This is a genomic window from Paenarthrobacter sp. NPDC089675 (assembly GCF_044749185.1).
GTDB lineage: Bacteria > Actinomycetota > Actinomycetes > Actinomycetales > Micrococcaceae > Arthrobacter.
In genome coordinates, this window is sequence record NZ_JBIVHM010000005.1 from 224,520 (window position 1) to 336,311 (window position 111,792).

108 protein-coding genes, 3 tRNA genes and 1 pseudogene (2 of these 112 running past the window's edge) are annotated in these 111,792 nt (G+C 62.6%); 54 read left to right on the forward strand and 58 right to left on the reverse strand.

Translation table 11 applies throughout. The annotated features are described in order from the left end of the window. Window positions 1–119: the 3' portion of a thioredoxin gene (gene trxA / locus ACIPY2_RS13035; RefSeq protein WP_216924410.1), read on the forward strand. It extends 208 nt beyond the left edge of the window; 119 of the gene's 327 nt are visible here — the last part of the coding sequence; the start codon falls outside the window, past its left edge; it ends in the stop codon at window positions 117–119. Between the two features lie 6,308 nt (window positions 120–6,427). Here trxA and ACIPY2_RS13040 read toward each other — a convergent pair. From ACIPY2_RS13040 to rpmH, 8 genes are all read right to left on the reverse strand, one after another. Beyond that, window positions 6,428–7,633 (reverse strand): ParB/RepB/Spo0J family partition protein, encoded by a 1,206-nt coding sequence (locus ACIPY2_RS13040; protein ID WP_400266805.1) that lies wholly within the window; start codon window positions 7,631–7,633, stop codon window positions 6,428–6,430. 67 nt (window positions 7,634–7,700) lie between these two features. Next, window positions 7,701–8,753, reverse strand: a complete 1,053-nt coding sequence (locus tag ACIPY2_RS13045; RefSeq protein WP_400266806.1) for an AAA family ATPase — start codon at window positions 8,751–8,753, stop codon at window positions 7,701–7,703. Window positions 8,754–8,841: 88 nt separating this feature from the next. Continuing rightward, the gene (rsmG, locus tag ACIPY2_RS13050) at window positions 8,842–9,492 is read right to left on the reverse strand and encodes a 16S rRNA (guanine(527)-N(7))-methyltransferase RsmG (RefSeq protein WP_400266807.1); all 651 of its coding nucleotides are present in this window, start codon (window positions 9,490–9,492) and stop codon (window positions 8,842–8,844) included. 6 nt (window positions 9,493–9,498) lie between these two features. Then, on the reverse strand, window positions 9,499–10,050 hold the full coding sequence (locus tag ACIPY2_RS13055) for a protein jag (protein ID WP_400266808.1): 552 nt from the start codon (window positions 10,048–10,050) through the stop codon (window positions 9,499–9,501). Then, window positions 10,050–11,018 (reverse strand): membrane protein insertase YidC, encoded by a 969-nt coding sequence (gene yidC / locus ACIPY2_RS13060; protein ID WP_400266809.1) that lies wholly within the window; start codon window positions 11,016–11,018, stop codon window positions 10,050–10,052. Before yidC ends, ACIPY2_RS13055 begins: the two co-directional genes overlap by 1 nt. A 16-nt stretch (window positions 11,019–11,034) precedes the next feature. After that, window positions 11,035–11,520, reverse strand: a complete 486-nt coding sequence (gene yidD / locus ACIPY2_RS13065) for a membrane protein insertion efficiency factor YidD (RefSeq protein ID WP_400266810.1) — start codon at window positions 11,518–11,520, stop codon at window positions 11,035–11,037. After that, window positions 11,450–11,860 carry a ribonuclease P protein component gene (gene rnpA / locus ACIPY2_RS13070; protein ID WP_400266811.1) on the reverse strand — a complete coding sequence of 137 codons (411 nt, stop codon included), beginning with the start codon at window positions 11,858–11,860 and terminating at the stop codon, window positions 11,450–11,452. Before rnpA ends, yidD begins: the two co-directional genes overlap by 71 nt. 41 nt (window positions 11,861–11,901) lie before the next feature. Further along, window positions 11,902–12,039, reverse strand: a complete 138-nt coding sequence (gene rpmH, locus ACIPY2_RS13075) for a 50S ribosomal protein L34 (RefSeq protein WP_011776797.1) — start codon at window positions 12,037–12,039, stop codon at window positions 11,902–11,904. Window positions 12,040–12,503: 464 nt separating this feature from the next. On the opposite strand from rpmH, the gene dnaA reads away from it, so the two are divergent. The 11 genes from dnaA (at window position 12,504) to ACIPY2_RS13130 (ending at window position 24,664) form a co-directional block, all read left to right on the forward strand. Beyond that, entirely contained in the window at window positions 12,504–13,925 is a 1,422-nt protein-coding gene (gene dnaA, locus ACIPY2_RS13080) for a chromosomal replication initiator protein DnaA (RefSeq protein ID WP_400266812.1), read from the forward strand. 575 nt (window positions 13,926–14,500) lie between these two features. After that, window positions 14,501–15,625 (forward strand): DNA polymerase III subunit beta, encoded by a 1,125-nt coding sequence (dnaN, locus tag ACIPY2_RS13085; RefSeq protein ID WP_400266813.1) that lies wholly within the window; start codon window positions 14,501–14,503, stop codon window positions 15,623–15,625. Window positions 15,626–15,660: 35 nt separating this feature from the next. Beyond that, window positions 15,661–16,545, forward strand: coding sequence for a phosphogluconate dehydrogenase (NAD(+)-dependent, decarboxylating) (gene gnd, locus ACIPY2_RS13090; RefSeq protein WP_400266814.1), 885 nt, complete (start codon window positions 15,661–15,663; stop codon window positions 16,543–16,545). A 21-nt stretch (window positions 16,546–16,566) separates the two neighbouring features. Beyond that, the gene (recF, locus tag ACIPY2_RS13095; RefSeq protein ID WP_400266815.1) at window positions 16,567–17,760 is read left to right on the forward strand and encodes a DNA replication/repair protein RecF; all 1,194 of its coding nucleotides are present in this window, start codon (window positions 16,567–16,569) and stop codon (window positions 17,758–17,760) included. Then, a complete protein-coding gene (locus ACIPY2_RS13100) occupies window positions 17,747–18,301 on the forward strand; it encodes a DUF721 domain-containing protein (protein WP_400266816.1) in 555 nt (184 codons plus the stop codon). The genes recF and ACIPY2_RS13100 overlap by 14 nt, the downstream gene beginning before the upstream one ends. Before the next feature lie 337 nt (window positions 18,302–18,638). Then, window positions 18,639–20,714, forward strand: coding sequence for a DNA topoisomerase (ATP-hydrolyzing) subunit B (gyrB, locus tag ACIPY2_RS13105; protein WP_400266817.1), 2,076 nt, complete (start codon window positions 18,639–18,641; stop codon window positions 20,712–20,714). 62 nt (window positions 20,715–20,776) lie between these two features. Then, window positions 20,777–23,449 (forward strand): DNA gyrase subunit A, encoded by a 2,673-nt coding sequence (gene gyrA / locus ACIPY2_RS13110; RefSeq protein ID WP_400266818.1) that lies wholly within the window; start codon window positions 20,777–20,779, stop codon window positions 23,447–23,449. Continuing rightward, window positions 23,446–24,168: a DUF3566 domain-containing protein gene (locus ACIPY2_RS13115; protein ID WP_400266819.1), complete on the forward strand. Its 723-nt coding sequence runs from the start codon at window positions 23,446–23,448 to the stop codon at window positions 24,166–24,168. Before gyrA ends, ACIPY2_RS13115 begins: the two co-directional genes overlap by 4 nt. A 114-nt stretch (window positions 24,169–24,282) precedes the next feature. Beyond that, a tRNA-Ile gene (locus ACIPY2_RS13120) sits at window positions 24,283–24,356 on the forward strand. Between the two features lie 43 nt (window positions 24,357–24,399). Then, complete coding sequence (locus ACIPY2_RS13125) at window positions 24,400–24,519, forward strand: DLW-39 family protein (RefSeq protein ID WP_310208192.1); 120 nt, start codon at window positions 24,400–24,402, stop codon at window positions 24,517–24,519. Window positions 24,520–24,588: 69 nt separating this feature from the next. After that, window positions 24,589–24,664, forward strand: a tRNA-Ala gene (locus ACIPY2_RS13130). Window positions 24,665–24,787: 123 nt separating this feature from the next. Here ACIPY2_RS13130 and ACIPY2_RS13135 read toward each other — a convergent pair. Beyond that, on the reverse strand, window positions 24,788–26,785 hold the full coding sequence (locus tag ACIPY2_RS13135; RefSeq protein WP_400266820.1) for a beta-N-acetylglucosaminidase domain-containing protein: 1,998 nt from the start codon (window positions 26,783–26,785) through the stop codon (window positions 24,788–24,790). Window positions 26,786–26,897: 112 nt separating this feature from the next. Between ACIPY2_RS13135 and ACIPY2_RS13140 the strand changes: the two genes are divergently transcribed. Then, complete coding sequence (locus ACIPY2_RS13140) at window positions 26,898–27,806, forward strand: DMT family transporter (RefSeq protein ID WP_400266821.1); 909 nt, start codon at window positions 26,898–26,900, stop codon at window positions 27,804–27,806. 27 nt (window positions 27,807–27,833) lie between these two features. On the opposite strand, the gene ACIPY2_RS13145 is transcribed toward ACIPY2_RS13140, so the two are convergent. Both ACIPY2_RS13145 and ACIPY2_RS13150 read right to left on the reverse strand, forming a co-directional pair. Continuing rightward, a complete protein-coding gene (locus ACIPY2_RS13145; protein ID WP_400266822.1) occupies window positions 27,834–28,712 on the reverse strand; it encodes a glycosyltransferase in 879 nt (292 codons plus the stop codon). 117 nt (window positions 28,713–28,829) lie between these two features. Next, window positions 28,830–29,771, reverse strand: a complete 942-nt coding sequence (locus tag ACIPY2_RS13150) for a hypothetical protein (protein ID WP_400266823.1) — start codon at window positions 29,769–29,771, stop codon at window positions 28,830–28,832. A 153-nt stretch (window positions 29,772–29,924) separates the two neighbouring features. On the opposite strand from ACIPY2_RS13150, the gene ACIPY2_RS13155 reads away from it, so the two are divergent. Further along, window positions 29,925–30,467: a peptidylprolyl isomerase gene (locus ACIPY2_RS13155; protein WP_400266824.1), complete on the forward strand. Its 543-nt coding sequence runs from the start codon at window positions 29,925–29,927 to the stop codon at window positions 30,465–30,467. 9 nt (window positions 30,468–30,476) lie between these two features. After that, entirely contained in the window at window positions 30,477–31,331 is an 855-nt protein-coding gene (locus ACIPY2_RS13160; protein WP_400266825.1) for a rhomboid family intramembrane serine protease, read from the forward strand. Here the strand turns inward: ACIPY2_RS13160 and ACIPY2_RS13165 are convergent. The 7 genes from ACIPY2_RS13165 to ACIPY2_RS13195 all read right to left on the reverse strand — a co-directional run bounded on the left by ACIPY2_RS13165 (window position 31,328) and on the right by ACIPY2_RS13195 (window position 36,051). Further along, on the reverse strand, window positions 31,328–31,957 hold the full coding sequence (locus ACIPY2_RS13165) for a GyrI-like domain-containing protein (RefSeq protein ID WP_400266826.1): 630 nt from the start codon (window positions 31,955–31,957) through the stop codon (window positions 31,328–31,330). The genes ACIPY2_RS13160 and ACIPY2_RS13165 overlap by 4 nt on opposite strands. A 662-nt stretch (window positions 31,958–32,619) precedes the next feature. After that, window positions 32,620–33,264, reverse strand: a complete 645-nt coding sequence (locus tag ACIPY2_RS13170; RefSeq protein WP_400266827.1) for a DNA-3-methyladenine glycosylase I — start codon at window positions 33,262–33,264, stop codon at window positions 32,620–32,622. Between the two features lie 72 nt (window positions 33,265–33,336). Then, complete coding sequence (locus ACIPY2_RS13175; protein WP_400266828.1) at window positions 33,337–34,053, reverse strand: alpha-ketoglutarate-dependent dioxygenase AlkB family protein; 717 nt, start codon at window positions 34,051–34,053, stop codon at window positions 33,337–33,339. Then, window positions 34,050–34,625, reverse strand: coding sequence for a methylated-DNA--[protein]-cysteine S-methyltransferase (locus ACIPY2_RS13180; protein ID WP_400266942.1), 576 nt, complete (start codon window positions 34,623–34,625; stop codon window positions 34,050–34,052). The genes ACIPY2_RS13175 and ACIPY2_RS13180 overlap by 4 nt, the downstream gene beginning before the upstream one ends. A 68-nt stretch (window positions 34,626–34,693) precedes the next feature. Beyond that, on the reverse strand, window positions 34,694–35,242 hold the full coding sequence (locus ACIPY2_RS13185) for an RNA polymerase sigma factor (RefSeq protein ID WP_400266829.1): 549 nt from the start codon (window positions 35,240–35,242) through the stop codon (window positions 34,694–34,696). Then, entirely contained in the window at window positions 35,242–35,751 is a 510-nt protein-coding gene (locus ACIPY2_RS13190; RefSeq protein WP_400266830.1) for a methylated-DNA--[protein]-cysteine S-methyltransferase, read from the reverse strand. Before ACIPY2_RS13190 ends, ACIPY2_RS13185 begins: the two co-directional genes overlap by 1 nt. Window positions 35,752–35,796: 45 nt before the next feature. After that, window positions 35,797–36,051, reverse strand: coding sequence for a cell division protein CrgA (locus ACIPY2_RS13195; RefSeq protein ID WP_400266831.1), 255 nt, complete (start codon window positions 36,049–36,051; stop codon window positions 35,797–35,799). Window positions 36,052–36,224: 173 nt separating this feature from the next. Here ACIPY2_RS13195 and ACIPY2_RS13200 point away from each other — a divergent pair, with 173 nt between their 5' ends. The 3 genes from ACIPY2_RS13200 to ACIPY2_RS13210 are packed head-to-tail and all read left to right on the forward strand — an operon-like array spanning window position 36,225 to window position 37,840. Then, window positions 36,225–37,028, forward strand: coding sequence for a class E sortase (locus ACIPY2_RS13200; protein WP_400266832.1), 804 nt, complete (start codon window positions 36,225–36,227; stop codon window positions 37,026–37,028). 3 nt (window positions 37,029–37,031) lie between these two features. Then, on the forward strand, window positions 37,032–37,202 hold the full coding sequence (locus ACIPY2_RS13205) for a hypothetical protein (protein ID WP_400266833.1): 171 nt from the start codon (window positions 37,032–37,034) through the stop codon (window positions 37,200–37,202). Continuing rightward, the gene (locus tag ACIPY2_RS13210; protein WP_400266834.1) at window positions 37,199–37,840 is read left to right on the forward strand and encodes an aminodeoxychorismate/anthranilate synthase component II; all 642 of its coding nucleotides are present in this window, start codon (window positions 37,199–37,201) and stop codon (window positions 37,838–37,840) included. The genes ACIPY2_RS13205 and ACIPY2_RS13210 overlap by 4 nt, the downstream gene beginning before the upstream one ends. 23 nt (window positions 37,841–37,863) lie before the next feature. On the opposite strand, the gene pknB is transcribed toward ACIPY2_RS13210, so the two are convergent. The 7 genes from pknB to ACIPY2_RS13245 are packed head-to-tail and all read right to left on the reverse strand — an operon-like array spanning window position 37,864 to window position 47,455. After that, window positions 37,864–39,795 (reverse strand): Stk1 family PASTA domain-containing Ser/Thr kinase, encoded by a 1,932-nt coding sequence (gene pknB / locus ACIPY2_RS13215; RefSeq protein WP_400266835.1) that lies wholly within the window; start codon window positions 39,793–39,795, stop codon window positions 37,864–37,866. A 14-nt stretch (window positions 39,796–39,809) separates the two neighbouring features. Then, window positions 39,810–41,639 carry a protein kinase gene (locus tag ACIPY2_RS13220; RefSeq protein ID WP_400266836.1) on the reverse strand — a complete coding sequence of 610 codons (1,830 nt, stop codon included), beginning with the start codon at window positions 41,637–41,639 and terminating at the stop codon, window positions 39,810–39,812. Then, on the reverse strand, window positions 41,636–43,093 hold the full coding sequence (locus ACIPY2_RS13225; protein ID WP_400266837.1) for a penicillin-binding transpeptidase domain-containing protein: 1,458 nt from the start codon (window positions 43,091–43,093) through the stop codon (window positions 41,636–41,638). Before ACIPY2_RS13225 ends, ACIPY2_RS13220 begins: the two co-directional genes overlap by 4 nt. Continuing rightward, the gene (locus tag ACIPY2_RS13230) at window positions 43,090–44,523 is read right to left on the reverse strand and encodes an FtsW/RodA/SpoVE family cell cycle protein (RefSeq protein ID WP_400266838.1); all 1,434 of its coding nucleotides are present in this window, start codon (window positions 44,521–44,523) and stop codon (window positions 43,090–43,092) included. The genes ACIPY2_RS13225 and ACIPY2_RS13230 overlap by 4 nt, the downstream gene beginning before the upstream one ends. Continuing rightward, window positions 44,520–46,220, reverse strand: coding sequence for a PP2C family protein-serine/threonine phosphatase (locus ACIPY2_RS13235; RefSeq protein ID WP_400266839.1), 1,701 nt, complete (start codon window positions 46,218–46,220; stop codon window positions 44,520–44,522). Before ACIPY2_RS13235 ends, ACIPY2_RS13230 begins: the two co-directional genes overlap by 4 nt. 3 nt (window positions 46,221–46,223) lie before the next feature. Next, window positions 46,224–46,703: an FHA domain-containing protein gene (locus ACIPY2_RS13240; protein ID WP_400266943.1), complete on the reverse strand. Its 480-nt coding sequence runs from the start codon at window positions 46,701–46,703 to the stop codon at window positions 46,224–46,226. Window positions 46,704–46,708: 5 nt separating this feature from the next. Then, complete coding sequence (locus tag ACIPY2_RS13245) at window positions 46,709–47,455, reverse strand: FhaA domain-containing protein (protein WP_400266840.1); 747 nt, start codon at window positions 47,453–47,455, stop codon at window positions 46,709–46,711. Window positions 47,456–47,839: 384 nt separating this feature from the next. On the opposite strand from ACIPY2_RS13245, the gene ACIPY2_RS13250 reads away from it, so the two are divergent. Beyond that, window positions 47,840–47,922: transfer RNA gene (locus ACIPY2_RS13250), tRNA-Leu, on the forward strand. 77 nt (window positions 47,923–47,999) lie between these two features. On the opposite strand, the gene ACIPY2_RS13255 is transcribed toward ACIPY2_RS13250, so the two are convergent. The 3 genes from ACIPY2_RS13255 to ACIPY2_RS13265 all read right to left on the reverse strand — a co-directional run bounded on the left by ACIPY2_RS13255 (window position 48,000) and on the right by ACIPY2_RS13265 (window position 51,315). Further along, window positions 48,000–48,698 carry a FadR/GntR family transcriptional regulator gene (locus ACIPY2_RS13255; protein WP_400266841.1) on the reverse strand — a complete coding sequence of 233 codons (699 nt, stop codon included), beginning with the start codon at window positions 48,696–48,698 and terminating at the stop codon, window positions 48,000–48,002. A gap of 75 nt (window positions 48,699–48,773) precedes the next feature. After that, entirely contained in the window at window positions 48,774–50,039 is a 1,266-nt protein-coding gene (locus tag ACIPY2_RS13260) for a choice-of-anchor P family protein (RefSeq protein WP_400266842.1), read from the reverse strand. A 148-nt stretch (window positions 50,040–50,187) separates the two neighbouring features. Further along, entirely contained in the window at window positions 50,188–51,315 is a 1,128-nt protein-coding gene (locus tag ACIPY2_RS13265; RefSeq protein ID WP_400266843.1) for a mandelate racemase/muconate lactonizing enzyme family protein, read from the reverse strand. Between the two features lie 177 nt (window positions 51,316–51,492). Here ACIPY2_RS13265 and ACIPY2_RS13270 point away from each other — a divergent pair, with 177 nt between their 5' ends. From ACIPY2_RS13270 to ACIPY2_RS13295, 6 genes and pseudogenes are all read left to right on the forward strand, one after another. Then, on the forward strand, window positions 51,493–51,897 hold the full coding sequence (locus ACIPY2_RS13270; protein WP_400266844.1) for a VOC family protein: 405 nt from the start codon (window positions 51,493–51,495) through the stop codon (window positions 51,895–51,897). Continuing rightward, complete coding sequence (locus ACIPY2_RS13275; RefSeq protein WP_400266845.1) at window positions 51,894–52,193, forward strand: winged helix-turn-helix transcriptional regulator; 300 nt, start codon at window positions 51,894–51,896, stop codon at window positions 52,191–52,193. Before ACIPY2_RS13270 ends, ACIPY2_RS13275 begins: the two co-directional genes overlap by 4 nt. Before the next feature lie 531 nt (window positions 52,194–52,724). Beyond that, window positions 52,725–53,090 (forward strand): hypothetical protein, encoded by a 366-nt coding sequence (locus ACIPY2_RS13280; protein ID WP_400266846.1) that lies wholly within the window; start codon window positions 52,725–52,727, stop codon window positions 53,088–53,090. 197 nt (window positions 53,091–53,287) lie between these two features. After that, a complete protein-coding gene (locus ACIPY2_RS13285; protein ID WP_400266847.1) occupies window positions 53,288–54,484 on the forward strand; it encodes a hypothetical protein in 1,197 nt (398 codons plus the stop codon). A 330-nt stretch (window positions 54,485–54,814) separates the two neighbouring features. Then, window positions 54,815–54,913 carry a recombinase family protein gene (locus tag ACIPY2_RS13290; protein ID WP_400266848.1) on the forward strand — a complete coding sequence of 33 codons (99 nt, stop codon included), beginning with the start codon at window positions 54,815–54,817 and terminating at the stop codon, window positions 54,911–54,913. 54 nt (window positions 54,914–54,967) lie between these two features. Then, a pseudogene (locus ACIPY2_RS13295) lies at window positions 54,968–55,030 on the forward strand (recombinase); the annotation flags it as partial. A 294-nt stretch (window positions 55,031–55,324) separates the two neighbouring features. On the opposite strand, the gene ACIPY2_RS13300 reads toward ACIPY2_RS13295, so the two are convergent. Genes ACIPY2_RS13300 through ACIPY2_RS13315 form a run of 4 tightly spaced genes read right to left on the reverse strand, consistent with a single transcriptional unit; the run spans window position 55,325 to window position 58,021 of the window. Beyond that, complete coding sequence (locus ACIPY2_RS13300) at window positions 55,325–56,164, reverse strand: EamA family transporter (protein ID WP_400266944.1); 840 nt, start codon at window positions 56,162–56,164, stop codon at window positions 55,325–55,327. Window positions 56,165–56,219: 55 nt separating this feature from the next. Beyond that, the gene (locus ACIPY2_RS13305) at window positions 56,220–56,825 is read right to left on the reverse strand and encodes a helix-turn-helix domain-containing protein (RefSeq protein ID WP_400266849.1); all 606 of its coding nucleotides are present in this window, start codon (window positions 56,823–56,825) and stop codon (window positions 56,220–56,222) included. 50 nt (window positions 56,826–56,875) lie between these two features. Beyond that, window positions 56,876–57,298 carry an NAD(+)--rifampin ADP-ribosyltransferase gene (arr, locus tag ACIPY2_RS13310; protein ID WP_400266850.1) on the reverse strand — a complete coding sequence of 141 codons (423 nt, stop codon included), beginning with the start codon at window positions 57,296–57,298 and terminating at the stop codon, window positions 56,876–56,878. 18 nt (window positions 57,299–57,316) lie between these two features. Next, window positions 57,317–58,021 carry a TetR/AcrR family transcriptional regulator gene (locus ACIPY2_RS13315; RefSeq protein ID WP_400266851.1) on the reverse strand — a complete coding sequence of 235 codons (705 nt, stop codon included), beginning with the start codon at window positions 58,019–58,021 and terminating at the stop codon, window positions 57,317–57,319. A 107-nt stretch (window positions 58,022–58,128) separates the two neighbouring features. On the opposite strand from ACIPY2_RS13315, the gene ACIPY2_RS13320 reads away from it, so the two are divergent. From ACIPY2_RS13320 to ACIPY2_RS13330, 3 genes are all read left to right on the forward strand, one after another. After that, window positions 58,129–59,502: a flavin monoamine oxidase family protein gene (locus tag ACIPY2_RS13320; RefSeq protein WP_400266852.1), complete on the forward strand. Its 1,374-nt coding sequence runs from the start codon at window positions 58,129–58,131 to the stop codon at window positions 59,500–59,502. 87 nt (window positions 59,503–59,589) lie between these two features. Then, window positions 59,590–60,456 carry a universal stress protein gene (locus ACIPY2_RS13325; protein ID WP_400266853.1) on the forward strand — a complete coding sequence of 289 codons (867 nt, stop codon included), beginning with the start codon at window positions 59,590–59,592 and terminating at the stop codon, window positions 60,454–60,456. 26 nt (window positions 60,457–60,482) lie between these two features. Then, window positions 60,483–61,985 (forward strand): APC family permease, encoded by a 1,503-nt coding sequence (locus ACIPY2_RS13330; RefSeq protein WP_400266854.1) that lies wholly within the window; start codon window positions 60,483–60,485, stop codon window positions 61,983–61,985. Window positions 61,986–62,045: 60 nt separating this feature from the next. Here the strand turns inward: ACIPY2_RS13330 and ACIPY2_RS13335 are convergent, their stop codons facing one another. Next, window positions 62,046–62,585, reverse strand: a complete 540-nt coding sequence (locus ACIPY2_RS13335) for a hypothetical protein (protein ID WP_400266855.1) — start codon at window positions 62,583–62,585, stop codon at window positions 62,046–62,048. A gap of 394 nt (window positions 62,586–62,979) precedes the next feature. Between ACIPY2_RS13335 and ACIPY2_RS13340 the strand changes: the two genes are divergently transcribed. Further along, the gene (locus tag ACIPY2_RS13340) at window positions 62,980–63,360 is read left to right on the forward strand and encodes a VOC family protein (RefSeq protein ID WP_400266856.1); all 381 of its coding nucleotides are present in this window, start codon (window positions 62,980–62,982) and stop codon (window positions 63,358–63,360) included. A gap of 67 nt (window positions 63,361–63,427) precedes the next feature. On the opposite strand, the gene ACIPY2_RS13345 is transcribed toward ACIPY2_RS13340, so the two are convergent. Beyond that, window positions 63,428–63,874 carry a DUF5997 family protein gene (locus ACIPY2_RS13345; protein ID WP_400266857.1) on the reverse strand — a complete coding sequence of 149 codons (447 nt, stop codon included), beginning with the start codon at window positions 63,872–63,874 and terminating at the stop codon, window positions 63,428–63,430. Window positions 63,875–63,908: 34 nt separating this feature from the next. Here ACIPY2_RS13345 and ACIPY2_RS13350 point away from each other — a divergent pair, with 34 nt between their 5' ends. Beyond that, the gene (locus ACIPY2_RS13350) at window positions 63,909–64,625 is read left to right on the forward strand and encodes a LysR family transcriptional regulator substrate-binding protein (protein WP_400266858.1); all 717 of its coding nucleotides are present in this window, start codon (window positions 63,909–63,911) and stop codon (window positions 64,623–64,625) included. A gap of 6 nt (window positions 64,626–64,631) precedes the next feature. On the opposite strand, the gene ACIPY2_RS13355 is transcribed toward ACIPY2_RS13350, so the two are convergent. Next, window positions 64,632–65,318 carry a GntR family transcriptional regulator gene (locus tag ACIPY2_RS13355; protein WP_400266859.1) on the reverse strand — a complete coding sequence of 229 codons (687 nt, stop codon included), beginning with the start codon at window positions 65,316–65,318 and terminating at the stop codon, window positions 64,632–64,634. 109 nt (window positions 65,319–65,427) lie between these two features. On the opposite strand from ACIPY2_RS13355, the gene ACIPY2_RS13360 reads away from it, so the two are divergent. Genes ACIPY2_RS13360 through ACIPY2_RS13375 form a run of 4 tightly spaced genes read left to right on the forward strand, consistent with a single transcriptional unit; the run spans window position 65,428 to window position 71,002 of the window. Beyond that, on the forward strand, window positions 65,428–66,186 hold the full coding sequence (locus tag ACIPY2_RS13360) for a LamB/YcsF family protein (protein ID WP_400266860.1): 759 nt from the start codon (window positions 65,428–65,430) through the stop codon (window positions 66,184–66,186). A 42-nt stretch (window positions 66,187–66,228) separates the two neighbouring features. Then, window positions 66,229–67,566: an MFS transporter gene (locus tag ACIPY2_RS13365; RefSeq protein WP_400266861.1), complete on the forward strand. Its 1,338-nt coding sequence runs from the start codon at window positions 66,229–66,231 to the stop codon at window positions 67,564–67,566. Between the two features lie 18 nt (window positions 67,567–67,584). Continuing rightward, on the forward strand, window positions 67,585–69,237 hold the full coding sequence (locus tag ACIPY2_RS13370) for a carboxyltransferase domain-containing protein (protein ID WP_400266945.1): 1,653 nt from the start codon (window positions 67,585–67,587) through the stop codon (window positions 69,235–69,237). A 7-nt stretch (window positions 69,238–69,244) separates the two neighbouring features. Next, window positions 69,245–71,002: an acetyl/propionyl/methylcrotonyl-CoA carboxylase subunit alpha gene (locus ACIPY2_RS13375; protein ID WP_400266862.1), complete on the forward strand. Its 1,758-nt coding sequence runs from the start codon at window positions 69,245–69,247 to the stop codon at window positions 71,000–71,002. Between the two features lie 63 nt (window positions 71,003–71,065). On the opposite strand, the gene ACIPY2_RS13380 is transcribed toward ACIPY2_RS13375, so the two are convergent. After that, window positions 71,066–72,319, reverse strand: a complete 1,254-nt coding sequence (locus ACIPY2_RS13380; RefSeq protein WP_400266863.1) for an FAD-binding protein — start codon at window positions 72,317–72,319, stop codon at window positions 71,066–71,068. Between the two features lie 129 nt (window positions 72,320–72,448). On the opposite strand from ACIPY2_RS13380, the gene ACIPY2_RS13385 reads away from it, so the two are divergent. Further along, window positions 72,449–73,453, forward strand: coding sequence for a LacI family DNA-binding transcriptional regulator (locus ACIPY2_RS13385; protein WP_400266864.1), 1,005 nt, complete (start codon window positions 72,449–72,451; stop codon window positions 73,451–73,453). Here the strand turns inward: ACIPY2_RS13385 and ACIPY2_RS13390 are convergent. The 3 genes from ACIPY2_RS13390 to ACIPY2_RS13400 all read right to left on the reverse strand — a co-directional run bounded on the left by ACIPY2_RS13390 (window position 73,450) and on the right by ACIPY2_RS13400 (window position 77,217). Further along, window positions 73,450–74,436 (reverse strand): bile acid:sodium symporter family protein, encoded by a 987-nt coding sequence (locus tag ACIPY2_RS13390; protein ID WP_400266865.1) that lies wholly within the window; start codon window positions 74,434–74,436, stop codon window positions 73,450–73,452. The two genes, ACIPY2_RS13385 and ACIPY2_RS13390, sit on opposite strands and share 4 nt — an antisense overlap. 156 nt (window positions 74,437–74,592) lie before the next feature. Beyond that, window positions 74,593–76,104 (reverse strand): SulP family inorganic anion transporter, encoded by a 1,512-nt coding sequence (locus tag ACIPY2_RS13395; RefSeq protein WP_400266866.1) that lies wholly within the window; start codon window positions 76,102–76,104, stop codon window positions 74,593–74,595. A 6-nt stretch (window positions 76,105–76,110) separates the two neighbouring features. Then, complete coding sequence (locus ACIPY2_RS13400) at window positions 76,111–77,217, reverse strand: GTP pyrophosphokinase family protein (RefSeq protein WP_400266867.1); 1,107 nt, start codon at window positions 77,215–77,217, stop codon at window positions 76,111–76,113. A 109-nt stretch (window positions 77,218–77,326) separates the two neighbouring features. On the opposite strand from ACIPY2_RS13400, the gene ACIPY2_RS13405 reads away from it, so the two are divergent. Further along, window positions 77,327–78,148: an alpha/beta hydrolase gene (locus ACIPY2_RS13405; RefSeq protein ID WP_400266868.1), complete on the forward strand. Its 822-nt coding sequence runs from the start codon at window positions 77,327–77,329 to the stop codon at window positions 78,146–78,148. 39 nt (window positions 78,149–78,187) lie between these two features. Beyond that, complete coding sequence (locus ACIPY2_RS13410) at window positions 78,188–79,117, forward strand: carbohydrate kinase (protein WP_400266869.1); 930 nt, start codon at window positions 78,188–78,190, stop codon at window positions 79,115–79,117. A 3-nt stretch (window positions 79,118–79,120) separates the two neighbouring features. Here the strand turns inward: ACIPY2_RS13410 and ACIPY2_RS13415 are convergent, their stop codons facing one another. Continuing rightward, window positions 79,121–80,173: a glutathione S-transferase family protein gene (locus ACIPY2_RS13415; RefSeq protein ID WP_400266870.1), complete on the reverse strand. Its 1,053-nt coding sequence runs from the start codon at window positions 80,171–80,173 to the stop codon at window positions 79,121–79,123. 81 nt (window positions 80,174–80,254) lie between these two features. Here ACIPY2_RS13415 and ACIPY2_RS13420 point away from each other — a divergent pair, with 81 nt between their 5' ends. Further along, on the forward strand, window positions 80,255–81,064 hold the full coding sequence (locus ACIPY2_RS13420; RefSeq protein ID WP_400266871.1) for an HAD family hydrolase: 810 nt from the start codon (window positions 80,255–80,257) through the stop codon (window positions 81,062–81,064). Between the two features lie 7 nt (window positions 81,065–81,071). Here ACIPY2_RS13420 and ACIPY2_RS13425 read toward each other — a convergent pair whose 3' ends face one another. Further along, window positions 81,072–81,668: a hypothetical protein gene (locus ACIPY2_RS13425; RefSeq protein ID WP_400266872.1), complete on the reverse strand. Its 597-nt coding sequence runs from the start codon at window positions 81,666–81,668 to the stop codon at window positions 81,072–81,074. After that, window positions 81,652–82,509, reverse strand: a complete 858-nt coding sequence (locus tag ACIPY2_RS13430; RefSeq protein ID WP_400266873.1) for an SDR family oxidoreductase — start codon at window positions 82,507–82,509, stop codon at window positions 81,652–81,654. The genes ACIPY2_RS13425 and ACIPY2_RS13430 overlap by 17 nt, the downstream gene beginning before the upstream one ends. A 103-nt stretch (window positions 82,510–82,612) precedes the next feature. Here ACIPY2_RS13430 and ACIPY2_RS13435 point away from each other — a divergent pair, with 103 nt between their 5' ends. From ACIPY2_RS13435 to ACIPY2_RS13450, 4 genes are all read left to right on the forward strand, one after another. Beyond that, window positions 82,613–82,861, forward strand: a complete 249-nt coding sequence (locus tag ACIPY2_RS13435; RefSeq protein ID WP_400266874.1) for a hypothetical protein — start codon at window positions 82,613–82,615, stop codon at window positions 82,859–82,861. A 32-nt stretch (window positions 82,862–82,893) separates the two neighbouring features. Further along, entirely contained in the window at window positions 82,894–83,673 is a 780-nt protein-coding gene (locus ACIPY2_RS13440; RefSeq protein ID WP_400266875.1) for a glycerophosphodiester phosphodiesterase, read from the forward strand. Window positions 83,674–83,899: 226 nt separating this feature from the next. After that, window positions 83,900–84,112, forward strand: a complete 213-nt coding sequence (locus ACIPY2_RS13445) for a hypothetical protein (protein ID WP_400266876.1) — start codon at window positions 83,900–83,902, stop codon at window positions 84,110–84,112. After that, window positions 84,105–85,244, forward strand: a complete 1,140-nt coding sequence (locus ACIPY2_RS13450; protein ID WP_400266877.1) for a Vms1/Ankzf1 family peptidyl-tRNA hydrolase — start codon at window positions 84,105–84,107, stop codon at window positions 85,242–85,244. Before ACIPY2_RS13445 ends, ACIPY2_RS13450 begins: the two co-directional genes overlap by 8 nt. Window positions 85,245–85,316: 72 nt before the next feature. Here the strand turns inward: ACIPY2_RS13450 and ACIPY2_RS13455 are convergent, their stop codons facing one another. After that, window positions 85,317–87,140, reverse strand: a complete 1,824-nt coding sequence (locus ACIPY2_RS13455; RefSeq protein WP_400266878.1) for a glycoside hydrolase family 2 protein — start codon at window positions 87,138–87,140, stop codon at window positions 85,317–85,319. A 151-nt stretch (window positions 87,141–87,291) separates the two neighbouring features. On the opposite strand from ACIPY2_RS13455, the gene ACIPY2_RS13460 reads away from it, so the two are divergent. Next, window positions 87,292–88,254: a D-2-hydroxyacid dehydrogenase family protein gene (locus tag ACIPY2_RS13460; protein ID WP_400266879.1), complete on the forward strand. Its 963-nt coding sequence runs from the start codon at window positions 87,292–87,294 to the stop codon at window positions 88,252–88,254. 95 nt (window positions 88,255–88,349) lie between these two features. Then, complete coding sequence (locus ACIPY2_RS13465; RefSeq protein WP_400266880.1) at window positions 88,350–89,492, forward strand: glycerate kinase; 1,143 nt, start codon at window positions 88,350–88,352, stop codon at window positions 89,490–89,492. A gap of 3 nt (window positions 89,493–89,495) precedes the next feature. Here ACIPY2_RS13465 and ACIPY2_RS13470 read toward each other — a convergent pair whose 3' ends face one another. After that, window positions 89,496–89,732 carry a DUF2630 family protein gene (locus ACIPY2_RS13470; RefSeq protein ID WP_400266881.1) on the reverse strand — a complete coding sequence of 79 codons (237 nt, stop codon included), beginning with the start codon at window positions 89,730–89,732 and terminating at the stop codon, window positions 89,496–89,498. Between the two features lie 80 nt (window positions 89,733–89,812). On the opposite strand from ACIPY2_RS13470, the gene ACIPY2_RS13475 reads away from it, so the two are divergent. Beyond that, window positions 89,813–90,256, forward strand: coding sequence for a YdeI/OmpD-associated family protein (locus ACIPY2_RS13475; protein WP_400266882.1), 444 nt, complete (start codon window positions 89,813–89,815; stop codon window positions 90,254–90,256). A 22-nt stretch (window positions 90,257–90,278) separates the two neighbouring features. Here the strand turns inward: ACIPY2_RS13475 and ACIPY2_RS13480 are convergent, their stop codons facing one another. The 4 genes from ACIPY2_RS13480 to ACIPY2_RS13495 all read right to left on the reverse strand — a co-directional run bounded on the left by ACIPY2_RS13480 (window position 90,279) and on the right by ACIPY2_RS13495 (window position 94,004). Continuing rightward, complete coding sequence (locus ACIPY2_RS13480; RefSeq protein ID WP_400266883.1) at window positions 90,279–91,022, reverse strand: MBL fold metallo-hydrolase; 744 nt, start codon at window positions 91,020–91,022, stop codon at window positions 90,279–90,281. Window positions 91,023–91,132: 110 nt separating this feature from the next. Further along, entirely contained in the window at window positions 91,133–91,441 is a 309-nt protein-coding gene (locus ACIPY2_RS13485) for a hypothetical protein (RefSeq protein ID WP_400266884.1), read from the reverse strand. 202 nt (window positions 91,442–91,643) lie between these two features. After that, window positions 91,644–92,210 carry a type 1 glutamine amidotransferase domain-containing protein gene (locus tag ACIPY2_RS13490; RefSeq protein ID WP_400266885.1) on the reverse strand — a complete coding sequence of 189 codons (567 nt, stop codon included), beginning with the start codon at window positions 92,208–92,210 and terminating at the stop codon, window positions 91,644–91,646. 441 nt (window positions 92,211–92,651) lie between these two features. Continuing rightward, entirely contained in the window at window positions 92,652–94,004 is a 1,353-nt protein-coding gene (locus tag ACIPY2_RS13495) for a uracil-xanthine permease family protein (protein WP_400266886.1), read from the reverse strand. A gap of 234 nt (window positions 94,005–94,238) precedes the next feature. Here ACIPY2_RS13495 and ACIPY2_RS13500 point away from each other — a divergent pair, with 234 nt between their 5' ends. Continuing rightward, complete coding sequence (locus ACIPY2_RS13500) at window positions 94,239–94,844, forward strand: malonic semialdehyde reductase (protein ID WP_144660056.1); 606 nt, start codon at window positions 94,239–94,241, stop codon at window positions 94,842–94,844. A 217-nt stretch (window positions 94,845–95,061) separates the two neighbouring features. After that, window positions 95,062–95,580: a hypothetical protein gene (locus ACIPY2_RS13505; protein WP_400266887.1), complete on the forward strand. Its 519-nt coding sequence runs from the start codon at window positions 95,062–95,064 to the stop codon at window positions 95,578–95,580. On the opposite strand, the gene pgm is transcribed toward ACIPY2_RS13505, so the two are convergent. Continuing rightward, the gene (gene pgm / locus ACIPY2_RS13510; protein ID WP_400266888.1) at window positions 95,577–97,238 is read right to left on the reverse strand and encodes a phosphoglucomutase (alpha-D-glucose-1,6-bisphosphate-dependent); all 1,662 of its coding nucleotides are present in this window, start codon (window positions 97,236–97,238) and stop codon (window positions 95,577–95,579) included. The genes ACIPY2_RS13505 and pgm overlap by 4 nt on opposite strands. 164 nt (window positions 97,239–97,402) lie before the next feature. After that, a complete protein-coding gene (locus tag ACIPY2_RS13515) occupies window positions 97,403–98,158 on the reverse strand; it encodes an SDR family NAD(P)-dependent oxidoreductase (RefSeq protein ID WP_400266889.1) in 756 nt (251 codons plus the stop codon). A 239-nt stretch (window positions 98,159–98,397) separates the two neighbouring features. Here ACIPY2_RS13515 and ACIPY2_RS13520 point away from each other — a divergent pair, with 239 nt between their 5' ends. After that, window positions 98,398–99,015: a DUF4190 domain-containing protein gene (locus tag ACIPY2_RS13520; protein WP_400266890.1), complete on the forward strand. Its 618-nt coding sequence runs from the start codon at window positions 98,398–98,400 to the stop codon at window positions 99,013–99,015. Window positions 99,016–99,092: 77 nt separating this feature from the next. Here the strand turns inward: ACIPY2_RS13520 and ACIPY2_RS13525 are convergent, their stop codons facing one another. Genes ACIPY2_RS13525 through ACIPY2_RS13535 form a run of 3 tightly spaced genes read right to left on the reverse strand, consistent with a single transcriptional unit; the run spans window position 99,093 to window position 102,816 of the window. Then, a complete protein-coding gene (locus tag ACIPY2_RS13525) occupies window positions 99,093–100,592 on the reverse strand; it encodes a peptide MFS transporter (RefSeq protein ID WP_400266946.1) in 1,500 nt (499 codons plus the stop codon). A gap of 54 nt (window positions 100,593–100,646) precedes the next feature. Beyond that, on the reverse strand, window positions 100,647–102,080 hold the full coding sequence (locus ACIPY2_RS13530) for an amidase (protein ID WP_400266891.1): 1,434 nt from the start codon (window positions 102,078–102,080) through the stop codon (window positions 100,647–100,649). Beyond that, window positions 102,073–102,816, reverse strand: a complete 744-nt coding sequence (locus ACIPY2_RS13535; protein ID WP_400266892.1) for a Type 1 glutamine amidotransferase-like domain-containing protein — start codon at window positions 102,814–102,816, stop codon at window positions 102,073–102,075. The genes ACIPY2_RS13530 and ACIPY2_RS13535 overlap by 8 nt, the downstream gene beginning before the upstream one ends. Window positions 102,817–102,965: 149 nt before the next feature. Between ACIPY2_RS13535 and ACIPY2_RS13540 the strand changes: the two genes are divergently transcribed. The 3 genes from ACIPY2_RS13540 (at window position 102,966) to ACIPY2_RS13550 (ending at window position 104,604) form a co-directional block, all read left to right on the forward strand. Then, window positions 102,966–103,292: a rhodanese-like domain-containing protein gene (locus tag ACIPY2_RS13540; protein WP_400266893.1), complete on the forward strand. Its 327-nt coding sequence runs from the start codon at window positions 102,966–102,968 to the stop codon at window positions 103,290–103,292. A gap of 21 nt (window positions 103,293–103,313) precedes the next feature. Next, the gene (gene pheA / locus ACIPY2_RS13545) at window positions 103,314–104,243 is read left to right on the forward strand and encodes a prephenate dehydratase (RefSeq protein ID WP_400266894.1); all 930 of its coding nucleotides are present in this window, start codon (window positions 103,314–103,316) and stop codon (window positions 104,241–104,243) included. Between the two features lie 130 nt (window positions 104,244–104,373). Next, on the forward strand, window positions 104,374–104,604 hold the full coding sequence (locus ACIPY2_RS13550) for a hypothetical protein (RefSeq protein WP_400266895.1): 231 nt from the start codon (window positions 104,374–104,376) through the stop codon (window positions 104,602–104,604). Here the strand turns inward: ACIPY2_RS13550 and ACIPY2_RS13555 are convergent. Continuing rightward, complete coding sequence (locus ACIPY2_RS13555) at window positions 104,601–105,659, reverse strand: diacylglycerol/lipid kinase family protein (protein ID WP_400266896.1); 1,059 nt, start codon at window positions 105,657–105,659, stop codon at window positions 104,601–104,603. The genes ACIPY2_RS13550 and ACIPY2_RS13555 overlap by 4 nt on opposite strands. A gap of 100 nt (window positions 105,660–105,759) precedes the next feature. On the opposite strand from ACIPY2_RS13555, the gene serS reads away from it, so the two are divergent. Further along, window positions 105,760–107,040 (forward strand): serine--tRNA ligase, encoded by a 1,281-nt coding sequence (serS, locus tag ACIPY2_RS13560; protein WP_400266897.1) that lies wholly within the window; start codon window positions 105,760–105,762, stop codon window positions 107,038–107,040. A gap of 26 nt (window positions 107,041–107,066) precedes the next feature. On the opposite strand, the gene ACIPY2_RS13565 is transcribed toward serS, so the two are convergent. Then, complete coding sequence (locus ACIPY2_RS13565) at window positions 107,067–108,164, reverse strand: hypothetical protein (RefSeq protein ID WP_400266898.1); 1,098 nt, start codon at window positions 108,162–108,164, stop codon at window positions 107,067–107,069. Window positions 108,165–108,324: 160 nt separating this feature from the next. Here ACIPY2_RS13565 and ACIPY2_RS13570 point away from each other — a divergent pair, with 160 nt between their 5' ends. Further along, a complete protein-coding gene (locus tag ACIPY2_RS13570; protein ID WP_400266899.1) occupies window positions 108,325–109,170 on the forward strand; it encodes an HAD family hydrolase in 846 nt (281 codons plus the stop codon). A gap of 35 nt (window positions 109,171–109,205) precedes the next feature. Here ACIPY2_RS13570 and ACIPY2_RS13575 read toward each other — a convergent pair whose 3' ends face one another. Next, window positions 109,206–109,655: an SRPBCC family protein gene (locus tag ACIPY2_RS13575; RefSeq protein ID WP_400266900.1), complete on the reverse strand. Its 450-nt coding sequence runs from the start codon at window positions 109,653–109,655 to the stop codon at window positions 109,206–109,208. A 13-nt stretch (window positions 109,656–109,668) separates the two neighbouring features. Then, complete coding sequence (locus ACIPY2_RS13580) at window positions 109,669–110,409, reverse strand: GAF and ANTAR domain-containing protein (RefSeq protein WP_400266901.1); 741 nt, start codon at window positions 110,407–110,409, stop codon at window positions 109,669–109,671. A 144-nt stretch (window positions 110,410–110,553) separates the two neighbouring features. Between ACIPY2_RS13580 and ACIPY2_RS13585 the strand changes: the two genes are divergently transcribed. Beyond that, window positions 110,554–111,327: a sigma-70 family RNA polymerase sigma factor gene (locus ACIPY2_RS13585; protein WP_400266902.1), complete on the forward strand. Its 774-nt coding sequence runs from the start codon at window positions 110,554–110,556 to the stop codon at window positions 111,325–111,327. Window positions 111,328–111,358: 31 nt separating this feature from the next. On the opposite strand, the gene ACIPY2_RS13590 is transcribed toward ACIPY2_RS13585, so the two are convergent. Then, on the reverse strand, window positions 111,359–111,792 hold the end of the coding sequence (locus tag ACIPY2_RS13590; protein WP_400266903.1) for a glycosyltransferase family 9 protein. 517 nt of this gene lie beyond the right edge of the window; the window shows 434 of its 951 coding nt (coding positions 518–951); its start codon lies beyond the right edge, outside the window — the gene reads right to left on this strand; the stop codon is at window positions 111,359–111,361.

The window sequence follows — 111,792 nt, forward strand, 5'->3', positions numbered from 1 at the left end:
ACGGCATCACCTCCATCCCGGCTGTCTACCTCTTCAGTGGAGGAGAAGTTAAGAGCACTGTCATCGGTGCCAAGCCGAAGCAGTTCTTCGAGAAGGAATTCGCGGACGTTCTGTCCTAATTCCTGCCCCGATCGCCGAAGGCCGGCGGTTCCCGCTCCCTGGTTGGAGTGCGCGAACTGTCGGCCTTCGTGTATTTCTCGGTTGGTAACCTGCTTCGATTTACTTCCTCTCATATTTGCGCGAGGAAGTCCTACTGTCTCGGAATGCTGCACTACCCACTTCGTGAAGCCGTGGGCCCCTACTCAGGGGAGAAGTTCACGTAGATTTCCGGGGACAGGCCGGGTAGGTGTCGCGAGGACGCGGGCTCCTGCGGTCTCTGATGGGATACGCGGTTTTCGCAAGCATGCATCTTCGCAGTCCTACTTGGTGTCGGCGGTGTTCTCTCCGTGCCACCGCTGACCCGCTCAGGTCCTTGTTTCACGTGAAACATAGGTGCCAAGTGTCCCTTGAATTGCAGAGTCTCGGTTCTGACGGCGGCTTTGAAGGTGCGAGCAGAGCTGCGGGTTCCCACTAGGCATGGTGCATCCAAAATCGACGCCGGGGGAAGGGGTGCTCGAAGGATCCGACGTTGCGTCTCAGTCGTTTGTGCTGGCATCAATGTATCTCTGTCGCGTCAGCCTGAAGCATTCGCTTTGTGTGCGCTCAGTTCCGTCCGATTCAACCCCAGCGATATCCGGTAGCTTGGCGGTGTAGTTCTTGCCAGGCCCGTCGCATGGGGTGACGCAGGCGGACGAAGAACGCGAGCCTCGCGGGCCTGCATGGAATTTCAACAGCCTCGATGTCGAACGGATCAACCAATCTCGGGCGCGCTGGATCTCGATGGTGAGGAATTTGCGCTGATTCATTCCGCACACTGACTCCAAGCACTTCGAAGCGCCAGTGAATTTCCTCATGGTGACGAGAGATCTGACGGTGCGTTAGCGCTCCTGACGCACTTTGTCCCGCCGACTAGTGGATAACGTGCTGAGTGCCGCCGCCGGCAGAGGGGGTTGGTTTTTCCTGGAGACTTCTAGTACGTTCGTCGCCCTCTGAATCCAGGCTGGATCCATCTTCGCCCAGCTTGGACAGGCGGGCCCAACTGAGCCCAGTACATCTAGAAACGTCACGAGGTACCTCTGGGCTGCGCGAATGATGACCACGATTATGCAACCGCTAACGAAGGCCAAGCAGCGCCGAGAACCCAGGTGCATGATGCCAAAGCCAACGCCGTATGCCGTATGTCGTATGCGCCCATCGTTCAGTTGCGTCTGCAATGTTTCACGTGAAACAGGCCAAGGATGTTCCGCTTCGGAGCACCCCTTTGACAAGCCGGACGCCCCGAATCTACTTGCAGTCACCCAGATGTCCGTAAATACCAGGTACTCGAAATGCCACGTCTTGCCTCGACGAATCACAACTCCCAATTCCGCTCCAGAAACTCTTCGACGGGAGATAAGAAGGTTGAACATGACGGATACCGTACGAAACGATGTTCAGCCAGCTCGATGAGCCCTGCCACATCCGACTATGAGTAGCTTAGAGCCGACGCTAACCACAGACCCACGTTGCTCGTTGAGGTGCGCCTCCAGTTGGGGTCACCGGTCCTCCCGTGCTGATCAACCTCGGAAGGCAGGAGGCGGCGCCATCCGTGTTGCCTGATCCGGCACGGGCCACGGTCATATCTGGCGGCCTGTCCTTGGCGTCGCGCGTCCGGGATCCCCGATATTCCACACAACCAGCCCTGGGGCGCGGCAGCACACCCCTCTTGGGCACTGCGTTACGGCCGACTCGGGCCGATCTGATTGCCGGCCTTCACTGTCTATAGTTGCACCGATACTGACCTGCCATTTGCGGAACACTAAGAGCTCCACTGGCACGGGGCCATTGGAAGCATCGGGCGAGACCTAACGCCGTCGCCTTGGGGGTCTTACGCCACACCGAGCCGCGAACCCTGCTAAACGACGCACTCGCTGTGTGGATCCATTCAAGGAATGAACGAGATGACGGACCACGCACACGCTTCCTCACAGACGTAATCACGCTTTCAACTGACGGATGAGGCGTCATTAGGCGGGGCAACTGGGGACAACTGCCCTGTTCGGGGATGTCGCCCATTGGAGAGCCACCAGCGCTGCGAGCCTGCTGTATCGCACCCTAGCGGGCCTTGACTCGGAAAGCCGGTGTAAAGCTCTGTGGATCGTCTTGACTACGAGATACCCCTGACCTGGAAAGTCGAGGTGAAGACCTGCCCACCGTCTCTCGAAACACAGCCTGGGGTAGGGGCCGCCGTCCAACACGCAACTAAGTATGCCCACACCGTTGGTGTCGACTCGTCGGCTGCACGCCGAGTACGTGGTGGCCCATACCTCGTGTGGCGGGCGCCTGCTGCCTCACCGGGTCTGTGGGCAGCGATCAGAAGCTCGCAGCCAGACGGGACCCCACTATCTTGGACAGCAAGGGAATTGCTGTAGCTGCCCGGGATTCTCCTTGCGGTCTGACCGCCAGCGGGGTGGCTAGGCGGTGTTTCAGCACCGACCCTGGGAAATCATGCAGAAGAATCCGACCACTCGGCGCGGGTTGGCTCGTGATCACCCCACTAGCAGCCCACTCCTGTCCTGCCCCCCTTTTGCGCCTGGTCTAGGTCTGTGCCCCAGGGAGCATGGAGCCCCCCGTGCCCACTAGCTCTATGTTTCACGTGAAACAGGCATTCACCTTGGGGTGCTGGTCCTGCAGCCACCGGTCAGCATCTACTTTAAAGTTGTCCCAACAGCGCCCAAGAACCGAGCAGTGGGTCCCGAAGACCGAGAGTCCCCGGGACGCGGGGACTGCTCCTCCTAGCAGGGCGCAGCCTGAAGGGTTCCGCTACATCACTGGGTCCGGTAGAAGGACCCACGGGCGTTGCACAAACATCGGATGAGTCCACAGCGCAAACCGCTCCGCCTTAGGCCCCAGGAAACCTCCGACCTACTGGCCGAGCCGTCAAAACGCATGAACAGACACGGCTCGCACTTCATCCTGCCATTCTCCCGACAGGGTGTGAATTGGCCTGCACCGCACGAGCACTTACGCTACCTGCAACTGTCCGTTACTGGGCCCTCATCAGCGAGGCTGGCGGCACGAGGCTATCGATCTATCCACACACGCTACAGTCTCGACCCTCTGAGGGCACCTAAGTTATTCACAAAGTTATCCACAGGCTTTTCCACTGAGCCAGAGATGGTTGTGCCCAGTTCCTATTTGACTCGCACGCGGGGGCGCGGGGAGGGTGCATGGCCCCAGTGCGCTCGTTTAGCTCGACCTGATCATTGCGAAGCACTATCGGAGCGAATTTCCCACCGAATTCCTCAATATAGGTTGCTCCGGCCAGTATTTAACCGCACCTTCGTCGCATCCACCGACACAGTACTCGGCCGGTAGGAGCCCTGGCCTCCGCCCCGTCCAAGATCTCAAACGGGGGAGTCCGCACACGCTCCCAGTCCGCGTCCTATCCACATCTTTATCCCCAAAGTTTTCCACAGGGATATCCACCGACCATCTTCTCGTTGTCCCCAAGGCTGGAGACCTTGCACAGCGCCATCGCGAGGCTTTCCCCAGCCACCGCTGCGAGTCCGTTTCACGTGAAACATCATCATCGCCGTCGTCCCTCTAGTTTTGGGGGATCGATCGAAACAACGGGCTCCGAGCTGCTGCTCGGACGCGACCCATGTTAGTCAGTGGACCAGCTTAGAACCCGCGTTCACCGAGCATCCATTTTCGGCCAGACGTGACATGTACAACATCAGATCTCTCGAAGCCCACGCGAATGTGAGATGTCTCTTTGCACGTGACACGTGACCATTCGGAACGTGCTGGGACCGGCCTCCAGGATGGATCCTCCGGTAGAACGAACATACACACGGAACGCCAAACTCGCCGCCGGCTTCGGACTCCCGTATGGCAGGAAGATTCGTAGGGTCGCCGCCAGTCCTGTCGACCAATCACGGGCGGAACAGGCCACCCAGCTGCTGAGCCTTCGTGAATTACCGATCGGTGATGACCTCCGACACCCGGCCCGGAAGCAACGGTGGTCCGACGTCACTGGACGTCGCCCGGTCGTTGCCACTACGAACCGGGGGACCATCGCAGCTCAGCGGCTGCGGGGTGGCAAGGGGGGTGAAAAGGGACCACTCGGCCGCTGCCAGCCAACGGAGAAGCGGAGACGGCCGCTGGGGGACTCGATCCTGCATTCACGTGCATCATCCCTGACCTGCAGCGCTTGCTGCTCGCCACGAGCCCAACGCGGCACACCGTACCCGCACGCAAAATACTCGGCACCCCCCAGCCTCAGAACCCCGAAGAAGGGCATCGTCGCAACCACCAGCGGCACCTCCGCCCGAAACCGACACTCAGTGGCTAGTACAAGGCACCCGGCAGGCCGTGTCATCGCTCCAGCGTCACAGCTCCGCCCTCTCGGTCCTACGGATACAAGCGGACTCCGCACCGCACTGGCATGGCCGATGCTCCACCCAGCCCCGCCGTGACCCATCCAGGAAACCAAGCCCCAGACCCCGTTCAATCATGTGTGGGGATCCGGTCAGGGCAGCTCCGGTCCCGAAGAATCTTTCTTGGCGCCGCCCGAGTCTTTTCGATGCTTCGTGCACGGAACCAACTCGACGTATACAAAGTGCGATTCATCGAAAGCGTCCGAGCATGCACCCCGGGAACACGACCAGGTGGGCGTGCCTTCCACAGCAGTACACGGGGGAGGAGCTGACGGTATGTGGACGGATCAAACTTGTGAACCCGTACATTGCGATGTCCGCCGCATATCGCGCGTCTCGGGCACTCTATGTTCTGCACTTTGCCGCTGCATGTTCACTAGATTGCTCCCTATCGCCTCAGGGGCTTCCGGGCACGTGCCGCGGTGCAGAGCCCGCTGAACCAAGCGCAGATGTCCCTATAGCTGCGCAAGACTTCCCTTTCAACGTCTTCGCAGGACGACTCAGTTGGCGATGTCAATAAGTATTGCTCGCATCCCGGGGCTTGTGGACAGTCGGCCACAGCAGAGGCGCGAGATCGAGTAGTGTACGCCGCAATAGGGCTGCGTAGTGGCCGACTGGATTCACCTAGTACCTAACTTGAAACAGGCCTCGTTGCCGTATGCGACTCGTGATCATAGGGCAACTAAGCACTTCTACACATGTCCGAGGGAGTGAGTGTTTCACGTGAAACAGACCCTCAGAGGCTGCACTGTTTCACGTGTTGGTTTGGGAAAAGTCGGTGCGAGGCCCTAAATCTGCAACGTCATGGCTAGGCAGCTCCCCAAAAAGAGCCAGCATTACGGCGCAACATTGCCAGGCCCACGTGTTTCACGTGAAACACTCGCACGCGGCCGGGAGGAGCCTTTCACCGCGTCCTCCACCTACATCGTGGGTGCTATGACAACGCTGGGACCAAATTGCGTGCCCAAGCGTCGGTCCGGCCCAGCATAATGAGGCCCACACATACGGACCTTCTCAGATCGCGGAGAGCTCGACGAGGCCGCCGTCATCAAAAGGAGGACCGTTTAGTGCAGGCCGAAAGTCATTTCCAGTTTGGAGATCCGATTTCGACCACTACGTCGGGAAGTCAGTACGCGAGCCCGATGGTTTGCATGGCTAAAACAAGGCTATGCCAGCCGCTCTAAGACGTGCACCTAAGAAGCTTTGGCCACCTACACCTAGATCACAACTCCCACCGCTCCGCGGATGCGCAACAGCCGCCATTGGAAAGTCAGTCGGCCTACTAAGCCCTGATGCGCCCCGGACGTCATTCTGGCCTCTCGACCGTAGTTACAAGGCCCCCAAAGCCTGCGTCCAAGGGCTTTGACTGCGGCGACTATAACCGGAGGACGCACAGCCAGCTAAGTTCTCCACTCAACTGCACGCCCAGCCCAGTCCGACGCAACGGGTTGGAACAAGCGTGAGGCCGTGAAATGGCGCAAACCAGGGCCGCAGAGTACGGCTCAGAATTGCCCAGAGCCAACTACACGTTTCACGTGAAACACCGGTCTGGAGACAATGGATCCCATTGGGGCTCGTCGTTATGAACTGCAGTAGCCTGGTCCAGAACAAGTTAGACGTCTCCACATTGTGCTGCACACGAAGGGAATCCACCGGCCGTCAATCCCTGCCCATGCAGATTGCGTGGAAGCCTTGGGGGGGACGCATGGGGAGCAATCCAAGTACCACCGAGATCTGGACGACTTCCTGCGCCGAAAATCACTGCCGCTTTCACGGAAACGCATCAGATACCGGATGATGCGATACAGAAGACCGCCAACGTCGGCTTCCAGGGCAGGAGATGGAAGATCAAACAAAAGCAGGGCCCACTCCATCGGAGTAAGCCCCACTTGGTTGCTCTAGTAAAGCTAGCCCTCAGCACCTGGGCTGAGTACATCCATAATCCGGTTCAGGTCCTCAACGCTCGCAAACTCGATACTGACCCTGCCCTTGCGGGCGCCCAAGGTGATCTTCACGTTAGTGTCCAAGCGATCTGACAATGATGAAGCTAGGTAATCGAGTCGTTCATGTCGCGCATTCGGTTTGGGAATCGCGTTCTTCGTGGGGGTAGCCGGCTCTTGGTAAAGCGCCACGGCCTCCTCTGTAGCGCGAACAGACATGCCCTCGGCAACGATCTTCTGCGCCAGACGTTCCATCGCAGCCGCATCCGGGAGCGACAGCAGAGCACGAGCATGGCCAGCCGACAGCACATTTGCGGCCACACGGCGCTGCACCAAGGGAGGCAGCTTGAGCAGACGCAGCGTATTGGAGACCTGGGGGCGGGACCTGCCAATCCTGTCAGCGAGCTGCTCGTGGGTAGTTCCGAAATCCTCCAAGAGCTGCTGGTAGGCCGCGGCTTCTTCCAAAGGGTTAAGTTGGCTGCGGTGCAGGTTTTCGAGAAGCGCATCCCGAAGAAGGTCATCATCTGTTGTGTCACGGACGATCGCAGGGATGGTGTCGAGGCCAGCGGCCTGCACTGCACGCCACCTGCGTTCACCCATCACGAGCTCGTAAGGTTCTCCACCCTTTTCGGTTGAAGTACGCACAACAATTGGCTGGAGGACGCCAATTTCCTTGACGGAGTGTACGAGCTCAGCCATGTCGTCTTCATCGAAGACCGATCGCGGCTGCTTGCGGTTGGGGTGGATGTCCGTGACAGGGATTTCGGCGAACCGCGCACCCGGTACTTCTACCAGGTCGACCTGCGGCTCGATCACGGCCGCTTCAGCATCAGGCGACTTTCCCGCCGTCGAACGCGTACCGGCTGATGCCGCACCGGCCGAACGCTTGGCAGCGGGTTTCGATGCCGGTGTCTTCGCGGCCGCAGATTTTGCAGGTGCCTTGGAGGAACCAGCGTTCGCCGCCGCCGGCTTGGCGCTCGTGGCCTCGGGCGCCGAAGTCTGTTCCGCCGCTGACGAGGCCTCTACTTCCGACTCGGGCGCCTTGCGTGCATCGGGGAAGAACAGATCCACCGGACGGGACGGCGAACCACCGTTGCCTTGGGCACCAGTGGCTGCGGAACTGGGAATGAGAGCCCCAAGACCCCTGCCCAGGCCTCGTCGCTTTTCGCTCATTGATTCATCCCTCCGATGGAATAGCCGAGCGCGGAGTGGCTCAGGCTCTTGCAGTGTTTCAAGAATTCTAGCGTTCAGCTATTTCAGCAGCGGCTTCCATGTAGGAAAGCGCGCCACTGGATGAGGGATCGTAAGTCATCACTGTTTGCTGGTAGCTCGGGGCCTCAGAGATCCGAACGGACCGCGGCACAACCGCGCTGAGAACCTGCTGGGGAAAGTGCTGGCGGACCTCGGAAGCTACCTGGGCAGCAAGGTTGGTACGGCCGTCGTACATCGTGAGGAGGATCGTCGAAACCACCAGATCAGCGTTGAGGTGCTTCTGGATCATTTCGATGTTCTTCAACAGCTGGCTGAGACCTTCCAACGCGTAGTACTCGCACTGGATCGGTATGAGGACCTCGCTGGCTGCGCAGAAGGCGTTGACCGTAAGCAAGCCAAGGCTAGGCGGGCAGTCGATGAAGATGTAGTCCAGCCGGCCTTCGCCGTTCTTCTCGCGTTCCTTGGCATAGACATCAATCGCCCGGCGAAGCCTCTGCTCACGGGCCACCAGGGAAACCAACTCGATCTCGGCACCGGCCAAGTGAATCGTGGCGGGTGCGCAGAAGAGGTTGGGAATGTCCGGGCAAGGAGCAACAACGTCATTCAGGGGAAGATCGTTGATGAGGACGTCGTAAATGCTGTCCACGTCCGCGTGGTGCTCGATGCCCAGGGCTGTGGAAGCGTTGCCCTGGGGGTCGATATCGATGACGAGCACGTTGAGGCCGGCAGAGGCCAGTGCTGCAGCGATATTGACGGTGGTGGTGGTTTTGCCCACCCCTCCCTTTTGGTTGGAAACTGTGAAGATTCGTGTCCGCTCCGGCTTGGGCAACTCCCGCCCAATCAGCCGTTCACGCCGCCGGGTTTCGTTTGCCAACTGACGAGCAATGGGGCTCGAGTCATCGATGGAGTCCATGACGTTGGGACCTTCATCGGACAGAGTTTCACGTGAAACAGCGTTCTCAACCGAATCTGTACGCACAATGGCGGATTGGAGCGATGCTGAAGATGTGGCCGCGGACCGCGCGGACCCCAGAGACATAAATGGGGGGATCCGTTGCGTGGAGGTTTCGCTACTGCCCACTGGTCACACTCTCACTCTCATTCGGCGCTTTGCTGCCGTTCTCTAGCCTAACTGCTCAGCCGCCGACACGCGGGAATGCGAGCAGTGGCTAGCCTGTCTTTACGGGCTTGTTGACGATGATCCTCACCACGGTGGTGGGTTCCTCCAAAAGCTCCTGTCCGCACACCACAACGGACGTCTCCACGCCGCCAAGCTTGCGGATGACTTTCTTGGCCTTCTCAATTTCCTCCGCGGCACTGCGGCCCTTGATGGCCACAACTTCGCCTTTGCCGTTCAGCAAGGGAATCGTCAGGCTGGCAAGGTTCGTGAGTGCAGAAACGGCCCTGGCGGTCACAACGTCAGCGTCAACGAGTCCCACGGCCAGCTCGGCGCGGGTCCGCATGACTGTCACATTGTCCAGCCCCAGATCGTCCACCACTTCCTGGAGCCAGATCACCCGGCGCTCCAAGGGTTCGATGAGCGTCAGCTCCAGGTCAGGCCGGGCTATTGCCAAGCACAATCCAGGAAGCCCGGCACCGGAACCGACGTCGGCAACGTGGCTGTCCTTGGCAATGGCGGACTCAATGACTGCACAGTTCAGAACGTGCCGGCCCCAAAGCCGTGGGACTTCGCGTGGACCGATGAGTCCCCGCTCAATGCCGGACGTTGCGAGGTGTTCAACATAGCGCTTGGCAAGATCCAAGCGCTCACCGAAAATCTTCTCTGCCGCTTGCAGTTCAGCTGCGGAAATTTCAACCATGAGCCGCTAGTCAGCCGAAACTACGATGTGGCGGCCAGCGCCTTCACCCTCGGACTCCGACACAAAACCAAGGTCTGCTACGGCGTCGTGGACGATCTTGCGCTCATAAGCGCTCATTGGTTCAAGGGCAACGGTCCCGCCGTTTTCCTTCACCTTGGCTACGGCATCTTCGGCAATCTGCTGCAAGACACCGGCGCGGTCCTTACGGTATCCATTGATGTCCAGCACCAAACGGGAGCGGTTCTCCGTAGCGGAAAGAACTGACAGACGGGCGAGCTCCTGCAGTGCCTCAAGGACCTCTCCGTCCTGCCCTACCAGGCTCTCCAGCGCGTCGGATTCTTCCTCCGCAGCGATCGAGATGTAAGTGCGGCCGTTGCGGACCTCAATGTCGATATCGCCGTCAATGTCCGCGATATCCAGCAATTCTTCGAGATAGTCGGCAGCGATGTCGCCTTCCTCTTCCAGGCGGCTGGCCGTCTTGGAAAGCGTCTCTTCCTGGACGTCGTCCTGTTCTTCAGTCACGGCGGCTGTTACTTCCTCGGTGCTCTCGGCGGACATCACTTCTTCTTCCTGTTCTTACGTTGCGGCTGGACGCGCTGCGCCCTTGCCTCGACGGCAGCAGCGGTAGCGGCCGCCTCGGCGTCGTCGTTCTTCCTGCCACTCAACAGCGGCGGCAGGCCCTTGGCGGCGCGGCGCTCCTCCAGTGCCTTGGCGGCAGGGGAACCCGGGGTGGGCATGCGGCGGATGACGAAGAACTGCTGGCCCATCGTCCAGAGGTTGGTGGTGGTCCAGTAGATGAGGACACCGATCGGGAAGTTGATGCCACCGATACCGAACACGAGCGGCAGGATGTAAAGCATCATCTTCTGCTGGCGCATGAACGGGCTCGCGAGGGCTTCCTCGGACATGTTCTTGGCCATGATCTGCTTCTGGGTGATGAACTGTGAGGCCGTCATGGCGAGGATCATGATGATCGAGAGAGTCCAAACAGCAACTTCACTGCCAGGTGCACCGCCGTGCAGCAGGGACGCAGAAAGCGGAGCACCGAAGATGCTCGACTGATCGAACTGCACAACCTGGTCGTGGCTCATGGCGCCAATGCCTTCACCGGCATTCTTGGCGGTTGAGATACCGGACAACACCTGGAACAGGGCAAAGAAGAACGGCATCTGGATCAGCATCGGCAGACAGGCCGAGAACGGGTTGGTGCCGTGCTTCTTGTAAAGCGCCATCTGCTCCTGCGCCATGGCCTGGCGGGAGAGCTGATCGGTTTTGCCCTTGTACTTGGTCTGCAGCTTCTTCAGGTCTGGCTGCAGCAGCTGCATGCCCCGTTGGGCCTTGATTTGCTTTACGAAAACCGGAATGAGGGCAGCACGGATCACCAACACAAGGCCGATGATGGACAGCGTCCAGGTCCAGCCGTTGGCGGCGGGGAGGCCAATGAAGCTCAGTCCCTCGTGGAAGCCGACCATAATGACCGACACCAGCCACTTGAACGGAAACATGATTGTTCCAAAGAAGTCCATACGATATCCCTATTCGTCAGGCCGCAGAGCGGCCTTCTTCATCAGCCTGAGCAGCCAGGAACTGGTCCGGGTTGTTCAGTACAACAATTGTGGGCGTCCGGCCTTCGGGCCAGTGACGATGGCCGGCGGGGACATGGTCCACTCCACCGGCGTTCCAAGGGTGACATTTGGCGAGCCTCTTGGCTGCGAGCCAGCTTCCCTTCACGGCGCCGTGCACCGTAACCGCTTCAAGCGCGTACGCCGAGCACGATGGGAAAAAACGGCAAACCTGGCCGTACAGGGGCGAGACCACTTTGCGGTAGGCCTTCAGTAAAAGAATGAGGACGTTCCGGGGCAGATCCCAGACGAACTTCCCCACGGACGCAGGCAGGCTCTTCGAAGGAGCCTCAGCTGACGGGTCAGGATAGGAAGGAACGACGGCGGCACTCGGGTTATGCACGCTGTGTCCCTTCCGTAGTGGTGCCGTTGCGTTCAGGCGACGCGTTGCGTGGAACTGAGCCACCCAATCGCTTCGTCGTCACTGCCAATGCAGCGTTGTAATCCGTAAGCAGTTGCTCCCAACTGGCGGTCGCAGCTGCGGGCAGCGCCCGGACTACTACCGCCAGGCCTGTTCCATGCGTGTGCAAGGACATTGCGCCTGCTTCTCTCAGTCTCCTCTTAACGAGGTTCCTGGTCACGGCGTTCCCGACGGCTTTGGAGACAATGAAGCCGATTCGAGTCGGCTCCGCGGCCCCGATAGGAGCCGTATATAACACTAAGTTCCGGCGTCCATTGCGGACGCCGGAACGTACAGTTGTTGAAAAGTCGGTAGACGTCCGCAGACGGTTTGGGGTGGCTAGCACCGGCGAACCCCCGTAAGGACCCTGACCGACAAGTCAGTTATTTAAGCCGACAGCTCGACGCGGCCCTTGCCGCGACGGGCAGCCAGGATGGCGCGGCCGGCACGGGTGCGCATACGAAGGCGGAAGCCGTGCTTCTTGGCCCGACGGCGGTTATTCGGCTGAAAAGTCCGCTTGCTCACGTTAGTTACTCCAGTGGATCAAAGGTGCGCCCACCCGATCAAAAGGGGAAGAACTGGCCGACGCTAAGTTTTGTATGTGCCTGCCGCCGCTGCCTCCCGCACGACGAACGTACGGAGATGCAACTGATCTCAAAAGCGGACACAAAGGACTTCACAACGTTAGGGCAAAAAGGGACCCTCAGTCAAACCGGGAGCCCATCGCCGGGCTGTCCACAACTGTGGCAAACAACCCCGCAGCGCCTGTGGATGAAGTGGCTCACAACACCGGATGAAGAACAACAACGGTGTAATTATCCACAAGCAACTTCCCAGCTATCTTCTGGGGAAATCATCCCCTAGAGTGGCTCAGTAGCCCATTGCCCTCCAGCTGTGTATAACTCTGTGGATTAATCCCCGATAGTTCGACGCCGCGAGGTCTTCCGGCTGCCAGCATCGCCGGCAAGCAAGAATTTAGGAACACATTGATGACAGTAGACGAAGCCAACCACGCCAATACTGTCGGAAGTTCCTGGCGCAGGGTGCTTAGCCTTCTGGAGCAGGACGAGCGGGTAACCCCCCGACAGCGTGGTTTCGTCATCCTCGCCCAGGCCCAGGGCCTCATTGGTTCCACCCTTCTGGTGGCCGTCCCCAATGAACTCACACGCGAAGTTCTTCAGACGCAGGTCAAGGACGCGCTGGACGATGCCCTCCGCAGCGTTTTCTCGGACGATATCCGTTGCGCCATCGACGTGGACACTGAACTGGTGCCCGTACATGCAGAGCCGGAGCCCGTCGTCGAGCTCTCCACCGCACCGGACCTCGCTCTGGAACCCAAGCCGCAGCCCACTCCGCCCAGCACCTCCCACGAGTTTGGCCGCCTCAACCCGAAATACATCTTCGATACCTTCGTGATCGGTTCTTCCAACCGGTTCGCCCATGCGGCCGCGGTTGCAGTGGCCGAGGCTCCCGCCAAGGCTTACAACCCCCTGTTCATTTACGGTGACTCGGGACTGGGCAAGACCCACCTGCTGCACGCAATCGGTCACTATGCCCGGCGCCTCTACAGCGGTATCCGTGTCCGCTACGTCAACTCGGAAGAGTTCACCAACGACTTCATCAACTCCATCCGTGATGACGAAGGCACGAGCTTCAAGACCACGTACCGCAACGTGGACGTGCTGCTGATCGACGACATCCAATTCCTGGCCGGGAAGGACCGGACCCAGGAAGAGTTCTTCCACACGTTCAACGCCCTCCACAACGCCAACAAGCAAGTTGTGATCACCTCTGACCAGCCGCCCAAGATGCTGGCCGGCTTCGAGGACCGCATGACATCCCGCTTTGAGTGGGGCCTCCTGACGGATATCCAGCCGCCGGAACTCGAAACCCGCATCGCCATTCTCCGTAAGAAGGGCCTTAGCGAAGGTCTTTCGGCACCGGACGACGCCTTGGAGTACATCGCTTCGAAGATCTCCAGCAACATCCGTGAACTGGAAGGCGCCCTGATCCGCGTTACTGCCTTCGCCAGCCTGAACCGCCAGCCGGTGGACGTAGCGCTGGCCGAGATGGTGCTCAAGGACCTCATCACCGATGACGGCGCCCAGGAGATCACTGCAAAGCAGATCCTCGACCAGACCGCGGACTACTTCAAGCTCAGCATGGAAGAACTCTGCAGCAAGTCCCGCACCCGCACTTTGGTGACCGCCCGGCAGATCGCGATGTACCTGTGCCGCGAACTGACCGACATGTCCTTGCCCAAGATCGGCCAGGAGCTCGGCGGCCGCGACCACACCACTGTCATCCACGCCGACCGCAAGATCCGCGAACTGATGGCGGAGCGCCGTGTGATTTACAACCAGGTCACCGAACTCACCAACCGCATCAAGCAGCAGCAGCGCGACTCCTGAATCCACACCGCAGCGCGCACTACATACCTTATTAACAGGCGCATGTGGATAAGCCTGTGGATACTTAAGGGGACAAGCGTGGTTAATGGGCTTAAAACCCTTAAGCCGTCTGTGGATCGTTAAAAATGGCCTTGAGAGTTGTCCCCATCCACACCCTGTTTAAAACCCAGTTAACGCACAACTCGTGAACAGCCCTTAACCGCGGATCCTTGCGGCGGAAGGCACTTATCCACAGTTTCCACAGCAGTTATTAACACTACGAATCCCAAAAAATCGAAATCCCTCAAATAACAATCTCGTTCCCCCACGCACCCACCAGCCCAACGAAGGTTGCAGCAAGCGCCCAGGCGCCAGCCTGCGGCCGTCCACATGGAACCTTCCGGGCAAAACGGGGATGGGTTAATCGCGGATGTTCCGGCTAAGCTGTCAGCAGCGCTCCCATCCCTGGGTCTGTTTTGTAGTTCGCTAAGTGCGGACCATGCAGGTTCCAGTGCTGGCGTGCGAGGTTTTGGCGGCTTCCAGGCAGGAATCCGCAGCTACTACATGGCAGCAGCAACGAAAGGCGGCACCCCTCCGTGAAGTTCAGAGTCGACCGCGACGTCCTGGCAGAAGCCGTTACGTGGACAGCCCGGTCGTTGTCTCCGCGGCCGCCGGTACCGGTACTTTCAGGCCTCCTCCTCAAAGCCGAGGCAGGAACCGTCAGCCTCTCCAGCTTTGACTACGAGACCTCGGCGCGCCTTGAGATTCCGGCCGACATCACCACCGAGGGAACCATCCTCGTCTCGGGGCGACTCCTCGCAGATATCTGCCGCAGCCTGCCTTCCGCACCCGTAGAGGTGGAAACCGATGGAAGCAAAGTCACTCTGACCTGCCGCCGAAGCAGCTTCCACCTGGCAACGATGCCCGAGTCCGAGTACCCGGCTTTGCCCGCACTCCCGGCCATCAGTGGCACATTGCCCGGTGACGCCTTTGCCCAAGCTGTTTCCCAGGTGATCATTGCCGCCAGCAAAGATGACACTTTGCCGATCCTCACCGGCGTTCGGATGGAAATCGAGGATGACATGATCACCCTCCTTGCCACCGACCGCTATCGCCTGGCAATGCGCGAAGTACCTTGGAAACCCGTCACTCCGGGCATTTCCACAAGCGCGCTGGTGAAGTCGAAAACCCTCAACGAGGTAGCAAAAACCCTTGGCGGTAGCGGCGAGATCAACGTTGCCTTGGCCGACGACGACAGCCGGCTGATCGGCTTCGAAAGCGGTGGACGCACCACCACATCGCTGCTCGTGGACGGCGACTACCCCAAGATCCGGTCGCTTTTCCCCGATTCAACACCGATCCACGCAACGGTCCAGACCCAGGAGCTCGTGGAAGCTGTTCGGCGTGTATCCCTTGTTGCGGAGCGGAATACTCCGGTACGGCTCGCGTTCAGCCAAGGGTTGCTTAACCTGGATGCAGGCACCGGCGAAGACGCCCAGGCTTCCGAGGAACTTGAGGCCCAGCTCTCCGGTGAAGACATCACGGTCGCTTTCAACCCGCATTACCTGGTTGAGGGATTGAGCGTCATTGAAACCAAGTTCGTCCGCTTCTCCTTCACCACCGCTCCGAAGCCCGCCATGATCACGGCTCAGGCGGAAGCCGACGGCGAAGACCAAGACGATTACCGCTACCTCGTGATGCCGGTCCGTCTTCCCAACTAACTCCAAACCTCCACTACGCAGAAACGGGTTTCACTGTGCACATCGGACTGATCGGCCTCGGAAAAATGGGCTTCAACATGCGTGAGCGCATGCGGAACGGCGGCATCGAGGTAACTGGTTTCGATCGCAATCCGGACGTCACGGATGTAGCTACCGTGGATGACCTCATTGCTGCGTTGCCTACTCCGCGCCTTGTCTGGGTGATGGTTCCTTCAGGCGCCATTACCGACGCCGTCGTGACGGAACTCGGCGAGAAGCTCAGCGCGGGGGACATGGTGATCGACGGCGGCAACTCCCGTTTCACGGAGGACCAGAAGCACGCTGCCGCGTTGGCGGAAAAGGGCATCCGTTTCGCTGACTGCGGTGTCTCCGGAGGCGTTTGGGGACTCCAGAACGGATACGGCCTCATGGCCGGCGGTTCGGAAGAAGACATCGCCCTTGCCATGCCCGTGTTCGATGCCCTGCGCCCCGAAGGTGACCGCGCTGACAGCTTTGTCCATGTTGGCGGCGTCGGCGCAGGCCACTACGCCAAGATGGTCCACAACGGCATCGAATACGGCCTCATGCAGGCATATGCCGAAGGGTACGAGCTGTTGGCCGCCAAGGACATCGTGAAAGACCTTCCCGGCACGTTCCGGGCATGGCAGAAGGGCACCGTTGTGCGCTCCTGGCTGCTGGACCTCATGGTCAAGGCACTCGACGAGGATCCCGGACTGGCCTCAATCGATGACTACGTCGAGGATTCCGGTGAAGGTCGGTGGACCGTTGAGGAAGCGATCGCCAACGCGGTTCCGGCTCCGGCCATCACGGCCGCGCTTTTCGCCCGGTTCGCGTCGCGCGAAGACACCTCGCCGGCCATGAAGATGGTTTCAGCGTTGCGCCACCAGTTCGGCGGGCACGCAACCCGTCCGGCCAACTGACCGCAGGGGTCCGCAGCCGGCGTGTACCTTGAACATCTCTCGCTGACCGATTTCCGGAGCTATGCCCAGGTTGACCTGAAGCTTGGCCCCGGAGTGACCGTCCTGGTGGGTTCCAACGGAATTGGCAAAACCAACCTCATGGAAGCCATTGGATACCTGGCCACCCTGAGTTCCCACAGGGTCAGCACCGATGCGCCCCTCCTGCGGTTTGGTACGGAACGTGCCCTCATCCGTGCCCGGCTCGTCCGTGGCGAGCAATCCACCGTCATCGAGTTGGAAATCAACGCCGGCCGCGCCAATCGCGGGCGGATCAACAGGGGCAATCCCGTCCGGGCGCGGGACATTCTGGGTATCTGCCACACGGTTTTGTTCGCTCCCGAGGACTTGGCACTCGTGAAGGGTGACCCTTCAAACCGCCGCCGCTTCCTGGACGAGCTGCTGGTGAGCCTGGTTCCCAGGCACGCCGCCACCAGGAGCGATTACGATCGCGTCCTGAAGCAGCGTAACGCGCTCCTAAAATCCGCGAGGACAGGTAAATTCACTGCCGGGCACGAAGCCACCTTGGACGTTTGGGACCAACACATGGCTCGCGCCGGTGCCGAGCTGCTGCACGCACGGCTCGAACTTGTCGAACGGCTGCGACCCCACCTGAACAGCGCATATGCGCAGCTGACCGATGGTTCCAAGGAGGCCGGTGCCGTCTACCGCTCCACCATCCAGGGCGTTCTGGACGACGACGGCGGGCCGGCTGACCGCGCGACCCAAGCCTCGGCGTCGGGCGAGGACCTTCGGCTGCTATCCGTCGACGAACTCACCGAACGGTATGTCCAGGCGTTCGCATTGGCCCGCAAAAAGGAACTGGAACGGGGAATTTCCCTGGTCGGTCCGCACAGGGACGAACTTGAATTGATGCTCGGCCAGGCTCCTGCCAAGGGCTACGCGTCGCATGGAGAAACCTGGTCCATGTGCCTGTCCCTGCGGCTGGCCTCCTACTACGTCATGCTCGATGACGCGCGCACAGGCGGTACGGCCCCGATCCTGATTCTTGACGATGTCTTCGCGGAACTGGACGTCCAGCGCCGGCGTAAGCTGGCAGCAATAGTGGCCGGTGCCGAGCAGGTGCTGGTGACTGCCGCCGTCGACGCCGATATTCCTGAGGAGCTGGCCGGGCGGCGCGTAACCGTTGTTCCGGGAGGCATTGATGGCGAAGGATGACGCCGATGGTCTTCAACCAGGCAGGGATCCTGACGAAATCGACGCTGCCCAAGCGGCGTTGAACCGGGTACGTGAGGCAGCGGCGGCGCGCGGCGAGGTACGCCAACGAGCTCCGCGGCCTGGATCCGCGCCCAAACGGTCCGGCCTTCGCGACACCAGGGGCTTTTCCCAATTCCACGGTACCGGCCGCGATCCCTTGGGACTCGGGAAAGTTGTGGGCCGCTTGGTGGCCGAACGAGGCTGGACCTCTCCGGTTGCCGTGGGGTCGGTCATGGCGGAGTGGGACGCCTTGGTAGGCCCGGACATCTCGGCACATTGCACACCGGAGAGTTTCAACGACACCACCCTCCACGTCCGGTGTGATTCCACCGCCTGGGCCACGCAGTTGCGGTTGCTGAGCGCGAGCCTTCTGGACATGTTCCGGAAAGAGCTGGGCGAAGGCGTGGTTACCAGCATCCAGGTGCTGGGCCCGTCCGCACCGAACTGGCGAAAAGGCGGCCGGAGCGTCAACGGTCGCGGGCCGCGGGACACTTACGGCTGAACGGCGTGCAGGGCGATTCAACGCCCCCGGAGCGTATAGGCCCCCATCGGGACCACCGCAGGGCCGTTGCAGAGGGGGCCAGCGGCCTCCTACAGGCATATTCAGCTCTGGGCTGCCCTCGCATTTGCAAGGATTAACCGATTTCCACGATAGAATTGGCGTAGATCACTGAGCGCCGGTGAAACCTCGTTGGGGCCTGGAATCCAATCCTTTGGATTGCAGACCCTCTTTGTTGGAGTAGCCGGCGCAATCAGTCATGTGTCCTTGAGGGCCTGCGGTCAGCCGCGGCCTGAGCTGGGTACGGCCGTCATCTAATACAGAGGAGTCGAAAGCGCCTGTGGCTAACGATCATGCAGAGAGCTTGGCAGTAGAGCCCGTGGAGGAGGCTGCTCCCACGCCGGTTCCGGCGGAGACGCCCAGGGAATACGGCGCCAGCGATATCACGGTGCTGGAAGGGCTTGAAGCCGTACGCAAGCGGCCCGGCATGTACATCGGATCCACCGGCCCCCGCGGTTTGCACCACCTGGTTTATGAAGTGGTGGACAACTCTGTTGATGAGGCCCTAGCCGGTTACTGCAGCCATATCGAAGTGACCCTGCGGGCCGACGGTGGCGTCAAGGTAGTGGACGACGGCCGCGGCATCCCCGTGGATATCCACCCCACAGAGGGCAAGCCCACGGTCGAAGTGGTCATGACCATCCTGCACGCAGGCGGTAAGTTCGGCGGTGGCGGATACGCGGTGTCCGGCGGCCTGCACGGCGTGGGTATCTCCGTTGTCAACGCGCTTTCCCGCCGCGTTGAGACGGAAGTCCGTCGTCAGGGGCACGTCTGGCGCATGTCGTTCGCGGACGGCGGCAAGCCGCAAGGCGAACTCGTGAAGGGCGAGGCCACCGAAGAAACCGGGACCTCCCAGACGTTCTACCCGGACGGCAGCATCTTCGAGACCACTGAGTTCGATTTCGAGACACTCCGTGCGCGCTTCCAGCAGATGGCCTTCCTGAATAAGGGCCTGAAGATCACCCTCACCGACGAGCGGCCCGCTGCGCGTGAGGGCGAGGATGACCTCGATCTCGATGCGGTTGCCACCGAAGGCGAGGTGGCGGCCGAGCACCGGACGGTAGTTTACGAATACCCGGACGGCCTGCTGGACTACGTCAAGCACCTGAACTCCAACAAGAAGGTGGAAATCGTCCACGAGGACGTCATCGCTTTCGAAACGGAGGATACCGAGCGCCACATCTCCGTAGAGGTGGCAATGCAGTGGACCACCGCGTACTCCGAGAGCGTGCACACGTACGCGAACACCATCAACACCCACGAGGGTGGAACGCACGAAGAAGGCTTCCGTGCGGCGATGACCTCGCTCATCAACCGCTACGCGCGGGAGAAGAGCATCATCAAGGAAAAGGACGACAACCTCACGGGTGACGATATCCGTGAAGGACTGACAGCCGTCATCTCTGTGAAGCTTTCAGAGCCCCAGTTCGAAGGCCAGACCAAAACCAAGCTGGGTAACTCCGAGGTCAAGGGTTTTGTCCAGCGCGTCGTCACCGACCAGCTCGGCGATTGGCTTGAGCGCAACCCCGGCCCTGCCCGCGATGTCATCCGCAAGGCTATTTCCGCGGCCCAGGCCCGCATGGCGGCACGGAAAGCCCGCGACAACGCCCGCCGTAAGAGCCCGCTGGAATCTTTCGGCATGCCCGGAAAGTTATCCGACTGCTCCTCCAAGGATCCGTCACGCTGCGAGGTCTACCTGGTGGAGGGTGACTCCGCAGGTGGTTCCGCCAAGCGTGGCCGCAACCCGGAAACCCAGGCCATCCTTCCCCTTCGAGGCAAGATCCTGAACGTGGAGCGTGCACGCCTGGACAAGGCCCTGGGCAACGCTGAAGTCCAGTCGATGATCACGGCCTTCGGCACCGGCATCGGGGAGGACTTCGACATCTCCAAGCTTCGCTACCACAAGATCGTGCTCATGGCCGATGCCGACGTTGATGGCCAGCACATCACGACGCTTCTGATGACCCTGTTGTTCCGCTACATGCGCCCGTTGATCGAGAACGGCTACGTTTATCTCGCGCAACCCCCGCTGTACCGGATCAAGTGGTCCAACGCTGCGCACGACTACGTCTTCAGCGACCGTGAGCGCGATGAAACCATCCGCAGGGGTGCCGCCCTGAACAAGCGCCTTCCGAAGGACAACGGCATCCAGCGCTACAAGGGTCTGGGCGAGATGGATTACACGGAGCTGTGGGACACCACCATGGACCCCGATCGCCGAACCCTCCTGCAGGTCACCATGGATGACGCACTGGCAGCCGATCAGACCTTCTCCGTCCTGATGGGTGAGGACGTCGAATCGCGCAGGAACTTCATCCAGCAGAACGCCAAGGACGTCAGGTTCCTCGATATCTAGGGCCTTAACGGGCGCTTGAATATTCCTGGACCGACATATACCTGAAACGGAAAACTTAGATTATGAGTGACGAAACTCCCGAAGTCCCGGCGGAAAACCCGGAAGGTGCGGACGCGGTACTTGAAGGCGACGTGCTGACGGACCGCGTTGAGCAGGTGGACCTGCAGACCGAAATGCAGCGGTCATACCTCGACTACGCCATGGCTGTGATCGTCGGGCGTGCACTGCCGGACGTTCGTGACGGCTTGAAGCCGGTTCACCGTCGCGTGCTCTACGCAATGTTCGACGGCGGGTACCGCCCCGACCGCGCGTTCAACAAGTGCGCCCGTGTTGTGGGTGACGTCATGGGTACCTATCACCCCCATGGCGACATGGCGATTTACGATGCCCTGGTCCGCCTGATCCAGGACTGGACCATGCGCTATCCCTTGGCTCTTGGCCAAGGCAACTTCGGCTCTCCCGGTAACGACGGAGCTGCTGCTCCCCGATACACGGAAACCAAGATGGCGCAGCTGGCCATGGAGATGGTCCGCGACATCGACGAGGAAACCGTCGATTTCCAGGACAACTACGACGGCAAAAACCAGGAACCCACCATCCTGCCGGCGCGTTTCCCGAACCTGTTGGTCAATGGTTCCTCGGGCATCGCCGTGGGTATGGCCACGAATATTCCGCCGCACAACCTCCGCGAAGTGGCCGATGGCGTCCAGTGGGCGCTCGAGAACCCGGGCGCGACCCGCGAAGAGCTGCTTGAGGCTTTGCTGCAGCGCATCAAGGGCCCGGATTTCCCCACCGGAGCTACGATCCTGGGCCACAAGGGCATCGAGGATGCATACCGGACCGGTCGCGGATCCATCACCATGCGTGCCGTGGTGAACGTTGAGGAACTCCAGGGCCGGACGTGCCTGGTGGTCACCGAATTGCCCTACCAGGCCAACCCGGACAACCTGGCGATCAAGATCGCCGAACTCGTCAAGGACGGCAAGATCCAGGGCATTGCGGACCTCCGCGATGAGACCTCGGGCCGTACCGGCCAGCGCTTGGTGATTGTCCTCAAGCGCGATGCCGTGGCCAAGGTTGTGTTGAACAACCTGTACAAGCACACCCAACTCCAAGACAACTTCTCAGCCAACATGCTGGCAATTGTCGACGGCGTTCCGCGCACCTTGAGCCTGGATGCCTTCATCCGGCACTGGGTGGCCCACCAGATGGACGTCATTGCGCGACGTACCCGGTACCGCCTCCGTAAGGCCGAGGAAGAAGCACACATCCTGCGTGCCCTCCTCAAGGCACTGGACATGCTGGACGAGGTTATTGCCCTCATCCGCGCGTCCAACACCACAGAGGCCGCCCGGGAAGGCCTGATGGAACTCCTGGACATCGACGAGCTCCAGGCGCGCGCGATCCTGGACATGCAGCTGCGTCGCCTGGCCGCCCTGGAGCGGCAGAAGATCCAGGACCGCCACGCTGAGCTCGAAGCACTGATCGCCGAGTACAACGCCATCCTTGCCTCGGAAGAGCGTCAGCGCCAGATCATCAGCGAAGAACTTGCGGAGATCGTTGCCAAGCACGGTGACGACCGCCGGACCCACATCTTGATGGGCTTTGACGGCGACATGTCCGTTGAGGACCTGATCCCCGAAGAGGAGATGGTGGTCACCATTACCCGGGGCGGCTACGTCAAGAGGACCCGAAGCGACAACTACCGTTCGCAGCAGCGTGGCGGCAAGGGCATCAAGGGCGCCCAGCTGCGCGGGGACGACGTGGTGGAACACTTCTTTGTCACCACCACCCACCATTGGCTGCTGTTCTTCACCAACCTGGGCCGCGTCTACCGCGCCAAGGCCTACGAGTTGGCCGAAGCCGGACGCGACGCCAAGGGCCAGCACGTTGCTAACCTGCTCGCTTTCCAGCCCGACGAACACATTGCTCAGGTCCTGGACCTCCGTGACTACCAGCAGGCTCCGTACCTCGTGCTTGCCACCAAGAACGGACTGGTCAAGAAGACCAGGCTTGAGGACTATGACACCAACCGCTCGGCCGGTGTCATTGCGATCAACCTCCGCGATGAGGATGAGCTCGTGTCAGCGCAGCTGGTCAGCGAAACCGACGATCTCCTGTTGGTTTCGCGAAAGGGACAGTCCATCCGCTTCACTGCAACGGACGACGCCCTCCGGCCGATGGGCCGCGCCACATCCGGTGTTACGGGCATGAAGTTCCGTGAAGATGACGAACTGTTGGCTGCCGACGTCGTCAAGGACGGATCCTTCGTCTTCGTGGTGACCGAGGGCGGTTACGCCAAGCGCACTGCAGTGGATGAGTATCGACTGCAGGGCCGCGGTGGCCTGGGCATCAAGGTAGCCAAACTCGCCGAAGACAGGGGCGACTTGGTCGGAGCCCTGATCGTGCAGGAAGAAGACGAAGTCCTGGTAGTCATGGAAGGCGGCAAGGTGGTCCGTTCCGCCGTCAGTGGCGTCCCTGCAAAGGGTCGTGACACCATGGGCGTCATCTTCGCCAAGCCGGATAAGAATGACCGCATCATCGAGGTTGCGCGCAACAGCGAACGCGGTTTGGAAGGCGAAGAGTCCGAGGACGGACAGGACGATGACGTAACGTTGGCTGCAGAAGACGGCGCTGCCGAGGCGACCGTCACGTCAGAAACGCAAAACGACGCTGACCCGGATACCGAAGCCGGCGCGGAGCTGAATGAAGACATTACCGGAGGTAACGAGTGAGTAATTCCGACTCATATCCCAAGCCGAGCACAGGTGTCCCCGGCGGACTCCGGCAGCCATCAGGCAACGCGCAGCCATCAGGCAATGCGCAGCCGTCAGGCAATGCGCAGGCTGGAACGCCTGCACGCCCGCAGCAGCGGCCCGGCACCGGTTCCGGTGCAGCAAGGCCTGCAACTCCCAACGGATCCCCGCAGCGTCCCGCCGGAGCTCCGGGCCAGCGCCCGGCGTCGGCAGGGCAGCGTCCCGCCGGAGCTCCGGGCCAGCGCCCGGCCCAGCCGGGACAGCGGCCCGCATCCGCAGGGCAGCGTCCCGCGCAGGGCGGTCCCGGACTGGTAAAACCTGCACCCAAGGCCAAGGTGCGCCGTGCCCGGCTGCTGGTCAGCAAGGTGGACCCGTGGTCCGTCCTCAAGATGGCCTTCCTGCTCTCTGTTGCGCTCGGCATTGTCACCGTGGTGGCCGCCATCGTGTTGTGGACCGTCCTGGACCTCACCGGCATCTTCAACCAGGTGGACAGCCTCCTTGGAACGCTCGCGGGTTCCGAAGGCGGCGGATTCGAGCTGAAGAAGATCGCTTCGCTGGGTCAGGTGGCGTCCTTCGCCACCATCATCGCCGTAGTGAATGTTGTCCTGCTTACGGCCCTCTCAATGCTGTCGGCAGTGCTCTATAACATTTCGGCAACGTTGGTTGGCGGCATCGGTGTGACCCTTACGGACGACTAGTCCAAATACCCTGAATTGCCGCTGATTTCAGCGGAAATTGAAGGGTGGATTGCCTCGATTTGAGATCGGGCCGGGATGTGCTGTACAGTCATATCTCGGCCCGATGAGGCATCGGGGCGTATAGCTCAGGCGGTTAGAGCGCTTCGCTGATAACGAAGAGGTCCCAGGTTCAAGTCCTGGTACGCCCACGGAACCTACAGGTTCAGGAAACTGAATCGGAATGAGGTACTTGTGAAGAAGTTGCTGGTTGTAGTTGCAGCGGCAGTCGCAGGTGTCCTGGTCTATAAAAAGGCTCAGGAATCCGAAGCCCGGAAAGATGTCTGGAGCAAGTCAACCGACAAGGTCGACTAGCCGAAGAGCCCGCGGGGACTGGTAAAAACCAGTCAATCGTTAGGGTATGATGGACGGGTTGCTTCTTATGGGGGCATGGCGCAATTGGTAGCGCACCTGCTTTGCAAGCAGGGGGTTAGGGGTTCGAGTCCCCTTGCCTCCACCATAAGAAAAGTCCCGGTCAGGAATGACCGGGACTTTTTGGTTTAATGCATCCTGCTCTTTTCGTTCACCCAACCAGGTGACCGATAACGTCTTTACAAAGGCTGGGAACGACGTTATCTGTCACCTAGTTAGGTGGCGCGGCCTGCAAAGCCCGTTCAAGGAACGATTTCAATTCGCTGTCCCCCAGAACAGGGGTGACGACCCCAAGATCGAGGGTTGGCTGGGTCTTGGCAGCGGCTGCGGTCAGAGCGCCTTGGACCTGATTCCGACCGGCTTGCACGGCTTCTGCATCGCCTCGTTTTGCGGCGTCCAGCATGGCGAGTGCGGCCTCAACACCACGCCCGTACTCAGCTGCAGCGGCCGCCCAGTGCTCGGCGTCCGAGGCGAAACCGGGCACGGCCATCTTCGGCAGGAGCTCCGGAAGGCGCTGCAGCAATTTCGCTCGGGCGAGCAGGTCTCCCGAAGTCGGTTTGCCGGCGTCGTAACCTGTCCAAAACCTGTCCATGTCCCGTCTCAGGGCGGGAGCCGACGGCGTCAGTTCGTCGTCCTGCCAGTCTTGGTTAAGGTCGGCGAAGGCCTTGACGGCCGCTTGCACGTCCTTGTCGGGGCCGGCGAGCCTTAGGAGTGCCTCGTCCATTGAGAGCTGAGGGTTATAGGACGGTCCGTTCCAGGAGAAATCGGCGTAATTGAAGATCGCCGGAAGCGAGAGGTACGGCTCGATCATGGCATTGGTGACTATGCCTCGGACTGCCCGGTGCAGATCCGTGTCCCGGCCGATCAGGGGTGCCAGGAAGAGATGGTCCTGGGAAAAGTCGTTGACCGGGTAGTTGTCCCAGATGACAAGATCCCGCGGGGTGCCCTGGGTGCCGTAACTGCGCCGGGCGGTCTCTGCGGAGTCCACGGTGATCCGGTGGGACACCACGTCCTCTCCGGTCCACTGAACCACGATTGAAGGATCCAGGGCCCTTCCGAGTTCCTTTTTGTAGGGGCTGCTGCCCGAACCGGTGTAAAAGGTGGGTACGGTCTCCAGCGGCTGCAGGCCGTCCTTTCCGGCGCTGAAGCGCTGGTTCAACTCATTCAGGAAGGAAGCCTGTGCCTTGGCCAGGTTGGCCTGACCGGAGCCGAATTCCTTGATGTCCTCCGCGCACTGGACCTTGGTGGCGATGTCGTCCAAGGGAATGACAAACGAACGGACGCCCAGGGAATACAAGGACTCGAGCTTGGTCACGGCGTCGTCCAGGTCAGAATCCCTTGAGTAGCAGACGTCGATACCCGGTGAGAGCGCGTAGGTGAACCGGATGTGGTTGGCCGTGGCGGTATCGATCAGTTCCTGTAGGTCTGTGAGTTCTTGCGCGGAGTACAGTGCCCGCCACTTGTCCCGCAGCAGCGGATCGTCTTTGGGCGAATAGATGTACGTGTTCATCTTTTGCCGGCCAGCGAAGTCAAGTACATCGAGCCGTGCCTGATGGGACCACGGGGTTCCGTAAAAGCCTTCGATTACGCCCCGTGTCTGCATCAGGGGCCAGTCGCTGACGCGTGCTGCCGTCACGGAGCCATCCTTCAGGAGCTGCCTCAGGGTCTGGACGGCGTGGAAGAGGCCGTCCGTATCGTGTCCGGTGAGTACCGCCGTCGGAATCCCGTTAGGCGCTCCGGTAGCGACTGCGTAGCCTTCGGCCCGCCCCAACGCCTCCCGGGTCCCGTCGTCATTGCCCGTCAGCTCGCTGAGCAACTGGCCGGCGGCCGTGGTGCCCACAGTACCGAGGTAGACGGCGGATGAGCCTTCCGCGGGGTTGTCCAAGGTGGCCCTTACCTCGGGGGTACCACCGGCTGACGCCACCAGGTCCTGGACGGCCGCCAAGGAAGGTTGGTCGGTCCCCGCAGGTGCCACGATATACACCCGGCCTTTGAGTGACACGGGGTTGCCGGAACCTGCACTGGCATGTTGAGGCACGGGGAAAATGGCTGGAAGGCCCGTGGGGCGGCTTCCGCCGGGGGCGTCCGGCCTATCCCGCGAGACTACAATCCACCCGGCCACGAGGGCAGCCACGAGGATTCCTGCGGCAGACAGCAGCATTGCCCTGCGTCTGCGTTTGCCCCGTGCTCGGGCGGGTGCTGCGCTCAACTCGGGAATCCCCTTGGAATTTAGGTCCGTTTGAATGTTGTGTCCAGACAATCACACTGCCATCGCCGCAGATAGGGGAAGATCGCCTTTCACACCAAACTAAGGTTGAGGCGTGAACCTCCTCATTTCCGCGCTTGGGGTCCTGGGCGTCGCTTCCTCCGGACCGCTGATCGCCGCGACGCTGGGTGCCACCTCCGCAACGGCGTTGGCGATTGCTTTCTGGCGCAACGCGATCGGCGCCGTGGTGATGGCCGTCCCCGTGGCTGTTCGCGAACCGAAGCAATTCGGCCGCACGACCAGGCACGAATTCGGTTGGTCCGCCCTGGCAGCCCTGGCGCTTGCTTTTCACTTCGCCTGCTTCATTACGGCCCTTCAGCTGACTTCAGTCGCGGCTGCCACGGCCCTGGTTTGCCTGCAGTCCGCATGGATCGCGGTGTTCCAGATGATCCGGGGAACCCGGCACCGTTGGCCTGTGCTGGCAGGCCTTGGGATCGCGTTTGGCGGAGTCGTGGCCATCACAGGGTTCGACATGGGCTCCTCACCTGAGGCTCTGCTGGGAGACGTGCTGGCAATTGCCGGCGGAGCCCTCGCCGGCCTCTACACACTTGCCGGCGGTAAAGCGCGGCAGACGATGGGGACGGGTACGTACACGACCTTCTGCTACGGAATGTGTGCAGCCTTGGTTGCGGTCATGGCTTTGGTGGGTGGCCAGCCATTGGCGGGGTTCGACGCCGGAGGCTGGCTTGGGATTCTTGCCATCACCGTCTGCGCGCAGCTGGTAGGGCATACGGCGTTCAACCACTTGCTTGCCACCATGAGTCCGCTGGTGGTTTCCATGATCATTCTCTTGGAAATTCCGGGTGCAGCGATCCTCGCGGCAATCTTCCTCAACGAGACCCTGCCCGCCGGGACCTACGCGGGGCTCGCGCTCATCTTGGTGGGGCTGGCGGTGGTGGTGTTTGGCCAGCGTCGTCTGGGGCCCGAAGAAGGCCGGCGGGAGGCGGAACTTGGCACGGACTGAACCAGCCGCCGTCGTCAATGCAAGCGGCTAGAGGCCGCCGCGCTTGACGCCGCCCTGGGCAGCGTTGGCCACGTGGATGGCGCGAAGGAGCTTGGCCGGGAAATAGACGGAGAAGAAGACCACCATGGGCGCTTTCAAGGCCATTTTCTTGACGTTGTGGGCCTTGTAGGTGCGGTCGAAGCGCGTGACGTAGTAGCGGTAATCCCGCGGTGAATCTTCGAGCCGCCGTGCGGACATCCCGGACACCATCTGCGGCCAGTACTGGATGTGGAGGTCGTGCTCGGCAAGGTGCAGCGAGAGATCGATGTCCTCGTGCATCTCGTCCTTCTCGTCAAGGCAGGCTTCGTCGCGGATGGTTTCCCATGCCGAGCGCCGCAGGGCCATGTTGGAGCCGAAGAGGAAATGGTACTGGTGCTTGGAGAGCCTGAGCATCAGTTGGCGCATCTTGTCATCGGCCTTCAAACCGAAACGGCGCATAGGCATGTCGTAATAGACAACGGGACCGGTGGCGGCCTGCACGTTGGGGTCCTTGAACGCCTGCTGTACCTGCTCCACCCAGTCCGGTTCGAGCACTGAATCCGCATCAATGCGGCCGATGATCTCCCCTTTGGCGCTGTTCAGTCCAAAGTTGCGGGTGGGTATCAGCCCCTGCGTGGCACCCTGCTTCAGAAGGATGATAGGGCTCTCGGGATACTCCTGCTGCATCTGGCGCACTATCCGTGCCGTGCGGTCAGTGGACAGATTGTCCACAACGATGATTTCCTCGGCGGGAACAGACTGGTAGATGGCAGCGATGAGGCACTGGCGTATGACGCTTTCCTCGTTATACGCCGGGATGACAATAGAAACGCCCGGAGGTTCCAGGACGTCCTCGAGTTCACCCTCTGGGGGTCTATCAGCCGACATCACTTCAAATCTAACACCCGGGCATCAACCAGGAGCGGACGCTGTGGTTACCAGGTGACAAACACAAAGGGACCCCGGTATGGCCGGGGTCCCTTTGTGTTTGGCCTGCCGGCCGGATCAGGATTCCTTGGAATCCGTTTCCTTTTCTTCGTCCTTGTGGATGCTGGCCGCAATGTTCTTGACCGCGGTCTTGGCGTCGGTGGCTACGTGGGAAGTGGACTCTTCGGTCTTCTCGAACGCATCCTTGGTTGCCTGCTGCGCCTCGGCAGTGGCTTCTTCGGGGGTGAGATCCGAAGCCTTCGTTTCCGTGCCGGCGGCCGCTGAGGCAGTTGCCGAGGCGGCGGCATCGGCCGGAGCGGGAGTGGGGTTCACGGGCGAGGGCGTCTTCCACGGATCTTCCACCGGCTTGGCGGCCTTCCATGCCGCTACGCCTGCAGCCACTGCCGCCGCAATCACCGTGACGACGAGCCAGCCGCGCTTCTTGGGCTTCTGCTGCTTGGCCAGCTGCTTGGAAACGGCTTTGGTGGTCTGGTCCGTCACGGCCTTGATCTGCTTGCTCGTGGCCTGTGCCTGCTCCTGGACGCTGTGGACAACGCCCGAATCAACAAGCTTCTGTGCCACTGCATCGACCTGTGCCGGGGCGTTTTCCAGTACATGGTGGACGGCTACGGATGCCTGGCCCAGCTGCTCGGAGAGCTTGGGAAGGTACTCCTCAACAACCTTGTCCCGTGCAATTCCGAGGGCGGGGGTTGCCTTGTTCAGCGTCTCCTGGATCCTGGGCGTGGCATCTTCCACGACATCATGAATCCTCGGCGCCAACTGGGCCAGGCCGTCCTGGATGCGCGGGGTAACTTTCTCAACGCCATCGGCAAGGTTGTGGGCGGCCGACTTCAGTCCCTCTTGGATCTTGGGGGAAGCCGTATCAATGCCGTGCTGGATGCGCGGAACAGCCCAGTTGACAGCTGCTTCCACGCGGGGCGCTGCCCAGTCGCGGGCGTTGTCCACGCTGGCCGCAACGGTGGTCTCGAGGTCGCGGGCAATACGGTCTGATTTCTTCACAACTACCTCCCGATACACATGCTGGTTTGTTGCTAGCCTACGTGCCCCAAACAGCGCGGGCTATTCATCCGTAAGATTCTTGCCTGATTTCACCGAGCGCGGAACCGGCTTTCCGGCCGCCCGGGCGTTGACCCTGCATGAAACAATGGGCCCATGACCATTGCAACCGCAAAAGCAATCATCCACACGAGCCTGGGCGACATTAAGGTTGACCTCTTCGGCAACCACGCCCCTAAGACGGTGGCCAACTTTATTGGTTTGGCGACCGGCGAAAAGTCCTGGACGCACCCGGAGACCGGCGAAGACAAGACCGGAACCCCCCTGTACAACGGCACGATCTTCCACCGGATCATCAAGGACTTCATGATCCAGGGCGGCGATCCCCTCGGCCGCGGCATCGGCGGCCCGGGCTACAAGTTCGATGACGAAATCCACCCGGAACTGACCTTCAACGCCCCTTACAAGCTGGCCATGGCCAACGCAGGCATCCAGATGGGCAAGGGAACCAACGGTTCGCAGTTCTTCATCACCACGGTCAACACCGACTGGCTGTTCGGCAAGCACAGCATTTTCGGTGAGGTCACCGACGAGGAATCCCGCAAGGTGGTTGACGCAATCGAGGCCGTCCGCACCGGCATGGGCGACCGTCCTGTTGAAGACGTGGTCATCAACAGCATTGATATCGAACAGCTCTAGCCTGCATTCATGAGCTACGGAATCCCGTCGGCAGAGCCGTCCGCTGACATCCCGGTGTGCCCGAGGCACCCGGACCGGCCCTCCTATGTACGGTGCCAGCGCTGTGGGCGCCCCGCGTGCCCGGAGTGCCAGCGGGCGGCCGCCGTCGGGTTCCAATGCGTTGACTGCGTCAACGAACAAAAACGTGCGACGCCGGCCTACCGCTCGGCGTATGGCGGTGCCTTGGCCGTAGGCAAGCCTTGGGTGACGTACCTGATCATTGCGTTGTGCGTGCTGGTGTACGTCTTGCAGTGGGTTGTCCCGGGCGATGCGGTTTACCAGCAATTTGCGTTTGCCAATGTTTTGGCTGAGCGTGAACCCTGGCGGATGCTGACGGCGGCCTTCCTGCATTCGCAGAGCTTCTTGCTCCACATTGTGTTGAACATGTACACCTTGTGGATTTTCGGGCAAGCCCTTGAGCCTTTGCTCGGGCGCGTTCGATACCTCGTCGTTTATCTGCTCTCAGCCATCGGTGGTTCTGTCGGCTTCCTGCTGCTGACTCCCGATTACCCGCCTGTGGGAGTGGTGGGCGCTTCGGGCGCTATCTTCGGCCTCTTTGGGGCAATGCTGGTGGTCCAGCGGCAGCGTGGCGGAGACACCCGGCAATTGTGGGTTTTGATCGCCATTAACGGTGCCATCGGCTTCTTTATCCAGGGCATCGCGTGGCAGGCACACCTGGGCGGTTTGATTACGGGTGGCTTGGCCGCAGCGGCCATCGCCTACGCGCCGCGCGGGAAGAACCAGACATTTCTTCAGGTGGGTGGCCTGGTCCTGGTGGCAGCCCTGCTGGCGATCGTCACCTGGTTCCGGGTAAACGCCGGCTAGCGATCCTGGGAGACCGGTTGCCGGAGGATGGTCTTGAGCTTCTCCGGCGGAGTTCGGCGCGCATCGCTGAGATAGATTTCATGGTGCCTGCCCGTCATCCGCAGGGAGTGCTCCGGGATGTAGCCCTGGTGCATCTCCTCCAACACCGGCCCCTCGGCATCGTATGGCCCGATGTGCAGGGTCTGGACGCTTAACCCCTCCTTCAGTGTGTCCAACTTCAGTTGTTCCAGCATTGGAGCTTCCCCCTTGGCCGCAACGGCTGTCCGTGCTGCATCGACGTGTTCCTGGGTGATCCAGTCGGGTGCCATGATCATCATGGTCCAATCCCACTGGGACTTATCCCTTGAGCTGGTGAAACTTTCCATGTCGTCGGCCCACCAAAGGCCTTCCAAGGGCATCACTGAATAGTCCCTTCCAAGTTTCTGCTTGCTGAAGAACTTCAGCTTGTAAGCGACCGGATAGAGCGTAGCCAGCGCGTCCTTATAGGCCTGGGATGAGTTGGGATCGCCGTGGCCGTCGAGCATCAGAAACTGAAGGTCCGGAACCCGGACTTGGGTGAAAGCTCCGGACACGGCCTTGTAGCTTTGGATCCGCCGTTTGAAATCAACCTTGATTGCCTGGTCCATCTGCGCTTCTCCCCCACTGCTACAGCACGCCCCGTCTCTTATCCACAGATGTTATCCACACTGTGCGTAACTTACAGTTGTGTAGTTACTGGTGAGTTCCCCCGGAGACGGGCGATAAGGGGTAGATATCCCCCGAATGGCATGTGTCTGTCCACATCTGTGGATAACTTTGTCCCCGTGAGTCTGGGTTTTGTGGACAACTAAGGGTTTGCTCAGCCATCTGTGGATAAAGCTGTTAATCATCCTGTTAAGAACGTGCTATCAACAGGCTTATCAACACTGTTAATAACTTACAAGGCTGTCATTCAGCCGAGTTGCAAGGCTCATACCCCAGCAATAGCGCGGATCTTGCTCGGGAAACCCACAACTTTTCCCCATCTGTGGATAACTTGTGGGAAGGCACATGTTGTTAAGTGGAAAGTCGCTCACGGTTCACGTATGCCCCAGACGGTGGCCGGTTTCCGATGGATCGCGTCTGGGATGAAGGACGCAACGTTTCGCCAGTGAACTTTTCGTGAAGAGAGGAACACTATCCACAGCACAGTGCACAGTGGGCATAACCGTCGGGCTAGGCGGTTTCGCTGTCTATAGCTTGCAACGACGCGGAATCCGAGCCTCAATACGTGGATGTCCACAGAAGTTATCCCCGGCTGTGGAAAACTTTACGCACTTCTGTGGACAGGTTTACGGCTCAATGCTTCCGATCCGGTCCAGACGCCCGATGTTCCCCGCCGATGGCTGTCCACAAGGTGGGTATCGATGATTCCCACGGCTTCCATCAAGGCATACATGGTGGTGGGACCGACGAATGCAAAGCCCTTTTTCCTGAGCGCTTTGGACAACGCAATTGACTCAGGCGATGTGGTGGCAATGTCTGACAGTGTTTTGGGAGCAGGAGTGGAATCCGGCTTGAAGGACCACACGAAATCCACCAGCCCACCCTCCTCCCGCAAAGCGATGGTGGCCTTGGCATTGGTGATGGCCGCACGGATCTTCATCCGGTTGCGCACAATGCCCGCATCCAGCATCAGGCGTTCCACATCGGCTTCAGTGAAGGCAGCCACGCTTTCCGGGTGGAAGTCGAGGAAAGCCTCCCTGAAGGCTTCCCGCTTGCGCAGGATAGTGGCCCAGGAGAGGCCGGCTTGGAAACCCTCAAGACTGATGCGTTCGTACATGCCTTGCTCATCCCGGACGGGCATGCCCCACTCATGGTCGTAGTAAGCCTGCAGTAAGGGATCGGACGCAGCCCACACTGGACGCGCCAGACCGTCCTCGCCAATGATGGTGCCGTTTTCCGCCGGGCTCATTTGTTGCTCCTCCGGGCCTTAGCGTGGAGCGCAGGCCATTAGATCTTGCTCTGTGGATATTCTGCCCGGAGCCTACGACAATCCTGTGACCCGCATGGTGATGTTGATCCGCCCGTGCGTCAGCCCGCACTCAGAGGGCGCGGTTCGCGGGTGGACTTTGGGTATGCCGTGGTAGGCGAATCGGGAAGATCCACCGAAGACGAACAGATCCCCGGACTGCAAGGGCACGTCCGTGTATGGCTTGGTACGCGTCTTGGTGTTTCCGAACCGGAACACGCAGGAGTCACCGATGCTGAGGGAGACCACAGGGGCGCCCGACCTCTCATCCTTGTCCTGGTGCATGCCCATTGCGGCGCCGTCGTCGTAGAAGTTCACCAAGGCGGCATCCGGTGTGTAGTCCTCCGCAAGGCTGTTCAGGGAGGCGTCCTCCACGATGGCGGGTGCGTAGGCTGCGGCCACCGCCTTCCTGCCGAGGCGGACCATCCAATCAGGAAAATCGAGGACTGGACGGCCATTCACATCAGTAGCTTCACGGGTATAGCGGTAGGGCTGCCAGTGCCATCCAAGGCATACCGTTTTCACGGACATTTGGTGTCCGCCCGGCAGGGTTGCAGCCCTGAGCGGAACCGGTCCTTGGGTCCATTCAGCAAAGCGGGCCACGATCCAGCGCTGCTGCTCAAACGTGAGCCATCCCGGTACGTGCACCGCGCCCGGGGCCACAAGGCGGGGACCGGCGTCGTCCGTTTCAGGCTGGACCAGCTCCACAGGAAACAAGCCATCATCGCTCATGCCGCGGCCTCCAGATCCAAGAGGGTGCGCTTGGCTTCGGTACCCCCAAGGTAGCCGCCAAACGAACCGTCGGAGCGGACAACGCGGTGGCACGGAAGGATGACCGGCAAGGGGTTGGTTGCACACGCTGTTCCTACGGCCCTGACGGCGTTCGGACTGCCGGCGGCACGGGCAACCTGTGCATAGCTCTCTGTGCTCCCATAGGCAATGTCCGGCAAATGGTGGAGAACGTCCAAACGGAAACCTCGCGAGAGCCTGAAATCCACCGGCAGGTGGAACTGCCGGCGTTTGCCGTTGAAGTACTCCTCCAGTTGCCGCGCAGCCTCATCCAGACGCTCGGGCGCCTCAAGGATGCGGGGGCTTACGGATTCCGCCAAGCGCTGCAGCACGGCCTGGTGATCTTCGATCTCGAAGGCCACCCGGACCACACCTGCCTCCGTGGCGGCCAGAAGGAGCTTTCCTATCGGGGAATCGACCACACGGTAGCCGATGTCCAGCAGGCGGTCCTGGTGCGCCGCCCTGGCCAGGCGGTCATGGAGGTTTGCCAGTGCCAGCTCAAGGCCCGAATCCATGGGCTCGAGGAGTCTTGCGGTGTCGGTGTGCCGAGGGGCGGGCTGCGGCTCGAAAGTGGATTGGGCGGTCATCGGGTTGCTTCTTTCGGGGCTGCCGACACCAAGGGCCGGCCGTTGGAAGTGGATTCACTGTGCAGGGCGGATCGGAGGGTACGTATGCCGTCCGATGCTGCGCGCCGGGCGGACTCCGCTGTTCCGCCAACCAGGGCCGCGACATCCTTGTATGGAAGCCCTGCCAAGTGGTGGTAGGCCACCGCTTGGCGCTGCTTGGCAGGTAGCTGCCCGACGGCGTCAAGCAGCTCGGTATGGCGGTCGCCCGGAATACCGATGCGCGAGGCTTGCTCCGGTATCTGCTCTACAGGAATGGCGCGCCGGCTGTTGGCTCGGAGAAGGTCAATGCATTTCCGGTGCGAGATGGTGACAAGCCAGGCCTGGACATTCGCATCGGATGGAAGGTCCGGATAAGCCCTCAAAGCGGCAAGGAACGTCTCAGACCAGGCATCCTCGGCATCGTGCAGACCTACCACCGCCCGGCATACACGGAGCACCGTTGCGCCGTGTTCCGCGACGATCGCTTCGAAGGGGCGCTTGGGAGGGGTCCCGGCAACGGGTTTCATCAGAAGAGCTTGCCTTCTTTGACCTGGGCAGGTTCTTCCAACTCCAGGAGGAACCGCTTATTGGCCAAGCCGCCCGCATAGCCGGTGAGTTGACCCTTGTGGCCCACCACACGGTGGCACGGAACGATGATGCTGACTGGGTTGCGTCCCACTGCGGATCCAACAGCCTGGGCCAAATGCGGGTCCCCCAGCTCCACAGCGAGCTGGCCATAAGTCACGGTTTCGCCAAAAGGAATGTGTTGCAGGCGCTCCCAGACCCTTTCCTGGAAGGCGTTCCCCTTGGCTTCAAAAGGAATATCGAAGGAGGTCCTGGCGCCGTCCAAGTACTCGGTCAATTCCGTCTTAGCACGGGAGAAGACCGGATCCGTGATGTCCACGGCGGCTCCGAAGTATTCAAGTGGCGGCAGATGCCAGTGGCCCTCATAGAAGATTCCCGTCAAAAATTCCCCGTGGGCAGTCAGCGTCAACTGCCCCAACGGGGAATCCATGGTGGTGTGCCTGGTGTTCATATCCTGTAGACGTTCACGGGCACGGAAATGTGAGGTGCGGTATTTCTAGGAGCGCCAGCGGGTGGTCATCAGGAAGCCGACGATCGCAATGCCGAATCCCGCCACGATGTTCCAGGAGGCCCAATCCCTGACGGGAAACTGGCCTTCGCTGATGTAGAAAGTGATGATCCAGATCAACCCGATGATCATCAGTCCAAACATCACTGGCTTGTACCAGACGGGGTTCGGCTTGTACTGCTGCGCTGCGGAAGTCTGCTGTTCCTGACGGGCAGGCCGCTTGCGGGGCTTGGACTCGGGCACGGATCCTCCTTGGCTGGTTCAAATAAACCCGTCACAGCCTGCCTTGGTATCCTGCAGGAAGGAAAATTCCAGCGGTCAACGGCCACGCGGCGTTCCGGGTTGGTCTAGCTGTCAAGTCTAGCCGTAACCAAGGGGCCCCTTGCGCCGCCCGTGTCCAGAGACGAGGAGACCCCGTGGCGCACCAGCAGACGTCAGCCTCTGCCGCTGTGCCCGGGTCCGACGAGGCCCCGAAACGTCCTGTCTCGCGGAAATTGCGTCCGGCGGACGTAATCCGGAAATTCAGCCAGATCCTGGGCGAACTCCTGATCACCGCCGGCGTGGTCCTGCTCCTCTTCGTTGCCTGGGAACTGTGGTGGACCAACGTGGAAGCGGACGCCAAGCAGACAGAAACCGTCAAAAGTTTTGCCCAGGAATTCACCGGCCCCGTGACTCCTGCGGCGCCTGCGGACTACGGCCCGCCCGTCGTTGGCACTGCCCCCGGGCATGGCGGAACAATCGGCATCATGTACATCCCGCGGTTCGGGGCCAATTACACGCGACCCATCATCGAGGGAACCGGGTCCGACATCCTGGATACCTTGGGCTTGGGCCACTACGGAACCACCGGCATGCCCGGAGCCCCGGGAAACTTTGCCGTGGCAGGACACCGCCAGACCCACGGTGCAGTGCTCGACAACATCCACACCCTGGTCCCAGGGGACAAGATCTATGTCCAAACCAAGGACGGGTACTACACCTACGTGTATCGCAACAACCAGATCGTCCTCCCTAACCGTACCGACGTCCTGCTGCCTGTTCCCACGCAACCAGGAGCCACTCCGCAGGAAAGCATCCTGACCATGACAAGTTGCAACCCCCGCTTCGGATCGCAGGAACGCATCGTTGCCTACTCGGTCCTGGACAGTTGGCAACCTGCGTCAGCTGGACCGCCGTCGGAAATCGCCGCACAAGTAGCCCAAGCCCAAGGAAAGGGGTAGCCGATGTACGCATGGATCTTCCGTAACCTTCCCGGCCCCCTGTGGGTACGGATACTGACATCAGTAATCCTGTTGGCGGGGGTCCTGGTCCTGATGGTCCAGTTCCTCTTCCCCTGGTTCTCCCAATACACCTCCCTGACCGACTCAACGATTGGTGCAGTACAGCAGCCATGAGCACAACAAAAATCCTCGTCGTGGACAACTACGACAGCTTCGTTTACACCCTTGTTGGATACCTTCAGGAACTCGGTGCCGAAACCACCGTGGTCCGTAATGACGACGTGACGCTGGCCGAAGCGAAGGAACTCGCCGCTGCTCGCGACGGCGTCCTGGTTTCACCGGGCCCGGGCACGCCCGCCGAGGCCGGCGTGTGCATCGAGCTGATCAAGTGGTGCGGAGAGAACGTCAAGCCCATGTTCGGTGTCTGCCTGGGCCACCAGGCCCTCGCGGAGGCCTACGGCGGAGTGGTAACGCACGCCCCGGAACTCATGCATGGCAAGACGTCCCCGGTGCAGCATGAGGGCAAGAGCGTCTTTGTGGGCCTACCCTCCCCCGTGACGGCCACCCGCTACCACTCGCTCGCAGCCGTCCGCGACTCCATCCCGGACGTCCTGGAGATCACCGCGGAGACCACCAATGGCGTGGTGATGGGCCTGCAGCATAAGAATGCGCCACTATGCGGGGTGCAGTTCCACCCGGAGTCGGTCCTCACGGAGGGCGGCTACCAGATGCTCGGTAACTGGCTGGAATCCCTCGGGATGCGCGGAGCTGCCGAACGCGCCGCGAAACTTAGCCCACTGATCCAGCACTAACAACCGAACCGGAGCGGCGCCACCTAGTTTTTCCTGGTGGGCGTCGGCTTCGGTTTGTCCGTGGGTGTCGGGGTGGGCGTGGGTGTCGGGTCCGGTGCAGGGGCTTTCGCCACCGTGACCGTGATGGTCTTGCCCTGATCCACCTCGGCGTTCGCGGCATCACTTTGGGCCGTTACAACACCGGGCGCCACCTGGGTGTTTTCCTGCTCGACGACGGCCATCAACAGGCCGTTTTCCTTAAGCAGGGCTTCGGCTTCGGACTGAGCCAGACCAATGAGCTGCGGCGTGGGAACCTTGCCCGACGAAACCTGCAGTTCCACGTTGGAACCCGCAGCGATGGGTGCGCCGGGAGCCGGGCCCGTGTTGATAACCAGGCCGGCAGGGACGGTTGGACTGTTGGTCCGAACGCTCGAGATGGTGCCGGTGATGCCCAGGCGCTTCAAGTAGTCGCGCGCGTCAGGTTCGGTACGGCCCACGATGTCCTTGGGGATGGTCACCGAGCTGGGGCCGCTGGAGACGTTAAGGGTCACTTCGGCGTTTTGCTCCATCACGGTCCCTGCCGTTGGAGAGGTACCGATCGCCATGTCCTTGGCGACCGTATCACTGGCCACGCGCGTTGATTTGGGAACCAGCTTGGCGCTGTACAGCTCCTGCAGTGCCTGTGCTTCCGTCATATTGGCCACCGTGGGAACGGAAACCTTGGCTGGCGCGGGGGGAGGTGCGTTGACCACCGTGTAGATCCAGAATCCGGCGCCCGCCAGGACCAGGATGGTGAAGATCGCCAAGGTTGCGGCCCAGGCACGACGCCGGGACTTCTGCCGGGATGTCCGCTCGCGCTCCGGAGGGAGGCCCAAGGGAAGGTCTTCGTCGTGGTGATGCGTCGCGTAGCCTTGCGGTTCGGTGTAGTCGGCGGGCTCCGGATCGTCGTTGATCTGGTCGACGTCGAGGAACCCGACGGCGGTGGAACTCAGCAGCTGCGTGGCGGGACCGCCGTCGTCCACGAGGTCGTTCGGATCGGTCGGGGCCTCGCTGGCAGGCACAGCCGGAACCACAACCCCGTTGCTCGCGGCCCGCAAGGCCCGGCGGAAAGCAGCGGCGTCCTGGAAACGATCGGTGCGGTTCTTTTGGAGGGCCTTGACGAGGACCGAATCGAGCGCCTCGGAAACTTCCGGGTTGTGGGCGCTGGCCAGATCCGGCGTTTCACGGACGTGCTGGTACGCAACGGATACCGGACTATCGCCGACAAACGGAGGCCTGCTGGTCAACAGCTCATACAGGAGGCAGCCCGCTGAATAGAGGTCGCTCCGCGCGTCCACCGTCTCGCCGCGGGCCTGTTCCGGTGACAGGTACTGGGCGGTTCCCACCACGGCCTGGGTTTGCGTCATAGTGGCCGAGGAATCAGCCATGGCACGGGCGATGCCGAAGTCCATGACTTTCACCTCGCCGGTGTCCGCGCAGACCATGACATTGGCGGGTTTGATGTCCCGGTGGACGATGCCCGCGCGATGGCTGTACTCCAACGCCGACAAGACACCCAGCGTGTACGCAATGGAGTCCTCGACCGTGAGTTCCTTTGCCTTGATCATGTCGCGCAGGGTCCGGCCGGAAACGAACTCCATCACGATGTACGGGACGCGGACGTCCTCTCCGGGGCCGCCGGGAATCGAATATTCGCCGGTATCGAAGATCGCCACGATCGAGGTGTGGTTGAGCGAAGCCACAGCCTGGGCCTCGCGTTTGAAACGCGCCTGGAACTGCGGGTCACGGGCAAGATCGGCACGAAGGACCTTGACGGCTATGGTCCGTCCCAGCAAGGTATCCGTGCCTCGGTATACGTCGGCCATGCCGCCGCGGCCGATGAGGTCACCAAGTTCGTAGCGACCGTTGAGGACGCGCTGCTCAGACACAGGTGTGCTCTCCTCTCGGTGCGCCGGACCGGGCCGTGGCGTTGACATGACGGGTTGCTTACTTAGTTGCTCGGGCGGCCACTGGGGCTGCTGCTGGACGAGGCGGGGCTGCTGGGAACAACAGACTTGGACAGGTAATACGTGACGACCGAACCGGCCTCGACGTTGGTTCCTGCTGCCGGCGAGGAGCGGACGAAAGTCCCGGGCTGTTGCGTCGGTGAGCCGTTCACGGGGTCACCCGCCACCCAGCGGAGGCCGGCACCCTCGATAAGTCCGCGGACCTGGTCCTCGGGCAACCCGACGCCGATGCTCGGAACAGCAACCATTTCGCGGCCCTTTGAGTACTGAACCGTGATGGTCGTTCCCGGCTCGACCGGGCCTGTCGGATTGAGATCAACTACCACTCCGGCCGGTGCGGTATCGCTGAAGACCTGCTGGCCATCCACAGCGAGGCCAAGGCCTGTCAGTTGGGCGCGCACCGTTTCAAACTGCTGGCCTACGAACTGCTCCCGGATCACGTTGATCTTCTGCGGCGTGGTCTGCGTTGGAGTAGGCGTCTGTGACGACTGTGTAGGCGTCGGGGAGGAGGACGTAGTGGTGGGGCTGGAAGACGGACTCGGCTTGGAGGACGTCGACTGGCTTGGGCTGGGGCTCGGCGTGAAGAACCCGGACTGTGAGATCAGGAATCCAACCAAAGCGAACAGCACCAAGAGGATCAGGGCCACCAACGGCCAGGTCCACGGACTGCGCTTCTTCCGCTCGGGCTCAGCGTCGTCGTAATTGTCGTCGTCGCTGTAGACCACTTCTTCGTCATTGAGCTGCCGCTCCGCCTCGAGTGCGTTGGCACGCGACAAAGCATTGTCCGAGGACGCAGCGGCCGCGCCAACAGCAGCTCCGGCGGCGGCTGCGCCGACCACGGGAAGTGCGGAAGTCGCCGTCGTCGACTGCTCTTTTCCGAACGGCGAGGCTACGACGCCGGTGGGTGCCGTGGCTGTATTCACAGGTGCCGTGATCGGGCCGGTTGCGCCTTCGAAGAGGAGCATTCCGGGCACTGCCGCGTGTGCCGTGGCGATATCGCCGTTACGGATGGCCTCGGCCGCTTCTGCCAGTTTGATGGCGTTGGCCGGGCGGTTCTTCGGGTCCTTGGCGAGCATGGACATCAGAAGCGCGCGCACCGGAGTCGGCAGGGTTTCCGGAAGCGGCGGCGGAGCGTCGTTCACTTGGGCCAAGGCGATGGCGATCTGCGACTCACCGGAGAACGGACGGTGTCCGGTCAGGCATTCGTAGCCGATGACGCCGAGGGAGTAGATGTCCGAGGAGCCGGTGGCAGTCTGGCCGGTCGCCTGTTCAGGCGCGAGGTACTGGGCCGTGCCCATGACCTGCCCGGTCTGGGTCAGGGGCACCTGGTCCGCGAGGCGGGCGATACCGAAGTCCGTGACCTTGACGCGGTTGTCGGGGGTGATCAGCAGGTTGCCCGGCTTGATATCACGGTGCACAAGGCCCTGGGCGTGCGCTACGGCCAGGGCACGTGCCGTCTGGGAAATGATGGAGAGGGTCATGTCCGGGGACAGCACCTGCTCCCGTTCAAGGATGGCGCTCAAGGGATGCCCCGGAACGAGTTCCATCACCAGGTAGGCCGATCCGGCCTCCTCGCCGTAATCGAAAACGTTGGCAATGCCGACGTGGTTGAGGAGGGCGGTGTGGCGGGCCTCGGCACGGAAACGTTGGAGGAAGCCGGGGTCGCCGGTGTACTCCTCCTTCAGCACCTTGATCGCGACGATCCGGCCAAGGATTTGGTCCTTTGCCTTCCAGACCTCGCCCATGCCACCAATCGCAATGCGACTGGTCAACTGGAACCTGCCGCCGAGTGTGATTCCTGAAGTAGGTCTCACTTATTCAACACCGCCTCAAAAATCTTCTTTGCGTTCGGACTGGTTAGCTTGGCGCCGCTGAGCACATCCACACCTTCCATGACGATGGTGACGGCCACTTGCGGGTCGTTCGCCGGGGCAAACCCGGTAAACCATGAGTTGTTCAAACCTGAGTCGCCGAGTTCCGCGGTACCGGTCTTGCCGGCAACCTTGATGCCCGGCACCGCTGCTCCGTTGGCGATGCCCTTGTCCACGGCGCTGGTCATCCACTCGGTGATTTGGCTCGAGATGGGCTGCGTGGTGCTGGTGCGGAGTGCCTCAGGCTTGGATTCGCTGATGACCCGGAGATCCGGAGCCCTGACGGTCTTCACCAGGTTCGGCTTCATTTGGACACCGCCGTTGGCGATGGCTGCGGTCATCATGTTGATCTGCAGCGGGGTTGCCTTGACGTCGCGCTGACCCACCGATGACTGTGCCAACTGGGCCTGGTCGAGGTCCTTCGGGAACACGCTGGGAGCCATCTGGAGCTTGAGCTGATCGCCGAAGGTATCCCCGAAGCCGAACTTTTCAGCCTGGGTGCGGATGGCGTCCTGGCCAAGGTCCAGCGCGATGCTGGCGAACGGCGTGTTGCAGGACTCTTCGAGCGCGAAAGAGAACGTAGCCGTCTCGCGGACGTTGCAGTTTCCACCGGCGTAGTTCGGGAGGCTGGCACTGGAACCGGGCAGGGGAAGGCTTGCCGGGTTCGGAAGCTCGCTGTCCTTGTTGTACTTGCCGGAATTCAATGCGGCAGCGGTATCGACCAGCTTGAATACAGAACCGGGTGAGAGCAGGTTGCCGGTAGGGCCGCTCACATTCTGGTTCAGGTTGATGCCGGGAATCTGGTTCAGGGCCGTGTAATTGCTCTGCGCGGCCTTCGAGTCGTGGGTGGCGATCAGGTTGGGATCGTAGGACGGCTTGGAAACCATGGCCAGGATGGCACCGGTCCGCGGGTTGGTCACCACAATGGAACCCCGCTGGCCTTCGGGAATCAGATCGTAGGCAAGCTTCTGGATGTTGGGGTCCAGCGTCAGCTCCACCGAGGCGCCCTTGGGTTCGTTGCCAAGGAACATCTGGCTCACACGATCAAGGAAAAGCTGGTCGGAGTTGCCGGCAAGGGTGTCACCCATGGACTGCTCCAGGCCCGTTGAACCGAACCCCTTGGAGAAGTATCCGGTTATGCCCGCGTAGAGCTCGGGTTCGGTGTACTTGCGTTGGAAGGCGCAGGACTCATTGCCCGTCACTGACTCGGCGATTGGCTTCCCTGCCACGATGATCGCGCCGCGGTCGTTGCAGAAGGACGCCAGGATGGCGCGCTGGTTCCACGGGTTCTTGTTGAGGTCGTCGGCGCCGATCACCTGGACGTAGCTGATGGCACCAAGAATCAAGGCGAACATGGCGACGGCGGCCATCCACGAGCTTCTAATGGCCTGGTTCATTGGTGCTTCACCGCCTCGGTTGGTGTGCTGGGGGTCTGTCCGGTTACCGGCCTGGGGGCAGCCGTTGGGGTGCTGCTGGTGGCCGGAGGCTTGTTAACCATGGGTGTAGTGTCCACAGGACCCCTGGCCGTGTTGGAAATCATCAGAAGCAAACCAACAATTATCCAGTTCGCCAGCAGCGAGGAGCCACCGGCGGCCAGGAACGGGGTGGTCAAACCGGTCAGCGGGATCAAACGCGTGACACCGCCGATCACCACAAAACACTGCAGTGCAATGGCGAAGGACAGGCCGCAGGCGAGCAGCTTGCCGAACGCATCACGGGTCCCGAGGGCCGCCCTGAACCCGCGCGTGAACAGCAGCAGGTAGAGCATGACTACCGCGAACAGGCCAATCAGGCCGAGTTCCTCGCCGATCAGGGCCACGATCATGTCGCTGTTCGCGAACGGAACCAGATCCGGCCTGCCTTGGCCCAGTCCTGTTCCTACGAGGCCGCCGTCGGCCATGCCAAAGAGGCCTTGGACAATCTGGCCGCTGCCGCCGGGAGACCTGCCGAAAACCTCAGGCGTGAAGGCGTTGATCCAGCTGTCGATGCGGAAGGCGACGTGCGAGAAGATCTTGGACGCGACAAAGCCGCCGCCAAGGAGCAGCGCCAAGCCAATGACAACCCACGAGATACGGCTCGTGGCTACGTAGATCATCACGATGAAGAGGCCGAAGAACAGGATGGAAGAGCCGAGGTCGCGCTGGAACACCAGAACGCCGATGCTCACCAGCCATGCGGTGATCATGGGGCCGAGGTCCTTGAAGCGCGGGAACTGCATGGGCCCGATCTTGCGGCCGGCCAGGAGAATGAGGTCCCTGTTGGAGGACAGGTAACCCGCGAAGAAGATGGCCAGCGTGATTTTGGCTATTTCACCAGGCTGGAAGGTCATCGGACCTACCCGGATCCACACCTTCGCGCCCAGGACCTCGCCGGCGGAAATGCCCGGAACCAGGGGAAGGACCAGCAAGAGGGCACTGACCGCCAGTGAAATGTACGTGAATCGGCGCAGGACGCGGTGGTCCTTCAGGAACCAGATCACGGCGATCGCAACGGCCATGGCAATGAGGGTCCAACGGAGCTGGTTGTTTCCGGTGTCCTCTCCCGGTGCGTCCATCCGGTGGATCAGGGCCAGGCCGAGGCCGTTCAATGCCACCACAATCGGAAGTATTACCGGATCGGCATATTTTGCACGCAGCCGCAGAACCACATGGAACGCGAAAGCAGCCACGGCAAGCAGGCTCGACTGGAACCAGAAGTCACTATCCAGTCCGGAATCGGAGTTGATGCTCACCAGCGCGCTGGCGCCGATGCCTACGGCCAGCGCAAGAACGATGAGCACCAGCTCAACGTTCCGGCGGGGCTTGGGGGTGGTTTCCGGCTGGATCATTTTGCCGCCTCACATGCAGTCGGGACGGGCGAGGGCGTCGGAGTGGCAATCGCCGCCGTGCTCGGTACGGGGACGCTGGCAGTGGGCGACGGAGTCGGCTTGGACGAAGGGCTGGGGCAACTTGCCGAAGCACTGCCGAAGTTCTTCAGGTTTTCCACGATGCGCTGGGCGTCGTTGAGGTCGCCGGCCGGAACGGTCTGCCGCACGCTTTGCCGGCCATACTCGGGAAGCGAGTCCACGCGGAGGTCGGTGACGGACTCGAGGCGGGAAAGCTGGATCGGCCCCAACCGCTGTGAAATGCCGTTGTAAATGGCAACGCGCTGATCGAACTCGCCCACGTAATAGCGCGTCTGGGTCCAGGCGTAGCCCAGCCAGAGACCCACCACCACGCCCAGGACCACGATGGCGGCGACGGCCGGCATCAGCCAGCGCACCCGGCGCCGCGGAGGCTCTTCAAGTTGAAGCCGGTCCTGTTCGGCCTTATGCGTCAGGACGGTTGCAGCGCGACGGGCCACAGTGCGGCCCGCCACGGTGGGTATGGAGCCGGTTTCTGCCGCCGTAGCTGCTGCGCCCACCAATTCGTGGGGTCGGCTGGCCAGTTCTTCACGCAACACCTCGGCAGAGAGATGCTCGCCAAGGTTTGGGTCGGTGGTGGCGGGAGGTTCCTTGTCCTCTTCCTGCTCATCCTTGTCCGACTTGTCTGACTTGTCTGCTTCTTTGTCTGCGTCATCAGCAGCCGAACCGCTCCCGGCCGGCTTGCCGTCGTCGGAGGTCGGTCCGGCATTTGAAGCCTTGGTGTCCTTGGAGCCGTTCTTCTCCGACGGCGGGGTATCCGCCGGCTTGGTTGCCGTCACGGTATCGGGCTCGGTATCAGGGCCGGCCCCCGCGGGAGGTACGACGTCGACGGCGGCCGTAGAGACGTCGTCGTCGGTTTCCTCCGCGATTTCCAGCATCACAACCGTGACGTTGTCCGGTGCGCCGGCCTCAAGCGTGAGGTCCACGAGGGTCTCCACGCATTCGCGCAGGTCCTTGATTTCGCGTACCGTGCGCTCCACCACGTGGCCGGCAACGTAGTTCAGGCCATCGGAGCAGAGAAGCCAGCGTTCGCCCGGTTCTACGTCCAGGATGTCGAGGTCCAGTTCAGGGCTGGCATCAACATCCCCCAGCACGCGCATGAGGACGTTCTTGTGGGGGTGGGTTTCGGCTTCTTCGGGCCGCAAGCGCCCCTCGTCGATGAGGCGCTGCACAAAGGTGTGGTCGATGCTGACTTGCTCGAACTTCTTGTTCCGCAGGCGGTAGGCACGGGAATCGCCGATGTGCGCGAAATGCAGCTTCCGACCCTCAAGGAGGAGTGCAGTAACAGTGGTGCCCATGCCCGAAAGTTTCGGATTCTGGTGCACGAGTTCGGACAGCAGGGAATTGGCGGTCTGGATCTCGTCCGCAAGGACCGTGTCCGCGCCCTCGGGGTAATCGTCATGGTCCAGGTGGATCATGTCCAGGACCGTAGACGCGGAGGCAACATCGCCGCCGGCGTGACCGCCCATACCGTCGGCGACCACGGCGAGATGACGGCCCACATAAGCTGAGTCGTCATTCTTGGAACGGATCCGGCCGACGTCGGAACGCGCGGCGTAGCGCATGATGAGGGGGCGCCCCGCCGGCGTTTCCTTGCCTTCGGTGGTCTCGGAGGAGGCCATGGACTACGGCCTCAATTCAATGACCGTCTTGCCGATTCTCACGGGGACGCCAAGCTCAACAGGCAGAGCCCGGGTGAGCTGTTGATCGGCCAGGTAGGTGCCGTTGGTGGAGCCAAGGTCCTCGATGAACCAGCGGCTGCCCTGCGGGAACAAGCGGGCGTGGCGACCGGAAGCGTAGTCGTCTTCCAGGACGAGCGTGGCTTCCTGTGCACGGCCCAACAAGATCGGGCTGGCAGCGAGAGGCAGGGTGGTGCCCTTCAGCGGGCCCTCAGTAACCACGAGGTTGCGCGCGTGCTGGATGGCCGGCGGCGGCGTTGCTGCGAGCTCGGGGTGCTTGCGGACTTCGCGGGCAGTAGGAGCGCCGGTCACCGCCTTGCGGCCGATCTGGAAGTCCCGGCGCATGGTGGACACAATGCTGAAGATCAGGATCCAGAGGAGCAGGAGAAAACCGAAGCGAAGAGCGGTAATTGTCAGTTCGCTGATGTCGTTCACGCGTTGCCACCCTGGTTTTGGGGGAGAAGGCGGAAAATAATCTTTGTACGTCCCATCGTGATGGTTGAGCCGTCAGTAAGTTCCACACTGCCGTCCACCTTGTGACCGTTGACGTAACTGCCGTTGGTGGAGCCAAGGTCCACAGCCCAAGTGGTGCCGTTCTGGGTGCGGATCTCAAGGTGTTTCCTGGAAACACCCGTGTCGTCCACCAGGATGTCGGCCTCGGAAGAGCGGCCCAGCACTACGGACTGGGCGTTGAGGGAATACCGCTGGCCGCCTAGGTCCAGCACGGGCTGGAGCCTGACGGGCTGCCTCGCGGGTGCTGCCGGAAGATTTTGCCGTGGGGCCTGGGCGGCGGGAGCGCCGCCGTCGGACTTTTCCGTTCTTGAAGCGATTTCGAAGTGGCCGGCACGTTCCTCGTCATTACGGCGGAAGGAGATCCTTACCGGGCCCTGCAGGGTGTAACCCTGGCTGCGGACATGCTGGATGACCACATCGCAGAGCTCTTCCGCGAGCGGTGTGCCCCACTCCTGTGCCCTGGCGAAATCGTCATTGCTGAGGAGGACATCGAAAACATTGGGAGCAAGCGTGCGGCCGGCGGAAATGGTGATGGACTGGTTGTCCAGCTCACGCCGCAGCTTGCTCGCGATCTCCACCGGCTCAACACGTGCCCGCGACCCCGTGGAGAAGACGTTGCGAACAGCCTTTTCAATGCCGCGCTCGACTTTGTCCAGCAAACCCATGGTCCTTCTCCTTTCATAGTCGCGGCACTGGTTGTGCCTGGCTCGATAGTCGGTCCATGGTCCCGTCCGTGCACACACCGAAGTGAGCGCCAAACGGCCCTTTCACTTCCCGATACTACTGGGAGTGACTGGGAATGGCCTTAATCCACAACGCCTTGCGACCCGGAAAAGTTCGCTGAACGTCTGTTCCGACAGGCCGGGAAGGTGGTTGAATTTTGCCTCGGCAAACCAGCTGCCGGGTCCTGAATCGTGCCCATGAATCTCTTGTTGGCGGGCTCCGTTGCGGCCGATTGGTGTTTTCGCCGAGGTGTCCGTTATGCTTGATCTCGCTGCTTTTGAAGGAAGCGAAGCCGGGTTCGGTGGAATTCCTGAAAAAGAAGTTGCGCGCGAGTGGCGGAACGGCAGACGCGCTGGCTTCAGGTGCCAGTATCCGAAAGGGTGTGGGGGTTCAAATCCCCCCTCGCGCACGCAATTGAAAGAGCCCCGGTCTTAGGACCGGGGCTCTTTTGCTATCTGGACCCAGTTTGGAGGAGCGGTTGGGAGGTCAGTTGCGTGCGGAAGCCTTGAACCGGCGTCGTGAATTGCTCAGGTGGAGGCGCATCGCCGCAGCGGCAGCGGCCGGATCTGCCTCCGCGATTGCTTCGTAGACAGAGGAGTGCTCGTGGACCACTTGGGCGAAACGCTCCGGTGACTCGGGTTCCTCGCGGGAAACCAGGCGCGGGCGGGGCATGGTGATCATGGTTTGGCCGAGGGCGGCCACGCAGTCCGTATAAAAGGGATTGCCGGAAGCTGCGGCGATGGCACGGTGGAATTCGAAATCGGCCTTCATGGAGTGCGCGGGGTGTCCTGAGCTGGCCTTGAACTGTTCCAAGGCTCCGTGGATCGCCTTGAGTTGCCGGTCCGTGCGGTTTCTCGCCGCGAGGGCAGCCGCTTCCGTTTCGACGCCGATGCGGAAGTCGAGCATGTTCAGCCGGTCTTCGGTGCTGGAAACCGGGCGGGTGCCGGGCGCCTGGGCGGGACCGTCATCGGGTGGGGTCAGCGCGAAGCTGCCCCGGCCGCGTTCGGTCTCGACGAGTCCTTCCGCCTGCAGTCGGGTGAGGGCGGAACGGACAACCGTCCTGCTGACCCCGTATTCGTTGATCAGGGTGTTCTCACTGGGGAGTTTTTCACCTGGCTGGATGTCGCCGTCGACAATGCGGGTACGGAGGTCGGCGGCGAGGTCCGTGGTCAGGTTGCGACTCATGCGTTCAAGGTTACGCGTCGCAGCAATGTGGCCCGTCGACTTTTGTGCCGACGGGCCACACTCACTTGTTTGGTGCTATGAGGTGATGCTGGTGCTGGAATAGCCGACCTGGATTCTCGAACCTGTGGGCAGGGCACCAAGGGGCTGGTTCAGGACAACATCGACCATGACGACGATGATTGCCGTCGAGGACTTGCTGACCTTATGCAGTGTGACCGTACCGAGGCCAGGAACCTGGACGACGGTATTCGGAGGAACCGATGCGTTGATGTTTGGCAAACCGGTGATCTTGAGGTTGGTAAACGATGACGTGTCAGTCAGTTTTACTGCACCCCCTGCCGTTGGCCGGCTCGCGCTGGTCTCGGCCTTGATGGCGTCGGCTTGAATCAAACTGTTGAGGATCTTGAGTCCGGCGACGTTGTTTGTCACCGTGCTCTTGAGCTCGGGGGTAAGGGCGCCGGTGGCCGTTGTTGAGATGGTTCCCGTCGATGCCACGGCCGGGATGGTGACTCCGGCCGCGTTCACTGTGGTTGTTCCGCCACTGCACCCGACATAGGCCAAGGCTGTTGGGCTGGACCCGATGATTCCGGTAGCCAACGTTGCCCTCGTGCCGAAGCCGGTACCTGACAGATATCCGGCCTGTGGTGCCGTGAGGTTGGCCGTGGTGACGCCCAGCCGGATGTCCGTGCCCACATTGAGGCCCGGCAAACCGGCTTTGAGGATTTCAACGCGAATTGCAGTAGTCCAAACCTGGTAAGTGCCGTTGACCAGCCGCTTTACCTGGCCGTTTAAAGTCACCTTGCCCACTGAGCCCACTACAGGTGCTTTGAGATCAATAACGGTATTTGGTCCGGGGTTGGCATTTACTGCGGCACCGAGGACTTTGAGGTTGGAAATGTTTGTGGTGTTGGTGCCGGAATAAGTACCAGCGGTGCTTTTCTCGGCGATACTTTCGGACGTGATGGCCCCAGCGGTGATGAGGCCCCCCAGGAGGTTCGCGCCGTTGATGGTTGAACGGGACTCCAATCGTTTTCCAGTTGATGTGAGCAGTGATTTCACGCTGGTGGACGCATTGCCTACCGTCCCGACAGCGGGGACGTTGATCCCCGTCGCGGTGTTGGTGGACGTTTTGCCCGTAGCGTTGGTGCAGGCGACGCTGGCACTTGCCGTCGGCCCGGAGGTGAGTGTTTTGTCCGTGTTAAAAATGTAGGAACCGTAAGCGGTTCCCGAGAAGCCGGTGGAGACCTGGTCCGGCGTGATGGATGCTGCATGGGCTGAAGTGACAGATGCTGTGAGTGCGAATGCCAAGGCCCCGGTTAATGCGAACAGAGAGCGTTTCATGTATTTCCCCCAGAAATAAGTCACGAACGTGCGTTCGGTGGACAAACGGTAACCCAGGGAAGACCGGCAAACAATAGCTTGAATACCCTTTTGTAATGCTGCGAATGACTGGCCCCGGACCCGTTGGAGTCCAGGCCTACCCATTTTGTCAGGCGCCGAACTCCACGGATTCGGTGGTCCAGGCGCGGGCCTGTTCGCTCAAGGTGACGCCCAGGCCGGGGCGGTCCGGGACGATCATTCGCCCGTTCTTGGTTTCCAGCCGTTCCTCGAAGAGCGGATCGAGCCAGTCGAAGTGCTCAACCCACGGCTCTGTGGGGTAGGCCGCGGCGAGGTGGAGATGGATTTCCATGGCGAAATGCGGTGCGAGGCCAAGCCCTTTTTCATCTGCCAACGCTGCGAGCCGCAGGAACTGGGTGATGCCGCCGACGCGCGGTGCATCGGGTTGGATGATGTCGCAGCTTTGGGCGTTGATGAGGCCCTTATGTTCCGCGACGGAGGCGAGCATTTCTCCCGTGGCGATGGGGGTGTCCAGGATCCGGGCGAGGTCTGCGTGGCCTTCGAAATCGTACGCGTCCAGCGGCTCTTCGATCCAGACAAGGTTGAACTCCTCCAACTGGCGGCCCATGCGCAGGGCGGTGGTGCGGTCCCATTGCTGGTTGGCGTCCACCATGAGCGGTACGTCCCAGCCAATGTGCTCGCGGACCCCGGCAACGCGGCGGAGGTCTTCCTTGGAATCCGGCAGGCCCACCTTGATCTTGATGCCGCCGATCCCTTCCTCGACGGACTGGGTAGCGCGTGCTTTGACTTCCTCCAAGGTGGCATTGAGGAAGCCGCCGGAGGTGTTGTAGGTCCGGACGGAGTCGCGGTACGAGCCCAGGAGCTTGGCAAGGGGGAGCCCGGCGCGCTTGGCTTTGAGGTCGTAGAGCGCGATGTCGATGGCAGCCAGCGCTTGCGTTGCCACGCCGGACCTTCCCACGGACGCGCCGGCCCAGAGGAGCTTGGTGTAGATCTTGCCGATGTCGTTGGGGTCTTCGCCGATGATGCCCTCCGCGACTTCCTTCGCGTGGGCGTACTGGGCGGGTCCGCCAGCGCGCTTGGAGTAGCTGAATCCGATGCCGCTGTGGCCCTGTTCCGTGGTGATTTCGGCGAACAGGAAAACGACCTCGGTCATGGGCTTCTGGCGACCCGTGAAGACTTTTGCATCGCTGATGGGCACGGTGAGGGGCAATCGGGCGGTGGACAGTTTGACGTGCCGGATGAGGTCGAGGGTGCTCACGGATTCTCCTAAGTAGGTTTTACTCAGGATACAAGTGCCGTACTTGTAATACAAGATACCTTTTCTGGGCGCTGAATTGATTGACGACGGCGACAAGCGCGCCGTGGGGGTTGGGGTGTGGACCCCGCGTGGCAACGGGGTCTTGACGCCGCACTTGCATTTTGCAAGTATCTCCGCATGAGCCTTTTTATCACCTCCCCTGTAGAGAACATCGAGCGCTCCACTGCCTTTTACACCGCCCTCGGATGGACCCTAAACGCCGAGATGTCCGATCACAACGTTTCATGCTTCGCGATCGCGCCAGAGCAGTATGTAATGCTTGGCAGCCGCGAGATGTACGCGAGCGTCGGCGGCTCCGAGGAGCTGGTCGGCGGCCCGGATACGCCGTCCAAGGTCACGGTCTCATTCGACCTCGAGAGCCGGGAGGCGGTGGACGAACTCACCGAACGCGCCAGGGCTGCCGGCGGCCGTATCGGTGACACAGACGACTACCCCTTCATGTACCAGCGCCAATTCGACGACCCGGACGGCTATCACTACTCGCCTTTTTGGATGAAGCCGGACACTGATCCGACCGCGTGAGCAACCTCGCTGCGGCCCTCGACGTCGTGGGAGCACGCTGGGCCTTGCTCGTCGTGGAGCGGCTGCTCGACGGGCCACAGCGCTACGGGGATCTCCAGCGCGATCTCGGAGTGCCGACGAACATACTCGCGACGCGCCTGCGCGAGCTCGAGGCTGCCGGCGTGCTGTACCGCTTACCCCTCCGGCACAACACCCGGGCCTACGCGCTGACCGATCGCGGGCTCGCCTTGCGCGAGCCAATCGTTGCGCTGTCGCGCTGGGGCGGGGAATGGCCTGGAACCGGCTCGCAAACTTAGGCTGGCAGTCCAGAAAACTCGACGGCGGTTTTGCTTGGGCCGTGTTGCAGATAGGGATCCCTTACCGGACATGGGCCATGACCCATTAAATGCTCGGAGTTCGAAACAGCAAGAGCAGGCTATAAATTCAGCACCAGAAACGATGGAGTGTCCATTGTGATTCGAGGAGGCAACCAATGGCATCGGATCCGCAGCCCACCCATGGAATGACGCGGCTCGATTTGGCTGACCTCATCGACCAACCCAGAGAATCACTGAATCGAGAGCCGGGGTCTTGGGAGAACCCAGATCTGGACACGTTCTTAGACGCGTTAGCCGCTTGGACTCGAGATATGGACGGTTGGTTCAAGAACCGTGGCGAACCCCTTCCCGGCGTCCCGTCATGGGAGCTTTTTGCCCATATGCTCCTTGCAGCCAGAACTTATGAGTAGGTCGAGTGCCCGGTCAGGGATCCCCAAGCGGGCCTCCGGTGAACCACTGGCTAACGGCACGTCATGAGGCGGCACCTGCCGTGACTGTTATGGTCTGAGCATGAAACGGGCGTTCGCGAGAGGTTGGCTACTTCTATTGCTGACCCCACTGCTTGCTGGCTGCGTAGGCGACTACTCCGCGTCCGGCGACTGCGACGGTCTTGCGAACGAGCTCTCTCCGGTCATCGAGAAGTCCACCGGGTCCGCGCCATCGATAGATAGCACTTGGGGCGACGGTGGGATGGTGCCATGGTGCCGAATCGAATTCTCGACGAACAAAGAGCATGCGCCCGGCGATGAGAGCCTCAGCGCGCTGAAATCCGAAGTCGAGGCCGGAATGGCGGACTGGCCAAGTGGCGTCGTCGTGACAATACAAAGGGGCAACGACCCCAGTATTGAAGTTCTTTCGCCTGACGATAAGCGCTGAAACAACGCGCTACGCGATGCAGTTAGAGCCCCCCGGGGAGCTCTAGCCCCATTGTTTCTTCACATCGTCGTTGCGGCGGCTCTAAGGCGCAACCGGAGGCCCGCCCTGCACCCAAGGCCGTAAATGTCCGGTAGGGATCCTTTACCGGGCGCCGTCTCGTTTGGTTGATGAAGGCGCGAACGCCTTAGCCTGTGGTCATGTCTTATGACCTGACGATTTACTGTCCGGGATCCCCTACGGTCGATCAGGTGCGGTTGCTGGTGGGTAATACCCGCGGCTTGCATCCCGATTCGACCGTTTCCGAGGACGCCGGCGTGGTGGTGCTTCGCGGTGTGAAGCGGGGGTACAGCTTCACCGTTGACGGGCCGTTCTCCGTCGAGGCCGAAGACTTCCCGGAGGAGATCACCGTGGTCTTACCTGAGGCCACGACAATGTTCCAGGTCCTGGTCGAAGGCACCCAGGAGGCTGAGATCCCGCACGGTATCCGTTTCGCCCGGAAACTAGCCAAAGCCTGCCATGGCGTAGTCCTCGACGAGCAAACCTCGGAGGTGTGGCCCGAACCCCGGGCAGTAAAAGCACCAGCAAGAACGGAGCCGAAGCCGGAGCGACGGGACGTTTGGATCAGTTGGCTGATCCTCGAAGAGGACCTCCCAACAGACTTTCTGCAGGGCTATCTCCGGATAGCCAGGGAGGTACTCCCCGAAGCGGTCCCGGTGCGTTTCGGCAAGTACGAACCCCTTCCGTTCCGGTTCGACTCCAGCGGTGAAGAAGGATTCATCAATGAGTTTTACAACGACGATTCCAACGGCTGGGACATCTACTACATGAACCCGCCACCGGTCACCTACGGAAAGATCGCGGCTCCGCAGCTCTCCGCAGGTAACCCGTTCACCCAAATCACCCTGGTCGTGGACGGTCATGCTCTCGCCGATAGTGCGCTCAGGAGCGCACTTCGCCGGTTCTTCCTTGCCGTGGCGACCGAACTCGGGGCGCTCTACGCTTCGGCCGAAGTGAGACGTTACCAAGACACGCGCCGCGTGCCCATCTTCAACATGCGCCCCCCACAGTGGGTGGGTTTCCAGCCCTACCCGCTCTGGTGGGTATGGGCCGGACACCGGCTCGCACCCGGCATTGGTCGTTTTCTTGGTCCAAGCGCCGAAGAGCACAGCGGGGGGCTGTTCCGTGCCTTCAGCGACGAGCCACTGGACCGCGACGCCCTCACGGACGTTCTCGGTCCCGAAAACTTACCGTGGATTCCGGCCGAATACTCGGCAACCTACACCGAGGGCCAAATGGCACCCCTCGCTGTCGCGTCTGTCATCCCTGAAATACTCTGCAACCGGGAACCACTCGATCTCCCGCCGGGCATTTACAACCCACCGAGGAGAGCCTAAGTTCGCAGGGGTCCTACCAGCCATACCAGTGATTTCACTGCCCCAACATCCCATTTCTTGAAGTGGGCGCACCAGGCCGGGAGACTTCTCCGCGCCGGGATCCGCGCAACGCCGGAAATTGCCTTGGTAGCTGCCGGATGACCAACTAGAGCCGAGGTGAGCCAGCAGAAAGCCTCTTAAGTCCGCCCGTAAGCCGGTCCTTCACTGGACACCGCGGGGTCCCAGGTCGCGCTCCTCAAAAGTGGCCTCGTTCGGGGGGGAAACAGATTCCCGTAAGACCCGCCCGCAAAACTGCCCGGTGAAGGTACCTTAAACGCTACATTCGGCGTCATGCTGATCGGCTACGCCCGCGTTTCCTCCAGCACCCAGGATCTGACCTCCCAGCGGAAGGCTCTTACAGCGCTGGGCGTGGACTCCGACGCGATCTAGGTCGACTGCGGATTCACCGGAACCCAGCGTGAACGGCCCGGCCTTGGAAAAGCCCTGGCAGCCTGCCGCAACGGTGACTCCGTGGTGGTGACCAAACTAGATCGACTCGCCCGGTCGCTGCCCGACGCCAGGGACATCGCGGACGAACTCACTCGAAATGGGGTGGCCCTCAACCTCGGTGGCAGCGTCTACGATCCGCACGGTGAAATGCACGTTGAGGGGGCGCCAACGGCAACCATGATCGTTATATCTGAAATGAAGCTCGGCTACGCCCGGTCCAGGCGTGCCTTGCGCTCCGACTGGCCGGGCGTGCTGGCCTTCGAAGCGATCCCTAAAGTTGGCCGGGCTAACCTACTGGGAACGTCCCCGAATTCGTCCAGGTGTGGAAACCAGCGGAGCCGGCGCAAACACCTAGGCCGGCGTAGCCGGAACGTCGCTGGTAACCACCGGCTTGGTGGAACGCCGTCCACCTTGCTGCGCCGCCGTCCCCGCCACCACAACCAACGCGATCCCAAGAATCTGCATCAGGGTTGGCGCCTGTGCCAGCACCAGCAGCCCGATGAGCACGCCGAACGCAGGCTCAATGGACAGGAGCGTGCCGAAGGCCGTGTGGGTCATGCGCCGAAGCGCGAGCATTTCCAGGCCAAACGCAATGACCGGCGTAATCAGGGCGATCCCAGCAGCGACCGGCAGAACCCACCACTCAAGGGAGCCACCGAGGACCTGCGGCAAGCCCAGGGGAAGTGTGGCCACGGCGGCAACAGGGATGGTGAGTAACAGCCCGCTGATCCCCGAGAAACGGTCGCCCACATGCTGTGTGAGCACGTTGTACAAGCCCCAGCACGTACCCGCGGCCAGGGCGAAGCCCACACCGGCCAGGTCGATGGTTCCGTGCCACGGTTCGGTCAGCAGAACTACGCCGATGAAGGCGAGGAGCGGCCAGACCAGCGCCTTCCGGCGATGACTCATGATGCCGGCCACCGTGAGCGGGCCCAAGAATTCAATCGCGACGGCGGTTCCCAGCGGGATGCGTTCGACGGCGGCAAGGAAGAACGTCGTCATGAAACCGGTGACCACGCCCAGCGCAATCAACGCCGGCAGGTCGCGGCGCCGCAGGGAGCGGATGGCCGGGCGGCTGACCATCCACAGGAAGACGACGCCGAAGCACATGCGCAGCCATGCGGTACCGGCGGGCCCCACCTGATTGATGACAGCCACAGACAAAGCATTCGACAGTTGGACGGCCATCATCGCTGCAACAGCCAAGGACCATGGCGGAAGTCCGCCAATCGTTCCGGACAAACGTTCACGCACGGGAAGTCTCCGTTCGATGACCCGCTCCGACTCCCGGTTCGAACACGGCCAAGGTAAAGCGAACGGGCACAGCGCCGGGATTGGCATACGAATGCGGTACATCGCTGCGGAAGGTCAGGGCGTCGCCGGTGAGGAGCTCATGGCTATCGCCTTCAACCTCAATGGTGAGTGAACCCTCCTGGACCTGCAGCAGCTCACGTGTACCCGCAGAGTGCGCCTCGCTCTCATGTAGCTCGCCTGGCGCCAATGTCCAGTCCCAAAGCTCGACGACGTCGGGAGACTCGGTGCCTGCGACCAGCACGCCGCGACCGCCGTAAGGGCCGGTCCAGAGCAACGCCCCTTCGCCTGAGCGGGTGATCCGGGCTGCCCGTGCCGCGGGAGGCTCAACAAGTGCAGGCAAGCCCACGCCCAAGGCGTCGCTGATCCGAAGGAGGGTTCCGATGCTCGGATTCACGCCACCCTGCTCTACGTTGACGAGCATTCGGCGACTCACGCCGGCAAGTTCGGCCAGCTGGTCAAGAGTCCAGCCCCGGCCCTTGCGTTCTTGCTTGACGCGCTTTCCAATGGCGCGCGCCAGCGTCTCTGCACTGTCATCCATGTAGTGCAGCATACTGCACTATCTTGGCAATGAAGTAACCGAGGAGATTCCTAGTTGATGATTTCAGCCCGTTCGTCAGCCCGGATAGCGGCCAGCCGCTCCCGCCACATCTGCAAGGCCTCGGGTGTCAGCCGCGTCCAGTCGGTAACTTCCTCGACCACTCGAAGCGGCGAACTGCTCCGATAGGAACGAGTGGGGTTGCCTGGGAACTTCTTGTCCGTCACGTTCGGATCGTTCTCGAATGGCCCGGTCGGCTCCACGAGATAGACATGTGGCGTCCCGTGACCTCCGGCCAGTTCGACGGCGAGCTCAGCCGCCAGTCCCGCGCCGTCGCGCAGTGCGGTGAAATAGATGTGGTTCATGACGACGTCGGGCTTGTAGTTCGAGCGGTAGCCCGGCGAAAGGATCTCGCCCGCCCGTACTTCGGCTCTTGTGCCGTGATAAAAGGGACCTTCATCCAGCGCTTCAGTCATGGGTCAAGCCTAGGCACACTAAGCGCGCATAGCCCCAAAACCCACGATCAGCGCTTCAAGTCCAAGGCTGAACGCCGTATCTGTCGGGCGCTCGTGCCCTGCCAGTGACAGGCGGTCCACGGCGGAGGTGAAGTTCGGGACCTGGTCGGCGAGGTTGCCGGCATCGAAAATGTCTTCCGGCGCGGTGACGTCGTAAGCGGCGCCGAACACAAAGGCTTCCAGCGCCACAATCGCGGAGATGATCCGTTCCTCCGGGAAGCCCGCCTCGCGGAATCCGGCGGTCACGGCCTCGTACATGGCGAGGGTCTTGGGGGCGTTGGCAACGGGGAGCACGGCAATGATCGGAATCAGGGGAGTGTGCTCGGAGAAAACGTCCCGGTAGGACCAGGCCCAGCGGCGCACGGCAACATCCCACGGCTCTACCCCGAACGCCGAGACGTCCACCATCGCGGCCAGGTGGTCCTCGAGCAGCACCAGCACATCGTCCTTGGATGACACGTGGTTGTACAGCGCCGACGGGGCCACTCCCAGCGACCGGGCCAACGCTGCCATGGTGAGTCCGTCGTAGCCCTTGCTGCTGATCAAGCTGAGCGCCGCCGTCGTAATGCCGTCCTGGTCCAGGATCGCCGCAGTTGGTCGGCCGGCGCGCCGCCGGGACGTCGCCGAGGGGGCTGGTGTTGGTGCGGGCATCGGGAGCCTTTCTGCTGCCAGTGTCCCCTGCATTATTCCATCGGGTCTTCACAGCCGCCGACTCACGGGCTACTATGGATATAAATGAATGCCATTCATTTATTGGTCAGCCACCAACGGACGGCCACGGAGAGGACATCATGCAGAATCTTGATCGCGACGTTGTGATCGTCGGTGCCGGACCGTCAGGGTTGACGGCGGCACGCGAATTGAAGAAGGCCGGACTCAGCGTCGCAGTGCTCGAAGCACGCGACCGCGTGGGCGGCCGCACCTGGACCGACACCATCGACGGCGCCATGCTGGAGATCGGCGGCCAGTGGGTTTCCCCGGACCAGACGGCCCTCATGGGACTGCTGGACGAACTCGGCCTGAAAATGTACCCGCGCTACCGCGATGGCGAATCCGTCTACATTGGCGCAGACGGTAAGCCCACCCGCTACACCGGCGACACCTTCCCGGTCAACGAGACCACCAAGGCCGAGATGGACAAACTCGTTGCCATCCTGGATGAGCTCGCCGCGGAGATCGGCCCCACCGAACCCTGGGCACACCGCAAGGCCCGCGAGCTGGACACGATCTCCTTCCACCACTGGCTCCGCCAGAACTCGAACGACGAGGAAGCCTGCAACAACATCGGCCTCTTCATCGCTGGTGGCATGCTGACCAAGCCCGCCCACGCCTTCTCGGCCCTGCAGGCCATCCTCATGGCCGCCTCGGCCGGCTCCTTCACACACCTGACGGATGAGGACTTCATCCTGGACAAGCGCGTGATCGGAGGCATGCAGCAGGTCTCGCTGCTGCAGGCAGCGGAGTTGGGCTCCGACGTCGTCCTTAACAGCCCGGTTCGCACCATCAACTGGGAAGACAACAACGTCACCGTGGTCTCGGACGGCGCTACCGTCAACGCCCGCTATGTGATCATGGCCGTTCCGCCGAACCTGTACTCCCGCGTCTCCTTCAACCCGCCGCTGCCGCGCCGCCAGCACCAGATGCACCAGCACCAGTCCCTGGGCCTGGTCATCAAGGTGCACGCCGTCTACGAGACGCCTTTCTGGCGCGAAGACGGACTGTCCGGCACGGGCTTCGGCGCCGGTGCACTGGTCCAGGAGGTCTACGACAACACCAACCACGGCGACACCCGCGGTACCTTGGTGGGCTTCGTGTCGGACGAAAAGGCCGACGCCGTGTTCGAGCTAAGCGCCGAGGACCGCAAGAAAGCCATCCTGGAATCCATTGCCGGGTTCCTCGGTGACAAGGCCCTGACCCCCGAGGTCTACTACGAGTCCGACTGGGGCTCCGAAGAGTGGACCCGCGGCGCCTACGCCTCCAGCTACGACCTCGGCGGCCTGCACCGCTACGGCAAGGACCAGCACGCCAACGTCGGCCCGATCTACTGGTCCTCGTCGGACCTCGCGGCTGAGGGCTACCAGCACGTCGATGGCGCGGTCCGCATGGGCCAGGCCACCGCAGCACGCATCGTCGAAGCCGACAAGCTGGCTTCGGTAGCGGTCTAAGCCCCGCGGAAGAGCGCAAAACCAGTAACCGGCAGTCCGGGGGAAGTGCCGTCCCCGGACTGCCGGCGGCACTGTTTAAGGAGAATCATGCGATACGTTGTCGGCTACACCGCCAACGCCAGGGGTCGCGACGCCGTCCACCTCGCCATTGCGATGGCACGCGGGCAGGACGCCAGCCTGGACCTGGTCCTCGTGGTCCCCGAGGACTCGCCGTACAACGCCGTGTACCCGCCCGAGCCCGGCTACGACTCGATCCTCAACGAGCAAGCCCGGCAGTGGCTCGACGGCGGCCTGGCCCTGGTTCCGGCGGACGTCACCGCCCGCGCGCACATCCGCCGCGGAGACTCGGAAGCGCAGGCACTCATCGACGCGGCTGTTGAGTTCGACGCGGCCGCACTTGTTATTGGCGCCACCAACAACGGCCTCTTCAAGCGGTTCACCATCGGTTCGGTGGCCAGTTCACTGCTCCATTCTTCACCGGTCCCGGTCGCGCTGGCGCCCCACGGTTACCACCGCACTGAAGGCGTCACCCGGCTAAGCTGCGGCTTCGGCGCGCGGCCCGGTGCGGATGAACTGCTCGACGTCGCCGTCGAGTCAGCGCGCGACCGGCACCTCCCGCTTCGGTTGGTCTCCCTGTTGGCGCTCGACGGCGGTAACTCGCCCGGGCTCGCCGACGCCGCCTGGGTGCATGCCGCCGACCGTCTTGCCGCCGTCGGAGGTTCCGACCTGGGTGACGCAGGCACGGAACCCGAGATCGTCGTCGCGCAAGGCCGCACCATCGAGGAAGCCGTGGACCGGCTCGACTGGGAAGACGGCGAAATCCTCCTCATCGGCTCCAGCCGCCTGGCGCAGCACCGCGCCACTTTCCTGGGCACTACCGCAAACCGGATCCTGCGTGCCCTGCCAGTTCCCATGATCGTGGTTCCCCGCGACTACACGCGACAGCGCTCCTAGCACCCGTCGCCTGAGAGGCAATACCCATGTCAACTGCACCAAAGACGGTCCAGTCGAAAGATTCGGCCCTGAGTGAGAAGGGCCTGAAAGCCGGATCGGTGGGCCTCATCGGCGCCGTCGTGATCGGCGTTTCCTGCATCGCGCCGGCGTACACGCTTACCGCCGCCCTTGGCCCCACCGTTTCCGAGGTGGGTGTCCACCTTCCCGCGATCTTCCTGGTGGGCTTCATCCCGATGCTGCTGGTGGCGCTCGGCTACCGCGAACTCAACAACGCCATGCCCGACGCCGGAACCTCCTTTACGTGGGCCACGCGGGCCTTTGGTCCGTGGATCGGTTGGATGGGTGGGTGGGGGCTCATCGCCGCCACGATCATCGTGCTGTCCAACCTTGCCGCGGTTGCCGTCGACTTCTTCTATTTGATGCTCGGGCAGGTGTTCAGCGATCCGTCGCTTGCAGAGCTGAGCAAGATCCTTCCCCTGAACATCGCCACAACGCTGGTGTTCATCGCTGTGGCTTGCTGGATTTCGTACCGGGGCATGGAAACAACCAAGGGCGTGCAATACGTGCTGGTGGCCTTCCAGTTGCTGGTTCTTGGTTGGTTCGCTGTTTCCGCGTTCGCGCATGTTGCCAATGGCACTGCCTTCGATGCCACCGCCATTTCGCCCGACTGGTTCAACCCCTTCGCCGTCGACTCCTTCACCACGTTCACTGCGGGTGTGTCCTTGTCGATCTTCATCTACTGGGGCTGGGACGTCACCCTCACCATGAACGAGGAAACGAAGAACCCCGAAAAGACGCCGGGACGCGCCGCGACCGTGACCGTGCTGGTGATTGTGGTCATCTACATGACCGTGGCGTTGGCGACGTTGTCCTTCGCGGGCGTCGGTGACACGGGCCTGGGGGCGGGCAACCCGGAGAACCAGTCCAGCATCTTCGCCGTGCTGGCCGGCCCGGTGATGGGTCCTTTCGCGATTTTCATGTCATTGGCGATCCTGAGCAGCTCGGCGGCATCCTTGCAGTCGACGTTCGTCTCACCGGCCCGGACCTTGCTGGCGATGGGTCACTACCGCGCCATCCCGCCCAAGTTCGGCCGCATCAGCCCCACGTTCAAGTCACCGAGCACCGCCACGATAGCCGCGGCCATTGCCGCCGCGGGCTTCTACGTGATCACCCGGACCGTTTCCGAAAATGCCCTCTGGGACACCATCACCGCGCTTGGCATGATGATCTGCTTCTACTACGGCATCACGGCACTGGCCTGCGTCTGGTACTTCAGGGCGGCGGCCTTTGCCGGTGTCCGCTCGTTCTTCTTCAAGTTCCTGGCACCCTTGCTGGGCGGGGTGATCCTGCTGGTGATGTTCGTGAAAACCGCCATCGACTCCCTGGACCCGGAGTACGGCTCGGGTTCCTCCGTCGGCGGCGTGGGCCTGGTGTTCATCCTTGGTATGGGCGTGATCCTGCTCGGCGTGGTGGTGATGCTGGTGATGTACCGGGTGCGGCCGGAGTTCTTCCGGAACTTCTCGCGCTAGCCCCGCGTTGCGAGGCCCGCTATGCGCGCTAAGTCTCCATTTTGGGGCGCAGAGCGGGCCTCACAACGTAGCTGTTGGGACACCGGCCGCGCGCTCGGCCTCCCCGAGTGCTTGGGCCAAGCGCTCGACGGCGGCACGGTAGTCCGTCCCGGCGGTCACCTTGCAGCGTTCGGCCTCGCGCAGGGCTTTGGCCAAGGCGGCGGTTTCAGAAACTCGGACATCGGTCATCGCGGGGTAGTCAATGCTCCGGGCGGGGTCGAGTTCGTAGCTCCGCCACTGCATGAGGAGCCTTTCGTGGTCTGCGGCGTCATGTGCAAAACCTGCACGACGTCGGGGCTCGGTAGCGCGCACCCGATCCACTTTCCGGGCGGCCACCAAGGTTCCTGCCGCCGTCGTTCCTGCCAGGGCGACCATCACCAAACCCGCAGGAGGGGACTCAACGGACGGCACCACAACAGCGGGCCCGATCACGGTCAGTCCCGCGAAAAGATCCCAGAAGATGGTGTCCGGCTCCGGCCCTCGACCATGCGTGAGCTTGCGGTGGAGGACGAATGTCGTGGCCGCTGTTGCAAGGATCAGGGCCAAACTCCACATCAGCATCGGAGCACCTCCAGGACGCAAAAGGCTGTGTTTTCAGTATGCGTTGACGCGCTGGTTTTGGGTACAGGGCGATTTCAACATCGCGGGCTGGCGGTCCAAATCGGGTAGCCAACTCTCGGTACACTCGTGTAACCGGACAAAAGTCCGCCGCCTCGTAAATAACGAAGGACCCGAGTGCAATCGGGTCCTTCGTTCAGCGCGAAGCGCTCTTTGGTGCGATGTTCAGGGCATACTCCTGAAACCCACACTTCAAGAGTATGCCCCTGCGCGCACGCTGTGCAAACACGCTGTGCGGTCGCACCCTGTCCTGTGGGAGGGGGTGCTGCGGGATTGTCCCGTGGCCGTCGCCGCACACGGCGTTTTGGCTGTCGGTGCTCCGGCGTAGCCTTGGGCCATGAGACTGAAAATGTGCAGCATCCACGTCAAGGACCCCGCCGCGGCCCACGCGTTCTATACGGGAACACTCGGTTTCGACACCTTGATGGCCATGCCCGAGGCGAATCTCTTCATCATCAAGGACCCTGGCGCAGGAGAGAAGTCGCCAGGGCTTCTTCTGGAGCCCAGCGACAACCCCATCGGGGCCAACTACATGAACGCTGTGTACGACGCCGGGATGCCGGCCGTCGTCCTCGGTGTCCCTGACGTCCGGGCCGAGTACGAACGGTTGCTCGCGGCAGGCGTGACTTTCAAGGGCGAACCAGCGGAGGATCCCTCCGGTGTCACTGCGGTTTTCGACGACGGTTGCGGCAACTACGTCATGCTGCACCAGGACTAGTCAGAGCACCGCGGTCTAAAGAACAGCGGCCGGGACGTTGGTGTCCCGGCCGCGGTTCCTTCAAGAGTTACGAATTGCGCTTGGTGCCCTTGGGAGCCTCGCGCTTGGCAGCGGCATTGTCCTTGGCCAGCTTGGTGGCTGCCTTCTTCCGCTGCTCTTCCTTGACGCGCAGCGCCTCTGCCCGAACGGCAGCGTGGGTGGCGCGCTCCACCACCAGCCACTGCGGGGGTGCTTGCAGCAGCTCGGCGATTTCCGCCGTCGTCAATGGCTCGGTAATGCCACCGCGGGTGAGGCCGCTGATGGAAATGTTGAGCTTCTGGGCCACCACAGGGCGCGGGTGCGGGCCGTTGCGCCGGAGTTCGGAAAGCCATTCCGGAGGGTTGGACTGGAGCTCGGCGTAGTCGTCGCGCGTAACGGGCGAGTCCTGGAACTCCTGGGGTGCAGCGGGCAGGTAGATGCCGAGTTTCTTGGCAGCTGTTGCCGGCTTCATGGTCTGGGAGTTCTTGGGAGTCATGCTTCAAGGGTATCCGGCCCGGTACTGTGAGTGTGTGCCAGACGCTGAAGAGTCCCCCGAAACAACCGAGCTTCGCTTCGCTTATGTGGCGGGTGTAACTCCGGGCAAATGGATCCGGCGATGGGAAGAGCGGATGCCCGACGTTCCGCTGCACTCCTTTATGTCCGACGACGACTCGCAGCTTTCCGTGCTGCACGACGGTTCAGTCGACCTTAGTTTTGTGCGTTTGCCCGTAGACCGGGAGGGCCTGCACGTCATCCCGCTGTACGAGGAACAGCAGGCCGTGGTGGCACCTAAAGGGCATGAAATCTCCGTGTTCGAGGAGGTGGCCTTCGAGGACTTGTCCGAGGAGAACTTCCTGGACGTAGCTGAGATGGGCGGGCCGGACATGGCTTTGCAGGTTGTGGCCTCCGGGGCCGGCCTCGTGATCCTGCCAATGCCTGTTGCCCGGCACCTGAACAACAAGGAAACCGTGAGCAGGCGCCTGTCAGGAGTGCCCGGTACGGAGATCGGCCTTGCATGGCTAGTAGGCAACGACAGTCCGGTGATCGAGGAGTTCATCGGGATCGTTCGTGGCCGGACCGCGCAGAGTTCGCGGCAACCGTCCGCGCAGGCGGAGAAGCCGAAGAAGGCTCCCAAACCGGACCGCCGGGGCTCGTCGGGTGCGAAAAAACCCGCCGTCGCGCAACGCTACGCGCCAAATCCGGACAAGGGCCGTGGACGCGGTTCGCGCAAGAAGGGAAAGCGCTGAACCCGCTTACCCGCCGTGGATTGCGGACTGCTGCTGCTCTGAACGATTGAGGTAGGCCAGCAGGAGATCACCGGCCTTCTCAAGTTCCCCTGCTTCCAAGGCGGCGCAGATCTGCTCATTTTCGGAAAGCCAGTCAGCGTAGAAGTGCGCGTTAGCGGTGGCTTTATGGAAGTACAGGCGCATCTCGGCGAGTACTTGGCGCATGATCGTGTTGAGCCGGTTGCTCTCCGCGAGGGCCACGATTGCGCCGTGGAAATGCTGGTTGGCGCTGCCCAGGCCGTCGTTGTCATCCGCGGCTGCCGCCCGTTTTCCTTCGTCGACGGCGGCCCTGACGGCGGCGATGCGCTCGGGAGTGCCTCCGCCCCGGATCGAACTGACTTCGATGGCCCGCCGGACGGTATAGACATCGTGGATGTCGCCCGCTTCCAGGGTTGCCACATAAACGCCTCGGTTGGGTTGGCGGACCAGGAGGCGTTCGCTGGCCAGTTCGGCGAAGGCCTCCCGAACAGTGTTCCGGGATACGCCGAGGTCTTCGGCGATAGTGGCCTCGGTGAGTTTGGCCCCGGGAACAAGGAATCCTTCGGCCAGTTGGTAGCGAAGCTCCTCCGCCACGCGCTCGGCAACGGACGGGACCCGCATCCGCACGCGGGCGCGCGCGGTGTCAAAGCTTGTCTGCTGCTCTGCACTTGCCATGAATCCAAAATTACACGATTGCCAAAAATAAGGATCGCCGGATTGTTGAACAATCCAGCGATCTGATGCATGCTTGATGTAACGCGCATCACGAGGCAGGGATCACACCATGGCAAGCATCGACCTGAACAGCGACGTCGGAGAGTCTTTCGGACGTTGGACCCTTGGCGACGACGCTGCCATGTTCCAGTCCGTTTCAAGCGCAAACGTTGCCTGCGGATTCCACGCCGGTGACCCCAGCGTTATCCGCAGCACGTGCGAAAAGGCGGCCAAGGCCGGCGTCGCAATCGGTGCCCACGTTGGCTACCGCGATCTGGCGGGCTTCGGCAGGCGGTTCCTGGATATCGACCCCAAGGAACTCGCCGACGACGTCGTGTACCAGATCGGCGCGCTCCAAGCCCTGGCCGCTGTGTCCGGCGCCCGCGTACAGTACGTGAAGCCGCATGGTGGCCTGTACAACGCAATCGTGAAGCACACCGCGCAAGCACGCGCAGTAGTGGATGCCGTGAAGTCGGTTGACCCCAACCTGCCGATCCTCGGCCTCCCCGGCTCGGAAGTCCTGCGTCTTGCCGAGGAGGCAGGCCTGAGGGGTGTCTCCGAAGCTTTCGCGGACCGCGCTTACAACCCGGACGGCACGCTTGTTTCCCGTTCGCAGCCGGGCGCCGTACTTCACGACCCCGCCGAGGTTGCCCGGCACGTCCTGCGCATGGCAACGGAGCAATCCGTCAAAGCCATCGACGGTTCCACGTTCACCATCCGCGCAGAAAGCATCTGCGTTCACGGAGACTCACCGGGGGCCGTCGCAATGGCCACCGAAGTGAAGTCCGCCCTCAGCGATGCCGGTGTAACCATCGGCTCGTTTATCTAGCCAAACAGGCCCAGCAGCACCCTCATCCCCCCGGAGGAAACCATGACCAGCACCAACAAGGCAGCAAAGGCCGTGACAAGGAAGCCACCGGCCGGCGCCCTCAAGGCTTACATCGCCAGCCTCACCGGCACCTCTCTTGAGTACTACGACTTCGCGATCTACTCCGTGGCGTCGGCGCTCGTGTTCCCCAAGATCTTCTTCCCCTCGAACGACGAATTTGTTGCCCTCCTGCTGTCCTTCTCGGCGTTCGCAGTCGGGTACTTGGCCCGTCCCATCGGCGGAGTGATCTTCGGCCGTCTGGGCGACAAGATCGGCCGTAAGTACGTCCTGGTCTTCACGCTGGTCCTGATCGGCGTAGCTACCGTGCTCATCGGCGCGCTGCCGGATTACAACATGATTGGCGTCGCCGCACCCACCATCCTGGTGCTTCTTCGACTGGCCCAAGGCATCGGTGTAGGCGGCGAGTGGGGCGGAGCCGTCCTGCTCTCCAGTGAGTTCGGAGACCCCAACAAGCGCGGCTTCTGGTCCTCGGCCGCCCAGATCGGTCCTCCCGCCGGCAACCTCATGGCCAACGGCGTACTGGCGGTCCTGGCTGCCACGCTCAGCAACGAAGCCTTCCTGTCCTGGGGTTGGCGTGTCGCTTTCCTGGCATCCGCGCTCCTGGTGGGCTTCGGCCTGCTCATCCGGTTGAAGCTGGAAGAAACCCCCGTTTTCAAGGCGATCCAGGCGCAGGGTGACCGGCCCAAGGCACCCATCAAGGAAGTGTTCACCCAGGAGCCCAAGGCTTTGGTTTCAGCAGCGCTTTCCCGTGTATGCCCCGATGTTCTCTACGCACTCTTCACGGTCTTCGTTGCCGTGTACGCCACCAAGGAACTCGGCATGACAACGGGCAATGTCCTGGCGGCGATCCTTATCGGCTCCGCTTTCCAGCTGTTCCTCATTCCTTTGGCCGGCGCGGTTACGGACCGCATCAACCGGCGGCTGGTCTACGGCGTCACGGCCGCAGCAACTGCCATCTTCATCCCGCTCTTCTTCTTGATGATCCAAGGCAAGTCCGTAGTGATGCTGACCATTGGCGTTGTCATCGGTCTTGCCCTGCACGCCTTCATGTACGGTCCACAGGCCGCCTTCATCACTGAGCAGTTCCCGGCCCGGCTACGCTACGCAGGCAGTTCCTTGGCCTACACCCTGGCCGGGGTTATCGGTGGCGCGGTTGCTCCGATCATTTTCACGGCCCTTTACGGCGCGGCGTCCGGTGGCTGGTACCTCATTGCCGGCTACCTCCTGCTGACGGCCGTCGTCACGATCGTGGGCATGCTCCTGGGCCGCGACCCCAAGCCGGAAGAGGAAGTCCACCTCCTGGAGGGTTCGCACGCCTGATCGGCTTGCGAGTGAATGATGGAAACCGTGATGGAAACCGCAACCACCAAGAAGGTCCGTTCCGTGAGGCCCGTGGGCACCCGGGCAGTCCTCGCCGAGCTCGACGGACTCGGGGATGTCCTCGCCCTGCAGGCCATGCTGGACAAATCGCCGTTGCCTGGACAGGTTGATGTGCTGGCTGCGGCCGAAACGGTCATGGTTGTTGGCGAGTCGGCGTCGGCCACCCGGGCTATCGGGGCCAGGTTGATGGAGTTGGAGCTCACTCCTCCCGAGGACACGGACTCCCGACTGGTGGTCATTGAGACGGTTTACGACGGCGAGGACCTTGCCGACGTCGCGGAGCTCACCGGCTTGAGCGTGGACGGCGTGGTTGCTTCCCACACGGGCCAGATTTGGACGGTTGCTTTTGCCGGCTTCGCTCCGGGCTTCGGATACATGGTGGGCGAAAACGAGTCGCTCTCCGTACCTCGCCGTTCCTCGCCGCGCACGGCGGTTCCAGCTGGATCAGTGGCATTGGGGGGCCAGTATTCGGCTGTCTATCCACGCCGTTCGCCGGGAGGCTGGCAGCTGATTGGTCGCACGGGTGCCCGGATGTGGGACCTGGACCGGGAGCAACCGGCCCTCGTTCGGCCCGGCGACCGGGTCCAGTACAGGGCTGTTCGTGAGGTTGTTACGGCGCCGTCCCACCACGTCGAACCCGATGCGGAGCACCACACCGCCGCCGGCCTGAAGATCATCAGCCCGGGCGCGCAAAGCCTCGTTGAAGACCTGGGCCGCCGTGGCTACGGACCCCTTGGAGTCTCCGCCGCGGGAGCCTTGGACCGAGCCTCCCTGCGCCGCGCCAACCGCCTTGTGGGCAACGCGTCCTCAGCGGCGGCCATCGAGTCGGTCGGAGGCGGATTGACGGTAGAGGCGGTGGGGGACCAGGTGCTTGCCGTGACAGGTGCGCCCACCGCGTTGAGCGTCCAGTCGCCGTCGTTCGGTGTTGATTCCGAAGAGCCCGACGGCGGCGCCACACCGGGTGCCACCCGAACCGTCCCCATGGCGGCACCTTTTGCGTTGCTCGACGGCGAAGTGCTCACCGTCGGTGCTCCCGAGGCCGGCTTCCGGAATTACCTGGCCATACGCGGTGGGGTGGATGCGCCGGTGGTCCTGGGCAGCCGATCCGCGGACACCATGTCCGGTATTGGGCCGGCAGCCCTGAAGCCCAGGCAAATGCTGGCCGTCGGCACGGAAACGGTATCCACCGCCGTCGGCAGCCCCGAACTCCAACCGGATTTCCCCGGTCAGGGCGTGACCGTGCTGGACGTCGTGCCGGGGCCGCGTGCCGACTGGTTCGACCCAGCAGCGTTGGAGTCGCTGACCAGCCAGGAATGGGTGGTCACGCCGCAGTCGAACCGCGTGGGCATGCGGTTGGACGGAACACCCCTTAAACGCAATCGCGAAGGCGAGCTGCCCAGCGAGGGAACCATGGCCGGGGCACTCCAGATCCCGCCTGCCGGCTTGCCGGTCCTGTTCCTTGCGGACCACCCGATCACCGGTGGATATCCAGTGATCGGCGTGGTGCGCGACGAGCATTTGGACCTCGCAGCGCAGGTCCCCATCGGCGGACGGATCCGCTTCCGGTTCCTTTCGGACTCCCCAGCCTTCACCTCGATCCCAGAAAAGTGAGTATTTGATGCGCAAGGTCCTAATTGCGAACCGCGGCGAAATCGCTGTCCGCGTCGCCCGAGCCTGCGATGATGCCGGGATTTCCTCGGTAGCCGTGTACGCGGACATCGACGCCGATGCCATGCACGTCGCAGCTGCAGACGAGGCCTACAGCCTGGGCGGCAACAGCCCCGTTGACACGTACTTGAACATCGGCAAGCTCCTGGACGTGGCTTCGCGGTCCGGCGCTGATGCCGTCCACCCCGGGTACGGCTTCCTCTCCGAGAACGCCGACTTCGCCCAGGCCGTGATCGACGCCGGACTTGAGTGGATAGGTCCCTCTCCTGAATCGATCCGACAGTTGGGCAACAAAATCACAGCCCGGGAAATCGCGGTCCGGGCCGGTGCCCCGTTGGTTGCCGGCAGCGACGGACCGGTTGCCTCGTCTGCGGAAGCCCGTGCGTTCGCAGAGGAACACGGCCTTCCCATCGCCATCAAGGCGGCGTTCGGTGGCGGTGGGCGCGGCCTGAAGGTGGTTCGTGAGCTCGCCGAGGTTGAGGAAGCCTTCGACTCCGCAGTCCGTGAAGCCGTAGTGGCGTTCGGGCGCGGTGAGTGCTTCGTAGAGCAGTACCTCGACCGGCCCCGCCACGTGGAAGCCCAAGTCATCGCCGACAAACAGGGCAACGTCATTGTGGCGGGAACGCGGGACTGTTCACTTCAGCGTCGCCACCAGAAGCTTGTTGAGGAAGCACCCGCGCCTTTCCTTAGCGATTCGCAGCGGCTGCAGATCTACGACGCCGCCAAAGCAATCGTTCGCGAGGCTGGCTACTACGGCGCGGGCACCGTGGAATTCCTGGTCTCGGCGGACGGCGCAGTGGCCTTCCTCGAGGTCAACACCCGCCTGCAGGTCGAGCACCCCGTGACCGAGGAAACCGCCGGCGTGGACCTTGTACAGGAGCAGTTCCGGATTGCCGCTGGTCTGCCCCTGAGCCTCACTGAGGACCCTGCCCCACGTGGTCACTCCTTCGAATTCCGCATCAATGCCGAGGACGTCGGCCGTGGATTCCTGCCTTCCCCCGGGACAGTGGAGTCCCTGGAAGCGCCCACGGGTCCGGGCATCCGCTTGGACTCAGGTGTGCGTGCAGGTTCAATCGTGGCACCGCAATTCGATTCACTCCTTGCCAAGTTGATCGTCACAGGTGCCGATCGGCAGCAGGCCCTTCGCCGTGCGCGCCGCGCCCTGGCGGAAATCAACATCACCGGGCTTCCCACAGTGCTGCCGTTCCACCGTGCGGTCCTTGAATCGGAGGATTTCGCATCAGTGGTGGGACTGAAGGTGCACACCCGGTGGATCGAGACGGAGTTCGCGGACCAGATCCCCAACGATCCCGACTACAGTGCCGTGGCACCCGGCGGTGAACGGAAGACCATCACCGTGGAGCTCGACGGCAAGCGCCTGGCTGTTGGCCTGCCCGCTGACCTGCTGGATGGGTGGGCCCGGTCGGGGCAAGGTTTGCCTGCCGCAGCCACCATTGATGGTTCTTCTGTCCCTAGCGGGGACGCGTCGCACGCAGAGTCCGCCCTGGTCGCGGCCATGTCCGGCACCGTGGTCAAGTGGCTCGTTGAACCCGGCACAGAGGTCTCCGAAGGTGATCCCCTTGTTGTCCTCGAGGCCATGAAGATGGAGACCCAAGTTAGCGCGCACCGCGCAGGGACGCTCACGGAAGTGCTGTCGGCTCCCGGCGGGGTAGTGACCACGGGCGCTGTGCTGGCGCACATCGAGTAGGCGGCTTTACGGGTTCCAGCAGCAGCGCGCGGCGGGATGACCGGCGTCGTGCGCCTACGTCCCTTAGCTGTTCGCGGGAGCCGCGACGCCCAGCACGCTGTCCAAAAGACCATTCCGGAACTTTCCGGCGGGATCGTTGGCCTGCGCCAGCGCCCGGAAGTCTTCGAACCGCGGGTACAGCGCGGCGAAGTCGTAAAGAGCCGGAGTGAAAAGTTTGCCCCAGTGCGGCCGGGAACCAAACTGCGCAAGCGCGGACTCAAGTTCGGGCAGCACAGCTTCCACCTCCGCCTGCAACGGCTTCCACGTGAAGTGCAGTGCGACGCTTTGCTGCCGGTAGAACGGGCTGAGCCAGAACTCGTCGGCGGCAATGGTGCGGATTTCGGAGATGAAAAGCAGCGGGGCGAGCTTGTCGGCGAGAGAACGGACGGCCTCCAGTGCGGCCGGGGCGGCACCAAGGGGCAGGATGAACTCACTTTGCAGTTCTTCGCCGTTGCTCGGCGTGAATTCGTGACGGAAGTGGGGGAGCCGATCCAGCCATTTACCGGGTTCGTCCAGCTGGATGGTGCAGTTCTCGGCCGACATTCCCGGCAGCGGGTGCAGCGCGGCGGTGGCTGGCGTTCCGCCGAAAAGCCCGGGCAGCGCAGCCTCGGAGTCCAAGGCCTTGAGCCACACTTGGGGGATCATATCGCCGGTGTAGTTGGTGAAGAAGCTGACGCTGTAGGCACTCGACGCAATCTCGGCGAATGAAGCCACAGCCCGGTCCCAAGGCAGATCCGTAAGCACCCGTTGCCGCATGTCATAGCTCGGGCGGACAGCCAGTTCCAGGCCCGTGACAATACCGAGTGCGCCCAGGCCAACAACGGAGGCGAGGAAGTCGTCGTCGTCCGCGGTCAGCGTGACGAGCTCTCCTGACGGTCGCACAAGATCGATACCCACGACGGCGGCAGCCAGGGACGGGTTGTTGACTCCGCTTCCGTGCGTGCCGGTTTGGATGGCACCGGCAACCGAAATGTGCGGGAGCGAGGCAAGGTTGTGGATGGCGAAGCCGCGTTCCTCAAGTGCGCGGCAGAGGGCTCCGTAGCTGATGCCGGCGCTGACTTTGACGGTGCCCTTGTCCGCCAGAAGCTCGATGTCCTGCGGCAGGGAGTCGAGCAGGATATGGGTGCCGTCCGTATCCGCGACGCGGTTGAAGGAATGCCTGGATCCGAGTGCCTTCACGCGAGTGGCGTCGGCAACGAGGCGCTGTACCTCGTCCACGGTGGAGGGGTGGTGGACCTTTGCGGACGAGTACTCGAGGTTTCCTGCCCAGTTCTTCATTGACTGATCTTCCCACGTGACGGTTTGAGTCTTTCCCTTGATTGTTTGCGCTAACAATTGGCTCCGTCAAGGTGTGTCCAGACAGCGGCGGCTAGAGTTCAAGAATCCGTCGTCGAGCAGGAGCATTGCGTGAGCCAGGGATCCAAGCCCACCATCCGGGACGTGGCCACGGCCGCCAATGTCTCGCTGACCACGGTTTCGTACGTTCTTTCGGGGAGGCATGGCGGCACCACCCGGATCAGCCAGCCAACCCAAGACCGGGTCCTGGCGGCGGTCAAGGAATTGGGTTACGTCCCCAACCAGGCAGCGCGGGGGATGCGGCGCGGGAAGACGGATGTGGTGGCCATCGCCATCGGCAATCTCGAATGGCCGTGGGACCGCGCCCTCGCTGCGACGGCGGCCCGGATGCTTCCCGAGCACGGATATCAGCCCGTCATTCTGTTGGGTGATGACTGGCGGAAGTTTGCCATGTCCGGAGGTGCCGACGGTGTGATCGTGGGGTTCTTTCCGGAATCGACGGAGGCGGATGAGACCCTCTCGGAGCTGGCACGCCGAAACGTCGCGCAAGTGGTGATCTCCGGATCGCTCAAACCCGCAGGATTCGATGTCCTCGCTCCGCGGCAGGATGCCGGCCTCAAGGAGTGCATGGACTTCCTTACGCTTTCTCATCAACGGATCGCCTGCATCCGAAGGGCCGACCCCGCCGGCCGGACAAAGAGCCGCTTCGCCGCCTATGAGGCAGGCCTGGCGAAAGCCGGGATTCCGTTGGACGAATCCTTGGTCCGGACTTCCCTGCACAGGCCGGCACTCGCCTATCAGGCAGCCCTGGAGTTGCTGCAGCTGCCGGAGCGGCCCACGGCCATACTTTGCACGGACGACATGGAAGCGCTGCAGGCCATCCGGGCCGCCTATCGTTTGGGACTCCGGGTGCCGGAGGATATCCAGATCGTTGGTGTGGGCAATTCAACCGAAGGCCAGGAATTCGATCCGCCACTGACGACCGTCGGCCCCGATCCGATCTTCGAGCAAGTGGTCCGCATGCTGCTGGACCGGTTGGCGGGGGTGACCCCGGCCGAAGGTATACGCATGCCGAGTCCCTGGAAGTTGCACCGCCGCGGGACCACCCTGGGTTAATCCTTCAGCGGGCGGCGTGCCAGCCACGCGGCCACGATGGCTCCGGAGATGTTGTGCCATAGGGAGAACACGGCGGAGGGTAGGGCTGCGAGCGGGCTGAAGTGCGCCGTGGCGAGGGTCGCGGCAAGGCCGGAGTTCTGCATCCCCACCTCGAATGCCAAGGCGCGGCGGGCTTTGCCGTCCATCCGGCCTACTTTGCCGGCGAGGTAGCCGAGGCCCAGGCCGAAACCGTTGTGCAGCACCACCGCAAGGAACACGATGCCGCCAGCGGCAACGATCTTGCTCGCACTGCCTGCCACGACGATCGCCACGATCAGTGAAATCACGACGGCGGATGCCCACGGAAGTGCGGGGAGTACCTTTGCGACGAGCTTCGAAAGGAACAAACGTGCGAGCAGGCCCGCTATGACGGGCAGGAGTACAGTCTTCACGATGTCCAGCACCATGGCGCCGGCGTCGACGTTCAGGAAGGAACCGGCAAGCAGCAGGGTCAACGCGGGGGTGACCAGCGGCGCGATCAAGGTGGAGACGGAGGCCACGGCCACCGACAGCGCAACGTCTCCCTTGGCAAGGAACGCCATCACGTTGGAGGCAGTGCCGGACGGAGCGCAGCCTACGAGGATGAGGCCGACGGCGAGCTCGGGCGGGAGCTGCAGCAGGACGGCGATGAGCCAACCCGCGCCGGGCATGATGACATAGTGCGCCACGATGCCGAGGGCCACAGCCCACGGTCGGCGGGCCACCGAAGCGAAGTCGGGTGGCGTCAGCGTGAGGCCCATGCAGAACATGATGATTCCCAGCAGGTAGGGAACACTTAGGCCGAGAGGCTTGAAGACGTCAGGCAGAAGGAATCCGACGACGCCGGCCACCACTACGAGGATCGGGAAGATCGTCACGGCGATGCGGGCAATCCTGGCCTCGGCGGCGAGGGCCGGATTCAGCGGGGCCGTTGTTTCTGACGGAGAATTCGTTGCCTCAAGCATTTATCCATGCTCACACTAAGCCGCTGGCGCGGACGACTTCGTTACTTGCGGCGCGGCGTATATGTCAGACATCCGTCATCCCTTCCCAACTCGGGGACAGCAACTGCTCCACTCAGCCGCCAGTGGGACGTCTGCTGTCCCACAGTTGGGGGTGGGTTAGCCGTTCAGCTTGCCGGCCAGCCGCTCGCGCATCCGAACGCTGGCTTCATTGAGGCCGATGAACTCCACGTCACGCCCATGGTTCCGGTACTTCTCGGTAACCGAATCCAGCACGGAAACCGAAGACGCGTCCCAGATGTGCGAACGGTGAAGATCGATGATGACCCGATCTATGCCTTCCGAGGAATCTTTCGCATAGTCGAATTGCGTGTAGAGGTCATTGGACGAGGCGAAGAAGAGTTCCCCATCCACCGTGTATGTCGCCACGGTCTCACCGTTGAGTTCCATTTCGGTCCGGTCCACGGTGGCGAAGTGTGCCACGCGCCGGGCGAACAGCACGCTCGCTGCCAAAACGCCGACGCCGACCCCCACTGCAAGATTGTGGGTTGCCACCACCGCGGCAACAGTCAGGACCATGACCGCGGTTTCAGACTTGGGTAGTCGCTTCAGCGTGGACGGGCGGATGGGGTGCCAGTCGAAGGTGATCAGCGAAACAAAAATCATCACCGCGACCAAGGCGGCCATGGGGATCATGCCCACGACGTCGCCCAGGACCACCACCAGGATCAACAGGAAAACGCCGGCCAGGAAGGTGGAAAGCCGCGTCCGGGCACCGGAACCCTTGACGTTGATCATGGTTTGCCCGATGACGGCGCAACCGCCCAGGCCACCCAGGAAACCGGTAACGATGTTGGCCACGCCTTGGCCCCAGGAGACCCGTGTCTTGTTGGACCGGGTGTCAGTGATGTCGTCCACCAACTTGGCCGTCATGAGTGATTCCAAGAGCCCCACCAAGGCCATCGACAACGCATATGGCGCAATGATCCGGAACGTCTCCAGGTTCAACGGCACGTTGGGCAGGAAGAAGCCGGGCAGGCTGTCCGGGAGCTCGCCCTTGTCGCTGACCGTGGGCACGTCTATTCCACCCAGCACCGTTACCAGGGTGATGAGCACGATCGCCACGAGGGGAGCCGGCACGGCCTTGGTCAACCGCGGCAGCAGAAACACGATGGCAAGCCCCACAGCAACAATCGGGTAGACCATCCACGGGACGTTGAAGAGCTCCGGCATCTGCGACATGAACACCAGAATGGCCAGCGCATTCACGAATCCGATCATCACTGACCGCGGAACAAAGCGCATGAGTCGCGTGACACCCAACGCTGCCAAGAGGACTTGGAAGACACCGGCGAGGATGATTGTCGCGATCAGGTAGTTGAGGCCGTGCTCCTTCATCACGGGGGCGATCACCAACGCCACGGCACCGGTCGCGGCGGAGATCATTGCCGGACGTCCACCCACCAGGGCGGTGACCACACCCATGGTGAAGGACGCGAACAGGCCGATCCGCGGATCAACCCCGGCAATCACGGAGAACGCGATGGCTTCCGGGATCAAGGCAAGCGCCACCACGAGCCCGGCAAGGGATTCAGTCAATAGGCGGCGGGGCGATCGGAAGGTCGCCCGGAGTGACATGAGCTGCTCGGGGGTGGCTTGCGCGGGGGTCATGGGTCCTTAGAGTGCAGTCTGGCGGTATCGCTCAATCTGCTTAAGGCGCCGCAGGAGGCTGTCGCGCCGCGGGTGCGGAACGACGTCGGGCGCCTCAGCGGTGAGATCAATGTGTTCGGTTCCGTACTGCCACAGCAGGAGGTCATCCAGGAGGCGGTCCGGGCCGGGGGAGTAGCGGTGGTCGAGGGCCTTGCGGACCTCGGTGATCCGGTTGGCACTGAGCAGCCCGGCAAGTTCCACGGTCTTGGTAAGTCCGTGGGCCGCGAGGAGTTCTGCCGCCCATCCCCAGTCGTCATCCACTTTACGGTCAACGTGCGGAAGGAGCGTACGCCAGACGTCACGGACGCGGTTGGGAGTCAGCGGGGATGCGCCTTCGCCCGAGAGGTCCCAGTAACTGCGTACTTCTTCGTAGCGTTCGTGGAGGTCCGCGAAGGCGCTCTCCACGGTTTCCAGCATTGCCGCGGTGGCCGTGAATTGCCTGTCGAACTGGGGGGTCCAGGCCCGGGGGTCATCGGCCTTGAAGCGGATGTCGTGTTCTATTTCGCTCCAGGCATGCGCGAACACCGTACGGATCTGGCATTCGAAGAAGTAACTGCCGTTGGCTGGAAGGTCCGGATTGAAGACCTGCTGGTATTCCTTCACAGTCTCGTTCTGGATGGTCCGCAGGATCAGGTGGCGGCTGGAGTAACCGTAAGTGCCGGATTCGATGGAGCCGATGTCCTTCTCCCGGTCCCCGCGGCAATCGAAGAGCTGGCGCTGGCGCTTGATGATGTTGGCAACAGCGGCATTGTCGGCCGGAAGCTTGGTGATGACACGGATGCCCACCATGTCGTTCAACGTCCGGAATGGGTCTGGAAACTTGAGGACACGCGGGCCGCCGGGTTCCAAAGGATCGTCCGTCCGGGAAATCTTTTCCCGGAAGGATTCCACCGTCTTGGTGCGGCCTGTCACGAACAGCGGCGTCACCTCGGCTTCCTTCAAAATGCCGCGCAAGGTCAGCAGGACATCCCGCGTAATCCGCTTCAAAGCAGGGCGAACCCGCTCATAAAGTTCCACGTTTGCCTGCACGGCCTTTTGCTGTTCAGGGTCCAGCCTGTCCCAGTTGCTTGCCATGCCCCCAGCTTACGGTGCGGGTCTGACAGCGAAGCCGGACACCGCCGTCGAATTGCATCTAGCCAAACCTGCGGATCCTCGCGATAGGCTCGGTACAAAGGAGGGCGCAATGTTGCGGCACAAGTACAGCTACGGCGAACACCCCAGTCAGTGGGGCGAACTCTTCATACCTGAACCAAGCAACGGTAACCATCGCGGTCCTGCGGCGATCGCGGGTGGCGTGGCCGTTGTGATCCATGGCGGATACTGGCGTTCCCAGTACGGCGCCGAGTTGGGCGAGCCGCTTGCGCGGGACCTCGCGGCCCACGGGATCACCGCGTGGAACCTCGAATACCGGCGGGCGGGCAACGGCGGTGGTTGGCCCCACACCTTCGAAGACATTCTCGCCGGGATCGACCACCTTGCCGAGATCGCGGACAAACACGACCTCCAGTTGGGCAAAGTGGTGGCGTTGGGCCACTCGGCGGGTGGCCATCTGGCTGTCTGGGCGGCCGGTCGCGAGCGTCTGTCGTCAATCGGAACGCCCGACGCCGATCGCCAACTCGTGCGCGGACCGGAGTCGAACGCCGTACACCTGACCGGCGTCGTCAGCCAGTCGGGGCTGCTCAACCTGGCGGCCGCGGAGCGCCTGAACCTCAGCAACGGGGCGGTCTGCAACCTGATGGGCGGTGACTCGGCAAGATACCCCAAACGGCATAAGTACGCCGATCCCATGACTTCGCTGCCCCTCGACGTTCCAGTGTTCGCCGTCCATGCCACGGAAGACGAGGACGTTCCGGCCAGCCAGTCCGAGGCATATGTCGCGGCCAGCACCGCGTCGGGCGGTACCGCGCAGCTTCTCCGCGTCCCGGGTGACCACTTCGACCTCATCGACCCCAAAGCCGTGGCCTACAAGAAGTGCCGCGAGCTGGTGCAGCGGCTGCTTTCCTGACCGCTGGTTCAAGCAGGCCGCCTCTGGCAGAGTGGTGCCATGCTGACTGTGATTGGCGAGGCCCTTGTTGACGTTGTCCAGCGACCGAGCGGGATCGAGGCTCACGTTGGCGGGAGCCCGTTGAACGTCGCCGTAGGATTGGCGCGGCTGGATCACCCGGTGCAGTTCCTCGGCAGGTACGGGCAGGACGCGTACGGGGACTCGGTGGGGGCGCACCTCCGGTCGAGTTCGGTGATGGTTCCGATCCCGCCGGACAGCAAGCCAACCAGCGTGGCCACCGCCTTGATCGACGACGACGGCGCCGCCACCTACACGTTCGACCTCGCCTGGGAACTGCCGGGACTCAGCGCGCGGCTGCCGCTCATGCTGCAGGGCGCCACCTTGCTCCACACGGGTTCCATTGCGACAGCACTGGAGCCGGGCGCTGCAGAGGTGCTTGCCGCCGTCGAGCATGCCCACCCGAACAGCACCATCAGTTTCGATCCGAACTGCCGCCCCAGCATCATTACCGATCGGGAATATGCGCGGGAACAGGCCGAACGTTTCGTGGCTTTGGCTGACGTGGTGAAGGCGTCAGACGAGGACCTGGAGTGGCTGTATCCGGGCGTTGATCCGCTGGACTCTGCGCGGCGTTGGCTCTCTTTGGGAGGCACTGAAGGCCCGGCGCTGGTGGTGGTGACCCGCGGCGCAAAAGGGCCCTGGGGTACCACCCGGTCCGGCGAGGCCGAAGTTCCCGCGCCCAAGGTGGACGTGGTGGACACAGTGGGCGCCGGCGATTCATTCATGGCCGGCTTGCTCTCCGCAATCGTGGATCGTGGGCTGGACGGAGCCCAAAATCGCGAAGACCTCCGCGCCATGCCGGCCGAAACCCTCGCCGCGATCATGGATCATGCAGCGCGGGCCGCGGCCGTCACTGTTTCACGCGCAGGGGCCAACCCGCCGTCGAGGTCCGAGCTTAACCACGGCTAGGGGCTAAGCGGCCCCATGCCCCGGAGCAACTTCCTCGCCGGCCTTCACCGGGCCAGGAGGGGTGCCGTCGCCGAAGGGCCTGCCCCCGAGCGCCTCGCGGCCGTGGGGAGTGAGCCAACCTGAGAGGTCCGGGCCGGCAGGGACGATCTGCGTGGGATTAATGTCCTCGTGCACGATGTAGTAGTGCTGCTTGATCTGCACAAAGTCGATCGTGTCCCCGAAGCCGGGGGTCTGGAAGAGGTCCCGGGCGTAGCCCCAAAGAGCAGGCATCTCGTTGAGCTTGTTGCGGTTGCACTTGAAGTGGCCGTGGTAGACGGCGTCGAAGCGGGCCAGCGTGGTGAAGAGCCGGACGTCCGCTTCCGTGATGGTGTCACCCACCAGGAAGCGCTGCTTGGCCAAGCGTTCCTCAAGCCAATCCATCGCCGTCCAGAGCCGTTCGTAAGCGGCGTCATAGGCCTCTTGCGAGCCTGCAAAGCCGCAGCGGTAGACCCCGTTGTTCACCTCGGTGAAGACCCGCTTGTTGACGGCGTTGATTTCCTCGCGAAGGTGTTCCGGGTACAGGTCGGGTGCCCCGGGCCGATGGAAGTCAGTCCATTCCGTGGAGAAGTCCAGCGTGATCTGCGGGAAGTTGTTGGTCACGACTCCGCCGGAGGGAATATCCACGATGGCCGGTACCGTGATGCCGCGGGGGTAGTCGGGGAACCGGCGGAAGAACGCTTCCTGGAGACGCTCGATTCCGAGCACAGGGTCTTTGCCATCAGGATCAAGGTCAAAGGTCCAGGAACGGGCGTCATGGGTGGGGCCGGGTTGCCCGAGGCTGATGGCATCCTCAAGCCCCAGCAACCTGCGGACGATGACGGTGCGGTTGGCCCAAGGACAGGCCCGCGCCGCGATGAGCCGGTATCGTCCGGGTTCCACGGGCCAGCCGGGCTCGCCGTTCGGCCCTTCTGCGCCGGAGCGGGTGATGCGGTCTTCGATGTAGTTGGTGTCACGGTTGAATTCGCCGCCGGTAACGTATGCGCCTTTGGTGCTGTGCTCTTCTTTGGTGTCACTCATGGACCCACACTATGTGGTGCTTACCGGAGCGGGCGAGGAACCAGGCTCCGGGGCCGCTGCCGGCCCACGTAGACTGGCAAGATGCGGCTAGTAGCAAGTGATATTGACGGCACCATCCTGGGTCACGACGGAAAAATCAGCGACAGGACCATCAAAGCGTTCCAGGACTGCCGCGATGCCGGGGTTGAGCTGGTCTTCGTCACCGGGCGCCCGCCGCGCTGGCTCTACCCCTTGCAGGAGCAGCTTGGTCACAGCGGAATCGTGATCTGTTCCAACGGCGCCGTGGTGTGGGACCTGGCCACGGAGAAGCCCATTTCCTCCACTGCCCTGGACATCAAGTCTGTTTTCGAGGCGCGCCGCATCATCAAGTCGATGCGCCCCGATGCCTTGTTCGGCGCGGAGACGCTGCTTGGCTTCCACCTTGAGCCGGGCTTCATCGAGAACGAAACCAGTGAGCTTCTCGCCGAATTCACCCCGGCGCCCCTGGACCAAACGCTCAAGGCAGATGACGCCGTCGTGAAGTTCCTTGCGATTACCCGAAAGGGCACCCCGGACGAATTCCTTGCCGAGGTGCAGCCGGCTGTGGCGCACTTGGTGTCCACCACGCACTCAGCTCCGAAGACCGCCATGCTGGAAATGTCCGTCCCCGGCATCAACAAGGCAGTCACCCTAGCCAAGTACGCGGAGTCGCTCGGTATCGAAGCAGCGGACGTTGTTGCATTCGGGGACATGCCGAACGATATCGAGATGCTCCGCTGGGCCGGCCACGGTTACGCCATGGCGAGCGGTCACCCGGAAGCGATCCTCGCCGCCGGGCAGCAGGCACCCCATTTCGACGACGACGGCGTGGCCCAAATCCTCGAAGCAAAACTCACCGAGCAGCGGGTCTAGCCGGCGCCTAACCGGGGAATCCAGCAGCGGACCCTTTGGCGGTAGCGTTCAAACTCGGCCCCGAATCGAAGCCTGAGATCGGCTTCCTCGAGCGGCCTGACCGCGTAATTCCACACCAGCGAGCCGGCCACTGCGTCCCGTTCCCGTTGGTGGACATGGCAATGGCCGAAGATATGCCCAGGGCGCTGGCAAGCAGCAGCAGGACGACTCCCGGAACAAGGGTGGGCAACGGGAACGGAACGGCCAGGGCCCAGCGCTTTTCCAGGGCGAAAAGGACCAGCGGGATTACTCCCAGGAACAGGCCCCAGAAAACGACCAGCTGCATGAACGTGGTGAGTACGTGCCCTGATGTGGGCCGCTGGGCAGCGGGCCGGAACGCGAATGGACCTCGCAGAACCCACTCGGTAGGTATTCGGCCCAGGAGAACCAGGCAAAGAGCGGCCACCGAGCAGGCCGAAGCCGCCGTCATCGCGATGACTCCCCAGCCAGCCTGCGTGGTGATGGTGGCGAAGACAGCCAAAGCCAGCGTGACGAGTCCGGTCCAGACCGTGGCCACCACGGCTGCAGAACGGAACCCGAACGCAGCCTCATGGGTGGCGAACACCCTCCCCGGCCAGGATCGCGCGGTAGCCTTCGCGGTACGTCGGGTAGGTGAACTCGAAGCCCGTGGACCGGAGCCGCCGGTTCGAACAGCGTTTGTCGCCCGCACCGCCGTCGGACGCCGGCCCGACGGGCGGTTCCGGAAGCTTCAGCTCTTTCGCGAGGAAGCGCAGGACGTCGCCGTATTCGGCAGCGTCGTCGTCCACCCCGAGGTACACGGCTTCGGGCTGTTGCTCCATGAGCGCGAGGTGCACGATCATGGCTGCGGCGTCGTCCCTGTGGATGCGGTTGGTGTGTTTGGGCTGGGCAGGAATCGTGGCCTTGCCGCTACGCACCTGGTCGATCAGGCGGGTGCGCCCGGGGCCGTAGATGCCGCCGAGGCGAAGGACGCTCGCCTCGGACTGCCCTGCGCGGGCGAACAGCAATTCTTCCGCCTCCAGCAGTACTTTCCCGCTGAACCGCGTGGGTACGGTGGGCGTGTCTTCGTCAACCACTGCACCGGCTGCATCCGGATACACGGCCGTGGACGAGACAAAGAGGATGCGCCCCGGCTGGATCGACTGCCGGTCCAGCGCGTCCAGCACGTTCTTCACGCCGTTCAGGTACGCCGCGCGGTACGCCTCTTCCGTGGAGGCATCCGCCGCGACAGCCACGACCACAGTGTCCACATCCGCAGGCAACTCCGGGACATGCACGGAGAGGTCCGCGCGGATGCCCTGGATCTCTGCCGGGAGCTTTTCGGGGGAGCGGCGCAAGCCCACCACGTGGTGCCCTGACGCCGCGAACCGCAGCCCCGCCTCAGTCCCCAGGTCACCGCAGCCGGCAATCAACACAGTCATTCCCATAGTTTGCCAGCAGTCACCAACTTCCCAGTTTTCATACAACCGCCGTTCAACTTGCAACCGTAGGCTTCAGGCCAAGGACCGTTCGGATTTTGCAGGGGGCATCATGGCCAAGCGTCGGATCAACGACTTCTCTTCCGTACCGGTTCGCCGTGTCGAGCCGGACCACCACTGGCGCTCACTCCGCCGCGGTGACCGCGTCAGCGTGACGCTGAATCCGGGATTCGCAGAGCACGGCGTGGTGGACGACGTCACCGGTGATGCCACGGCCGTTTGGGTGGAGCTCGACGGCGGTCGCGGCCGGACGCTTGTGCACGTCAGCGACGGCGTGGCGATCGTCCCGCGCGAGGGCTGAATGCCTGCGGGCGCCTCAGCTACGCTACGGGTGTGACGCTGCCCTATTTCCTGCGCAAGGACGGTTCTTCCGGTCCGCTGGCTTTCGCCCACCGGGGCTTCTCCTTGGATGGTTTGGAGAACTCGATGGCAGCGTTCCGTGCTGCCATCGAGTTGGGGACTGTGCACCTTGAGACGGACGTCCACACAACAAGGGACGGCGTCGTCTTGGTCTTCCACGATGAGTCACTGGATCGTGTTACCGATTCCACCGGGCGCGTCGCGGAATTGGCGGCAAACGAGGTGGCCAAAGCGCGGATCGGAGGCCGGGAACCCGTACCCACCTTCGACGAGCTCGTCACGTCCTTCCCGGAGGCCCGGCTAAACCTCGACGTGAAGGACTGGAACTCCGTGGGCCCGCTGGCCGCAGCCATCGAAAAACATGGAATCCATCGCCGTGTACTGGTCACGAGCTTCTCGGACAGGCGTCGTCGGGCTGTCCTGTCCAAGCTCTCGGGCCGCGTCGCGTCCTCCGCAGGCAGCTCCTTGACTGCGCTGTTTGTCCTGTTGGGCCCTGTCCTCCCCGCTGCCTTGGCAAACAAACTGCTTGCCGGCGTCGACGTTTTCCAGGTCCCGGTCCGCTACGGCCGCTTGCCTGTGGTGACCCCTGGGTTCATCAGGCGCGCACACCGCCTGGACAAGCAAGTGCACGTGTGGACCATCAACGAGCCCGCTGAAATGGAACGGCTCCTGGACCTTGGCGTGGACGGCATTGTCTCGGACCGGCTGGACCTGCTCAAAGAAGTGCTGATCCGCCGGCATCAGTGGGTCTGATGCCACAACGAGAAGAGAACTTCAGCGATTAAATAATCAGTACCCTTTCTATTTCCCCCTCATCCGGGCTAGGGTCGAAAGTGTCCGGATAATCTTCGCCGGCAGCAGCGTCCGTACCTGCCTCCGGCAAAGAAGGCGAGCGGCGAGGACAGCACCTTTTTCAAGCTCGTCAACCGCTGACCGCCCATTGATCCAAGGGCACATCGAAGTAAAAAGGAGGAGCATTGTGGCTGAACGAGGAAACACCAAGCACGGCTCGGAACTGGACGACCAGATGAAGCACGAGACCGAAGGAATCGTCAGGGGAACCAAACCCCCGCATGTCGAAGAAGGCCGGGAAACTGAACCGTTCCCCGATGAAACAGACCCTCAGGAAGTGCTGGACGCACTGAATCCGGAAACCGGCAACGGCGACGCCGGGGGTGGGCCTGATGACTGACAGCTTGTCCAAGTACTCCGGGCTCTACCGGCAGGACGGGCCTTGGTGCGTGGCCTATGTCGACGCGAGCACGGGCACCGTTGACGGTCTGGAAAACGCGGACGTGCAGCCGGACAACGTTCGGAATACCTTGGAGGGTCTGGGTGCCTCGAAGGAGGACCTCACAGCCATCGAGGGAGCGATCCAACCTGCCAAAGGTCAGCCATCGCCGGTCAGCCGGTTTGTCCTGGTGCGCCAAGGTGAAGTGGTGATCAACGAGGTCCTTCCAGGCGCGTTGGTTGTTCCGGAGCGGGTTTCCAAAGACGACGTCCCGGACCTCCTGCCCTTGCTGAAGCACCATCCTGACGGCTTCGCTTACGTGGTTGTGGAGGCCAGCCGTGACGAGGGCGAGATCCGCCTGTACAGGGCCGGCGCGCCCGGCGTCGAGGCCAGCCAGCACGTGCAGGGCGACGATGACTCGATCAAGAAGGTCCCCGTCGGCGGATGGTCGCAAGGCAGGTACCAGCGGCACACAGAGGAAGTCTGGCGCCGCAACGCGGACCAGGTGGCTGAGGAAGTCGACAAGCTGGTGCGGGAACGGCAAGCGAAGCTGGTGATCTTGTCCGGTGATATCCGGGCCCGCCAGTTGGTTGCAGATCAGCTGTCCGAGGCTGCCAAAGCGGTTCTTTCCACCATTGACTCGCACACCCTCGCCCCCGGATCGGACCGCGAAAAGTTCGATGACGAGGTCAACTCCCTGGTCGCCCGGCAGTGGGCGGAGGAGCAGCGGCGACTCATGGACAGGCTGGCTGAGCAGGAAGGGCAGGCCAACTCTTTGTCCGCCACAGGACCCGGCGCAGTGGTCCACGCGCTGCAGCAGGCTCAGGTTGACGACCTGGTCCTCGACGACGGAGCGCTCGCCGACCACACCCTGCTGGCCCTAAGCGCCGAGCCGTGGGTGGCAACGACCGAGGGCGAATACCTGGGGGCCGATGTGGTAGCCAAAGTCTCCGCTCCGGCAGCATTGCTTCGTGCCGCGGCCCTGACTGATGCACGGGTCCAGTTGGTTCCATCAGGCGCCCTGCCCGACGGCGTTCAGGTGGCGGCCCTGCTTCGCTGGCCCACAGGTCCGGAAGTGCCTGCGGAGGCCTAGTGGCAACCAAGGCGGGATGCCCGACGCCGGCGCGTGCCGCCGTCGGGCATCTGACTGTCAGGAATCGGCGGGTTATTCGCGCTCGACGGCTGCTTGCCGTTGCTGGACGGCCCGGATCCTATCGAGATCGAACTTACCGCCGCGGTCGAAATTGAAGATGCCGTTCTTCTCCTGGAACACGTCCGTCAGCTGCGTGTAGCAGTAACCGAACATGTCCGGGTTATCCAGCAGGACGCTGCAGAGGCCCTCGAAGCGCGCGTAAAACTCTTCCTCGCTCGCCACGCGCTGGCCGTAGCCCCACGAACTTTCGACGTCGGTGCCGGCGGCTTCCGCTGCCTGGCGGGCCTCGGCCTCATTCCACCAGATGCCGCCGAACTCGGAGACGAAGAATGGCTGTCCGTTATAGGGGACTGAGTAGTCTTCGCCGTCGTGGGCGCGGTTCAGGAATGGTTTGCCCTCGGCAAGGCCTTCCTGTTCCAGCCGGAACTTGTCCGGATCCTGTTCATAGGAGTGGGAGTCGTAGATATCCGTATCCCGGACCCGGTGGGAGTAGCCCGAGGCATCGATCACCGGTCGCGTGGGGTCGGCGAGCTTGGTAGCCAGGAACATGGCCTGGGTGACATCGTCCAGGACGGTGATCCGGTCGTGGAGGTGCTGGTGGGTCTCGTTGAGCGGGCACCAGCCGATGATGCTGGGGTGGTTGTAATCGCGTTGGAGGACTTCCAGCCACTGCGCCACGAAGCTGGCCGTGGGCTGCTGGTTGTGGCCGATAGTTCCGCCGCCGGAGACGCCCCAATCCCCGAACTCGCTCCAGACCAGGTAACCGAGCCGGTCTGCGTGGTAAAGGAAGCGCTCCTCGAAGACCTTCTGGTGCAGGCGGGCACCGTTGAAGCCCGCCTGCATGGACAGCTCGATGTCCTTGACCAGCGCGGCATCGTCCGGGGAGGTCATGAGCGATTCGGGCCAATAGCCCTGGTCGAGGACGAGGCGTTGGAACACCGCCTTCCCGTTGATGCGGACCACCTTGCCGTCCAGGGCGACGGAGCGGATCGCGGCGTAGCTCTTGACCTCGTCCACGATCCGGCCGCTTGGATCCTTGATGCTGACGCGCAGGTCGTACAGGAAAGGATCTTCCGGGGACCACGGCCGGAGGCGATCCTCGGGGATGCTAAGCCGGACAGACGGGGCGAGATCAAGGTCCGCGCTGGTTTTGGACTCGGACACAGTGCCCTCTCCGCTGCTGAGTGTGGCGGCAACCGTGTGTCCTTTCCTGTTCCGGGAAACCGGCACTTCGACGGTCAGGCTGGCGTCTGCGAGGTTCGGCGTGATGCGGAGGCGTTTGATGTGGATATCCGGCACGGCCTCCAACCACACGGTCTGCCAGATTCCGGTGGTGCGCGTGTATTGGCAGTGCGTGTTGTTGTACCAAGTGGCCTGCTTGCCGCGCGCCTGCATGTCATGGCGGGAATCGCGTGCGCGCACAACAATCACGGCTTCGGCACCCGGTTCTGCAACGTCGCTGAGGTCCGCCGTAAAGGGAGTGAAGCCGCCCCGGTGGCGGGCAACTTCCACGCCGTTCACCCACACGGTGGCGTCGTGGTCGACCGCCCCGAAGTGGAGGAGGGTTTTGAGGCCGGCCCACTCCGGCGGGATGGTGACCGCTTTCCGGTACCAAACCGCTTCCATGAAATCGACGTGCTCCACCCCCGAAATCGCCGACTCCGGCGCAAAGGGGACCAGGATGTCGCGGCTGAGTTCGCGCGTACGCAAGCCACGCTCCAAGCCGGAATCCCCGGCGTCGATCTCGAAGCCCCACGTGCCGTTGAGGTTCAGCCACGTATCGCGGACGAGTTGCGGGCGCGGGTGCTCTGGCTTGGGAATGTCAGTGTGGGTCAAGGCAACTCCTTCGATGGCGCAAAGATTCGTCTTTACAACGTTAGAATCTTTGGCTGCAGGATGCGAGGGATTGCCGGATTCGGTCCATCAATGCCACGTGACGTGAGAGGCTGGAACCACGCGTCCAGCCTGCGAGCCAAGGGAGATTCACGTGACCCAATACCGTTTGGCCATCCTTGATGACTATCAGCAGGTCTCCGGTGACTACGCGCCGTGGGAGTCACTGCTGGACGACGACGTGAAAGTTACGGTGTTCAGTGCGCCTTTCGTTTCGGAAGAGCAAGCCGTGGCGGCGTTGGGCTCATTCGACATCATCGTTGCCATGCGGGAGCGAACCCGCTTCCCTCGCCGCGTCCTTGATTCGCTCACCAACCTCAAACTGCTGGTCACCACCGGAATGGCCAACGCAGCCATAGACATGGAGGCCGCTTCCGAGCGTGACATTGTTGTCTGCGGGACGGCCGGCTCTCCGGCTGCGGCGCCCGAATTGGCGTGGGCTCTTTTGCTCGCCTTCGCCCGCAACCTGGTTGTGGAGGAGAACTCGCTGCGGGCCGGCAACTGGCAGTCCGCCGTCGGGTTTGAACTGGAGGGTAAAACGCTCGGAATCGTGGGCCTGGGCAAAATCGGTTCGCGCATGGCGCGTTACGCGCAGGCCTTCGGAATGGATGTCCTCGCTTGGAGCCAGAACCTCACGGCTGAGGCGGCCTCGGCCGCCGGAGCGCGGAAGGTCACCAAGGAGGAGCTGTTCAGGGAGTCCGACGTCGTCACTCTCCACTTGCGCCTCTCGGATCGGACAAGGGGAATTGTGGGAGCGCATGAACTGCAACTCCTCGGCCCTGAAGGCTTGTTGGTCAACACCGCCCGCGGTCCGCTGGTGGACGAAGCCGCGCTGGGCCGGGCCTTGGAAGAAGGCTGGATTCGTGGGGCGGCCCTTGACGTCTACGACGAAGAGCCACTGCCCGCCGGACACGCCCTATTGCATTCTCCGCGGACCGTACTCGCACCGCACATCGGCTACGTCACGCATGAAAGTTACCGGCAGTTCTACGGCGGAGCGTTCGAGGACGTGAAAGCCTGGTTGGCCGGTTCGCCTGTGCGGGTGCTCAACGGCTGAATCCGGCGCCGCGGCGCGCGAAGAAATACCCGCAAATGCTTCGAACATTACGTTCGGGCAAGCGCTTTCCGGGGCGGGCTGGCATGATATATCTCATGCGTATCCTCATTGCCCCTGACAAGTTCAAGGGATCACTGACCGCCGCCGAAGCCGCGTCAGCCATGGCCGAAGGTGCACTCCGCGTTTACCCGGACGCTGTAACCACCCAGTTTCCCGTAGCAGATGGCGGGGAAGGCACCCTCGACGCCGCCATCGCAGCGGGCTACGAGGAACGGAACAACGCAGTTGTGGGCCCCATCCTTAAGCCTGTTGGTGCTTCCTGGGCCATCCGGAAGAATTCCTTTGGCGGAGCTACAGCCGTCATCGAAACGGCCCAAGCATCCGGCCTTGCCCACATGGAGCCTACGCCGGAGAATTCCTTGCGCGCCCACAGCTATGGTTGTGGCCAGCTCATCGCAGCGGCGTTGGATGCTGGTGCCACCGAGATTGTGCTGGGCCTCGGCGGCTCCGCGATGACCGACGGCGGCAGCGGAGCGCTGCGTGCCTTGGGATTGAAGCCCCTCGACGCTTCGGGAAACGTGGCGCCGCTCGGCGGAGGCTCCCTTGCCGACGTTGTTGCCCTGGATGTCTCCGAGCTGGATCCGCGTCTCTCCGGCGTGAAGTTCCGCATCGCCGTCGACGTCCAAAACCCGCTCTACGGCACCGAGGGGGCCGCCCACGTCTTCGGCCCCCAGAAGGGCGCCGACGAGGACGCCGTTGAAAAGCTCGACGCCGGTCTCCGCAACTGGGCATCGCTCCTTCGGGAAGCTACAGGCCGTGACGTGAACGTTCCGGGAGCCGGAGCGGCAGGCGGGTTCCCGGCGTCGTTCCTGGCTTTCACCGACGCCGCGCTCGAAGGCGGGTTTGCGCTGGTGGCCGGACTCACCGGACTCGCCAAGCACCTGGGTGAGGCCGACCTTGTGATCACCGGCGAAGGCTCCATGGACGAGCAGTCACTCACGGGCAAGGCGCCCATCGCGCTGGCGGACGCAGCGAGCGTCCATGGCATCCCCGTGGTGGCTGTTGCAGGGCGGATTACCGTGACGCCGGAAGACCTGGCGAAGCATGGGATCGTTGCCGCCGCCCAGTTGCTGGACGTCGCCCAGCGTAAAGACGGCGTCCCGGACATCGCCGACGCCGTGGCCAACGCCGGAAAGTACGTGGCCTGGGCAACCAGTCAGGTCCTTGAAGGGGCGTAGCTCCTACTGCCGGTAACCCTCGACTTCGCTGATGGGACGGGCCTCGGCGTCGTCCGGGTTTTCGCCGGCGTCGCGTTTGGCACGGCGCTGGCGGAGAAGATCCCAGCACTGATCCAGTTGCGCCTCAAGCTGGGCGAGCCTGGCGCGGTTATCGTCGCCGTCTTCCTCGGAGGCCTCGCGCAGGCGGTGTTCCTCGTCCACCAGCGACTGGATCCGTTCCAGCAGGTCCTGGTTGTCCATTGATCTCTCCTTGCTTGGGTTGGGCGTTATCTTCGAACGTAGTCGTGCCCACAGCGTGCGTCTACCGGCATACTTGGCACATGGAATTCACCACCACCATCGTTGGCGATGGAAACAAGGCCGGGATTGAGGTTCCCGAGGAAATTGTCGAGGCGCTCGGCGCGGGCAAGCGGCCGCCGGTGGTCGTGACGATGAACGGCCGGAGTTACCGCAGCAGCATCGCGGTGATGGGCGGAAAATACATGGTGGGGGTGAGCTCGGCGAACAGGGAGCTGACAGGCGTTTCGGCCGGTGACACCCTGGAAGTGGGGCTGGAAGTGGATACGCAGCCGCGCGTCGTCGAAATTCCGGAGGATCTTGCCGCCGCACTCGAGGATGAGCCGGAGGCCAAAGCGTTCTACGGGACGTTGAACTACAGCGCGCAGCGGCGATACGTTGAGCCCCTCGGGGACGCCAAGACGCCGGAAACCAGGGCCCGCCGCGTTGCCAAGGTGGTCTCCGATTTGAAGGCCGGAAAGAAGTAGTTGCCGCATTCGTGATCCGATCCTAGGCCGGCCCGTTGGCGCGGGCGATGGACACGGCCGTTTCGATCCCGCCCGTCCAAGGTTCTCCGTGCCCGGGAAGTACCAGTTGCGCGCCGGTTCGGGCCAATTGCTTGAGGGAGGCCAGATTCAGCGCACTGTTAGCCGTTGCTGCTCCGGCAACGATCCGGGGGCCCTTGTTTTGGGTGTACGGATCCAGGGTCACCAAGGCGTCGCCGCTGAACAGGATGCTCCGCTCGCGCAGGAACAGGGCGCAGTGGCCACTCGTGTGGCCCGGCGAGTAGACGATCTCCGGGCTTCCGGGGACCGGCAGGGCACCCGTTCCGGGGAAGTGCCGCACGTCCCGGATTCCGGGCACCTTGAACGCGCCGGCCTTCCCCATGGAGGCCAGCACGGGAAGACCCCGCGGGTGTGTAAGGGCGAAGACGAAGCGTGAGCGCTCGTGCCGGTAGCGGTAGGGATGCTCGGCTATATAGGCATCTTCCGCGTGGACCCAAACCGGAATCCCCAATTCCTGATGCAACCGTCTGGCCAGGCCCAGATGGTCGAAGTGTGCGTGGGTCAGGACGAGCGCCCGGATATCCCGCAGCTCGAAGCCTTGGCCCTGGAGCGCACGTTCCAAAGGGGTCCACATGGCAGGCAGCCCCGAATCCACGAGCGTGAGGCCTTCGCGACCCTCGACGACGTAGAAATTGACGTAGGCGTCCGAGAAGCGGTGGACGCCGTCGGCGACTTCGGTCATGGTCATGGTGCTCCTCCTTTGGTTCCGTGAGAACTGCCGGGTGCACCACTACCATAAGCATGCTTACTATTTCGGGACAAGGGCGGCGAGGGCCCCCGATACAACCTTTGAGGTGGTCAGGCCGCGGCCGTTGTCAATCGACGACGGGAGGGCAATGCAGTCACGTTGCCTGCTTCCGGGTTCAGGCGAACAGGAACTTCATAGAGCTCCGCGTAAATCTGCAACTCGTCCAGGGCGTCGGCATCGACGGTGGCCTGTGAAAGGTCCATCTCAACGTCCAGCCCGCCGCCGAGGCTCTTGGTGCGCTGAACCACGGGGTAGAGGCCCTGGAGGCTCGAGGTTGTCACGTGACCGGTTGCTGCAATCTGGATCTGTTCGCCGTCAACGTCGACTCGAACAACTACGGAGAGCTTCTCGCTGGTCAATTTGTTGCCTTTCATCAGGTTGCTGCCACGCTGCAGCGTCCCCCAGCCTAGGCATCGAATGTGAGCTACGCAACATTACGACGGTGTAATTTTCCGGGGTTGTCTTTTTGGTGACGTGGCTGGGCGTGGCGAGTGCCGCCGTCGTGCTTCTTGTGAAAGTACGACGGCGGCACTCGCCGTATGTGGGTGGCGCGGGTAAGCGCTAAGCTGTTTGGCCGGCGTGCTGGCCCTCGGAGATTTCCTCCACGAGCTTGCTGTTGAAGGCCGGGAGATCGTCCGGATTGCGGCTTGTTACGAGGCCTTGGTCGACGACGACTTCCTCGTCGCTCCAGTTGGCGCCGGCGTTCCGGAGGTCCGTCTGGAGCGTGTGGTACGAGGTGACGTTGCGTCCCTTGATGACGCCCGCTTCGATCAGGATCCACGGCCCATGGCAGATCGAGGCCACTGGCTTGTGCTGTTCGAAGAAGGCCCGGGTGAAGTTCTGGGCGTCCTTGTCGACGCGGAGGCGGTCGGCGTTGACGACGCCGCCCGGGAGTACCAGTGCGTCGAAGTCCGAGGCGTTGGCGTCGGCCACTGCGAGGTCGACGTCGAACGTGTCACCCTTGTCCACGCCGTTGAAACCCTGGAGCTTGCCCTTTTCGGGGGCAATGAGGGTGGGCTCGCCTCCTGCGTCCTTGACTGCCTGCCAAGGGCTGGTCAGCTCCACCTGCTCCACGCCGTCCGTCAACAGGAAGGCGACCTTCTTGCCTGCGATGCTCTGTTCTGACATTGTTCCTCCTCCTGTATGCTGCTTGGCTTTGGGGCGTTTGTTGCCCTGCGCCTGGCGGGCTTTTGGCCTGCCGCTGCTGCGAGAGTTGTTTCTCTGACCTGATCCAGCCTAGGGAAAGAGGAGTTAGTAAGCAAGCTGACTATTTTTTCTGTGAATTGCTAGCCGGGTGGGATATTGGCGATGCAGGGAAGCGGTTGAGACAAGTAGGCTGAACAGAGATTCACGAGATTCATAAGGATTCACAGGACCAGGGCTCCTGACGATATTCACGGGCGCTCGGGGCCGCGGACGTGCAGCATTTCATCCGCGAAGGTTTGCCCATCGGACTGATCTTTGCCGGACTTCCCGCAGCCGTCTCTGACCTGCTCAACGAAGGTGTGGCGACATTTTCGCTATTCCAGGGCTCCGCGAATATTTGAGGGCGCGGACCTCCCAAGCTAGTTACTTCTTCTTCCCGCTCCGCTTCGCCGCAGCGTTCATCGCCGACTTCACGGCGGGCGGCAGTCCCGCCGTCTCGGTCTCCGGCTCGGCAACGGTCCCGCGCCAGCGGGCCAGGCCCTTCATGCCGTGGTAGATCACCAAGGCAGCTGCGGACCCAAGGGCGATGCCGGTGAACTTCAGGTCGCCGATGGTCCAGGTGTAGTCCGCGATGCCAATAATGAGCGCGACGGCGGCGGTGGTCAGGTTGATCGGGTTGGAGAAGTTGACTTTGTTCTGCACCCAGATCTTCACGCCGAGGACGCCGATCATGCCGTACAGCATCGTCGCGGCCCCGCCAAGGACACCGGCGGGCACGGTCGCGATCAGTTCCCCGAACTTCGGAGAGAAGCTCAACAGGATGGCGAAGATACCGGCAACCCAGTAGGCCGCCGTCGAATAGACCTTGGTGGCGGCCATGACGCCGATGTTTTCCGCATAGGTGGTGGTGCCGGAACCGCCGCCGAACCCGGCAAGTACCGTCGCCGCGCCGTCGGCCATCAGCGCGCGGCCGGAAACGCCGTCGAGGTTCTGGCCGGTCATCGCGGCAACCGACTTCACGTGCCCCACGTTCTCAGCCACCAGCACCAGCACCACAGGGACAAACAGGCCCACGACGCCGATGTGGAATTCTGGAGTCTGGAAGGTGGGCAGGCCAACCCAGGCGGCGCCGTCCATCTTCTCGTAGGAAACCTCGCCGCGCATCATGGCAACGAGGTATCCCACCACGACGCCAACGAGGATGCTGAGGCGGCCCAGGATTCCGCGGAACAGGACGGAAATAAGGATGATCGTGACCAGCGTGATGAGTGCGGTGACGGGTGCGGCGTCGAAGTTGTTCTTCGCGGCCGGCGCGAGGTTGAGGCCGATCAGCGCGACGATCGCGCCGGTGACGATCGGGGGCATCAGCCGGTTGATCCACTCGGCGCCGAACTTTTGGACGACGGCGCCAATGAGCGCCAGTACGACGCCGGCAAGCACCACGCCGCCCAAAGCGCCGGCAACGCCGTACTGGTCCTTGGAGGCGAGCATCGGGGCGATGAACGCGAAGCTCGAACCCAGGTAGCTGGGCACGCGCCCCCTGGTGATCACGAGGAACAGAAGCGTGCCGATACCCGAGAAGAACAGGGTGGTGGCCGGTGGCATGCCTGTGATGATCGGGACAAGGAAGGTTGCGCCGAACATCGCCACAACATGCTGCATGCCGATGCCGATGGTCAGTGGCCACGCGAGCCGCTCGTCGGGTGCCACCACGTGGCCGGGCCGGATGGTTTTGCCGTTGCCGTGGAGCTTCCACTTGGTGCCGAGCATGCTCATGGCGTGCCTTCCTCAGATGAAAAGTTGGGGTTCGGTGCAACATTACCGCCGTTGTGGGGCCCGCTGTACGCGCCTCGCGTTCGATTTGGCACGCAGAGCAGGCCCCGCAACGCCGTGTGTGCCTAACGTCACGCGCCGTCACGGGAAGAGGACACGCGAAGTTGAAGTTGCAACCATGGAAAGCAGAAGAGCCCGGCCACCCGTAGAGGCGAGGGCACAGCGAAAGGTTTATCCATGACGATTGCACACGAAGAAGCAGTCATTGACGCCGCAGCAGTCGACGCCATCTTTGCCGAAGCCCGCACAGCCAACAGCTTCTCCGGCGAAGTAACCGAAGAGCAGGCCCGTGCCATCTACGAACTCACCAAGTTCGGCCCCACCGCCTTCAACTCGCAGCCTCTCCGCGTGACGTACGTCCGCTCGGACGAGGCCCGCGCCAAGCTGGTTGACCACCTGTCCCGCGGGAACCAGGCCAAGACCGCTTCCGCGCCGCTGGTGGCCATCCTGTCCTACGACACCGATTGGCAGGGCCAGTGGGACAAGTTCCTCCCGGCCTACGGCGCACCCAAGGCCATGTACGACGAGAACGCCGAACTCGCCGCCGCGACGGGCAACAACAACGCCCACCTGCAGGCCGGCTATTTCATCCTCGCCGTCCGCTCGCTCGGTTTCGCTGCCGGCCCGATGACCGGCGCCGACTTCGCAGCCATCGACGCGGAGTTCTTCCCCAACGGCGACCAGAAGAGCTTCCTCATCGTCAACATCGGCCAGCCCGGCCCGGACGCCTGGGGCGAAGCCAAGCCGAAGTTCGCCTACGAGGACGTTGTACGCACGGTCTGATTTACTCCTTTAAACACCAACGCTCCTGCATGAAAGTGCAGGAGCGTTGGCGTGTGAGGGGTGGGACGTGAGAGAGGAAGCCATCAAAGCGGGTGGGACGTGAGAGAGGGTCCTGGAGCTTCCGATGCTCGCTCACATCCCTCCGCCCTTTCCGGATCCCTCGATCACATCCCGCCACTCACCCGCGCGACCGGGAGGCGAGTGGCAAACTATGCCTATGCGGAACCTGATTTGGGTGGCGTTCACGGAGCCCGTACACGAGGGGCTGGTTTTTCCGCGCAGCGACTGGCCGCTGCATATCACCCTGTTAAGGTTCGACGTCGGCACTGACGGAAGTGCCGACGTCGCCGGTGTACTCGCGGACCTCGCCGCGGCGCCGGTCGGCGGTGCCCTTGGAGCCGAGCTGACCGTTGGCGCGGACGCGGGCTTTGGGCATCTGGGTTCAATCCCGGTAAGCCTGATCGAACGCAACCCGTTGCTGCAGGGACTCCACGTGGAGCTGGTTGAAGCCGCCGTCAGCAACGGGGCACGAATCGCAACGCCGAACTACATCCTGGACCACTACCGGCCGCACATCTCCCACCATGACGGCAAGCGGCCAAGCCCGGGAGACGTCGTCGTCCTTGACCGGATAGCACTGGTGGATATGGCCCCTGAAGGGAACCACACCATCCGCCGCATCCTCAGGCTGTGGACCCAGGACGCGGCGGAAGGCGCGGACTCACAAACTGCCTAGGCGATGACGCCGTCCACCAGGGCCTTGGCTTCGTCCTGGACCTGCTTCAGGTGGTCGGCACCCTTGAAGGACTCGGCGTAGATCTTGTAGACGTCCTCGGTGCCGGAGGGTCGTGCCGCAAACCAGGCGTTTTCCGTAACCACCTTGAGGCCACCGATGGAAGCGCCATTGCCGGGGGCTTCGGTGAGCTTCGCGGTGATTTCTTCGCCTGCCAAGGTGGTTGCCGTGACATCGGAAGCGGAGAGCTTGCCCAGCTTGGACTTCTGTTCGCGGGTGGCGGCGGCGTCGATTCGGGCGTACACGGGCGCACCGAACTGGTCGGTCAGTCCCTTGTAAAGCTGCGACGGCGAAGAACCTGTGACGGCCGTGATCTCGGAGGCCAGCAGAGCCAGCAGGATGCCGTCCTTGTCCGTGGTCCACACGCTGCCGTCACGCTTGTTGAACGAGGCGCCTGCGGACTCTTCGCCGCCGAACGCACCTTCACCGGATAGCAGGCCGGGAACGAACCACTTGAAGCCGACGGGAACCTCAACCAGCTTGCGGCCAAGACCGGCAGCAACGCGGTCGATGATCGACGATGAGACGAGGGTCTTACCGACCACGGACTCGGGGTTCCAGCCGCTGCGGTTGCGGTACAGGTAGTCGATGGCGACGGCGAGGTAATGGTTGGGGTTCATCAAACCACCGTCCGGCGTGACGATGCCGTGGCGGTCGGCGTCGGCGTCGTTACCAGTGGCGACGTCATAGGCGGCCTTGCCGTCAGCGCCCAAAGACATGCGCTTGATCAGAGAAGCCATGGCCGAGGGCGAGGAGCAGTCCATACGGATCTTCTCGTCCCAGTCGAGGGTCATGAAGGCCCACTGCGGGTCCACCGTCGGGTTTACCACGGTGAGGTTCAGCTGATGGCGCTCGCCGATCTCGCCCCAGTAGTCCACTGATGCGCCACCCATGGGATCGGCGCCGATGCGCACACCCGCGTTGCGGATCGCGTCGAGGTCCAGGACGGAGGGGAGATCGTCAACGTAGCTGCTGAGGAAGTCGAATTTCCTTGTCGTGTCAGCGTTGAGGGCATCGTTCAGGGGGACGCGCTTGACGCCGCGCAGCCCGTTCTCCAGGAGCTGGTTAGCACGCTCGGCGATCCAAGCCGTGGCGTCGGTGTCGGCAGGACCGCCATGCGGAGGGTTGTACTTGAAGCCGCCGTCAGCGGGCGGGTTGTGGCTGGGGGTGACCACGATGCCATCAGCCTGGGGAGTGCCCGGCGCTGCTTCGCGGTTGTACTTCAGGATGGCGTGGCTCAGCGCCGGCGTGGGGGTGTAGCCGTGCCGGGCGTCTACGAGCACAGTGACGCCGTTGGCTGCGAGCACTTCCAAGGCGGAGTTCTGTGCAGGCTCGCTGAGGGCGTGGGTATCACGGCCAATGAAGAGCGGTCCGGTGATTCCCTGGCGGCCGCGGTATTCAACGATCGCCTGGGTGATGGCAAGGATGTGGGCCTCATTAAAGGAGGCCTTCAGGCTCGATCCACGGTGGCCCGACGTTCCAAACGCCACGCGCTGCGCGGGATCGCCCAAATCCGGAACTACGTCGAAGTACGCGTCCAGCAGGGCAGTAATGTCAACAAGGTCCTGGGGTAGGGCAACTGTGCCCGCTCGGCTAGCCATGGGGTCCAGCATGCCAGACCCCCGCCCACTCAGGTAGGAAATGTCCGTGATGCGGCCCCTGTGACGCCGAATAGTGGACACTGCCACCGCCTGGCGGGCACAAGAAATAAAGAATCCCTCCCGATCCTTTGGGGCTCGGGAGGGATGCAGCGTAAGGGGCTCAGCTAGACAGCCGTGTAGCCGCCGTCCACCAGGACGTACGAACCGGTCATGAAGCTCGCCTTCTCGGACAGCAGGAACGTGGTGACGTTCGCGATCTCTTCGGGCTGGCCCAAGCGGCCAAGGGAGTGCTTGGCTTCGAGGCCGGCGATGACTTCACTGGGTGCGGCGGAGAGTAGGGGCGTCTCGATGTAGCCGGGGCCGATTGCGTTGACGCGAAGGCCCTGGGCTCCATATTCGGCAGCGGCATTCTTGGTCAGGCCCACCACGCCGTGCTTGGCGGCGGTGTAGGCGGCATTGCCCAGCGCTGCGACGGCGCCGTGGATGGAAGCCATGTTGACGATCGCGCCTTCGGACGCACCGGCCTCGAGGATGGCGGGGATCTGGTAGCGCATCCCGTAGAGCACGCCGCTGAGGTTGATGGAGATGACACGGTCCCAATCCTCGATATCCACTTCGCCAACGGGTGCGTTGGCGCCGCCGATACCGGCATTGTTCACCGCGTAGTTAAGGGCACCATAGGTCTCAACAGCGAAGTCGACGGCCTTCTTGTTGTCCTCGGCCACTGCAGTGTTGGCCTTGAACGGACTTGCCTTGCCGCCGGACGCGTTGATCTCGTCGGCTACACGCGTTGCAGCGTCAAGATTGACGTCCACAACAACCACGTTTGCGCCGTTCTTCGCGAGGTCCTTGCTGATCGCTTCCCCGAGCCCGGAACCGCCGCCGGTAACAAGTGCGGTTTTGCCTTGGAAGTTTCCCATGATGTCCTCCTTCGCGGGACGGGTCCCGCTGATTTCGTAGATAGCGCTGCTTATGTCGCTATTAGGGACAACCGTGTGCGGCTCGCTCATATTCCATGCATATGCATGAATCCCGTCACGGGCCGGCGAGGTGTGAGTCACAGATGGACGCGGTTACAGCGCCGTAATGGCACGCTACTTATGCGCCGCATCCGGCGGTTGTAGTCTGGGGATCAAAGACCAATCACAGGGGGATACCTATGTCAGAGCAACCAGCCAAGGGCAACGAAGACAAACCCGCAGGCTACGAACCGCCGCAGTACGTTCCGCCGGCCGAATTCAGTGCGCCTTCCCAGAGCGGTTCCGTACCGCCGCCGCCGTCGTACGAAGCAACCGCTCCCGCCGGTGCTACCCAACCGCTCCCGCCATATGACCAGGGCGCCTACACGCAGAACGCGCAGGGCCAGAGCGACTTCTACACTCAGCCAGCGCCGCCGGCGAGCTCGTACACGCCCGGTGACTACAGCCAGCAGCCGCCGTCGCCCTACAGCCAGCCAAGCCCGTACCAACAGCCTTCGCCGTACGCGCAGACCAACCCCTATGGCCAGCCTGCCTACTACGCCATGCCCTCGCAGCCCAAGGGTTTGAGCATCGCGAGCATGATTTGCGGTATTGCCACCCTGGTGGGCTTCGGGTTCTTCATCCTGCCCCAGATTGCGGCAGTCATCCTGGGGCACCTTGCGCTGAACCGCGAGCCGGCAGGTAAAGGCATGGCTATTGCCGGCCTCGTGATGGGATACATCGGCGTGGTCCTGACCGTGATTTTCGGGATTATTTTCTTCGCGGCGCTGGGCGCCTCGAGCCGCTACAACTACTAAAACGCAAACGACGGCGGCCCTCGCCCCGGGTGGGAATCCCACCGGAGCCGAGGGCCGCCGTCGTCGTTAAGCGGGTGCTACCGCACGCCCGCCATCAGCTTCTTGATTGCCGGAGTTGCCGCCGCAAGTGCCACAGCGAGAACCACTGCCACACCGCCAATGCCGAGGAAGTACGGCAGCTCGTTGTCCGGGTTGTAGAGGCCCGCGAGGATGCCGGCCAACGTGGTACCCAGCGAGACCGACAGGAAGAACAGGGCCACCATCTGGGTATGGAAGGCCTTCGGCGCCAACTTGGTGCTCACGGAAAGGCCGATGGGGGAGAGGCACAATTCAGCGAGGGTAAAGAGGAACAGGATGCCCACGAGTGCCAGCAGCGGGGTCTTGCCGTCGCCAGCCAGCGGAATGAAGGCCAGGAACGCAAGGCCCATGATGAACAGGCCCATTGCGAACTTGAAGGGCGAACTCGGCTGACGGGAGCCCAGCTTGGTCCACAAGGCGGCCATGACACCGGCGAAGATGATGATGAACACCGGGTTGATGGACTGCACCCAGGCGGCGGGCATTTCCCAACCGAACAGGTTCCGGTCCAGCTTCTCCTCCGAGTACACGGCAATGAAGGTGAACTGCTGCTGGAAGAGTGCCCAGAACGCTGCCGAAGCAATGTACAGCGGGATGAACGCGAGCACGCGCTTGCGTTCCAGGCCTGAAACCAGCGGGCTGCGGAAGATCAGGAACAGGTAGATCATCGAGGCGCCGATGGCCGCGTACGCCATGCTGCGCGCGAGGTTGTCCGCGTTGACGATCCCCGTACCCAGAAGCACTCCGATCACCGCGAGGATGCCCAGGAAGATCAGGCCGTACTTGGTCCGGTCCTTGGCGGGCAGGGGGTTCGGAACACGGTGGGCTTCCTCAGGCAGGCGCTTCCGGCCGAAGGCGTAGATGACCAAGCCGATCGCCATGCCCACCGCTGCCGCGCCGAAGCCCCAGTGGAAGCCGTTGCTTTCCTGCAGCCAGCCGGTGACCAACGGGCCGATGAGGCCGCCGATGTTGATGCCCATGTAGAAGATGGAGAAGCCGGCGTCGCGGCGTTCGTCCTTCTCCCCATACAGCGTGCCAACCAGCGCGGTGGCGTTCGCCTTCAAACCGCCGGAGCCGACGCCCACCAAAACCAAGCCCGCGATCAGTCCGGGAATGCCGGGAATCAGGGCCAGGGCGATGTGCCCCGTCATGATCATGATGGCGGCGCCGAACAGCACCTTCTCGGAGCCGAACAGGCGGTCGGCGAGCCACGCGCCCAGGATGGTGGAAAGGTAGACGCCGCCGCCGTATGCGCCGACAAGCCCGGCGGCGAGGCCCTTATCGATGGACAGGCCACCTTGGTCCGCCGTGAAGTACATGTAGTAAAGCAGGATTCCCTGCATGCCGTAGAAGGAGAATCGCTCCCACATTTCCACGGAGAAAAGGCTGGCCAACATCTTTGGGTGGCCGAAGAATGACGTATCGCCCGTGGTTTTGGCAGGCGGCGCCGTGGTTTGGGGTGTGCTCATTTCCTCAATGCTGGCACTGACTGCGGGCATTGTCACATCGACCAATGCCCCAGGCAACTGCATTCCATATGCTAGACATCCGGTCTACGCGGCCTCCAGGACCGCCGCAAGTTGGAGAAGCCGCAGCTCAGAACCCATGCTGCCGATGAGTTGGATTCCCATCGGCAGGCCGCCCTCGGTGGTGTGCACCGGGACACTGACAGCGGGCAGCCCGCAAACGTTCACCATGGAACTCCAGGGGGCGTATTCGCATTGCCGTTTGTAGTCTTCGTCCGCGTCTCCGGCCCACTCGCCCGGCCACTGCTCGGTGCTGTGCCCGCCGCCCGTGAACCAGCCGATGGGCCGCGGCGTCTGCGCCAACGTAGGCGTGAGGATGACGTCCCACTGCGAGTATTGGGCAATGGTGTCCTGTTGGAACTGCCGGAGGAATCCAAGGGCCTCGTTCAATTTCGCGGCACTCCGCTGTTGGGCACGACGCCGGAACGTACGGGTCAGCGGGGTCAGGAGAGCCTCCCGTTGGGGTGCTATCCGGGCGCTCCCGACGCTGGCAGTCCAGGCTGTGGTGAACGCCTGGGGGTAGCGGTTGTCGTAGCGGATGTCCGCTTCGCCCACCTTATGTCCGGCTTGCTCGAGGAGGGTTCGGCCGTGGTTCAAGGCATCCAGCGCCTCGGCTTCCACCTCGAAAGGGTAGGTGCTTGCCCACGGGCTGTCCAAGCTCACTCCGATGCGCAGGGGTTCCGGCGCCCGCCCGACATTGGCGAGGTAGCCGCCGTCGGGCTTGTCCCGGGCAGGAACCAAAGCGTCCAGCAGTAACGCGGCATCGGCGGCGTTCCTGGCGAGCGGGCCCGCTACCACCAGCTTTGCGGCGTCCCCGGCGCTGTCGCCCGAGGGAACCAGTCCGCGTCCCGGCTTCAATCCGACCAGTCCGCACGCGCCCGCGGGGATGCGGATGGAGCCGCCGCCGTCGGTTCCTGGTGCAAACGGGATCATCCCGGCCGCCACGGCGGCTGCGCTGCCGCCGGACGAGCCGCCGGAACTGCGGGCCAGGGAATACGGATTGCGCGACGGCGGTGCCACGCGGTTTTCGCTGTAGGCGGTGAGCCCGAATTCCGGGACCTGGGTCTTGCCAAGCGAGACGACGCCCTGGGCCTTCAGGGAGGCCGCGAGTGCGCCGTCCTCGGGCGCAGGCTTGTGCTCCAAGGCCGCGCTGCCATGGGTGGTGGGTACCCCGGCCACATCCGTGAGGTCCTTGAAGGCGAGGGGTATCCCGTGGAGAAAGGGCAGTTCCTTGCGGCCGCGGCGGACATAGCGGAGGTCCGCTGCGGCGGCGTCGGACATGGCTTGTTCGGCGGTGACCGTGATGAACGCGCCCAGGTGTTTGTTGCGGGACTCAATGACCGAGAGGAAGTGGGCAGTGGCTTCACGTGCCGGGAGTTCTCCGCCGGCCAAGGCATCGCGGAGTTCCACCGCACTCAGCTGCCCGATTTCCGGATGCTGGATTGCGAGGGAATCAACCAAGGAAACGCGACTCCAACCGTTCCTCGACGGCCACCGCGTCCACGCTCTCTCCCGCACCCGCCGTGACACGGAATGCGGCCTTGTTCTTCACGGAGGAAACCACTTCCACCAGTTCCGTGCCCCGGTAAACCAACCCCACGCCGTCGTCCGTGCAGTGTGTCTCACCGAGCGTGCCGTTGGCCACCAGCTTGTGGACCGTGGGCCGTCGCCGGAGTTCCGAGTCGAAATGGACCCCGTTGTGGTACGGGAGGAAGCCCAGGGAATTTGTGACCGGCTTCAAGTCAGGCCCGAAAGAATCGGTGACGCCGCCCTTGAACCAGCAGATGGATCCCGCTGAGACGCCGGCCAGGACCACACCGCTTTCCCACACCTTCCGGAGTATCCGGTCCAGTCCGTGGGCGCGCCAGACGGCCAGCAGGTTCACCACCGAACCGCCATTGACCCACACCACGTCCTGCTCCAGCAGGTAAGCCTCGGGGTCCTCGACGTTGGGCATGGTGAAGAGGTTGAGATGGCCCAGGTCGAATCCGGCGATGCGCGCGGCCTGGTCCACCTCCGCGGCCCACCAGCGCTGGTCACCGCCGGCGGTCCCGATGTGGGCCACCTTCGGGGCGCGGCCGCTTGCTCCGGACAGTTCCACCGCGTAATGCAGCAGGGCATCGAACTCGATCCGCGACCGGCTGCCCGGTTTGTATCCGCCGGACGTCGCAAGAATCGTTGGTTGGCCAGCAGCCATGCGTCCGCTCCTTATCGCCTCTGCGGGTAGTTGGGACAAGTCTTCGCGCGAAGGCCGGTGCATGCAAGCAAAGCCCACGTGGCGGGCGCGGCGGGGGCTGCGGGGACTAGGCTGTTTGGTGACTCGTGAACCGATGGAAGGGACTGCCAATGAGCGACTTCGAAACCGTGCCGGTGGGCGACATCCCTGCCGGTGCCAGCATTTTGGATGTCCGCGAGGACTATGAGTGGGTAGCCGGCCACGCCGAGGGTGCCCGCCACATTCCCATGGACCAACTTCCGGCCCGCCTGGAAGAGCTGGACCCGGATGACGACCTGTTCGTTATTTGCCGCACGGGTGGACGTTCGTTCCGCGTGGTGCAGTGGCTCGTGGCGCAGGGTTACTCCGCCGTCAACGTTGGAGGCGGCATGGACATGTGGTTCGAAGCCGGGAAACCCATGGTCTCGGACAACGGCCTCAAGCCGGTCGTCCTCTAATACCACGCAAGGAATATATCCATGGCAGTACCCACGTACACCTTCCTCGGCCCCGAGGGTACCTTTACCGAGGCAGCGCTCCTGCAGGTACCCGGTGCGGGCGAAGCCACCCGGGTTCCGTGTACCAACGTCAACACCGCCTTGGAACGTGTCCGTAGCGGTGCGGCTGACGCTGCCATGGTTCCGATAGAGAACTCGGTGGAGGGTGGCGTCACCGCAACGCTGGACGCCATCGCCACAGGTCCGGAGCTCCGAATCATCCGTGAGGCCCTTGTTCCCATCACGTTTGTGCTCGTGGCGAGGCCCGGCGTCGAACTTTCCCGGATCAAGCGGATCTCCACCCACGGCCACGCCTGGGCACAGTGCCGCCTGTGGGTGGACGAACATATTCCCCATGCGGACTATGTTCCGGGCTCCTCGACGGCTGCCGCTGCCATGGGACTCCTGGAGGACGACGCCCACTACGACGCCGCCATCTGCGCGCCATTGGTGGCGGCTGAACAGCCTGGCCTGAACGTACTGGCGGAAAACATCGGCGACAACCCGGACGCCGTGACGCGCTTCATCCTGGTGAGCCGCCCTGGCGCATTGCCGGAACGAACCGGGGCCGACAAGACCACCGTGGTTGTTCCGCTGCCCGAAGACCACCCCGGCGCATTGATGGCGATCCTGGACCAGTTCGCCTCCCGCGGAGTTAACCTCAGCAGGATCGAATCCCGCCCCACCGGACAGTACCTGGGCCACTACTTCTTCAGTATCGACGCCGATGGCCACGTGTCCGATTCCCGCGTTGCGGACGCTTTGGCCGGGCTGCACAGGATCAGCCCGGGCACCCGCTTTTTGGGCTCCTACGCCCGTGCCGACAAGCAGCCTGCAGTGGTTGCTCCGCACACCTCGGACGCGTCTTTTGCCTCGGCGCACGCCTGGGTCGAGTCAATCCTGAAGGGCTGATTGTTTGTTCGGCCGTCCCCGATTCCAGCGGAATTATTGACGCTTCAAGCCCCTTTCGCGGTGCAGTAACTGTGCGTATGCTTGCTTGATCCATAGACGATGGACGAATGCCCAAACGAAGGGAGTGGTCATGACAGCACACCGCGATGACCAAGAAGGCCAGGGCATGATTGTGAATCCCAAGCCCACCGGTGACAACAAGGACGATTGGGACGGTGACGAAGCCGATCGCGCGGATCGACTGCGTTTTGAAGAAGAACAGGCCATGATCCGCGAGCAGGCCGAGGCGCGTGCTGCAGCCAAGGCGGCCGCTGAGGAAGCTGATCGCAATGCCGCGGAGCCGGACAAAGGCGCTATCTAAAGGGCGGCCTTTGGTACCCGCACCAACAGCGAACCCGGCTGTACCTGGACGGTGACTTCTGTTGCCTCGCCGGACGGATCGCCGTCGAGCTGTGTTGCCATAGGTTCCTGGCTCCGGATGGCGACCTTCCGCGAACGGTAGAAGTTCATCACCGGCAGGTTCCGGTTGTGCTTGAAAAGGACCTTCGTGTACATGGCAATCCAGCCGACGGCGCTGCGCGGGCTCATCACCACGATGTCCAGCATGCCGTCGTCGATCATGGCCTGCGGAATGAAGTCGATGCCGCCGGGGATGAGGCCGCAGTTGGCAAAGAGGACACTACGGATCTTCCGTGACTGTTCCGAGTCGTCGTCCATGGTGATGGTGACGCGTTTCCGCCGTCCAGGCAGGTGCCGGACGCCGGCCTCCGTGTAGGCGAGCCAGCCAACGGTTTTCTTGAGGTCCTCTTTGGTATCGCCGACCACTTCGGCGTCCAGCCCCATGCCGGCGATGACCAGGAAGGTGTGGGTGGAGGACTCCCCGGTGATGTTGTTCTCAATGCCCATGGTGGCTGTATCTATGTAGCGCTGGTGACCGAAGAGGGCCACCTGGATGCAGTCGGCGATGTCGTTGACGTCCAGTTCGACGTTCCGCGCCAGAAGGTTTCCGGTCCCCAACGGAATCAGGCCCATGGCCACGCCCTTGTGCGCCAGTGACTCAGCCACCACCCGCACGGTTCCGTCGCCGCCGCACGCGAGAACGACGTCGGCCCTTGACTCAAGTGCCTGGCGCGACTGTCCGTAACCCGGATCCTCGGGGGTGGTTTCGTAAAACGTCGGCGCGTCCCAGCCGGCAAGCTCGCAGGCATCAATGATCGCCTGGCGCGTCTCAGCCGACTTGTTCTTCACGGGATTGAGGACCACCGCGACCTTCTGGTGGCCTGGATCCGGCTTGTGGGGATCGTCCGCTACGGCACTCCTGATGTGCCGGGCTTTCAAGCGCCGCACGCCCCACCAACTGGAGACGGCAAATGCCACGCCCCCAGCGAGAATCACCCACCAGATCCAGTCGCTCATTGTGCTCCAACACTATCGTCCCCGGCAGCGCCGTTTTCCCGCGGTTGCCCATTGGGCTTCGCGGGGCGGGGAATCGTGGCCTATTCGATACTCTTGTGTGGTGATCGACGTAAAAGACCTCAGCGAAAACCCGGACAAGTTCCGTGCAAGCCAGCGCGCCCGTGGCGCCGACGAGTCCGTTGTGGACGCGATCATCTCCGCAGACTCCGACCGCCGCGCGGCCCTGATCCGCTACGAAACCCTCCGCGCCGAGCAGAACGCTTTCGGCAAGAAGGTGGCACAGGCCAAGGGCGAGGAGAAGCAGGCCCTGCTGGCCGAGGTCAAGGAACTCGCCAACTCCGTGAAGGCAGCCTCCGCCGAAGCAGACGCCGCGCAGGCCAAGCAGGATGAACTGCTGCGCATCATCCCCAACCTGGTGGTGGACGGCGTCCCCGAGGGCGGCGAGGACGACTTTGTTGTGGTCAAGACCGTGGGCACTCCGCGCGAGTTCACCGACTTTGAGCCCAAGGACCACCTCGAGATCGGCGAACTGATCGGCGCGATCGACATGGAGCGCGGCGCCAAGGTCTCCGGTGCGCGCTTCTACTTCCTGCGCGGCGTGGGTGCCCGTTTGGAGATGGCGCTCCTGCAGATGGCCATGGACCAAGCCATCGAAGCCGGCTTCGTTCCCATGATCACCCCCACTTTGGTGCGTCCCGAGACCATGCAGGGCACCGGTTTCGATGTAAAGCACGACGCCGAGATCTACCGCCTCGCCGAGGACGACCTTTACCTTGTGGGAACCTCCGAGGTGGCCCTCGCCGGCTACCACGCAGACGAGATCCTGGACCTCTCCGCCGGCCCCATCCGCTACGCCGGCCAGAGCTCCTGCTACCGCCGCGAGGCGGGCTCGCACGGCAAGGACACCCGCGGCATCATCCGCGTGCACCAGTTCAACAAGGTGGAGATGTTTATCTACACCACTGTTGAAGAGGCTGCTGCTGAGCACGAGCGCCTGCTTGCCTGGGAAGAGGAGATGCTGGCAAAGTGCGAGCTTCCCTACCGCGTTATTGACACCGCGGCCGGTGACCTCGGCATGTCCGCCGCCCGCAAGTTCGACTGCGAAGCCTGGGTCCCCACGCAAAACGCCTACCGCGAGCTCACCTCCACGTCCAACTGCACCACCTTCCAGGCCCGCCGCCTGAACATCCGCGAACGCGTGGTCAACGAGGAAGGCGTAGCCAAGGGCACCCGTGCAGTGGCAACGCTGAACGGTACGCTCGCGACGACCCGCTGGATCGTAGCCCTCCTTGAGCACCACCAGAACGCCGACGGATCCGTGAATGTGCCGAAGGCCCTGCAGAAGTACCTGGGTGGCCTTGAGGTCCTCCCGGTCCTGTAGCTGCTACACACCGCCCAACGGACAATTCACCCTCGCACGCGGGGGTGAATTGTCCGTTTGGGGGTGTTTTGTGGCCTGAGCCCGGCCGCCAAGAGTTTTGCGCCGAGCTTGGCCGGGTCGTTTGCCGTAGCCCAGTCCCAGCGCACCACCCTGAAGCCCATGGCGCGCAGCCTGTCCTCACGTTTCTTCTCCGCGAGTACGGCTTCCCGTGCACTTTGGCCGCGCAGGTACTCGTCCTTCAGGTACTTTGCGTCGCCGTCGAACTCCCCAATTATTCCCTGGTCCCGCCAGAAAAAGTCCGTTCGGGCAACGAAACCCAGCGCATCGTGGAATTCGCACTGCAACTCCGGAAGGGGAAAGCCCAACAAGTGCATCTGGGCACGGCTGAGTGATTCACCCGCAGATCCGGAATTTATGTCAGCGAAGCCAATGATTGCGTTGACCCGCTGCCTTTTGGCCTTGGAAGCCAGGCTTTCGGCGGCTCTTGCAAGTGCGTCTTTGCTCGTCGCCAGTGTAGGAAACCTCTTCGCGCTGATCGCATGATCGGCCAAGACAACTCCCTTGGTGAATGGCCCTCTGGCCAGGACATTTACTGTCGTTTGCGGAAGGTCGGTGACCTGCAATCCACGGAGGGAGACAGTGCTGGTGGGGTAGTAGTGCCGGTAGGTGCCATAGGTCCGGATCCTCTCCAGTCCGGTGCTTCCGGAGGGTCCCACGGCCGCGGTGGTGCTCGGGCTTCTGGTCCCGCAGTGGCCACGCGACGCCGTGGCAAGGTGGATGTGCGAAGGCACACCAACTATGTGGAGGCCCCAAAAGAGCGCAGCCGTTTCAAAGCAGAACGCTGCGGATGGGTTCTCTGCGGCTACGGCCCGGGCAGTCGCGGCGTATCGATCCCAGGGCTTGAGGCCGAGCCAATGTTGCTTGTCCACGTAGATTCCCTTGCGAACCCTGACGAGTTCGCCTTTCTTGTACCGGCGGCTCAGCTCCCGTACCGAGCCGGATTCCAACCCGTACCGGGAAGCCACGATGAATTCGTTCATGTTGTCCATGAACCACTGTTGCCATGCCCAAGCCACGAGGTCCGGGCCCAAGGGAGCTATGTGGAAAGCGTCCGAAGAAAGCACCGCGTTCTGGACAATTCACCCGTGCACGCGCAGGTGAATTGTCCGCGGGTGGGTGCAAAGCGGGTGGGTGCAAAGTTGGAGCCAGTGTTCACCAGGCGTTAAGCCGTTGCTGTGGCGCCGGTCCTAGTCGCTTGTCAGGGGCGTCTGTTGTACTGGAAGCATGACTATTTTGACTGATACTCCAGTTGCTGGCATCGATGACCAGCCAAATGACAACAAGAAACTCATGATCGCCCTGGACGTGGACGGCACGCTCGTGGATCACGACGGCCACATGTCGCCGGCTGTCCGGGAGGCTGCGCAGGGAGTCGTAGCCGACGGCCACAACGTCATGATCGCCACTGGACGCTCGCTCAATGCGACCCTGCCCATCATCGAACAGATCGGCCTTGAGCGCGGCTATGCGGTGTGCTGCAACGGCGGCGTCACCCTACGGCTGGACCCCAACCTGGAGCAGGGTTACGAGATCATCCACAAAGCGACGTTCGATCCCGCTCCCGCCCTGAGGGCACTGCGCGAACGCCTGCCCAACGCCAAGTACGCCTTGGAGGATGAGGAAGGGAACTTCCTCTCGACCGAGCGGTTCCAGGATGCCAGCTTCGGTGTGGAATCCATCGGCGTGGACTTCCAGACCATGCTGGACTCCACGGCCGTGCGCGTGGTGGTGTTCAGCAGCGAGAACACCTCGGAGGAGTTCAATGCCGCCATCCGCCACGTGGGCCTGTCCGGCGTGACGTACTCGGTGGGCTGGACGGCCTGGCTGGACATCGCGGCCGAGGGCGTCACCAAGGCAAGCGCCCTGGAGGCGCTTCGCCTGCAGCTTGGCACCGACCCGGACAACACCTTGGCGATCGGGGACGGCCGGAACGACATCGAGATGCTCACGTGGGCAGGCCGGGGCGTGGCCATGGGCCAAGCCCCGGATGAGGTGCTCGCCGTGGCGGACGAGGTCACCGCATCAGTGCTCGACGACGGCGCGGCCTTGGTTTTGCGCGGACTGCTGTAACCCCGGGCCGACTGTAACCCTGGGCGGACGGGCAGTCAGCCTACTTCGCCCCGCCAGCCACCCGTTTCGCTGCCGCGGCCCTCGATGAATTCCTTGAACTTTTCGAGGTCCGCGGCCACTTGCATCTCGTCCGCCGAGAGGGCTGCACCGGCCTTTTCGAGAAGTCCTTCCGGCTCCCACTCAAGGGTCACGCTCACGCCGCAGTGTGCGGGGCCAAGGTTGTCGAAGCGCACGGCGCCGGCGTTGCGGGGCGCATCGGTGCTCTCCCAGCGGATGACTGTATCGGGGACCTGCTCGGTGATCCGGGCGTCGTATTCGCGCTTCACGCCGCCCACTTTCGTGGAGAAATGCAGTGTGGTGTCGTCGATTTGCCGGACGTTCTCCACCCCGGACATGAACTCGGGAAACTTTTCGAACTGGGTCCACTGGTTGTAGGCCACGGATACGGGAACCTCAACCTCAACGGCTTTGGTAACGGTTTGCATGGGAAAAAACCCCTTACTTGAAGTGTGTGGCTATGGGGCCACCTCCGGCGTGGTCAACAATGGCCTGGGCAACCTCGCGGAGCTTGACGTTGCGGTTGCTGGAGGCCTTCTTGATGAGTTCCACGGCTTCGGCCTGGCTGCATCGGTTCTGGGCGATGACAATGCCCGTTGCGATGTCGATGACGGTGCGTGAAGCCATGGCCGCGCGGAGGTTCGCTGCCGTTTGGCTGTGTTGGGCAATCATGACGGCCAGGCGCAGGCCCTTCGAGGCTTGCTGTACATAGTCCGTTCCGCGCTGCACGGCCGCCTGGTCAAAACTGTGGGGACGCTCCGAATAGAGATTCAGGCCGGCCTTGGCGCTGTCATCGGAGAGGGGGAACGGCAGGGCAAGGATAGAGCGAATCCCTTGCTCCGAGGCCACCCGGCCGTATTCGGGCCACGTATTGTCCTTCTCAATGTCGGGAATGTGTACCTGGACCCCCTCCCGCGCAGCGGTCAGGCATGGCCCGTCGTCGAATTGATACTGCAGTTCATCGAGCAGGAGCGCGCGTTCACCGCTGCTTGCGGCGGTGGCCGCTGAGCGGTGCCGGAGCATGGTTACGCCGCAAAAGACCTGGGCTCCGGGCTTGCTGAACATGGCCACCGAGTGGCGGGCCAGCTCGGTGAGGAATGCCTCGACGTCAGGGTTGTCGAGGAGCAGGTCCTGTATTTCCGCTGCTACCACATGTGGCTCCGCTTGTTGCTGATCTTCCACGCGGACCTCCGATCACTGGACGAAGCTACTCTTCGAGACTAGTACCGGAGACCCGTTGAAAGCTAATGATAAGTATGCTTCTCTTTTTAAGGAGTCTTGCCGTGGGCTCACCCCTCTTACCCGAAGGTCTAAGGATTGAAGCCCATGCGACAAGCCCGACCACTCCACGCTCCGTACCCGACGCATTCGCCGGAAAGCACCATCCGGCAGAGCTTCCAGGACGGGCTGGTACTGGACCACCTGAACCTGGCAAAGTCCATCGCCGCCAGGTATTCCGCCCACACCCATGACCTCGACGACGTGCGGCAAGTTGCCTACATGGGACTGATCAAGGCCGCCCGCGGCTACGACGAGGAAAAAGGCGTCAGCTTCCCGGCCTACGCCGCACCCACCATTGCAGGCGAGGTCAAGAGGTACCTGCGCGACCACTGCTGGGTGGTCCGCCCGCCCCGTCCCATCCAGGACATGCGTCGTCAGGTGCTGGCCAGGACAGAGGAAATGACGCAGGCCCTGCAGCGCACTCCATCACCGGAAGAAGTTGCCGAGGACCTGCGCATGGAGCCCTGCCAAGTACGCGAAGCCCTCATGGCAGGCACCAGCAAACGGCCGGACTCCTTGGACGCACCCGCCGGTGAGGGCAGGGACGGGCTGCAGGGGTCGCTGTCCAGCATCGGCTGCCCGACAGACAAACTCGAGGACGTCCTGGCCCTGCGGAACGCCATCCGCACGCTTAGCGCAGAGGACCGCCACCTGCTGTACCGCCGGTATTACCGCGAAGAAACGCAGTCAACCATCGCCGAGGCGCTGGGGATGTCGCAGATGCAGGTCTCCAGGAAGCTGTCCAAGATCCTGGTAGCCCTGCAGACACAACTGCTGGACGGCCAGGCCCACCTCCAGGATGGTACGGGCCACAGCTAAAGAGAACACGACCAACAAGGCACGCGATTGTTCAGCAGCCAAGCCCTTCAACCGCGTCCAACACGTCCTGGACGGTAACGGCGAGGATTGCGGGGTCGGGATCGGCCGCGAAAACATCACCGCGGCGAAGTTCGACGGCGGTCAGCACCACGTGCGGTCCAGGCGGCGGACCCCACTCCTCGGCGGGCGCGGGGCCGAACAGGACCACGGAGGGACGCGCGTAGGCGGAGGCCAAATGGGCTGCGCCGGTGTCCGCTGAGACCACAAGCCGTGCCTCAGCAATGGTCGCGGCAAATTCGGCGAGCCCTTGCCGCCCGGCCAGTACACCGGCGTCGAGGTTTGCTCCCTTGGCCTTTGCCAAAGCGGCCGTTCGCTCGGCGCGTTCACGCTCCGACGTGCCTCCGGTGAACACCACATCGTGTCCTGCCCTGGTGAGCTCCACGGCCACGTCCGCGAAGCGGTCCA

Excerpts from the sequence above, each read along its gene's own strand:
- ACIPY2_RS13315 (WP_400266851.1), bottom strand. The coding sequence starts at position 58,021 with ATGCAGGGGACACTGGCAGCAGAAAGGCTCCCGATGCCCGCACCAACA.
- ACIPY2_RS13300 (WP_400266944.1), bottom strand. The coding sequence starts at position 56,164 with ATGATGGCCGTCCAACTGTCGAATGCTTTGTCTGTGGCTGTCATCAAT.
- ACIPY2_RS13165 (WP_400266826.1), bottom strand. The coding sequence starts at position 31,957 with ATGGACCAGGCAATCAAGGTTGATTTCAAACGGCGGATCCAAAGCTAC.
- ACIPY2_RS13205 (WP_400266833.1), top strand. The coding sequence starts at position 37,032 with ATGTACGCATGGATCTTCCGTAACCTTCCCGGCCCCCTGTGGGTACGG.
- ACIPY2_RS13480 (WP_400266883.1), bottom strand. The coding sequence starts at position 91,022 with ATGACCATGACCGAAGTCGCCGACGGCGTCCACCGCTTCTCGGACGCC.
- ACIPY2_RS13555 (WP_400266896.1), bottom strand. The coding sequence starts at position 105,659 with ATGAGCGACTGGATCTGGTGGGTGATTCTCGCTGGGGGCGTGGCATTT.
- ACIPY2_RS13475 (WP_400266882.1), top strand. The coding sequence starts at position 89,813 with ATGGAATTCACCACCACCATCGTTGGCGATGGAAACAAGGCCGGGATT.
- ACIPY2_RS13260 (WP_400266842.1), bottom strand. The coding sequence starts at position 50,039 with ATGAAACGCTCTCTGTTCGCATTAACCGGGGCCTTGGCATTCGCACTC.
- ACIPY2_RS13400 (WP_400266867.1), bottom strand. The coding sequence starts at position 77,217 with ATGGCAAGCAACTGGGACAGGCTGGACCCTGAACAGCAAAAGGCCGTG.
- ACIPY2_RS13320 (WP_400266852.1), top strand. The coding sequence starts at position 58,129 with ATGCAGAATCTTGATCGCGACGTTGTGATCGTCGGTGCCGGACCGTCA.
- ACIPY2_RS13550 (WP_400266895.1), top strand. The coding sequence starts at position 104,374 with ATGACAGCACACCGCGATGACCAAGAAGGCCAGGGCATGATTGTGAAT.
- ACIPY2_RS13170 (WP_400266827.1), bottom strand. The coding sequence starts at position 33,264 with ATGAGCCCGGCGGAAAACGGCACCATCATTGGCGAGGACGGTCTGGCG.
- ACIPY2_RS13225 (WP_400266837.1), bottom strand. The coding sequence starts at position 43,093 with ATGAACCAGGCCATTAGAAGCTCGTGGATGGCCGCCGTCGCCATGTTC.
- ACIPY2_RS13390 (WP_400266865.1), bottom strand. The coding sequence starts at position 74,436 with ATGCTTGAGGCAACGAATTCTCCGTCAGAAACAACGGCCCCGCTGAAT.
- ACIPY2_RS13145 (WP_400266822.1), bottom strand. The coding sequence starts at position 28,712 with ATGTCGGCTGATAGACCCCCAGAGGGTGAACTCGAGGACGTCCTGGAA.
- ACIPY2_RS13355 (WP_400266859.1), bottom strand. The coding sequence starts at position 65,318 with ATGGCAAGTGCAGAGCAGCAGACAAGCTTTGACACCGCGCGCGCCCGC.
- pheA (WP_400266894.1), top strand. The coding sequence starts at position 103,314 with ATGGCAGTACCCACGTACACCTTCCTCGGCCCCGAGGGTACCTTTACC.
- ACIPY2_RS13450 (WP_400266877.1), top strand. The coding sequence starts at position 84,105 with ATGACTGACAGCTTGTCCAAGTACTCCGGGCTCTACCGGCAGGACGGG.
- ACIPY2_RS13435 (WP_400266874.1), top strand. The coding sequence starts at position 82,613 with ATGGCCAAGCGTCGGATCAACGACTTCTCTTCCGTACCGGTTCGCCGT.
- ACIPY2_RS13465 (WP_400266880.1), top strand. The coding sequence starts at position 88,350 with ATGCGTATCCTCATTGCCCCTGACAAGTTCAAGGGATCACTGACCGCC.
- ACIPY2_RS13505 (WP_400266887.1), top strand. The coding sequence starts at position 95,062 with ATGCGGAACCTGATTTGGGTGGCGTTCACGGAGCCCGTACACGAGGGG.
- ACIPY2_RS13535 (WP_400266892.1), bottom strand. The coding sequence starts at position 102,816 with ATGGCTGCTGGCCAACCAACGATTCTTGCGACGTCCGGCGGATACAAA.
- ACIPY2_RS13370 (WP_400266945.1), top strand. The coding sequence starts at position 67,585 with ATGGAAACCGTGATGGAAACCGCAACCACCAAGAAGGTCCGTTCCGTG.
- ACIPY2_RS13520 (WP_400266890.1), top strand. The coding sequence starts at position 98,398 with ATGTCAGAGCAACCAGCCAAGGGCAACGAAGACAAACCCGCAGGCTAC.
- ACIPY2_RS13345 (WP_400266857.1), bottom strand. The coding sequence starts at position 63,874 with ATGACTCCCAAGAACTCCCAGACCATGAAGCCGGCAACAGCTGCCAAG.
- ACIPY2_RS13585 (WP_400266902.1), top strand. The coding sequence starts at position 110,554 with ATGCGACAAGCCCGACCACTCCACGCTCCGTACCCGACGCATTCGCCG.
- ACIPY2_RS13155 (WP_400266824.1), top strand. The coding sequence starts at position 29,925 with ATGACCATTGCAACCGCAAAAGCAATCATCCACACGAGCCTGGGCGAC.
- ACIPY2_RS13490 (WP_400266885.1), bottom strand. The coding sequence starts at position 92,210 with ATGTCAGAACAGAGCATCGCAGGCAAGAAGGTCGCCTTCCTGTTGACG.
- ACIPY2_RS13230 (WP_400266838.1), bottom strand. The coding sequence starts at position 44,523 with ATGATCCAGCCGGAAACCACCCCCAAGCCCCGCCGGAACGTTGAGCTG.
- ACIPY2_RS13525 (WP_400266946.1), bottom strand. The coding sequence starts at position 100,592 with ATGCCCGCAGTCAGTGCCAGCATTGAGGAAATGAGCACACCCCAAACC.
- ACIPY2_RS13210 (WP_400266834.1), top strand. The coding sequence starts at position 37,199 with ATGAGCACAACAAAAATCCTCGTCGTGGACAACTACGACAGCTTCGTT.
- ACIPY2_RS13415 (WP_400266870.1), bottom strand. The coding sequence starts at position 80,173 with ATGAGTGACACCAAAGAAGAGCACAGCACCAAAGGCGCATACGTTACC.
- ACIPY2_RS13570 (WP_400266899.1), top strand. The coding sequence starts at position 108,325 with ATGACTATTTTGACTGATACTCCAGTTGCTGGCATCGATGACCAGCCA.
- dnaA (WP_400266812.1), top strand. The coding sequence starts at position 12,504 with ATGACAGTAGACGAAGCCAACCACGCCAATACTGTCGGAAGTTCCTGG.
- ACIPY2_RS13575 (WP_400266900.1), bottom strand. The coding sequence starts at position 109,655 with ATGCAAACCGTTACCAAAGCCGTTGAGGTTGAGGTTCCCGTATCCGTG.
- arr (WP_400266850.1), bottom strand. The coding sequence starts at position 57,298 with ATGACTGAAGCGCTGGATGAAGGTCCCTTTTATCACGGCACAAGAGCC.
- ACIPY2_RS13255 (WP_400266841.1), bottom strand. The coding sequence starts at position 48,698 with ATGAGTCGCAACCTGACCACGGACCTCGCCGCCGACCTCCGTACCCGC.
- ACIPY2_RS13405 (WP_400266868.1), top strand. The coding sequence starts at position 77,327 with ATGTTGCGGCACAAGTACAGCTACGGCGAACACCCCAGTCAGTGGGGC.
- ACIPY2_RS13325 (WP_400266853.1), top strand. The coding sequence starts at position 59,590 with ATGCGATACGTTGTCGGCTACACCGCCAACGCCAGGGGTCGCGACGCC.
- ACIPY2_RS13290 (WP_400266848.1), top strand. The coding sequence starts at position 54,815 with ATGCTGATCGGCTACGCCCGCGTTTCCTCCAGCACCCAGGATCTGACC.
- ACIPY2_RS13245 (WP_400266840.1), bottom strand. The coding sequence starts at position 47,455 with ATGGGTTTGCTGGACAAAGTCGAGCGCGGCATTGAAAAGGCTGTTCGC.
- ACIPY2_RS13270 (WP_400266844.1), top strand. The coding sequence starts at position 51,493 with ATGAGCCTTTTTATCACCTCCCCTGTAGAGAACATCGAGCGCTCCACT.
- ACIPY2_RS13360 (WP_400266860.1), top strand. The coding sequence starts at position 65,428 with ATGGCAAGCATCGACCTGAACAGCGACGTCGGAGAGTCTTTCGGACGT.
- ACIPY2_RS13185 (WP_400266829.1), bottom strand. The coding sequence starts at position 35,242 with ATGAAACCCGTTGCCGGGACCCCTCCCAAGCGCCCCTTCGAAGCGATC.
- ACIPY2_RS13420 (WP_400266871.1), top strand. The coding sequence starts at position 80,255 with ATGCGGCTAGTAGCAAGTGATATTGACGGCACCATCCTGGGTCACGAC.
- ACIPY2_RS13470 (WP_400266881.1), bottom strand. The coding sequence starts at position 89,732 with ATGGACAACCAGGACCTGCTGGAACGGATCCAGTCGCTGGTGGACGAG.
- ACIPY2_RS13410 (WP_400266869.1), top strand. The coding sequence starts at position 78,188 with ATGCTGACTGTGATTGGCGAGGCCCTTGTTGACGTTGTCCAGCGACCG.
- ACIPY2_RS13040 (WP_400266805.1), bottom strand. The coding sequence starts at position 7,633 with ATGAGCGAAAAGCGACGAGGCCTGGGCAGGGGTCTTGGGGCTCTCATT.
- ACIPY2_RS13285 (WP_400266847.1), top strand. The coding sequence starts at position 53,288 with ATGTCTTATGACCTGACGATTTACTGTCCGGGATCCCCTACGGTCGAT.
- ACIPY2_RS13055 (WP_400266808.1), bottom strand. The coding sequence starts at position 10,050 with ATGTCCGCCGAGAGCACCGAGGAAGTAACAGCCGCCGTGACTGAAGAA.
- ACIPY2_RS13335 (WP_400266855.1), bottom strand. The coding sequence starts at position 62,585 with ATGCTGATGTGGAGTTTGGCCCTGATCCTTGCAACAGCGGCCACGACA.
- pgm (WP_400266888.1), bottom strand. The coding sequence starts at position 97,238 with ATGGCTAGCCGAGCGGGCACAGTTGCCCTACCCCAGGACCTTGTTGAC.
- ACIPY2_RS13280 (WP_400266846.1), top strand. The coding sequence starts at position 52,725 with ATGAAACGGGCGTTCGCGAGAGGTTGGCTACTTCTATTGCTGACCCCA.
- ACIPY2_RS13235 (WP_400266839.1), bottom strand. The coding sequence starts at position 46,220 with ATGGCCTCCTCCGAGACCACCGAAGGCAAGGAAACGCCGGCGGGGCGC.
- ACIPY2_RS13330 (WP_400266854.1), top strand. The coding sequence starts at position 60,483 with ATGTCAACTGCACCAAAGACGGTCCAGTCGAAAGATTCGGCCCTGAGT.
- ACIPY2_RS13495 (WP_400266886.1), bottom strand. The coding sequence starts at position 94,004 with ATGAGCATGCTCGGCACCAAGTGGAAGCTCCACGGCAACGGCAAAACC.
- ACIPY2_RS13175 (WP_400266828.1), bottom strand. The coding sequence starts at position 34,053 with ATGAGCGATGATGGCTTGTTTCCTGTGGAGCTGGTCCAGCCTGAAACG.
- ACIPY2_RS13190 (WP_400266830.1), bottom strand. The coding sequence starts at position 35,751 with ATGAACACCAGGCACACCACCATGGATTCCCCGTTGGGGCAGTTGACG.
- ACIPY2_RS13395 (WP_400266866.1), bottom strand. The coding sequence starts at position 76,104 with ATGACCCCCGCGCAAGCCACCCCCGAGCAGCTCATGTCACTCCGGGCG.
- ACIPY2_RS13540 (WP_400266893.1), top strand. The coding sequence starts at position 102,966 with ATGAGCGACTTCGAAACCGTGCCGGTGGGCGACATCCCTGCCGGTGCC.
- rsmG (WP_400266807.1), bottom strand. The coding sequence starts at position 9,492 with ATGGTTGAAATTTCCGCAGCTGAACTGCAAGCGGCAGAGAAGATTTTC.
- ACIPY2_RS13180 (WP_400266942.1), bottom strand. The coding sequence starts at position 34,625 with ATGGATTCGGGCCTTGAGCTGGCACTGGCAAACCTCCATGACCGCCTG.
- ACIPY2_RS13380 (WP_400266863.1), bottom strand. The coding sequence starts at position 72,319 with ATGAAGAACTGGGCAGGAAACCTCGAGTACTCGTCCGCAAAGGTCCAC.
- ACIPY2_RS13500 (WP_144660056.1), top strand. The coding sequence starts at position 94,239 with ATGACGATTGCACACGAAGAAGCAGTCATTGACGCCGCAGCAGTCGAC.
- ACIPY2_RS13100 (WP_400266816.1), top strand. The coding sequence starts at position 17,747 with ATGGCGAAGGATGACGCCGATGGTCTTCAACCAGGCAGGGATCCTGAC.
- ACIPY2_RS13430 (WP_400266873.1), bottom strand. The coding sequence starts at position 82,509 with ATGGGAATGACTGTGTTGATTGCCGGCTGCGGTGACCTGGGGACTGAG.
- ACIPY2_RS13160 (WP_400266825.1), top strand. The coding sequence starts at position 30,477 with ATGAGCTACGGAATCCCGTCGGCAGAGCCGTCCGCTGACATCCCGGTG.
- ACIPY2_RS13375 (WP_400266862.1), top strand. The coding sequence starts at position 69,245 with ATGCGCAAGGTCCTAATTGCGAACCGCGGCGAAATCGCTGTCCGCGTC.
- pknB (WP_400266835.1), bottom strand. The coding sequence starts at position 39,795 with ATGTCAACGCCACGGCCCGGTCCGGCGCACCGAGAGGAGAGCACACCT.
- yidC (WP_400266809.1), bottom strand. The coding sequence starts at position 11,018 with ATGGACTTCTTTGGAACAATCATGTTTCCGTTCAAGTGGCTGGTGTCG.
- ACIPY2_RS13340 (WP_400266856.1), top strand. The coding sequence starts at position 62,980 with ATGAGACTGAAAATGTGCAGCATCCACGTCAAGGACCCCGCCGCGGCC.
- ACIPY2_RS13365 (WP_400266861.1), top strand. The coding sequence starts at position 66,229 with ATGACCAGCACCAACAAGGCAGCAAAGGCCGTGACAAGGAAGCCACCG.
- ACIPY2_RS13515 (WP_400266889.1), bottom strand. The coding sequence starts at position 98,158 with ATGGGAAACTTCCAAGGCAAAACCGCACTTGTTACCGGCGGCGGTTCC.
- gyrA (WP_400266818.1), top strand. The coding sequence starts at position 20,777 with ATGAGTGACGAAACTCCCGAAGTCCCGGCGGAAAACCCGGAAGGTGCG.
- ACIPY2_RS13305 (WP_400266849.1), bottom strand. The coding sequence starts at position 56,825 with ATGGATGACAGTGCAGAGACGCTGGCGCGCGCCATTGGAAAGCGCGTC.